Below are 114,435 nucleotides of genomic sequence, written 5' to 3' on the forward strand. Positions count from 1 at the left end.
ACGGAGACATCTACAGATTACCGAAGTAACCCGCGATGGCTCTTGTATAAACGCAGCACACCGAAGTCTCGTTCGACCTAGGCCTAAGCCCAGATCCGCAAGAACTCGCCGTCCACGTTTCTCTTTCTGTCTTCAATTTTCAAACAGCARGGCTTCAACAAAACCGACAGAACCTCAYCCGGCGAACCGGCCTCAGCCCCARCGTCCTTAGGAAGCGCAGAAGAGGCGCCGCTCAGCGGCGGCGCCGTCTCGATGGGTGGCTTATAGGGCGCGCCCCTTTTCACTGTCAACGCCGATTTTGAAAGTTTTTCGACAACGCCAGAATTTTTAGTGAATTCAATAAGTTATCTGGAATCATGAGTTTTCCACAAGGTCGGGAGCGCCATTCTCGCCCGCTCCAGGGCCAAACCGGCGCCATTCCTCATCAGGCCAGAGGGAAGATGCCGCGAGAACGCGAGAGCCCGTGCCTTCAGGATGCAGCAGGCGCATCGCTCAGCGCTTCCGCCAGGAAGTCGCTCAGGGCCACCACGGCCGCCGCCGCGCGCCCCGGCGCCTGGTGCAGTGCGATCTCGGAGGCCGGCAACGCCGGCAGCCCTTGCTCCGGCCCCAGCAACTGCAACTCCGGGCGTGCGGTGCCGGCCTTGACCACGGTCAGCGCCGCGCCCGATGCCGCCATGGCTTCGACAGCGCCGATGCTCGACGAGGAGAACAGGATGCGCCAGCGCAGCCCGGCTTCGTTCAGCGCTTCCAGCGCCCATTCGCGAAACATATTGGGCGCCTTCAGCAAGGCGAGCTGCAGCGGCTCCTCCAGCGAGAAGGCAGCCCGGTCCGAGCAAGCCCAGACGGTGCGTTCCCGGCGCAAGACCTGGCCACGCCCATCGCCGGCCTTCTGCGTGGCGAGAACCAGGTCGAACTCTTCGCCGAGGCTGTTCAGCAGGTCGCGGGTGAAGCCGGTCGTGACCTCGAGCTCGACCTCGGGATGGGAGCGGGCAAAGCGGGCGAGCGTTTCCGGCAAGACGATGGTGGCGTAGTCATCCATGACCGCCAGCCTGACTCGGCCGCTGACGCTCTGCGCATTGATGACGTCGAGCGCCTCATCATGCAGCGAGACGATACGGCGGGCATAGCCGAGGAACTGCTCGCCCGCGCGCGTCAGCAGCACTTCCTGCGGCGAGCGCTGCAGCAGCGTCTGCCCCGCCAGCTCCTCGAGCCGGCGGATCTGGGTGCTGACCGTAGACTGGCTGCGGAACAGCGCCGCCGCCGCGCGGGTGAAGCTGCGCAGCTCGGCGACCGTGACGAAGCTGCGCAGCAGATCGACGTCGATATTGCGCAGCATGGTGCAGCAGCCCTCGCCTCTTCGCGTTCCAGCGGGTGTCGTTATGCCAATTCGGAAACCATCTGTCCCGTAGGCAGAGCCTGTGGCCGCCATGCGCGGCGCCGATCATGGAAATCGAAGAATTCAATTTTGTCGCAGGGCGCGGCAACGGTAGTTTGCCGCCCAACGGGACATCAGGAGCCCGAGACCGGAGACGCATGAGATGCCCAGGCTGAGATCCGCAACCTCCACCCATGGCCGCAACATGGCCGGCGCCCGCGGCCTGTGGCGCGCCACAGGCATGAAGGATGGCGATTTCGGCAAGCCGATCATCGCCGTGGTGAACTCCTTCACCCAATTCGTGCCGGGCCATGTCCATCTCCAGGATCTCGGCCAGCTCGTCGCACGCGAGATCGAGAAGGCCGGCGGCGTCGCCAAGGAGTTCAACACCATCGCGGTCGATGACGGCATCGCCATGGGCCATGACGGCATGCTCTACAGCCTGCCCTCGCGCGAGCTCATCGCCGACAGCGTCGAGTACATGGTCAACGCCCATTGCGCCGACGCGATGGTCTGCATCTCCAACTGCGACAAGATCACTCCGGGCATGCTGATGGCGGCGATGCGCCTGAACATTCCGACCGTCTTCGTCTCGGGTGGACCGATGGAGGCCGGCAAATTCATCGCCGAGGGTGTGCTGAAGAAGGTCGACCTCGTCGATGCGATGATCGCGGCGGCGGACGACAAGTATACCGACGCCGAGGTCGACGTGATCGAGCGCTCGGCCTGCCCGACCTGCGGCTCCTGCTCGGGCATGTTCACCGCGAACTCGATGAACTGCCTGACCGAGGCGCTCGGCCTCGCCCTGCCCGGCAACGGCTCGACGCTCGCCACCCATGCCGACCGCAAGCGCCTCTTCGTCGAGGCCGGCCATCTGATCGTCGATATCGCCCGCCGCTACTACGACCAGGACGACGAGAGCGTGCTGCCGCGCAATGTCGGCTCGTTCAAGGCGTTCGAGAACGCGATGACGCTCGACATCGCCATGGGCGGCTCGACCAACACGGTGCTGCACCTGCTGGCGGCGGCCCATGAGGCCGAGATCGACTTCACCATGGCGGATATCGACCGGCTTTCGCGGCGCGTGCCCGTTCTGTGCAAGGTCGCCCCGGCCGTCGCTAACGTGCATATGGAAGACGTCCACCGCGCCGGCGGCATCATGGCGATCCTCGGCGAGCTCGACCGCGCCGGGTTGATCGACACCTCGCTGCCGACCGTGCACAGCACGACGATGGCCGATGCGCTGGCACGCTGGGACATCACGCAGACGCAGAGCGAGGCGGTGCGTTCGTTCTATAGCGCGGCGCCGGGCGGCGTGCCGACCCAGACCGCCTTCAGCCAGAGCCGACGTTTCGAGGAACTCGATATCGATCGCGAGAAGGGCGTGATCCGCAGCGCGGAGCATGCCTATTCGAGGGATGGCGGGCTCGCCGTGCTCTCCGGCAACATCGCTCTGGACGGCTGCATCGTGAAGACGGCGGGCGTCGACGCCTCGATCCTCAAATTCTCCGGCCCTGCGGTGATCTTCGAGAGCCAGGACGCGGCGGTCGACGGCATCCTCAACCGCAAGGTCAATCCCGGCGACATCGTTCTGATCCGCTATGAGGGGCCGCGCGGTGGGCCCGGCATGCAGGAGATGCTCTATCCGACGAGCTATCTGAAGTCGAAGGGGCTCGGCAAAGCCTGCGCGCTCATCACGGACGGCCGGTTCTCGGGCGGCTCCTCCGGCCTCTCCATCGGCCATGTCTCGCCGGAAGCGGCCGAGGGCGGCGCGATCGGCCTTGTCGAGAGCGGCGACATCATCGCGATCGACATCCCCAATCGCAGCATCTCGTTGCAGGTTTCCGACGAGGAGCTGGCGCGCCGCCGCGCAACGATGGAGGCCAAGGGCAAGGATGCCTGGAAGCCGTCCGCGCCGCGCAAGCGCAAGGTCTCGACCGCGCTCAAGGCCTATGCTGCGACGACGACGAGCGCCGCCAAGGGCGCGGTGCGCGTGGTCGACTGATCATCCTCAGGTCGACCGGCCAGCCCGGCCGGTCGACCTTTTCACAGAGATCGAATTTCCACACCCCGTCACGGGACGAACGATTTCTGCTTTTCACGCCCTCCGGCGCGGCCGCAGCAGCAGAATCGCATTGTCTGGACACATTCTCCGGCGTATTGAGCCTGCCGAAATTTTGAGCAGCGCCAGCCGAGTTCAATGTCCCTCCCCGTTCCCGACCCACAGACCAGCCGACGCTGGCGCGGCAGGTTCTTCGCGCCGATCCTGGCCGGCGCGACATGGCGAGACCGACTCGTCGCATGCTTCGGCGCCCTGATCGGGGTCGGGGCGACCGGGCTTATCTGCGGGCTTCTGCTCGGCAACGATCCCCATCTGCCGCTGCTTGCCGCGCCGATGGGCGCCTCCGCCCTGCTCCTTTTCGCCATCCCGTCGAGCCCGCTCGCGCAACCCTGGTCGATTGTCGGAGGCAATACCGTCTCGGCGCTCATCGGATTGCTCGTCGGCCGTTACGTTCCCGAGCCCGCCATCGCGGCCGGCAGCGCCGTTGCACTTTCCATAGCCGCCATGTCGCTGCTGCGCTGCCTGCATCCGCCCGGTGGGGCGGCGGCCTTGACGGCCGCGCTCGGCGGCCCGCTCGTCTCGGCCTACGGCCTCGGCTTCGCCTTCGTGCCGGTTGGGCTGAACGCGCTGGTGCTGACCCTGTTCGGCGTTCTGTTTCACCGCTTCTCCAGCCATAGCTATCCGCATCGTCCTGTGGCCGCCGCCAATCCACACGGAACGAAGGACCTGCCGGCCAGCCAACGTATCGGCTTCAACGAGGCCGATATCGATGCCGCGCTCGGCGATCTCGGCGAGGCCTTCGACATCGATCGCGGGGATCTCGACCAGTTGCTGCGGCGCGTCGAGATGCATGCGCTCTCGCGCTCCCAGGGCCTGCCGCGCTGCGCCGACATCATGTCCCGCGACATCGTCCGCATCGACCGACACGGCGGGATCGAAGCCGCACGCGCGCTCCTGCTCGAACATGGCGTTCGTGCCCTGCCCGTCGTCGATCACGACAACCGGCTGCTCGGCATGGTCGGGCTGCGCGAGCTGACGCGACCGGGCCTGCGCGTCGACGATGTCATGGCCCCGGCCCGCACCGCCGGCCCCGATGCCCACGCCATCGAGCTGATCGCGCCGCTGACCGATGGCTGCCGCCACGCCGTCGGGATCGTCGACGAAGCGCAGCATCTGCTCGGGCTGGTGACGCAGAGCGACCTGCTCGCCATGCTGCTCAAGCCGCTGCGGCAGGAAGCCGCCTGATCAGCGCGGCACCAAAAAACGTTCCCCCTTTCGCCCGTCCTCCTTTAGCTTGCCGCCAATCTCATCGGAGGAACCGCAATGCGGGCCGCGGCCGTCGCCTTGATCTGCCTTTTGTCGCTTCCTGCGGAGGCGGCCGGCCCGTTCGGAAAGATCGTCGTCGGCAACTGGTCGGGCGGTACCTTCACCAACGACCAGACCGGCGCCTTCTCGCATTGCGCCGTCAGCGCCCGCTACAAGAGCGGCGTGACGATGCTGACCTCGGTCACCGCGCAGTATTCCTGGCTGCTCGGCTTCACCAGGCCCGACTGGAAGCTCAGGGCCGGCGAGACGCTCAATCTCCGGCTCGTCTTCGACCGCAGCTCGACCATCGATGTGACCGCGAACATCAAGACACCGACGCTGCTCACCATCGCGATGCCGGCGCAATCCAATCTGATCAACGCCTTCCGCCAGGGCCGCTACCTCGAGCTGATCGCCAATGACGCACGCTATACCTTCGCGCTGACCTCGACCGGCGAGATGCTGCCGGCTCTGGTCGAATGCGTGAAGCAGAGCGCCAATGCACGCGGCCCGGTGACACCCGGCGCGCCCGCTCAGGCTCAGACGCCCGAGGCGGCGGAGAAGGAGCGCGCGGCACGGGCCGAAAAGAAGGCGCTGCTGGAGAAGACACGCGACCTGATCCGCAGCAAAATGCTGGCCTGCATCGGCCGGGAGGGAACGCCGATGCTGCTCACCGACGAGAAGGCGGAGGTCGTCGCCAAGGCGGCCATGCTGTTCTGCAAGGGGGACGTCGACGCGCTGACCAACGCCACGATCGAGCTGATCGAGACCGAGGACGGGCGCCCCGCCAATCGGGGGGCGGTCCGCGAGGCGGCGGAAAAGCGGGTTCAGGAAGTGGTGACGGCACATATCATCCGCGCCCGTGGCGAGATGCTCGGCAAGGGGCAACGGCCGTCCGAACCTGCGCCGGCGAGACCGTCCGACCCTGCTTCTCGTCCGTCGCAGATGCTCTGAAACGCAAAACGCCGCGCCTTGTGGCGCGGCGTTTCGAACGCTGATCGATGCGAGGATCAGCCCTTGAGCTTGGTGTTGCACTGGCTCCAGTAGCCGCCGCCCTTCTCGATCCATTTCAACTCGCCATTGGCGTTAGCCGCCTTGTTGGCGTTGTACTGGTCGACGCAGGTCTTGAGGCGCGCCTTGCCGGCGGTCTCGTTCGAATATTTCTGCGAAACGGCCTTGGGGAAGACCGCGGCCCTGGCCTTGGCGGACGGCATCGCCATGGGCTTGCCGGCCGGAGCGGCCGTCGTCGCGGCCGGAGCGGCAGGCTTCGCCGGCTCGGCCGGCACCGCAGCCGCGGCCTCGTCGTCGGCGGCATCGTCGTCACCACACTGGGCCTTGCGGAAATCGTTCCACTTCTGGCCCTTGAGCGTATTGGCCTTCTTGGCGTCCTGATACTTGACGCTGCACTCCTTCATCGTCAGCGCCGAGGCCGGCGCCACGGTGAAGGATGCAAGAGCAAGGGCCGATGCGGATGCGAGAATGAATGTCCTGAACATGACCTTCTCCATGGCAAAGCGTACTGCCGCCGGTCGGCATGCCACTCCGATTTACGCCCCGAGGCAAGCCCTTTTCCGGCACGCCGAATAACCTTTCGCCTGCAAAATGTTCCTTTGTAGGCAAGCCCTTGCGCGATCGCGGAGAGAAGGCCGGAGAGTAAGCCCGGCAGATCTTTCAGTCTCTCCTTGCCGGGTCGCCCGATTTCCCTGCTATATGACGGCCCATCGCACATCTGGAGACGATATGGCACGGCCCTCCGACGCCGCGAAGGACCGCGAGCTCATCCGCATTCTCACCGAAAATGCGCGGCTTCCCCTGTCCGACATCGCCAAGCAGCTCGGCGTCTCGCGAGCGACCGTGCAGGGACGGCTGGCCCGGCTGGAACGCGACGGCGTGATCGCCGGCTACACCACGATCCTGGGCAAGGCGACCCGGCCCGCCACCACGATCTCCGCCCTCATCCTGATCGAGCTCGAGGTGAAGCAGCAGGGCGGGGTGGTCGCAGCCCTGAAGAAGCGGCCCGAAATCGTGCAATGCCACACGCTGAGCGGCCATTTCGATCTCTCCGTCAAGATCGAGTGCGAGACGGCGAGCGACCTCGACACCATCATCGACTGGATCGCCGAGATGGAAGGCGTCCGGCGCACAACGTCCTCCGTGATTCTGGCCCGGAAATTCGAGCGCTGACGCTGGCACGACGGCGCGGCCGGGAACCGCATTGTCGATTTCCCATCGATATGGCGCATATCCCCTCATCTCGCGCGCACATCGCTGCGTGCAGCGGCGATCCGCTCGTTAAAGCCTGCGCTGCCTGAAGCGATGAATGACGAGAGAGGGAGGTGCCTTGCCTGCCCGACCCGTCAGGAGATCGCGACATGACCATCCAGAAGCAACGCATCGCCGTGCTCGGCGCCGGCCAGATCGGCGTCATCATCGCCGGCATGCTGGCCGAGCAGGGCCATGAGGTGACGCTGGCCGACGCTTCCGCGGCGCAGCTCAAGCATGCCGCCGGCGGCCGCTTCGCCACCGCAACGGTCGACGCCGCCGACCTCGGCGCGCTCAGCGCCTTCCTCAAGGACCGCGACATCGTCGTCAGCGCCTGCCCGTACTTCCTGAACAAGGGCATCGCCAAGGTCGCGGCCGAAACCAAGACCCATTATTTCGATCTGACCGAGGACGTCGCCACCACCTCCTACATCAAGGAGCTCGGCGCCACCTCCGAGGTCGCGCTGGTGCCGCAATGCGGTCTGGCCCCCGGCTTCATCTGCATCCTCGGCGCCGACATGGCCGCTCGCTTCGAAAATGTCCGCGCCATCAAGATGCGCGTTGGCGCGCTGCCGCTCTATCCGACCAATGCGCTGCGCTACAACGTGACCTGGTCGGTCGACGGCCTGATCAACGAATACTGCAACCCCTGCGAGATCGTCTTCGACGGCCAGCCGACCCTGGTGCCGGCGCTCGAAGGCATCGAGAGCGTGATGATCGACGGCGTCGCCTACGAGGCGTTCAACACCTCGGGCGGGCTCGGCACCCTGACCGAGACGCTCGCCGGCAAGGTGCGCAACATGAGCTACAAGACACTGCGCTATCCCGGCCATGCCGAGATCATGAAGCTCCTGCTGCGCGATCTCGATCTCGCCGACGACCGCGAGACCCTGCGCCGCATCCTCACGCATTCCGCGCCCTTCACCCGCAAGGACGTGGTCGTGATCTTCGTGACCGGCGTCGGCGAGCGCCGCGGCCGCCTCGAAGAAGAGAGCGTCGTGCTGCGCTATGACGGCAATGACGAGCTCGGCGCGATCCAGCTCACCACCGCTGCCGGCTGCGTCGCGATGGTCGAGCTCTTCCTCGCCGGCAAGCTGCCCGCCAAGGGCTTCGTGCGCCAGGAAGATGCCGTCCTCGCCGACTTCCTCGCGACCAAGGCGGGCACCCGGCTGGTGCGCGAGGCGCGCGGCGTCGACGCCGAAGGCCTTGCCCCCACCGTGGCAGTCAAGAGCGCGGCCTGAGGGCTCGCGCTCCCTCCGACAGTCAGGCTCTGCCCGTCAGAGCCTGACGCCCAGGCCGCGCAGCTCGGCGCGCAGGTCGATGGGCTCGACGAAATGGACGGTCCGCATGCCGATACCGCGGGCCCCAACGATATTCTTCTCGCTGTCATCGACGAAGACGCAATCGCCGGCGTCGAGGCCGTAGCGGCCGAGCAGCACCTCGTAGATCGCCGGGTCCGGCTTCAGCAGCCGCTCATGGGCGGAGACGACGACGCCGTCGAAGCTCTGCAGGAACGGGAAGCGGATCAGGCATTCCGCCCATTTCTCGCGCGAGAAATTGGTGATGGCGTAGACCTTTTCGCCCTGTCTCTTCAGCTCTTCCAGAACCGCGACGCTGTCGGCGATGGTGTGGGGCACGCTGTCATGCCAGCTTTCATTGAAGGCGCGGATCTCGCGCTCCCATTCCGGATGCCGCGCGACCAGCAACGCCACGCCCTCCTCCCAGGAGCGGCCGCGATCCTGCTCCAGATTCCAGTCGCCCGTGCAGATGTTCTGCATGAACCAGTCGAGCCGCTCGGCCTCCGGGATCAGCGCGCTGTAGATCAGCCGCGCGTCCCAGCGCAGCAGGACATTGCCGACATCGAAGACGACGGTGGGATTGCTGGAAGCCATCGTGAAACCCGCTTGAAATGGACCGGCAGGACAGCCCATTCACACGCTTGTGTCCAGACGTGCAGGACAGTGGCCGACCCTATCGTTTATGCCGGGGCATGACCCTTCGCATCGGAGACCGCCCGTGAAAGCATGGCTGCCATGGACCGACCGACAGGGCCGCTTCTCGCCCTTGCGGGCCGCGGCCTTCGCATTGCTGTTCGTACCGGCGCTGCTCCTGCTCCATGCCGCCTGGATGCATCAGCTCGGCTCCAAGCCCTGGACCGAAGCGATCCACCAGACCGGGACCTGGGCGGTCAGGATCCTCATCGTCACGCTCGCCGTCTCACCGTTCCGGCGGCTGTTCGACTGGGGCAAGCTGATCGGCATCCGCCGCATGGTCGGGCTCGGCGTGATGGCCTATGCACTCGGCCATCTCTGCCTCTACTTCATCGACATGGCGTTCGATTGGGGGCTGATCGTCTCCGAGATCGTCAAGCGCTTCTACCTGACCATTGGCTTCGTGGCGCTCCTCGGCCTTTGCGCGCTCGGCGCCACCTCGACCGACGGCATGATCCGCCGGCTCGGCAAGAACTGGCAGCGCCTGCACAATCTCGTCTATCCGATCGCGATACTGGCGCTGCTGCACTTCGCGCTGCAATCCAAGATCGATGTCACCGAGCCGGTGCTGACGAGCGGGCTCTTCCTGCTGCTGATGCTCTATCGCGGCCTGTATCGCTGGAAGCTGCCGGTCTCGGTTCCGGCCCTAGCCGGCATCGCGCTTCTCGCAGGGCTGCTCACCGCTGGGCTGGAAGCGGGCTGGTATGCGGCGACTTCCGGCGTCTCGGCCTGGCTGGTCTTCCAGGCCAATGCCGACATCCTGATCTATCAGGATTACGCCTCGCTGCGGCCGTCGCATTGGGTCGCCCTGGCCGGGCTTCTGGTCGCATTCGGCCATGGCTTGCGCGCCCGCAAGCCGCGCCCGCCACGGCAGGTGCGCCAACCCGCGGTGGCGTAAGAGACCGTTTGGAACCTCCAGCCCTCATCCTGAGGAGCAGCCATCGGCCGAGTCTCGAAGGATGATCCAGATGTCTCCTGAGCCTCCTGGAGCATCCTTTCGAGACGCCATTCCCAAGGGAATGGCTCCTCGGGATGATGGCTCAGTCAATTTTCAAACGGGCTCCAAGGAGAAAAACGTTCCAAGTTTCGACATCTTCCCGATGGAAAGGATTTCCCCTCCCGCACTCATGCTCTAACCCTATGGCATGCCTGACGACCCGCACGCCCAGCCCACGGCCGATGTCATAGAAGCCGAGCTCGCCTCGGAAGGCATCAAACCAGCGCAGGCCCGGGTCTCGCCCTTCGTTCCGCTGCAGCAGCCGATTTTCCGCGCCGTCTGGTTCGCCAGCCTCGCCTCGAATTTCGGCGGCCTGATCCAGGCGGTCGGTGCCTCCTGGATGATGGCCTCGATCTCGCCTTCGGCCGAGATGGTGGCGCTGGTGCAGTCCTCGACCACGCTGCCGGTGATGCTGTTCTCGCTGGCCGCCGGTGCCATCGCCGACAATTACGATCGCCGCCGCATCCTGCTGGTCGCGCAAATCTTCATGCTGCTGGTCTCCATCGGCCTGGCTGCCGTCGCCTGGTTCGGCCTGATCACGCCCTGGCTGCTCCTGACCTTCACCTTCCTGATCGGCTGCGGCACGGCGCTCAACAACCCGGCCTGGCAATCATCGGTCGGAGACATGGTGCCGCGCCGCGACGTGCCGGCAGCGGTGACGTTGAACAGCGTCGCCTTCAACATCGCCCGCAGCGTCGGCCCGGCCATCGGCGGCGCCATCGTCGCGGCGGCCGGCGCGGTCGCGGCCTTCGCCATCAATGCCGTCAGCTACATCCCCCTTCTCATCGTGCTGGCGCGCTGGCGGCCGCCCAAGGTCGAACGTCTCCTGCCGCGCGAGACGATGCTGATCGCGATGGGCGCGGGCGTGCGCTATGTCGCGATGTCGCCAAATATCCGCTCCGTCATCCTGCGCGCCTTCGTCTACGGCTTCGGCGCCATCGTCGGGCTGGCGCTATTGCCGCTGATCGCGCGCGACCTCGTCCGCGGCGGCCCGCTGACCTATGGCGTGCTGCTCGGCGCCTTCGGCGCGGGCGCGGTGGCCGGCGCCTTCATGAGTGCGCGCCTGCGGCGGGCGATGAGCACGGAAGCTCTGGTTCGCTCCACATTTACCGCCTACGCCGTGGGCGTCATTTTCGTCGCGCTCAGCTCGACCATGCCGCTGGCGATGGCCGGGCTCTTCGTCTGCGGCGCCTGCTGGGTGCTCGCGCTCTCGACCTTCAATGCCACGGTGCAGCTCTCGGCCCCGCGCTGGGTCGTCGGCCGTGCGCTCGCGACCTACCAGATGGCGGCCTTCGGCGGGATGGCGACCGGCAGCTGGGCCTGGGGCCGGCTCGCTCAGCATTTCGGCGTCGAGAAGGCGCTGCTGATCTCGGCGGTCACGCTGCTGGCCGGCGCCGCGCTCGGGCTGCGCTACCGGCTGCCGCCGCTGGAGGAGCTCAATCTCGATCCGCTCAGCCGCTGGCGCGAGCCGAAGGTCGCGGTCGACATCGAGCCGCGCTCCGGCCCGGTGATCGTGACGATCGAATACATCATCAAGCCGGAAGACGTCGTCGCCTTCCTGACCGTGATGGCGGAGCGGCGTCGCATCCGGCGCCGTGACGGCGCCCGGCACTGGACCCTGCTGCGCGATCTGACCGATCCGACGCTCTGGATCGAGCGCTACGACAGCCCGACCTGGGTCGAATATGTCCGGCAGAACCAGCGCGTCACCCAAGCCGATGCCGAGATCGGCGAACAGGTACGCGCGCTACATAGCGGGCCGAACCCGCCGGTGGTCCACCGCATGATCGAGCGGCAGACAACCTCCCTGCCGCAATTGCCGGCGGCGAGGTCTCCGACGCTGGCTGACTCGCTGGCCGACTCATCGCGGCCAGCCTGAGATGGAGTCGCATCGTCACTGCGGGGCTTCGCGCCAGCGACGCGCCCTGAAATGACGGGCGCTCCCCAGGTCGGTCCGGTCAGCCGACGATCCAGAGGCCGGCGAGACCGACCATGCCGACGATGATCCGCCACCAGGCAAAGGGGGCGAAGCCGCGCTTCGAGACGAAGTCGAGGAAGCTGCGCACCACGATCAGCGCCGAGAAGAAGGCCGCGATGAAGCCGACGACGATCAGGATGCCGTCATCAAAGGTCAGGTCCTTGTAGCTCTTCAGCAGATCATAGGCGAAGGCGCCCGCCATGGTCGGCATGGCGAGGAAGAAGGAGAATTCCGCCGCGGCGCGCTTGCTGGCGCCGAGCAGCATGGCGCCGACGATGGTGGAACCCGACCGCGAAACGCCTGGGATCATCGCCAGGCACTGGATCAGGCCGATCTTGAAATACATCGGCAGCGGGAAAGTCGTGGCGTCGGTGTGCTTCTCCTGCAGCTCCATCTCGTCCACGACGAGCAGGATCAGGCCGCCGGCGATCAGGGCGCAGCAAACGATGAACGGGTTGAACAGCACGCTCTTGATGAAGCCGTGCAAGGCGGCGCCGATGATCGCGGCGGGCAGGAAGGCGATCAGCACGCCGATGACGAAGCGCCGGGCGGAAGGGTCCGTCGGCAGGCGTCGCGCGATGTCCAGCAGGCGGCGGAAATAGACCAGCAGGATCGCGAGGATCGCGCCGAGCTGGATCAGCACCTCGAAGGTCTTGCCGTTCGACTCGAAGCCAAGGAAATGGCCCAGCAACAGCAGATGGCCCGTCGAGGAGACCGGCAGGAACTCGGTGAGGCCCTCGACGATGCCGAGGACGAAGGCTTCGATCAGGTTCTGCATGCGGGAGATCCTCGCGCGAATCAGACCGCACCTGGCCGGGCGTCGGTCGTCGTCTCGTCGGCTTACGCCCAGGCCTTTGCAAATTGGTTACCACTTTGCGAAGGAGCCGGGACAAATTGCAGGCACCCGCATTGCCGCGGCTTGTGACGCTTTTCAGGCATGACTATAGCAAGCCTCGCCGCCCCTTCGGATCGCGACAAAGTCCGGCGGCCCTGCTTCCGACGCATTTTGCCTGCTTCACAAGTCTTCATGAGTGCCATGGCGACCCTGTACCATTACCCGCTATGTCCGCATTCGCGTTTCATCCGTCTCGTACTTGGCGAGTTCGGCATGGAGGCCGAATTGGTCGAGGAACGCGTCTGGGAGCGACGACGGGAATTCCTCGAGCTCAACACGGCGGGGACGACGCCCGTCTTCCAGGAGCAGAACGGGCTACCTGTGCCCGGCGCGGGACCGATCGCGGAATATCTCGACGAGACCCGCGGGCTTGCGCTCGGCGATCGCCGCCTGCTGCCGGAAGGGCCCGGCGAGCGCGTCGAGGTGCGCCGCCTGCTCGACTGGTTCAACGTCAAGTTCCATGAGGAGATCACCGGCCCGCTCGTGATGGAAAAAGTGATGAAGCGGTTCATGAGCCGCGACGATGGCGGCGGACCGCCGGAAATGAGCGCGATCCGCGCGGCTCGCGCCAATGTGCGCTATCATCTGCGCTACATCTCCTGGCTGCTGGCCAAAAGGAACTGGCTCGCGGGCTCGCAGCTGAGCTATGCCGATCTCGCGGCGGCGGCGCATCTGTCCTGCGTCGATTATCTCGGCGACGTGCCCTGGGAAGAGGATGAGGCGGCTCGCTCATGGTATGCGAGGATCAAGTCGAGACCGAGCTTCCGGCCGCTGCTGAGCGACCGCATGCCCGGCATGTCTCCGAGCGCCCATTACGACAATCTAGACTTCTGAGCGGCGAGAAGCTGAAGCGCGCCGTCGCTGAGCGGGCGCTCGGTGAAGGCTTCGCCGTGATGCGCGTCGCCGCGGCCGACGCCATACCCGAGGCGCCCGAGCGGCTCGAAGCCTGGCTCGCCAGCGGCTATCAGGGCGAGATGAGCTGGATGGAGGAGCGCCGCGACCAGCGCGCCGATCCGCGCCGGCTGTGGGGCGAGGTTCGCTCCGTCATCATGCTCGGCATGAACTATGCGGGCGACGGGGATCCGCTCGCGACGCTGGCTCAGCCCGACAAGGCGACGATTTCGCTCTATGCGCGCCGGCGCGACTATCACGACGTCATCAAGGGCAAGCTCAAGAGCGTGGCCGGGCTGCTCGCCGCGCGCGGCGGCGCCGACGTCAAGGTCTTCGTCGATACGGCCCCGGTGATGGAGAAACCGCTGGCGCAGGCGGCCGGGCTGGGCTGGCAGGGCAAGCACACCGTGCTGGTCTCGCGCGAGCACGGCTCCTGGCTGCTCCTCGGCGCGATCTACACCACCGCGGAGCTGCCGGCCGATGCGGCCGAGCGCGATCATTGCGGCTCCTGCCGGCGCTGCCTCGACATCTGCCCGACAGACGCCTTTCCGGCGCCCTACCGGCTCGATGCGCGCCGCTGCATCGCCTATCTCACGATCGAGCATCCCGGCCATATCGACGCGGAGTTGCGGCCGGGCATCGGCAACCGCGTTTTCGGCTGCGATGACTGCCTCGCCGTCTGCCCCTGGAACAAGTTCGCGCAGACCGCGCAGGAAACCCGGCTCGCTCTCAAGGACGAACTCGACGGGCTGGACCTCGCCGCACTCGCTCGCCTCGACGACGCCGCGTTCCGCACGCTCTTCGCCGGGACGCCGGTCAAGCGCACCGGACGCGACCGCTTCCTGCGCAATGTGCTGATCGCCATCGGCAATAGCGGCCGGCCGGAACTTGCCGAGAGCGCCCTGCCCCATCTCGCCGACCCTTCGCCGCTCGTCCGTGCCATGGCGGTCTGGGCGCTCGGCCGACTCGCTCCCGAATGTGTCAGCAAGCGCGCCACGGCGGGACTCGCCGGCGAAGACGATCCGCAAGTGCGCGCCGAATGGCTCGCAGTGACGCCTCAGACGGAAGACGCCGCATGAACATCCTGATCCTCGGCCTCGGCTATTCGGCCGGCTTCTTCGCGCGCGCCGCGCTGGCGCGGGGATGGGAAGTGACCGGCACCGTCCGCTCCGCCGAGAAGGCGGCGCAGATCAGCCGCGAAGGCATCAGGACATTGGTCTTCGGCGGCTTCGCCGTGTCCTCTGCGCTCAGCAAGGCGGTGACGGAGGCCGACGCGGTGCTCGTCTCGGTGCAGCCGGCTGAGGATGGCGACCCGGCGCTCGGCCCGCTGCGCGGCGCGCTCGCTGCGGCGCCCAACCTGCGCTGGATCGGCTATCTCTCGACGATCGGCGTCTATGGCGACCAAAGCGGCGCCTGGATCGACGAAGCCACGCCGCCGGCTCCGACCAACGCCCGCACCCGCCAGCGCGTCGCGATCGAGGAGGCCTGGCTGCAGCTTGGGCGCGACAGCGGCAAGCCGGTGCAGATCTTCCGTCTTTCCGGCATCTACGGCCCCGGCCGCAACGCCATCACCAAGCTGCGCGAGGGCAAGGCGAACCGGCTGATCAAGCCGGGGCAGGTTTTCAACCGCATCCATGTTGACGACATCGCTGGCGTGCTGATGGCCTCGCTGGCGCAGCCCCGTAACGGCGCGATCTACAACGTCACCGACGACGAGCCGGGGCCGCCGCAGGACGTCGTCACCTTCGCGGCCGAACTGACCGGCCTCGAACCGCCGCCGGAAATCCCGTTCGCGCAAGCACAGCTCTCGCCGATGGCGGCGAGCTTCTACGGCGAGAGCAAGCGCGTCTCGAATGCGCTGGTGAAGCGGGAGTTCGGCTACGCCTTCCGCTACCCGACCTATCGCGAGGCGCTACGGGCGCTGGCCGCAGCCGGCGAATAGTGAGAGCAACCTGGCGCTTCCATCGCGAGGTTTCTCTCAGTTCTCGTTTCATCGCATTTTCTTTACGCGAACCGGTGCCCACTTCGCTCGAAAATGCTCTAGCGTCAGGCCGCGCGACGCGGGGTCTCGCCGCCATAGTAGTCGGCGTAGCGCTTGTCGATCGCCGAGACCGGCAGCACGACGAGCACGTCGGTGGTACCGAACTGGCGGTCGATCACGGCGCCGGTGCCGAAGCGCGCTCCGATCCGGAGATAGCCCTTGATCAAGGGGGGCAACTCCTTGAGCGCGAGCTTTGCGTCGATCATCTCCGACGGCAGGCGATCCATGCCCACGAAATGCTCGGGATGCGCAGCCGCGGCCCATTCGCCCTGCGAGCGAGCCTGATGGTGCAGGAAGCTCAACGGCAGGGCCAGCGAGTCGGGATCGGTGCCGTCGAAGGAGGCGCAGCCGAACATCGCATCGATGCGGTGATGCTGGAGATAAGCCCAGATACCGGACCAGAGCAGCTCGACCGTCCGCTTGGTGCGGTAGGGCTTCAGCACGCAGGAGCGGCCGAGTTCGAGGAAGCGCTGACCGGGATGGCGCGCGAGCAGCGGCGCCAGATCGAATTCGCTCTGCGTGTAGAAACCGCCGAGCCGTTCGGCCGCGCTCTGGCGCATCAGCCGGTAGGTGCCGACGACCTTGGGCTTGGTGCCGCCGAAGCGGCCGCGCGCCGCATGATCGATGACGAGGAGATGGTCACAGGCCTTGTCGAAGCGGTCGGCATCGCGGCGGAACATCCGCGAGACGACATCGGGCTTGGCCGACATTTCCTGGTAGAAGACACGGTAGCGCAGGCGCTGCGCCCGCCAGATCTCGCGCGGGCCGCGCGCCAGCCGAACTTCGAGCGAACCGAGCCGGCCGAGCGTGCCCGCAAGCGGCGGAGCCTCACCGGGTTCGGCGCCGAAACGCCGCATCGGGCCGCCCGCGATCAGCATCAGCGGAGCGAACCGGGTGAACGCATTGCCGGCTGAAAACCGGGAGGGCAGCGCGTTCTTGCTATCAGAAACGTGCAATGCCATCGCGAATCTCGATCCCTCAGCCGCGTTCGGCCTAGAGGTAGGCTTGCCCGGAGGATCTTACAACTTCGCGACAAAACAGCGTCGAAGCGATGACTGCCGTCAAGCCGAGAGGCTGCCTGCCGGCGGTAGCGAGAGGCGCTCCAGCCAGCGCAGCAATGCCGCGCGCTCCAGCGGTTTGGCGAGACAATCATCCATCCCCGCTGCGAAAGCCGCTTCCCGATCGGCTTCCGCGACATTCGCGGTGACGGCGACGAGCGGCAAGGCGGAGGCGCGCCCGAGCCGGCGTTCGAGCGCGCGGATGGCGCGCGCGCAATCAAGACCCGTCATCACCGGCATGCGCACATCGAGAAGGGCAAGCGCCAGCGGCGGAGCCGCGCCGGCAAAGCTGGCCTCCACGCGCTGCAGAGCCTCGCGCCCGTCGCGCGCCCAGAATGCGACGCAACCAAAACGTTCGAGCGTGCGAACGACCAGCAGCGCGTTGATTTCATTGTCCTCGGCCACCAGCACATGAAGGCCGGTGCCGGGCGAATTGCGAGCGGATGCAGTGGCATTCGCGATTTCGCCCATCGCCGGAAGCCTATGCGGGAAGTCCGCATCGAGCCGTTCATAGAGCGAGCGCGTCCGCACCGGCTTGATGAGAAAGCCGGAGAAGCCCGCGGCCTGCGGCGCACCGAACTGCCGCCGCTCCAGAGGCGAGAGCAGGATCAGGCAATCGCGGATGCCCGACGCAGCGACCGCTGCCGCGAGATCCTTCGCCGGCATATCGCCGAGTGCGTGATCGATCAGAACCGCTGTCGGGCGGGTTTCGCCGATCAGCTTCACCCGCGCCGATTCGGCGGTCGTCGCGACGGAGACCGCGGCCCCGGTCACCCGGATCGCTTCCGCCAGGAAGCGCGCCGCGAACGGAACAGGCGAGACCAGCAGGATATGCTGTTGCGGCCAATGCGGAATGCCCGGACGCGGGGCATCCGCAGCTGCCGCGAGCGGCAGGGTGACGCGGAAGGTTGCTCCTTCGCCTAGCCGGCTTTCGGCCCTCACTTCGCCCGCCATCAAATCAACGAGGCGCCGGACGATCGCCAGCCCGAGACCGGCTCCGGACTGCCGTATGCCGGCACCATGTTCGACCTGTTCGAATTCGCTGAAGATATCCTCGAGCCGGTCGACGGGAATGCCCGGCCCGGTATCGGCGACGGTGATCTCGACGCCCGCACCCGACAGCCGCAGGCTGAGACCGACCCCGCCGGCTTCGGTGAACTTCACCGCGTTTCCGACGAGGTTGAGCAGAATCTGGCGCAGGCGGTCGCGATCGCCAATGAGGCGCGTGGGCAGCTCGGGCGCAATATGGGCGGAGAGCTCGATGCCCTTCGCCTGCGCCCGCGGCGCCACGAGTTCCGCCACCGTCTCGACGAGCTGGACGACGTCGAAGGGTTCCTCGACCAATTCGAGCTTGCCGGCCTCGACCTTGGCGAAATCCAGGATATCGTCGACCAGCGCGAGCAAGGCCTCGCCGGAGGTCCGCAACGCTGCAATATAGGTCGCCTGCTCGGCATCGGGGCCGGTATCGGTGAGAAGGTCAGCCATCCCCAGGATGCCGTTGAGCGGCGTGCGGAACTCGTGGCTGACGGTGGCGAGGAAGCGCGATTTCGCCTCGCTCGCGGCTTCGGCCCGGGCGCGTGCCTCGACCAGGGCGTCCTCGCCGGCGATACGCGCGGAGATGTCGCGGCCGACGCGTTGGATGAGCGCCTTCCCGCCATGTCCCGCAACCGCCGTCTCGACCCAGGAAATCCAGCGCTCGCCCTCATACGTCGCCAGACACTCATCGAAACTGCGGGCTCCGCCTTCGAGCAGTTGCGCTGGCCGACTGGCGAGTTGCGGCAGCTGCATCTTGCTGCCGACGAGATCGACCTCGCTCGCGCCGAACAGCGCCCCATAAGCCCGGTTGGCATAGACGATGCGCGCACCGTCGCGCCTGACGATCAGGTCGCCCTGGGCTTCGATCAGGCTGCGATAGCGTTCCTCGCTATCGGCGAGTGTCCAAAGCCGGTCGTTGAGATTTTCGGTATCGCGGAGCAAAGCGGCGACCTGCCGCCGCAACTGTTCACGCTGGAACAGGAGCCGGGCAATCAGCAGGCATAGCGCGAGCGCGGCGCCTCCGACGATGAGCCATGACCAGAACGAAGAAACCATGCCCTTCGATCTAGCCCTCGTCCCTTGAGAAAGGCGCCTGCGAACCCCGCAGATTCGCCGTTCGGCCTTCAGGATCGGTTAATCAAGAATACGTCGAGCTCATCGCATCTTGCGCGGTCTTCGGACGAGCCATCTGCTGCGCTCGAAAACGCGCCACGCGATCAGGCCGCCTGAACGAGCTCGCCACCGCGCGAGCGATAGGACAGCGCCTCCGCCAGATGCAGCCGCCCGACCTTGGCCTCGCCGTCGAGATCGGCGAGCGTGCGGGCTACTTTCAGCACGCGATGATAGGCCCGCGCCGTCAAGCGCATCGCCTCCGCGGCATCGCGCAAAAGGGCGAGCCCGGCATTATCGGGCCGTGCGATCTCTTCCAGCACCGGCGGAGGGCAGGCCGCATTGGTGCTGACGTGGCCCAGGCCGCGCTGAGGCAGTTCCAGCGCCTCGAAGCGCGCGCGCTGGCGCTGACGGGCGGCTGCGACTCTCGCGGCGACGGTGGTGGAGTCCTCTCCCGTCGATGGCCGGATCAGGTCGGCAGCGGTGACCGCGGGGAGATCGATGGCGATATCGATCCGGTCGAGCAGCGGACCGGACAGCCGAGTCTGATACTGCGCCATGCAACGCTCGTTCGGCTGGCGGCGGCAGGCGAAACCGGGCTCCGTCGCCTTGCCGCAGCGACACGGGTTCATCGCCGCCACGAGCTGGAATCTGGCGGGATAGGTGACCCGGTGATTGGCGCGAGAGATCAGAACATCGCCGGTCTCCATCGGCTGACGCAAAGCATCCAGCACCTGCGGCTGGAACTCGGGCAGCTCGTCGAGGAAGAGCACGCCGTGATGGGCGAGCGAGACCTCCCCCGGCTTGGCATGAAGGCCGCCGCCGACGAGCGCCGCCATCGAGGCCGAATGGTGCGGTGCCCGGAACGGGCGCCGATCGGTCAGGGCGCCGTCGGCGAGATGGCCCGCGACCGAGAGCACCATCGAAACCTCGAGCAACTCGCGCGGCGAAAGCGGCGGCAGGATCGACGGCAAGCGGCTCGCCAGCATCGACTTGCCGGCTCCGGGAGGCCCGTTCATCAGGAGATTGTGCCCGCCGGCGGCGGCGATCTCGAGCGCGCGGCGCGCGCTCTCCTGCCCCTTGATATCGACCAGATCGGGCAGAACTCCGCCTTGACGGGCCACTGCCGGCTCGGGCCGCGCCATCACCTGCGTCCCCTTGAAATGGTTGGCGAGCTGGATAAGCGAGCGCGGCGCCAGAATATCGATATCGGCGGCGGCCCAGGCAGCTTCCGGACCGGAAGCAGCGGGACAGATGAGACCCTGCCCTCTTGCGTAGGCAGCAATCGCTGCCGGCAGGACACCGGCCACCGGCGTGATCGAGCCGTCAAGGGCGAGTTCCCCGAGCACGGCATATCCGGCGAGTGCATCGGCGGGAATCGCGCCGATCGCCGCCATGACCGCGAGCGCGATCGGCAGGTCGTAATGGCTGCCTTCCTTGGGCAAATCGGCCGGTGCCAGATTGACGGTGATACGCTTGGCCGGCAGGGCAAGCCCCGAGGCGATGAGGGCGGCGCGCACCCGCTCGCGGCTCTCGGCGACGGCCTTGTCCGGCAGCCCGACCAGAATGAAGGCGACGCCGCCGGCCGCGACCTGCACCTGAACATCGACGGCGCGCGCTTCGATCCCCTCGAACGCCACCGTCGCGACCCGCGTCACCATCTCGGCCTCGCCCCGTTCCCCTTGGGGACGCTAGCGGAGCTTCAGCGGCAGCGCAAGAACATATCGAGAACCTTCGAATAAGCAGGGAGGCGGGCGCCTCCCTGTCCCGTCAAAGTTCAGGCGTCGACGCCCAGGCCCATCTGGCAGGCGACACCGGTCCCACCGAGGCCGCAATAACCTGCCGGGTTCTTGGCGAGATACTGCTGATGGTAGTCCTCGGCGAAGTAGAAGGTCGGCGCCTCGCGGATCTCGGTCCTGATCGGACCGTAGCCGCCGGCGGCCAAAGCCTTCTGGTACTCGGCGCGGGACTTCTCGGCAGCGGCCTTCTGCTCGGCGTCATAGGTGTAGATCGCCGAGCGATACTGCGTGCCGATATCGCCGCCCTGGCGCATGCCCTGGGTCGGGTCATGGTTCTCCCAGAAGATCCTGAGCAGATCCTCATAGGCGATCTTGGCGGGATCGTAGACCACCAGCACGACCTCGGTGTGCCCGGTCAGGCCGCTGCACGCCTCCTCATAGGTCGGATTCGGCGTCGTGCCGCCGGCATAACCCACGGCGGTGACCCAGATTCCCTCGCCGCTCTGCCAGAACTTGCGCTCGGCGCCCCAAAAGCAGCCGAGCCCGAACAGCGCCTTGCGCGTGCCTTCCGGATAAGGGCCGGCCAGCGCGCGTCCGTTGACGAAATGGGTTTCAGCGGTGGGAATCGCAGCGGGACGGCCCGGCAGGGTCTCGGCCGCCGTCGGCATCTCGGTCTTCTTGCGCAAAGAGAACATTTCTCGCTCCGTTCGTTCGAGCTTCGGCGCCTATGTAAGCCTCCTGCGGCCCTTCGCACAGGGGGGCTTCGCGAGCCCGCGCTTCACCGACGCGTGACGATGCCGATCAGCGGCTCCGGCTGCCGCCCCAGCCAAAGCAGCGCGAATCCGAGCAGAAGCGCCGCGAGCGAAGTCGGCAGCCGCATCACCGACAGCAGCATGGGATCCCAGAGCAGTGGATGGAGATTGCGTTCGATGGCCGGCTGAATCTGCGCGTAGCGCTCGTGGATCAAGGCCGTCAGGGTTTCGCTCACCGCGGTGAAGCGCAGTGCCGAATTGGCGATGGAACGAGCGCCGTCGATCACAAGCGCGACGAAGCCGGCCGCGACCCACAGATATCCCAACACTCGTAGAAGGAATCTCACTCTGCTCCCCGTCACCGTTTGCCGTTCGCGTATCCGGCACCTGCCCCCAGCTTCAAGATGTGCTCATCAGCGGCGCTCGGCGCAACCGCGCGCACAGGTTTTAGTGGGATTGTGCAAAACCCTTCATCTCGGGCCTTGAAAGATGACGGCACGGCGGTCATAAGCAGCGCGCCGGACAGGTGGCCGAGTGGTTGAAGGCGCACGCCTGGAAAGTGTGTATACGGGAAACCGTATCGCGGGTTCGAATCCCGCCCTGTCCGCCAGAAATTCCCAGAGATCGATTCCCGAGCGCACAAGCGCCGCGAGAGCCCGACTGGCTCCGTGAGCGGATTCAGATGGAATCCGGAAATTTGTCAGCTGGCCGATGGGCAGACTGAGCCCAGCAGCGCGGCCGATAGCGGTCGGCACAGCCTGCTTTCGGATCGGTCCGTGGCACCATCAGCCGAGAGAAAGCATGCCCCGGATCTCGGCGTCGCGTTGCCTCATGTGCTGCAGCAGCGGATCGATATGGGGCACCCGGTCGCCCGCCGCGGCGAAAGGAGACGCCTCGCGAACCAGCGCGTGCAGCCGGCGTGTGACGGCACCGAGCGGCGCGGCCTTCCGGACTTCGACAGCTTGCGCGGCGACAAGTAGCTCGATCGCTGCGATCGAGCGGCACAGGCCGGCCACCTCGGCCGTCCTGCGTGCGGCAAGGCCCGCCATGCCGGCCCGGTCGAGATTGCCGTTGGAATGGCTCGAACTGGCGAGCTCATGCACCACGGGCGCGGTCGCCAGGCGCGCCTCGGACGTAATCGCCTTGTGGAACTGGGCCAACCCGTTGAAGCCGGGCAGACCCACGCCATCCTCCTCGATGAGCCCGACGGTGAGCCCCGACCAGAAGGAATCGACCAGCTTGGCGACGCGCTCGGCCGAACCGGTCACGACCGGCGCAAAGCCCAGCCTGGCGACGTCGAGCGCCATCGACAGCGAGACCGTATCGAAATTGGCGACGGAAATGAGCGCCTGCTCCTCGATCGAGACGATCGGGTTGTTCTGGCTCGCGCGCAGCTCGGCCTCGACCTGGCCGTAGGCGAATTCCAGACTGTCCGCCGCCGTGCCGTGGAGCAGCGGCAGCGAGCGGAAGCTGAGCGGGTCCTGCAGATGGCGCGGCCCGCCCTTGGCGAAGAGATAGCTGCCGGTGAGGTAGTGGCGGATGCGGGTGCCGTGCCGGTTGAGCCCGGCGAAGGGGCGCGACCGCAAGGCCGCTTCCGAGACGGTCGACGGGTTTGCCGCGAAACCTTCCATGCTCAGGGCGGCGATCAGGCTCCAAAGGTCGAGACTATCGCGCAGGTCGGCCATGGCCAATGCCGCAGTGCCCAAAGCGAGCGCGCTGGAATTCAGCAACGCCAGTGCTTCGCCGGCCTGCAATTCGATGTCGCCATAAAGTGCCAGCGCCAGATCGGTGATCGGCGCCATGTCGCTCTGGCCCATCGAGCCCCAGATATGGACCTCGATCGCGCGGTCTTCGTTCAGGGCGGCAGCAAGCCGCTCGGCGAGCAGGGGCCGCACACCGAGCCGTCCGCTCGCCATGGAATTGAGCAGCACCGCCATCATCGCCCGGACAGCTTCGCGCGGTGCGAGAGGCCCATGCGCGACGTTGTGGGTTAGCAGGAGCCGGCGGTTGAACTCGCCAATGCGATTGGGCGCGAGCGGCACGCCGGTCTTGGCGCCGACGCTGGTGGTGACGCCGTAGACCTTTTCACCGCGCGCCACGGCGTTGTCGACCACCGCACGGGCGGCTTCCATGCGCTGGATCGCCTCTACGGCGATAGAGACCGGCGCCCGCTCCCGCGCGATACGGACGAGTTGCTCGATCGTGAGATCGAAACCGGTGACGTCCACTTGGCTCATGGCAGATCCGTTCCCAACAAAGCCCGCGCAGCGCAATCACGCCTGACCGATTCCGTCATTAATGGGAAGCGCAGGAGTACGGCCGGGAAAGACCTTCGTTTCATGCCTTGAAATACCGCGCGCGCTTCCGCCCGGATCGCAGGGATCGGCTAGTTTCGCGCCGTCGAAACGGGCGCAGCGCATGGCCATCACCTACGATCTGGTCAAGGAAGTCACCGCCAATCTCTATGATTGGTCGCTGCGCCGAATTCCGGAATCCTCCAAGGCCGAATTCCGCAAGGCGCTGGCGACGGAGACCGAGCCGCAGGCGCGGCAGACGCTGGCCTTCATGCTCGACAGTGCCGAGCACGCCGAACAGACCGGCAAGTTCCTGTGCTCGGATGCCGGGGTTCCCAGCTACACCATCAAGATCGGCTCGGGCGTACGGATGGAGGGCGATATCCGTCAGGCGATCGTCGATGGCTTCGCCGATCTCGCCCGCGCGATCCAGCCGCCGATCCTGCGCTTCGTCACCAATCCGCTGACGAATGAGCGCAGCTATCACGGCAAGGACATGCCGCTGGTTTCCTGCGAGCTCATCGGTGATGTCGAATACCTCGACATCACCTGCGCGCCGAAGGCGCTCGGCGGCGGCCGCTGGGCCGCGATCGAGACACTGGTCAGTCCGAGCCTCGAGGAGATCGAACGCTGCATTCTCGAGCTCGTGCTGCGTGCGGGCGGCCAGCATTGCCCGCCCGTGGTCGTCGGCGTCGGCATCGGCGGCACCTTCGACCATGCGGCGAAACTCTCGAAGGACGCGACCTTGCGCCCGTTCGGCGAGTGCAATCCCGAGCCGATGGTCGCGGCGATGGAGGAACGCCTGACCCGCGCGGTCAACCGGATGGGCTTCGGCCCAATGGGCGTCGGCGGCGCGACCACGACCTTCGGCGTCCATGTCGAATACGCCTCGGGGCATGGCTTCACGCCCGTCGCGGTCTCGTTCAATTGCTGGATCAACCGGCGCACGCGGGCTCGCATCTACAATTCGGGCATCGTGGAGCGGATCGAATGATGGCCCCCTCGCCCCGGCGCCTCTCCCTGCCCTTGACGCCCGAAGCCGCGCGGGCGCTGAAACTCGGCGATGTCGTGCTGCTCGACGGCGACGCCGTCGCGACTGTCGGCATGCCCACGCAGAAGCGCATGGTCTCCGAGCTCGCCGCCGGCCGCGAATTGCCGCTGCCGCTGCGTGGCGGCTCGTTCTTCCATATGGGCGTCAGCTATGAGGAGGGCGAGGCCGGTCCCGGCCCGCTCCACTACGTCAACCCGACGACGTCGAGCCGCTTCGACCAGCTGATGCCGACCCTGATCCGGACGCTGGGCCTCACCGCAACCGGCGGCAAGGGCGGGCTCGGGCAGGAAAGCGTCGCGGCGATGCGCGAGGCCGGCTGCGTCTATTTCTCCTTCGTCGGCGGCGCTTCCGCCCTGCTGAGCCAGGGCGTCCGGGCGGTGACGGACTGCGCGTGGACCGATCTCATCATGCAGTTCCGGCTGAACCGCGTGCGGCTCGACGGCTTCGGCCCGGTCATCGTCGCCATCGATGCCCATGGCAACTCGATCTATGAGCGCCTGATGACATCGGCCCGCGCACGGATGCCCGAGATCATGCAGTCGCTTCGCTCCTCTCCAGACGAGACAGAGACACCACGATGAAAGCGATCGAAATCACCCGGCCGGGCGGCCCCGAGGTTCTGGCGTTCGGCGAACGTCCGTTGCCGCAGCTCGGCGCCGCCGATGTGCTGATCCGGGTCCGCGCGGCCGGGGTCAACCGCCCCGACATCCAGCAGCGGCGCGGCCTCTATCCGCCGCCGCCCGGCGCGACCGACCTGCCCGGCCTCGACGTTTCCGGCGTGGTCGAGGCTGTTGGTGCCGATGTTGCCTGGCCCAAGGTCGGCGACAGCGTCTGCGCGCTCGCCAATGGCGGCGGCTATGCCGAGTTCTGCGCGGTTCCTGCTTCGCAATGCCTGCCTTTGCCGGAAGGGTTCTCCTTCGCGCAGGCGGCTGCTCTGCCGGAAGTGTTCTTCACCGCCTGGAACAACGTGATCTGGCTCGGCCGGTTGGCTGAGGGCGAGACCCTGCTGGTCCAGGGCGGCACCAGCGGCGTCGGCATGGCGGCGATCCAGATCGCCAAGCGGCTACGCGGGGCGCGCGTGATCGCAACCGCGGGAACGGCCGAAAAGCGCGCGGTCAGCCTGGAGATCGGCGCCGATTACGCCATCGACTATCGCGGCGACTGGGTCGCCGAGATCGAGGCCGCGATCGGCAAGGAGAAGGTCGATGTGGCGCTCGACGCACAGGCCGGGCCCTATACGGAAAAGCAGCTCGGGCTGCTCGCGCCCGACGGACGGGTCGTACTGATCGCCAGCCATCTCGGCCAGATGGCGGAGGTGAATGTGCGCAACATCGTCCGTCGCAGGCTGACCCTGACGGGCTCGACGCTCAGGCCCCGAGACGCCGCCTATAAGGGCCGGATCGCCGCCAGGCTTGTGGAACAGGTCTGGCCGCTGCTCGCCAGCGGCGCGATCCGCAGCCATATCTGCGCGACCTTCGACTGGAGCGATGTCCGTGACGCGCACGCGCTGATGGATGCCGGCGAACAGATCGGCAAGGTCGTCCTGACCATGCCGGGCTGAGTGCCGCAGGCGCGATCTGAAAAACAGCGAGCAAGCGCGGGGCAATCTGCTCTAGAGTCGGCGTTCGTCTCCGTCATGCCGGACTCCTCAGAGTGTTCTCGTTCGCGCCCGTTCAATCCGTTCTCAAGGCCCTCAAGCTGCTGACCGAAGTCAATCGCTTGAGCGCGGCCACCGTCGGCGAATTGCATCGCCGCACCGGCCTGCCGAAGCCGACCATCGTGCGCCTGCTCGAGACGCTGATCGAAGCCGGCTATGTGACGCGCGACGAGCGGATGCGCGGCTATCTTGTCACGTCGCAGGTGGCGCATCTGAGCTCTGGCTTCCACGGCGCGCCAATGGTGATCGAGGCCGCCCGCCCCTGGGCGACGGCGCTGACACGCCAGATCAAATGGCCCTGCGCGGTCTGCCTGCTCGACTACGACGCCGTCATCGTCCGCTTCAGTACGATTCCCGACAGCCCGATCTCGCCCTTCCATGCGACGCTGGGTTATCGCCTGAGCCTCGGCGGCCGGGCGCTCGGGCGCGCCTATCTCGCCTTCTGCCCGGATGAGGAGCGCGCCGTGCTGCTAGCGGCGATGCGGGCTTCCTCCGACCCCGAGAATAGCAGCCTGACGGACGAGGATATCGAACAGCTGATCGCGCAGGCCCGCTGGCGCGGCTATACCGAGCGGGATGCGGCCGCCGAGCCACGCAACTCGGCCACGGTCGCGGTGCCGATCAGGCTCGGCGAGCGGGTGCTCGCAACCTTCGGCGTCACCTTCTTTCGCTCGGCCGTGGCGAACCCCGACGACAAGGCGCGGATCATCCATCCCCTGAAGAAGGCTGCGGCCAGCATCGAGGCACAGCTCGAAGCGCTGTCGCAGTCGATGGGCGTCGCATTTCAAGGTGAGAAATAGCCTGCCTTTTCCGCGGGCCGCCGGCCGGCGGCCCCTAGTCTCCGGCCAACACGTCCGAAGAGGCGTTGTCCGGAGGAGATCTCGATGGAGCGACAGCTCTCACGCCGCAGTTTCATGGCCTCGATCGCCGGAGCCGGGCTCCTGGCCGGCCAGCGGCAGGCGCTCGCCGACACCTGGCCAAGCCGCCCCACCAACATCGTCGTTCCCTTCCCGGCCGGCGCCTCGACCGATGTGGTCGCCCGGCTGCTGGCGGAGCGGTTGCGTGGCGAACTGGGGCAGGGCTTCGTCGTCGAGAACAAGACGGGCGCCGGCGGCAACATCGCGGCGACCAGCGTCGTCAGGGCAGCGCCGGACGGCTATACGCTGATGTTTTCTTCCTCGGGGCCGCTCGCGACCAACAAGCTGCTCTACAAGAAGCTGTCCTTCGATCCGCTCGCCGATTTCGCGCCGATCGCGCTGCTGGGCGACGTCCAGGGCATCGTCGCGGTCCACCCCTCGCTGCCGGTTTCGTCCTTCGCGGAGCTCGTCGCCTATGGGAAAGCCAATCCGGGCAAGCTGACCTTCGGCAGCCCCGGCTTCGGCCTGATGGGGCACATCACGGGCGAGCTGATCCAGCGCAAGGCCGGCTTCGAGATGACGCATGTGCCCTATCGCGGCTCGGCACCGCTCGCGACCGACCTGCTGGCGGGAACCGTCAACGTCGCCATTGATTTCCTGCCGAGCTACATCCCGCATGTGAAGAGCGGCGCAATCCGCGCGCTCGCGGTCACCAGCGATCAACGCGCACCGCAACTGCCTGAGGTACCGACCGTGGCGGAGGCGGGGCTTGCGGATGTCAACGCGACGGGCTGGTTCGGGCTCGTCGGCCCCAAGGGGCTGCCCGAGCCGGTGGCGACGCGCCTCGCCGCGATCACCCGCGCCTATGTCGACAGTGCCGAGGGGCGCGAAAAACTCGCAGTGATCGGCGTGCGGGCCCGCACCGGCGATGCCGCCGCTCTGCGGGTCGCACAGACGCAGGAAATCGCGCGGTGGGCGGATGTGATCAAGGCCGCGGGGATTTCACTCGACTAGGTTTTCCAGCTAACGATGGCGCAGGGATGCGCGCGGAGAACCCCTCTCCCGGATGGGAGACGGGCAGGGGCGAGGGACCGCCGCTGTTCATTGGAGCGCGGCGGTCCCGTTGTGTCTCCTGCGGGTAGGACAGGCCCTCATCCCTGCCCTTCTCCCATCCGGGAGAAGGGTTCCCCGCGCCCTTCATTTTTCCAACGCTCCTACCCGGAAGAAGAGTCCGCGAGACTAGAGATGGATCGGGTTGGGTCCTAAGCAGCGTCCAACCCCAGCAGCTCCGCCGCATGGCCACCGGTCATTCGCTTGATCTCGGCTTCCGTGAACTGCAGGTCGAGCAGATGGCCGACGATCTCGCGATAGCCGTCAACCGGGCGCGGCGAGCCGACGAGGCCGAGATCGGAGCACAGCACGGTCTTCTCGACGCCGGCGACCTCGATGACGCGGCGCAGCTCCGACGGCTCGAACTTCTTCGACTTGCCCTCGACGAACATGCAGATCGAATGCTCCATCACCGCGCCGAGATCGACGAGATGGCGGATTTCCGCATCGCTGCAATGGTTGACCATGTAGGTCGGGTGATTGACGAGCAGCTTCTTCACGCCACGCGCCCTCGCTTCCTCGAACACCGCGAAAAGCTCCGGCGTCGAGAGATGGCCGCCGGCGAGGATGATGTCGCCGGCCGCGATCAGGTCGAGGATCTGCTTGACCTCGTCGATGAGCTTGCCATCCGCGCCGAAGGCCGTCAGCGGGATTGGATCGAGCATCTTCTGCGCTGTCTTCGGGAAGGTCTTCACCGCGCCCGAGGCGAGCACGTCGATGTGGTTCTTCGCCGAGAGCGTCGGCAGCCAGACGATCTTGCCGCCGAGCTTGATGGCATGGTCGACCGCATGCGGGTTGAATCCGCCCGAGGCATTGTTCAGCGCGATGCCGGAGAACAGCCTGACGCCGGTATCGGGCACGAGCTTCTCGAGCAGGATCGCATGGGCCGTGCCGAGGTAGAAATGGTCCTTGTAGACGACGGCGCGAAACCCGGCTTCGGCGGCGTCCAGCATGGCCTCGTGATGGTCGAGGATACGCGGCATGGCGGCCGGGCCGCTATGGCAGTGAAGGTCGACGGCACCGACCAGGAGGTCGGCGATCTGGCGGCTGCGCGCATCGGCATTCATGGCAGTGGCAGTCATGTCCATGGCCCTCACGCGGTTTCGCCGGGCATCGGATAATCCGCGGCGTTGATGACCCAGCCGGGCTTCTGCGAGAAATCCAGGCGGGGTGGGGAGAAGATGTCGATCATCTGGTTCAGCCCGGGCAGCACCGAGCGGGAGGTGTGGATCGACGGCGGCGGGATCACGGTGAGCGAAGGCGCCGCCATCAGCTCGTGCTCGTCCTCGCGCCAGATCCGCATGTCCGGCGTCCAGGGCCAGCGGATGTCGTGGATATAACCGCCGTCGATGACGAGCGAGCCCTGCTCGAAATCGTCATGGTGATGCGGCGAGAGCGCGGTGATGTCGCGCAAGCCCATGCGCGGATCGAGGATGTTCACCATCAGCGTGGTGCAGCGGAAGATGCGCCCGAAGCGCCCTTCGCCGCCACCGGCATCGAGACTGTAGCTGCGGATCTTCCAGCCGCCTGTTGGCTCCGGCCATGGCTTGAGCAGCGCGACATTGGCGTGGGGCTGCGCGTAGGAAGCCGCATTGGAGCAGGCCGCGGCAAGATCGGGCGCGGCGCTGGAGAAGATGCGAATGAGGCGGCCCGTGCCCGTCGTCGTGATGCGCGATGCGCCCGGCGGGATGAAGGCGATCGAGCCGCCCGGCACGTCGACGGTCGCGCCCCCGGCGGAAACCGTCGCACCGAGCGTCTTCTCGGGCAGGATCAGGCAATACTCGTCGGGCTGCGATGCTCGCTCCAGCACGGCTCCGGCCTCGACATCGGAATAGGCGACGATGAAGTTCTGCCCGCGCGCCAGCCAGGTCTTGAAACCGTCGCCGGCCTGCTGCGGCTCCTGCGCATAGAAGCGGGCGTAGTCGGCGCCGGCATAGGCTTTGACCGCAGGTGCCTTGGCCGCCGGCTGCGCCGACAATTGCGAGCGTGGATCGCTGGAAGGATAGTTCGACACGGGTTCGGTACTCCTATCGCGCTGCGGAGGCTTCGACCCGGCTTCGGGCTGCCTGCATTTGTGAGAGCGCGTCGGTTGCGGCCTTGCGCAAAAAGCCCTGGTCCGAAGAAAGGATGAAGGCGCTGGCGCCGCGCTCGGCGAAGGCGGCGGATTCTTCGCCATTATCCGTCATCACGCAGACCGGCTTGCCGGCCGCTTTCGCCGCCCGGAAGATCGCGTCCACAGCATCGCGAACCACCGGAGCGTCGCGATTGGGCGCGCCGAAGGCGACCGTGAGATCACCGCGACCGATGAAGACCGCATCCAATCCCTCAACGGCGAGGATCGCGTCGATCCGTTCGATGGCCGACGGGTCCTCGATCATGGCGATGGTGGCTACGGCCGCGTCGGAGGCATCGACGAGGTCCCACATCTTCGAGCCGCCATAGCGGCCGGCGCGGGTGACGCCGGAGAAGCCGCGCCGGCCGCCGCGATAACGGCAGGCGGCGACGAGCGCCTCGGCATCGGCCACATCAGCGATATGGGGCGCGAGGACCCCGACTGCGCCGCAGTCGAGCACCGACAGGATCGCGTCCGCCGCGAGCGTGGGAACGCGGACGACTCCGGAGATGCCGGCCGCGCGCGCCGCCAGCAGCGCGATATCGGTCGCGTTGCGGTCGAAGGGGGCGTGTTCCTGGTCGACGACGACGAAGTCGAAGCCGCTATGGCCGAGAATCTCGGTGGCGTGAGCGGTGGGTGTCTTGATGAAGCTGCCGGCCAGGAAGGCGCCACTGAGAAGGCGCTGGCGGAAGCTGTTGGGTGCGGGAGCTTGCATGCTGCAACGTGCCGGTTTCGGTGGCGGCGATGATGGCACCAGCTCTGCCGAGCGCGGCCGGAAGTTGCCGCGTTTCACGCTTCGAAATGCATTGATGCGTGCCTGCCCTTTGGTCAGAAAGGCGGCAAGATCGAGCCAGGTTCAATGAAGCGGCGGATCGCACCGTCTGAAAGGCCATCCCAAATGAAGAAGCGCCTCCTGCTGATCGCCGGCCTGCTGGCCGCCTCCGCCCTGCCTGCCGCTGCCGGTTCGCTCGAAAACGTCAGGAATCGCGGCGAACTGGTCTGCGGCGTCAGCCCGGGCGTGGCCGGCTTCTCCGTCCCCGACGAGAAGGGGCGCTGGGGCGGCTTCGATGTCGACATCTGCCGCGCGGTCGCGGCCGCCGTCCTCGGCGATGCCGGGAAGGTGCGCTACACCCCGCTCAGCCCGAAGGACCGTTTCGTCGCCCTGCAGACGGGCGAAATCGACGTCCTGTCCCGGCAGGCGACATGGACCCTCGGCCGCGATACCCAGATGGGCCTGCGCTATGTCGGCATCGCCTATTATGACGGACAGGGTTTCATGGTCCGCAAGTCGCAGAACATCGCCTCGGCCAAGGACCTTAACGGCGCCTCGGTCTGCGTGCCGACGGGCACCACGACGGAGCTCAACATCGCCGATTATTTCCGGGCGAACGGCATGAAATACGAGGGCGTCGCCTTCGAATCCGGCGACCAAGTCGCCAAGGCCTTCGAATCCGGCCGTTGCGACGTGTTCAGCAACGATGTCTCGGCGCTCTCCGCCTACCGGCTCAAGCTGGTCAACCCGGCCGAATACGTCATCCTACCGGAGCTGATTTCGAAGGAGCCGCTCGGCCCGGTCGTGCGTCAGGGCGACGAGACCTGGACCAGCATCGTGCGCTGGTCGCTCTACGCCATGATCAATGCCGAGGAACTCGGCATCACCGCCGCCAATGCGGAGGAGCAGAAGCGCACCGGTTCTCCCGAGGCCCAGCGCCTGCTCGGCGGCAACGGCAATTTCGGCGAGTCGATGGGGCTGAAGCCAGACTGGGCCCTCCAGATCGTCAAGCAGGTCGGCAATTACGGCGAAGTCTACGAGCGCAATGTCGGCGCCGGCTCGAAGCTCGGCATCGGGCGCGGCCTCAATAAGCTCTGGACCGCCGGCGGCCTGCAATACGCTCCGCCGGCGCGCTGAGCGACATCGTCCCGATCCGGCTCCGCCGGGATTTGAAAACTGGCTTGCACGCCCGGTCGTCGCGCCGGGCGTGCTGCATCGAGGCGAAGCGATGTCGGTTTCGGATGTCTATCCTGCGGAAATCCTGACGGGCTTCGCCGTCGCGCTGCTCGAAGCGGCCGGGGCGCCGCCCGACAATGCGACCCTGGTGGCCGAGGCTCTCGTCGATGCGGATATCGAGGGGTTGGCCTCGCATGGCTTGCTGCATCTGCCAATGTATCTGGACCGGATCGCAGGAGGCTCCGTCGATCCCTGCGCGAGGGGCGAGATCGTCGCGGATCTGGGCTCGCGCCTGACGATCGATGCCGGGAACGGGCTGGGGCAGGTCACGGCCGAGCGGGCCTGCGAGATCGCAACGGAGCGGGCCACCGCGCATGGCCTTGCGGTGGTGGCGGTGCGCAACGCCTTTCATTTCGGCGCGGCCGGACGCTTCGCGCGGAAGATCGCGCTGAGCGGACAGATCGGCATCGTCATGGCCAATACACGGCCCATGCTGCCGGCCCCCGGCGCTGTCGAAGCCGTCGTCGGCAACAATCCGCTGGCGATCGCCGTCCCGACGGGCGGAGAACCCATTACGCTGGATTTCGCGATGAGCGCGGGCGCCATGGGCAAGATCAGGCTGGCTGCCGGCAAGGGCGAGCCGATTCCGGAGGGCTGGGCGCAGACGGCGGAAGGCCAGCCAACACGGGACGCTCGAGACGCGCTGCTGGGCACGCTCCTGCCAGCCGCGGGGGCCAAGGGCTTCGGCCTTGCCGTGATGGTCGATCTTTTGGCCGGCGGGCTCTCGGCCGGCGGCATCGGCGAGGCGGTGCAACCACTCTATGGCGACCTGGCCCGCGCCTATGGCAGCGCCAACCTGTTCATGGCGATCCAGGTCGAAGGGTTGCGGCCCCTTGCGGAATTCGAGGCTGCCGCCTCCGGTTTTGCCGATCGCATCCGCAGCTCGCGGACGGCTCCGGGCGCCGGCCCCGCGCGTCTGCCGGGAGATCGCGCAGTCCAGGCCAGAAGCCGTTTCGACGGCGCCTCTCGCCTGGGAGGAGAAACGCTCGATGCATTGCGCAGCCGCGCTCGCCGCCTGGGAGTCGCGATCCCCATCGCTCTCAGCGAGAGCCGGTCAAATCAGGATCGGGATTGAGCGCGAACATGCATCGCCCTGCCGCAAAGGCGGCTGCACGACCATTCAAAGCAGAAGCACGAATGGCTGGCGCGCCATTCCGATTCAAGCCTCGGCTTTCGGGCCTCTGACCGCCATGAGCATCGCATAGCCGAGCAGGCTGAACGCGACTATGCCGAGCAGGTTGAGAGCGACGTCGATCATGTTGGCAGCCTGGCGCAACGTAAGGTAAATCAATCCTTACCTGCATGCGCCCGGATGCGCCAGCCCCGGTAGCTTTATCCTTAGGTCACGCTCTCCGTCGCCAGCTTGAATGCATAGGCCAGCGCAATGAAGCCGATCAGGCCCAGCATGCTGAAAATATCCATGTCTTTTCCTCGGTGAACAGCCCGCAGCATGCCGCCCCGTTCCTAAGACAGGGGTCGCGATTTCGTTCAAATTGTTCCCAATAGCGTTCGCGTCGATGCGTGCGCCTCTCGCCGCCAGGCTCCAATGACAGGCGGATCGACGGAGCCGAAAATCGCGCGGCCCGGTCGCCGCGAGTTTGTTCAAACTGTCACGTTCCGGCCTTAGGCGAGGGCCACCGGCACGAGCATTTAGGCGGAGAACCACAATGCGCGCATATCAATGGCTGGCGGCGATCCTCGCCGCGGGCGTCACGGGAGGGTCAGCCGCCGCGCAGACCGTCTATCCGATCGACCGTGCCGAGATCCTCGAAGGCTCGCGGTTCGATTTCAAGGTCGAATTCCCGAACGCGCCGACCTCTGCCGATGTGAACGTCACCATCAACGGCAAGCCGGCCGCCGAGGTGTTCGGCCGTCCGACCAGCTTCATCCAGAGCGAGGAAGGCCAGAAGCACTCCGCCCTGTGGCTGCGCGGCGCTTCGCTGCCGGCCGGCCGCTATGTGGTCGAAGCCACGCAGGGCGGCAACAAGGCGACCGTGAACTGGGACGTCTTCGCCACGGCCCAGCCGCGCCGCGCCAAGAACGTCATCCTCTTCATCGGCGACGGCATGTCGGTCGCCAATCGCACCGCCGCGCGCATCCTCTCCAAGGGCTGGAAGGAAGGCAAATATGACGGCGAGCTCGCCATGGACGACATGTCCAACATGGCGCTGATCTCGACCTCGGGCACCGACTCGATCGTGACCGACAGCGCCAATGCCGCGCATGCCTACACCACCGGCCATAAATCCTGCGTCAACGCGCTCGGCGTCTACTGCGCCAAGAACGCGCTGACCCTCGACCATCCGAAGGTCGAGACCATTGCCGAGCTCGCCAAGCGCCGCACCGGCATGTCCGTCGGCGTCGTGACCAACTCCGAGATCGAGGACGCGACCCCCGCCTCGATGGTCGCCCATACCCGCCGCCGCTCGGACTTCAACGACATCGTCAAGATGTTCTTCGACGTGAAGCCCGACGTGATCATGGGCGGCGGCTCGCCGAACTTCCTGTCCAAGGCGACGCCGGGCTCGAAGCGCACCGACGAGCAGGACTTCATCGCGAAGTTCAAGGAAGCCGGCTACACCCTCGCCACGACCAAGACCGAGATGAACGCGGCCGTCGCCGCCGGCCAGAAGAAGCTGCTCGGCCTCTACAACACCGGCAATATCGACGGTGCCTTCGACCTGCGCCTCGCCAAGAAGGGCACGATCTCGAAGTTCCCGGACCAGCCTGATGTCGTGGAGCAGACCAAGGCCGCCATCGACATGCTGAAGGGCAATCCCGAAGGCTTCCTGCTGATGGTCGAATCCGCCCGCATCGACAAGTACAGCCACTCGCTCGACTGGGAGCGTTCGGTTTTCGACACGATCATGCTCGACAACGCGGTGAAGGTCGCCAAGGACTTCGCCGGCGAGCGCAACGACACGCTGATCATCGTCGTCCCCGACCACGCCCATCCGATCTCGATCATCGGCACCTATGACGACGAGCGCCCCGGCCAGCAGCTGCGCGACAAGCTCGGCGTCTACAACGAGTCGCTGCCGCCGAACTACGGCCCGCTCGATGCCGAGGGCTATCCGACCGACATCAACACCTCGCGTCGCCTGGCCGTCGTCTATGGCTCGTATCCGGACACCTGCGATACCGGCCGCCCCGCCATGGATGGCGAGCGCGTTCCGGCCGTGAAGGGCCCGGACGGCAAGGCGAATATCGCCAACGAGAAGGACTGCTCGGGCCCGCTCGCGACGCGCAAGGTCGGCAACCTCCCGCTCGACGCCAATAGCGGCGTCCACTCGGCCGACGACGTCATCCTGACGGCGATGGGCCCCGGCGCGGAGCGCTTCCGCGGCCACAAGCCCAACACCTTCGTGTTCCGCGTCATGACCGAAGCGCTGGCTCTCGGCGGCAAGTGAGCCGATGATTGGGGCTGCGGAGGCATCCATGCGCCGGCGAAACCCCACCGTGACCATCACCCGCCGCGGGGCCGAGTTCGGCCTCGCGGCGGCGAGCCTTGGCGAGCCGGCCCGCGCCGCCGCCGAGACCGAGTCGATCTCCTTCGACGGCCTCTACAAGTCTTTCGGGGTTCTGGGCTTCCAGTTCTCCGACAGGGTCACTGCCCTGCGCGGCAAGACCGTGCGGATGGTCGGCTACATGGCGCCGCCGCTAAAGCCGGAAAGCCATTTCTTCGTGCTGACGCGCGAACCGCTCGCCATCTGCCCGTTCTGCCAATCCGATGCCGACTGGCCGGTCGATATCGTCGTCGTGTTCATGAAGAACGAGACGGCGATGGTCAGCGCCGGCCGCAAGGTCGTGGTAAGCGGGCGGCTGGAGATCGGCTCTGCGACCGATGCCGAGACCGGCTTCGTCAGCCAGATCAGGATCGCCGATGCCGGCTTCTCCCTCGCCTGAGGCGAGCGCGCAACGGCTCGTTCTCGCGGATATCGCACTGGATCACCGCGACGGCGATGGGCAGTCCTTCCGCGTTCTCGATATTCCCGCACTGGTGATCGAGCCCGGCGCCGCGCTCGGCATCAGCGGCCCGTCCGGCTGCGGCAAGTCCACGCTGCTTCATCTGATCGCCGGCCTGCTGCGCCCTGGCACCGGCTCGGTGCGCTGGGGCGAGACCGAGGTATCCGCCCTGCCCGAAGCCCGGCGCGACCGCTGGCGCAGGCAGACCCTCGGCTTCGTCTTCCAGGATTTCCATCTGGTGCCGGAGCTCGATGTCGCCGGCAACATCGCCTTGCCTGCGAGCTTCTCCTCCTGGCGCCTGAGCACGTCCGGCCGCGAACGCGCCCTCGCGTTGGCATCCCGCGTCGGGCTGAAGGACCCTCACCGACGGGCCGCGGTTCTCTCGCGCGGCGAGCAGCAGCGCGTCGCGATCGCCCGCGCGCTCTTCAACGCACCGCGCCTGATCCTGGCCGACGAACCGACCGCCAGCCTCGACGCCGATCACGCCGATGGCGTCGCGGACCTGCTCGCCGAGACTGCGCAGGAGAGCGGCGCCACCCTTATCTGCGCATCGCATGACCCGCGCCTGCTCGCTCGGCTGGCGCAGAGGCTCGATCTCAGGGCGGGACACGCGGCATGAACCCCTGGCCGATGGTGCTGGCCGATCTGCGCGCCCTGCGCTGGACCGCGCCGGCGATCATGCTGCTCGTCGCTCTCGCAGTCGCCACCGGGATCGCGATCGGCGCCCAGGAACGGGCGCTGCGCCAGGGTTCAGCCCGGGCTGCCGATGATTTCGACCTGATCATCGGCGCTCCCGGCAGCCAAACGCAGTTGCTGATGTCGAGTGTCTATCTGCAGCTCGACGCGCTGCCGCTGCTCGACGGGCGGGTCCTCAAGGCGCTGGCGCTGGACGAGCGCGTCGGGAGTTTCGCGCCGGTCGCCTTCGGCGATGTCAGCCGCGGCTATCCGGTCATCGGCACGACGGCCGCCTTTGCCTCACGATGGGGCCGGATCGCGCCGAGCGAAGGCCGGCTTTTCACGACGGAAGGCGAAGCCGTGCTCGGCGCCGATGTCCTATACCGGCTGGGCGACACGATCGAACCCTCCCACGGCGTCGCTGGCCATGTGTCCAGACCCGGCCAGGCCGACGAGGAGGAACTCAGCCACAGGCACGAGGGCCATGGCTATACCGCCGTGGGCCGGCTGCCGCGGCTGGGTTCGCCCTGGGACCGCGCCATCCTGGTGCCGATCGAGAGCGTCTGGGAGGTCCATGGCCTCGGCAACGGCCATGCCGAGGAGGCACGCGGCGACGCTCCGTTCTGGCACGCCGGGTCGGGCACAGGCGATCGACGCCCGGCCGAGGAAGCCCGGATCGGGCCGCCCTTCGACGGCAAGCGCGTGCCGGGCGTTCCGGCGATCGTGGTGAAGCCCAGGAGCGTCGCCGGCGCCTATGCGCTGCGCGCGCAATACCGGCAGGGCGGAACCATGGCCTTCTTCCCGGCAGAGGTTCTCGTCTCGCTCTACGGAGCGCTCGGCGACATGCGGGACATCCTCGTCGTCGCCTCCGCCTCCAACGCGGTGCTGATCCTTGCCAGCGTCGTGCTTCTCCTCATTGCCGTGAACGGGCTGCGCCGGCGTCGCTATGCGACGCTTCGGGCGCTCGGCGCGCCGCGCTCCTATGTGCTGCTGGTCACGTGGATCGGCACGATCGTCCTGATCGCCGCGGGCTGCCTCATCGGGCTGCTGCTGGGCGTGATCGCGACCCATGCGATCTCGGGCCTCGTCGCGGCTCGCACGGGGCTTTCGCTCTCGCCTGCGATCGGCCTGGGCGAGCTCGCGCAGGCGGGCCTGCTCTGCGTCGTGGGAAGCCTGCTCGCGCTGTTGCCGGCGGCGATCTCCTATCGAAGCCCGATCATCCAGGACTTGAGGGACTGAGGCCTCCGCCGGACAAGCCGGGGCGAGCCTGACGCAGGGCGCCCCTTCGCCGGCAAGCGCTTCTCACGGAATGGGCGAGCCCCTACGGTCAGTGCGCCAAGCGGCCAACGCCCGGCCACGACATCGACGCGAACCTGCTCCGGAAGGCTTTCATGGCGCGCCATCACTTCGTCCCGACCCGCTATTCGAACGTGATCGGCACTCTGCCCCCGGTTCTGGAGATCGCCAGCGGCGACAGCGTGGTCACCACCACGCTCGATGCCGCCGGCTTCGGCCATGACGGCGTGCAGCACGCGCCGCGCGGCAACCCGATGACCGGCCCGTTCTTCGTCACCGGCGCCGAGCCGGGCGACGCGCTGCTTGTCACCATCGAGCGGATGACTCCGAATCGGAAGACCGGCTGGACCTATTCGCCGCTGGCGCCTGCCGTGCTCGACCCGTCGATCCTGGGAGAACTGCCGAAGCGCGAGCGCTATGAGTGGGCTGTCGATGCCGAGGCCGGCACGGTGAAGCTGCTGGAGCCCTCCGCCCGCATCAAAGACTGGAGCTTCCCGCTCGCGCCGATGCTCGGCTGCTTCGGCGTCGCGCCGGAGCGCGGCCAGGCGATCTCGACCGCGACGAGCGGCGCCTATGGCGGCAATATGGACTACCGGCTGTTCGGGCCGGGCGCGACCATCGCCTTCCCGGTCTTCGAGGCGGGCGCACTGTTCTTCCTCGGCGACGGCCATGCCTGCCAGGGCGATGGCGAGATCGCCGGCACCGGCGTCGAGACCTCGTTCGAGGTCGAGTTCTCGGTGAAGCTCGTGAAGAAGCTCGGGCTGCGCTGGCCGCGCTGCGAGACCGAGACCGACCTACTGGTGATCGCTGCCGGGCGCCCGCTCGACCAGCCCTTGCAATTCGCTACCACGGAACTGCTGCGCTGGGTCGTCGAGGACCTCGGCGTCGATCCGGTCGAGGCGAGCCATCTGCTGGGCCAGGCGGTGCGCTACGACATCGCCAACGTCTTCAACCCCGCCTATTGCGTCGCCGCCCGGCTGGAGAAGACCGAGCTTACGCGGCCGATGTCGCTCCTCGCCCGGGCCTGACACGATTTCGCATTCATCGAAACGCCACCACCAAGAAGACGACCCATCATGCCCACGAATACCGCCGCCCTGAAGGCAGAGCTGCTTCAGGCGATTGACGATCGCCGCGACGAGATCGTCGAATTGTTGCGCCGCTTCCTGCGCATCAAGAGCGTCAACCCGCCGGGCGATACGCGCGAGGCTGCCGCTTTCGTGCGCGAGCTGCTCGACCAAGCCGGTGTGCCGCATCGCACCGAGGCCTTCGTGACGGAGATGCCGAACATCATCGGCCGTTGGGAGGGCGGCAATCCCGGCCGCCATCTCATCCTCAACGGCCATATGGACATCTTCCCGGTCACCAACGAGAAGCTGTGGGAGGCCGAGATCGTCGACGGCAAGATCATGGGCCGCGGCGCTTCCGACATGAAGACCGGGACGCTCGCCTCGATCCTCGCCTATTGCCAGCTCTATCCCCATCGCGAGAAGCTGAGCGGCGCGCTGTCCCTGACCGTGGTCTCGGACGAGCAGTCGGGCGGGCGCTACGGCACCAAATATCTGTTCGACGAATTCGCCGACGAGATGGCCGCCGATTGCTGCCTCAATGGCGAGCCCAGCGGCCTCGCCAATCTGCGCTTCACCGAGAAAGGCACGCTGCGCTTCTCGCTCTCGGCCAAGAGCATCGGCGGCCATGGCGGCTATGCCCACCGGGCGCGCAACCCGATCGCGGATGTCAGCCGGCTCGTGACCGTGATCTACGACCGCTACCACCTCAAGCTGGCGACGCTGCCGCTGGAGATCGATGCGGTTCTGACCTCGCCCGAGACGATTGCCGCCGCCGACCTCAATCTCGGCAAGGGTGCAGGCGATGTCGCCCGGCGCATCACCGTCAATGTCGGCATCCTGCAGGGTGGGCAGAAGGCGACGCAGATCCCGACGCATTGCATCGCTCATCTCGACATGCGCATCCCGATCGGCTCCGACCGCGACGCGATCCGGGCCGACCTCGAAGCGCTCGCCCGCGACGCCGATTGCGAAATGGTCGTCAACGAGGACCACAGCTACCCGGCGAGCCTGACCGATCCCTTCAGCGAGATGGCCAACATCCTGCGTGGCAACATCCGCGAGTTGCTCGGCCATGACGCCCCGCCGGTGTCGAGCTTGGGGGGCACCGACACGCGCTACTGGCGCTGGCGCGGCGTCCCGGCGCTGATCTGCGGCCCCTCCCCGATCAGCATGGGCACCGACGAGGAGTACGTCACCATCGACGAGGCGATCGCGGTGATGAAGCTGCACGTCGCCTGCGCGGTCGACTATCTCGGCGCGCCCGGCCCGGTGGCCAAGTAGGGCTCAGCCCTCGGGGACCGGCGCCTCGGCGGCGAGCAAACCCTCGGACTTGAGATCACGCCAGAGCGCGGCCGGCACCGGCCGCGCGACGAGGTCCAGGTTGCGCGTGACCTCCTGCGGGGTGACGGCGCCGAGCACGATCGTCGCGACCGCTGGATGCGCGGCGCAGAAGGCGAGCGCCGCCTGCGGCAGGGCGACACCGTGGGCGGCGCAGACCGCCTCGATCCTGGCGACGCGGGCCAGCACCTCCGGCGGCGCCGGCTTATAGTTGTAGAACGCACCGGGCTTGGCGCCGGTGGCGAGGATGCCGGAGTTGAAGACACCGGCCAGCATCACCGCGATCTTCTTCTCCAGCGCGAGCGGCAGGAATTCCGTCAGCGCTCCCTGCTCCAGCAGCGAATAGCGACCGGCCAGCATCATCACGTCGAAATCGCCTGAACGTGCGAAGCGCGCGCACATCTCGGCCTCGTTGACGCCGACGCCGATCGCCTTGACCGCGCCGGATGCGCGCAGCTTCTCCAGCGCGCGATAGGCGCCGTCCATGGCTTCAATGAAGCGCTGCTCCATCCTGTCGCCATGGGTCCAGACATCGACGTCGTGGATCAGCAGGATGTCGATATGGTCGGTGCCGAGCCTGAGCAGGGACTGCTCGAAGGAACGCATGGCGCCATCATATGAATAGTCGATCACCGCCGGGTGCGGCAGGCCGCCGGCATAGCCCGAGCCGTCGCGCTTCGGCTGGCCGGCCTGCATCCAGCGGCCGACCTTGGTCGAGACGATGACACTCTCGCGCGGCACGCTGCGGAGCGCCGCGCCGATGCGATGCTCGGAGAGGCCATGGCCATAGAGCGGCGAGGTGTCGACGAGGTTGATGCCGGCGGCCAAGGCGGCGCGAACCGTGTCCTGCGCCGTCACCTCGTCGAGATGGCCGTAGAGATCGCCGAGCGGCGCGCCACCGAAGCCGATCAGGCTGGGCTGGAGCCCGGCGATCGGCCGCCCGCGCGGAACGGAATCCGGGATTGGCCCGGATGGGGGGAGTTCAACGCCGGTCGTCATCGCGGATCCGCAAGGCAGGAGGGAGCGGGAGATTTGCGGATCGCCCGGGGCCGCGCAAGCCCTCCCCCCTCAGGCCCCGACCTTGGCGAGCACATCGGCGCGCAGGAAGCGCTCGATGAACAGCATGAACAGCACCGAAGGCACCAGCAGGATCAGCGCCGTGATCGAGGCGACCTGATAGTTGCCGCCCATCGCCGCATTGTAGAGCAGCAGCGGCAGCGTGGTGACCTGCGGCACGCCGACGAAGAAGGTCCCGGTGAACTCGTCGAGCGATTCCAGGAAGACGAAGATGCCGCTGGCGATGATGCCGGGGGCAGCGAGCGGCAGCGTCACGGAGAAGAAGGTCTTGAGCGGTGGGGCGCCGATGTTGCGGGCCGCCAGCTCGAGGTCGCGATCGACCGCCGCGAAGGCCGCGGCCGCGATCCAGACCGAATAGACCAGGCCGTGCGCGGCATGGACGAGCACGACGGCGAAGACGGTGCCGTTGATGCCGAGCTGGTAGAAGATGCGCGCGACGTTGATGTAGATCGCGACCGAGGGGAAGGCCTGCGGCAGCAGGAACACGACCATGAAGAGAGCGCGCGCCGGCAGCTTCAGCCGGGCCAGAGCGTAGCCGGCCGGGATCGAGAGCACGAGCGCGACGATCACCGTGAGCACCGCGATCCAGACCGAGGTGGCGAGCGAGGCCATGGCATCGCCGGTCGGGCGGAAGACCTGCTCCCAATAGCGCGTGCCATAGACGACCGGCAGCTTATAGGGCGTGTACCAGCGCTCGGCGACCGACCACAGCGCCAGATTGACCAGCGGCCCGATCAGGAAGAAGGCGAAGGCCGCGAGCGCGAAGGCGGCGAGGACCATGCGCAGGCCGGAGGCGACGCGGATCATGGCGTGCCCTCCTTTGCCATGCCGCGCTTGAGGTAGATGATCGCCGCGCCGGCCGAGATCAGATAGGTGATGACGCCGAGCGCATTGGCCGTGGCGTAGTCGCCATAGGCATTGATGCGGAAGGCCATGTCGACGGTCAGCATCGTCGGCTGCGAGCCCGCCACCATCATCGGCACCGAGAGCACCGAGAGCATCGTCACGAAGGAGAGGACGAGCGCGACGAGGAGCTGCGGCATCACCTGCGGCAGCGCGAGTTCGACGAGGACGCGCATGCGCGAAGCGCCGAGATTGCGGCCGGCCTCAAGCGTGGCGCGGTCGAGCGCGGCGAGCGCGCCGGCCAGCAGCAGCGCGACGAAGGGCGTCTGCTTCCAGACGAAGGTAGCGATGATGCCGCGCCAGTCGAGGAAGCTCACGGCCTGCAGCGGCTCCATCAGCCCCATGGCGACGAAGGAATTGTTCATCAGCCCGTTCTTGGCGAGGAAGGTGCGCATGCACTGCGCCGCGACGATGAAGGGGATGAACAGCGGCCAGCGATAGAGCGCCTTGAGCGTGCCGACGATGTAGCGGTTCTCGCCCAGCGTCAGCGTGCCGGCGATGATGATGGCGGCAAGCCCCGTCAGCAGGCAGGAGGAGAGCACGATGACGACGGTGAAGAGGATGTCGCCGGAATAAAGCTCATAGGCCTTGGCGAAGGCCTGCAGCGAGAAGCCGCCGTCCGGGCCGGTGAAGGCCGAGATCAGCGAAAAGCAGAGCGGATAGAGGAACAGCGCCGCGACGAGCGCGAGCCCGGGCGCGATCAGCAGCAGGGCGAGCTGGCGTTGGGAAAGAGACATCGAACCTGCCGGCTATGCGCGAAAAGGAGAAAGGCCGTCATGGCCGGGCCGGAGAGGCCGTCATGGTCGGGCTTGACCCGACCATCTCGGCAACCAGAGCGAGCTGGTCATGAGATCCTCGGGTCGAGCCCGAGGATGACGGCGGAGGCACTCCGCGAATGACGGCCCTTCGAGAGAACGAACCTCAGTTCGCGACCTTCTTCTCGTAGCCCTCGAGGATGTCGTTGAAGTAGGGCGCGATCGGGAAGGGCTTGGCGTTCTGCGACAGGTCCGTCGGAGTGATGTCGGTGAAGAGCTTGTCCCAGGCGGCCTTGTCGAGCTTGCCTTCGAGGTTCTTGGCGTCGATGCCCGGATACCAGTTGAACTTCTTGACGATGCCGTCAGCCTGGACCTGCGGGCTGGTGGCGAGCGCGATGAACTCTTCCGCCAGCTTCTTCTGCGCCGACTTCTCAGGCACCGCATAGTACATCGGCTGGCCGGGCATGCCGGGCGAGGCGAGCTTCAGCTTCATGCTCGGCGGCAGCTTGCCGTCGGCCTGCCAGGAATAGAACATGTCGACCCAGACCGGGCCCATCGCGATCTCGCCGCGATTGAGCATGTCGAGCGTGCCGGCATTGCCGGGGGTGATCACGGCGTTCTTGTTGAAGTCCTTGAGCTCGCTGAAGGCCGCGTCCCACTTGGCCTTCTCGGCCGCGTCATAGGGGCCCTGGATCAGCTTGTTGGCGTCGCCGCCGAAGGCGTAGACCCAGCCGGCGACGAAGGCGACGCCGGACATGCCGCCCTTGATGCCGTTGTAGCCGAACTGCTTCGGGTTCTTCTTCACCCACTCCTTCAGCTCCGCGAAGTTGGCGGGCGGGTTCTTCAGCATGTCGGCGTTGTAGGCGAGCGCCGTCTGCGACTGGAACATCGGCATGACGTAGCCGGAGACATCCGAGCCGAGCGAGTTCTTGGCCGTCTCGCTGGAGACCAGCTTCGAGGTGTCGACATTGGCCGTGTACTTGTTCAGCAGCCCTTCCTTGACCATCTGGCCGGCGGCCTTCTGATGGATGACGAGCACGTCGAAATCGGTCGCGGCGGCGCCCTTCTGGGCATCGAGCTTCTCATAGATCTTCTGCGAGCCGGAATCGCCGGGGCCGGTGCCGACCGAGACGACCTTCACGCCCGGATGGGTCTTCTCGAACATCGGCCCGAGATAGTCCTTGACGTAGTCGACCATGTTCTGGTCGCCCGCGGAGGCGACGTTGAGGGTCTGCGCGGATAGCGGCGAAGCCACCATCAGCGCAGCGAGCGAGCAGGCAAGCGTGATAATGCGCATGTGTCTGACTCCCTGTCAGGCGGCGATCCCGGCCTCGGTCGCCGGGAAGATGTGAAGGCGCTGCAGCGGGATGCGCAGTCCAACCTTCGTTCCGAGTTCGTGACGGTCGGCGTCGTCGACCGTGATCTGGCGGCCGGCGGCTTCGACCTTGTAGCGGTAGATGCCACCGGGATAGGCGCGCGCGGCGATCGTGCCGGGGACGACGAGATCGCCATCGGCAGCCGTCGCATCGAGCGCGCCGAGGCTCGCGACATCATCGCGGAAATAGGCGAGCGTCTCACCGGCCGGCAGCCCGGCGGCGACTTCGCCCGCAAGGGTCGCGCGGGCTTCGCCGGCAGCGACGGAAGCCCGTCCCTCGCCGCGCTCGATGCGCAGCGGCAGCACGTTCTCCGCACCCATGAAATTGGCGACGAAGGCGCTGGCCGGACGATCATATACCTCTTCCGGCGTCCCGACCTGCGCGGCGCGCCCGGCCTGCATGATGACGAGCCGGTCGGCCATGGTCATGGCCTCCTCGCGATCATGGGTGACATGGACGGCGGTGAGACCGAGCCGCTGCTGGATGGCGCGGATCTCGTGGCGCATCGTCATGCGGATCTTGGCATCGAGGTTCGAGAGCGGTTCGTCGAGCAGCAGGATGCCGGGGTCGATGGCGAGCGCGCGGCCGAGCGCGACACGCTGGCGCTGGCCGCCGGAGAGCGCCGTGACCTTGCGATCCTCATAGCCGGCAAGCCCGAGAAAGCTCAGCATCTGCCCAACCTTGGCCGTGATCTCGGCCTTGGACTTGCCCCGCAGCTTGAGGCCGTAGCCGATGTTCTGCAGCACTGTCATATGCGGCCAGAGCGCATAGGACTGGAACACCATTGCCATGCCGCGCTTCTCCGGCGGCAATCCGGCGACATCCTTGCCGCCGACGACGATCGAGCCGGAGTCGACCGGCACGAAACCCGAGAGGGAACGCAGAAGGGTCGTCTTGCCGCAGCCGGAGGAGCCGAGCAGCGCCGTGAAGCTACCCGGTGCGAAGTCCAGATCGATGCCGTGCAGCACGCGCGTGCCGCTATAGGAGACCTTGAGCGCGCGCACGCCGATGGCCGCGCCACTACCCGCTCTGGCTTGCGTTTCCGGCTGCAAGGTGCCCACTCCCCGCCTTCGTTTTTGTGTCCAGTGAATGGAATTTTTCTTCCATTCACTGGAGTGATTGAAATAAACATTACGTATGGGGCGCACTATGTGCAAGAGCTTTGTGAAACTTGGATGACAGCGCAGATACATTCTCTCTGGCTCATGGCGTCTCCCTCCGACGAGGCGATGCTGAGCGGTCTCGTCGGCGATCTGGCAGGGCGTTTCGGCACCCCCGTCTTCGCGCCACATCTGACACTGCAAGGTGACACGGCGATGCCGACCGCTGCGCTGGAGCGAGCGATCGCAGCTGCTGCGGAAACGGTCGCGGCCTTCTCGGAACCCGTCGCGCTGGTCGAAGGGAGCGAAGCCTTCTTCCGTTCGTTCTATGCCCGTTTCGCAATCTCGCAGCCGCTTGCGCAGCTTAAGCGCGCGCTCGATCCGGAAGGCCTCGACAGCTTCATGCCGCATGTTTCGCTGCTCTATGGACCTGTCGAAGCGGCGGCCAAGGCAGCTGCGATCGCGGAAGTGCATGCACGTCTCGCCGGCCGGGCGATCCATTTCGACCGGATCGGCATCGTGACGTCGGGACAGGAGATCCCGATCGCGGAGTGGCGGGTGGTCGCGAGCGTCGCCCTGCGCGCGGCCTGAGCCAGGCCGCTACTCGCCGGTCAGCTCGCGATTGCGGCGGCTGACCTCGTCGCTATAGCGCTTGATCGCATGCGCCTCGCTGAGGATGCCGACGAGGCGACGGCTGTCGCGATCGGCGACGACCGGCAGCGCCTCGCTCTCCGACTCGTCGAAGAGCTTCAGCGTGTCGCGCACCGACATGTCGGCCAGCAGCATGCGGTCGGGATTGCGCAGGAGATGGCGCACGGTGCGCGGCGCCGGCTCGGCCTCCGCCTCCTCGTCCAGCGCCGCGTCCGGCTCGTAGAGCGCGCCCGGCGGCACCATGCCGGCATAGGCCTCGCCGGGGCCGATCGCGACGAGATAATTGGTGGAACCCGGCGGGTATTTCAGCCGGGCTTCGGCGATGGTGGCGTCGGCTGCGATCTTCGGCACCTCGATACGCATCATGTTGCCGGCGGTGAGGTCCCGCATCCAGCCGACATCATGGGCGCCGCGGATGCTCTCGCCGCGCAGATGGAAACGCCAGGTCGCGAAGGAGAAGCCGAACAGGCGGCGCGTGACGAGCGAGGCCGCGCCGGCTGCGCCGACGACGGCGAGCGTCAGCTTGAGATCGCCTGTCATCTCGAGCGCGAGCAGCGCCATGGTCATCGGCCCGCCGACGACCGAGACCGCAAGCGAGCTCATGCCGACGAGGGCAAAAAGGGTCTCGTGACCGGCGAGGTTCGGGAAGGCGAGCGTCAGCACGCCGATGAAGAGGCGCCCGGTCAGCACACCGAGGAGCAGCGAGGCGAAGAACAGGCCGCCGCGGAAGCCCGAGCCGATCGATATGGAGGAAGCCAGCGCCTTGGCGACGAGCACCAGGGCAAAGAGCGCCAGGTCCCGGTCCGCTCCGAGATAGAGATTGATGGCGCCATGGCCGGCCGAGAACACCGAGGGGCTCCAGATCGCCAGCGCACCGACGAGGAGGCCGCCGAAGGCCGGCCTCAGCCATGTCGGGATCCGCGAACGCCGGAACCCGGCCTCGACGAAGGCGGCGGCGCGCATGACGACGATGCCGGCGAGCCCGCACGCCGCGCCCAGCAGGACGACGAGCGGCAGATCGGAGATGATGATCGGCCCGATCGGCGGCACTTCGACCGCGAGCAGCGAGGGCGCGAGCAGGCTGTGGGTCACGGTCGCCATGAAGGTCGCCGCCATAACCGGCACGAAGGCCGCGATCGCGTAGCTGCCGAGGATGAGTTCGAAGGCATAGAAGGCGCCGGTCAGCGGCGCATCGAAGGCAGCCCCGATGGCGCCGCCGGCGGCGCAGCCCACCATCAGGCGCATATCCGCCCGGCGCAGGCGCAGGCGGCGGCCGATATGGGAGGCGAGCCCGCTCGCGGCCTGGGTATAACCGGCTTCCAGGCCGACCGAGGCGCCCGCGCCGCTGGAGCCGATGGTCTGCAGCGCGACGAAAACGCTGTCGCGCAGCGACATGCGCCCGCCATGCAGCGCATTGGCCTCTATCGGGTCGACGGGCTGCTTGCGTCGGCGGAAGAACAGCCAGGATGCCACGCCGATGGCGAGACCGCCGAGGATGGGGCCGACGAGCGCCCGCCAGGCGGGGATCGTCGTGCTGAGCGACAGGCGCTGGCTATGCGCGAGACCGAAGATCAGCTCGTGCAGCAGCTGGGTCGCGAAGGACATCGCCAGCACGATCAGCCCAGCGAAGACGCCGACCACCGACGCCAGCACAACGACGCCGATCTCGCTCGAACGGATGAGCGCGCGCCAGCCCTGCGGCGCATCGCCCGCTCCGGCGGTTGCTGGGGTGGCTTTCACAGTGATCAAGGCAAGGCCCGTCAGGCTCGTTCGTCACATCCTCCCGCGGTCGCATATCGTCGCGGCCAGAACAAGACGCGCAGGCGATGCCGCGCCTGCGCCTGCCGCGGGGCCGCTACGAGACCGGCACGGCGAGCCCCGTCTTCACCCGGTCCATGGCGACGAAGCTGCGGAACTTGCGGATATTGGAATTGGCGAAGAAGAGCCGACGCGTCAGCGCCTCATAGGCCGCCATGCTCGGCACCAGCACCACCAGCATGAAATCGACCTCGCCGGTGACGTAGTAGCATTGCTGCACTTCGGGTGCCGCGAGGAAGGCCGTCTTGGCCGCGTCGATATCGACAGCCGTCTCGCTGACCAGCTCGACCTCGACGAAGAGCGTGATCGGATGGCCGAGCGCCGCCGGATCGACCACCGCGACATTGGCGCGGATGACGCCGCTCGCCTCCATCCGGCGGATGCGGCGCTGCACGGCCGGGGCCGAGAGATTGACGCGCTCGCCGATCACACGCTGCGGCGTGGTGTTGTCCTGCTGGAGGATGGCGAGGATGGCGCGGTCGAAGGCGTCGAGATCGTGAGCGGCAGGCTCGGGCATGGCGCGTCCTGAGAAAGAAACTTGCATCGGCTTGGCGGAAATCCAGCGCCTATTTCGCCGCGCTTGCAATATCCATTCATGAGCACGCACCGAGGTCGCCATGTTCCTGCTCAACCACCATCCCGACTACCGCTCCGCTCTCCATCCCGAGGATGTCGAGACGCTCGGTCCTTCGGGTGCTGATGCGATCGAGGCGCATCTCGCCCAACGCCGGAACCATGCCCCGACGCCGCTGCACAGCCTGCCCGGCCTCGCTGCTGCGCTCGGGATCGGCGCGCTCTTCATCAAGGATGAGGGGCAGCGCCTCGGCCTCGGCAGCTTCAAGGCGCTGGGCGGTGCCTATGCGGTGATCCGGCTGGCTCTGGAGGCCGCTTCCGAAAAGCTCGGCCGCCCCCTGAGCGATGCCGACATGAACGACCCCGCTGTCCGCACCGTGGCCGCCGGAATGACCTTCGCCTGCGCGACCGACGGCAATCACGGCCGCTCGGTGGCGCAGGGCGCCGAGCTGCTCGGCGCCAAGGCGGTGATTTTCGTCCATGGCGGCGTCAGCGACGAACGCGTCGCGGCGATCGCCCGCTTCGGCGCGCAGATGGTGCGGGTTTCCGGCACCTATGACGATTCCGTCGTCGAGGCGGCGCGTGTCGCGACCGCGCAGGGCTGGACCATCGTCTCCGACACCTCCTGGGACGGCTATGAACGCATTCCCGGTCTGGTCATGCAAGGCTACACCGCCATCGCATGCGAGGCGCTGGCGCAGATGCCAGCGCAGCCGACCCACATCTTCGTGCAGGCCGGCGTCGGCGGCATCGCGGCGGCGCTTGCCGCGCAGATGCAGACGCGCTTCGGCGATGAGCGGCCGTTCTTCACCGTGGTCGAGCCGTCGCGGGCGGCCTGCATCTTCGAAGCGGCACGGCTGGGCCGGCCGGTCAAAATCGCCCATGGCGCGCCGACCGTGATGGCGATGCTCGAATGCTACGATCCCTCGCCGCTGGCTCTGCGCGTGCTCTATCGCGCCGCCGACGCCTTCCTGACGGCGGAGGATTCCGATGCCGTCGAGGCGATGAACCGCCTCGCCCGCCCCGTCGCGGGCGATCCCGCCATCGTCGCTGGCGAAAGCGGAGCGGCCGGGCTCGCCGGGTTGATCGCGGCGCTGCGCAACCCTGAAACGCGGGCGGCACTCAAGCTCGACGCCTCCTCGCGCGTCTTCCTGGTCAACACGGAGGGCGCGACCGACCCCGTTCGCTACGCCGAGCTGGTCGGCCTCGAGCCGGCCGAGGTTGCGGCATGACCGCATCGGCGCAGGTCCAGCCCGAGCGGCTGACGCTCTTTTCGCAGAGCCATTCGCCCTATGCGCGCAAAACGATCGTCTTCGCGCATGAGGCCGGCATCGCCGATCGTCTCGTCATCATCGATCATGAAACCAGCCCGACCAACCGCAATCCGGCCGTCTTCGCGGTCAATCCGCTCGGCAAGGTGCCCGTGCTGATCACGCCCGAGGCCGGAGCGATCTTCGATTCGCTGGTGATCTGCGACTATCTCGACGCGCTGCACACGGGGCGCAGGCTGATCCCCGCCACTGGGGCCGAGCGCTGGCAGGCGCTGCGGCTGCATTCCGTGGCGCAGGGGCTGTGCGATGCAGGCATCGCGCTGCGCTGGGAAACGCTGCGGCGGCCGGAGCCTCTGCGCTACCCGCCACTCCAGGAGGGACAGACTGCGAAGCTGCTCGAATCCTATGACCTGCTGGAGCAGCAAGCGCCGTTCGACGGCCCCGTCGATGTCGGGCAGATCGGGCTGGCAACGGCGCTGGCCTGGCTGGAATTCCGTGCGCTGCCGGATTTCCGGGCCAGGCGCCCCCGGCTGGCGCGCTGGTACCAGGAATTCTCCGAGCGTTCCTCGATGCGTGCCACGGCCTATCACGGCGAGACACAGGACGGCCCCGCGCCGACCCCGATTGCCGGATAACGCGTTGGCGTCGTAGCAGGCGCGCGCAGCCGGATCCGGCTGCGCCGGAGGCCGTTCATGAAGCTTCGTCCCGATACGCTGGCGATGACCGCCGTCCTCGCCATGCTGACGGCGCTCGGCCCGCTCTCCACCGATTTCTACCTGCCTTCGCTGCCCGAGATCGCGCGGGTGATGGAGACGGATGTGGCGGGCGCGCAGGCAACGCTCTCCTCCTTCCTGTTCGGCTTCGCCGCCGGGCAGATCTTCTGGGGGCCGCTCTCGGACCGCCTCGGCCGCAAGCCTGTCCTGCTCGCGGGCTTGAGCCTCTTCACGCTGGCGACGCTGGTCTGCGCGCTCGCGCCTTCGATCGGGGCGCTGACATTTGCGCGGGCTCTGCAAGCGCTCGGTGCCTCCGGCCCGATCGTGCTCGGGCGCGCCATGGTACGCGATCTCTATGACGGCCCGCGCGCCGGGCGGGAACTCGCGCGCATGGGCATGATCATGGGCCTCGTCCCAGCCGTCGCGCCGGTGCTCGGCGGCGTGCTGCAGGTCGCCTTCGGCTGGCGCTCGACCTTCCTCGCCTCGCTCGCCTTCGGGCTTGCTCTCGCCGCCGTCATCATGACCGTGATGCCGGAGACGCTGCGCGTGCGCTCGCCGCAGCCGCTCTCAGCCGTAGCGATCTTCCGCGGCTTCGGCGTCCTGCTGCAGAACCGCGCCTTCCGCGTCTATGTCGCGCTGACGGCCCTGGCCTATGCCGGCCTCTTCGCCTTCATCTCCGGCTCGTCCTTCGTGCTGATCGGCATCTATGGGCTGACGCCGGTCGCGTACGGCTTCTCCTTCGGCTTCGGCGTGCTCGGCTACATCACCGGCACGATCATCGCGCAGCGCCTGGTCGGGCGGCGCGGCATGGACGGCGTCATCGCCATCGGCGTCGCCTGCCTCGCCGGAGGCGGTCTCGCAATGCTGGTCGGCGTGCTCACCGGTTTCGGCGGGGCGGCAGGCGTCGTCGTGCCGATGGCGCTCTATGCCTGCGGCGTCGGGCTCACCATGCCGCAGGCCCAGGCCTCGGCGATGATGCCCTTCCCGGACCGGGCCGGCGCCGCCTCGTCCTTCAACGGCCTGTGCCAGATGCTGCTCTCGGCCTGCGTCGGGCTGCTCGTCGGCCATCTTCTCAAGAACGCGGCGCTGCCGCTGCCGCTGGTGATGTCGACGCTCGGTGTCGCCGCCCTCGTGCTGTTCCGGGCGACGCGCTCCATCCGAGGGGCGAAGGCCTAGGCTGGATCAGCCGCCGAAGAGCCGCTCGAAGAAGTTGCGCTCCTGCGGCGCCGGTTTGACCCAGGCGCGATCCGAGCTGGCCGGCTGGGCCGGCGCCGGAGTGCCGGCATCGGCCACCGGCGCGCCGTCGCCGAAGATCGTCTTCGGCGCGCCCTGCCAGAGGCCTCCGGGCAGCGGAATGGGCTGCGCGCCGGCATGGGCGGCCTTCATGTACTTGCCCCAGATCTCGCCGGGCAGGCCGGCGCCGGTCACGCGCTTCATCTTCGAATTGTCGTCGTTGCCGACCCAGACGGCCGTGACGAGCTTGGCGGTGAAGCCGATGAACCAGGCGTCGCCGTAATCCTGCGTCGTGCCGGACTTGCCGCCGACCTGCCAACCCGGGATGTTGAACTTGCTGCCGGTGCCGCCGTTCATCACGCCGTTGAACATCGTGTCCATCATCGCGAGCTGTTGCGGCTGGATGACCTGGCCGAGACCCGCGGCCTTGCGGGCATAGACGACCTTGCCATTGGTCTGGCGCACCTCGCGGATGACATAGGGCAGCACCGACTGGCCGCCATTGGCGAAAGTGGCGTAGGCAGCGGTCATCTCCAGCGGCGTCACCTCCGAGGTTCCTAGCGCCAGCGACAGGTTCGGCTGCAGGGCCGAGGAGATGCCGAGGCGCTGGGCGGTGCGGACGACTTCCTTGGGCGTCACCTCCTGGATCAGCCGGGCGGCGACCGTGTTGAGCGAATGCTGCATGGCCGTCGCCAGCGTCACCGGACCGCGGAAGGTGCGGGAATAGTTCTCCGGCTCCCAGCCCTTGATCGAGACCGGCGCGTCGTCACGGATCGTGTCCGGCGTCATGCCTTTCTCGATCGCGGTCAGATAGACGAAGGGCTTGAAGGAGGAGCCCGGCTGGCGCCGCGCCGCCGTTGCCCGGTTGAATTGGCTCTTGGTGTAGTCCCGCCCGCCGATCAGCGCGCGGATCGCTCCATCAGGCGCGAGCGACACCACCGCGCCCTGCGAGGCGTTGAGCTTCGCACCCTGTGCGGAGAGCGCATCGACCAGGGTCGTCTCGGCGCTGGCTTGCAGCTTGGTATCGAGGGTGGTGAGTACGGTCACGTCGCCCTCGACCGCGCCGATGAAGTCATCGAGCACGTCCATGACGTAGTCGGCGGCATAGTTGACCGAACCGGCGCCGACGCGCTCGGGCACCTCGGCCGGCGTGGTCAGCGCGGTCTTGGCCGCCGCCTGCGAGATGAAGCCCTGCTCGGCCATCGCCGAGATGACGAGCTGGGCGCGCTTCTCGGCAGCATCCGGGTTGCGGTTGGGCGCCAGGCGGGAGGGCGCCTGGACGAGGCCGGCGAGCATCGCCGCCTCCGCGATCGTCACCGAGCGCGCCGACTTGTTGAAGTAACGCTGTGCCGCTGCCTCGACGCCATAGGCGCCCGAGCCGAAATAGACCCGGTTGAGGTAGAGCTCGAGGATCTGATCCTTGGTGTAGGTTCGCTCCAGCCAGAGCGCCAGGATCGCCTCCTGGATCTTGCGGGCGGCGGTGCGCTCCTGCGTCAGAAACAGGTTCTTGGCGAGCTGCTGCGTCAGCGTCGAGCCGCCCTGCATGCCGCTCCGGCCGCGCAGGTTGGTGACGATGGCGCGGGTGATGCCGACCGGGTCGATGCCGAAATGCTCGTAGAAGCGTCGGTCTTCGATCGCGACGAAGGCCCTCGGCAGATAAGGCGGAATTTCGCCGATCGTGACGGTGCGCCCGCCGGTCTCGCCGCGATTGGCGAGGAGCGAGCCGTCGGCCGCGAGGATCGCGATGTTCGGCGGTCGCTTGGGGACGGTGAGCTGATCGATCGGCGGCAGCTGCGAAGCGTGATAGGCGATGAACCCGCCGAGCCCGATGGCGCACCACAGGCCGAGCACCATCGTCCAGTAGAACAGCCCGCCGAGCAGCGAACGCCGCCGGCGCCCGCGGCGCTTGCCGCCGCCTCCCCCGCCGCTGCGCTTGTTGCGCACGGGCTGGCTGCGCGGCTGCGGGCGCGGCGCAGCGCGGTGGCGGTGAAGCGGGCGATCGTCGTCAGAAACGCGCATGTCGAAATCGTCGCGGCTCGCGCCGCTCTCGTCGTCGAAGGACGGCTCGCGCCGCTCGCCCCGTTTGGTCCGGTCGTTCATCCTGCCCCGTTTCGGCCGACACGCCGCCTTCGCAAATGCGGTCAGGTCACACAGGATTCAAACATGGCGCTTTTAAGGGACGGTTAAGGGTGCGGCGCGGCAAGGAGGACACAGCCGTCGCGAGAACGTGATCAAACTTGCAAATGCGCAAACGAAATCGTCATCGAACGGGATATTGCGCAAAATCTGAAGCCCTGCCTACAAGCCGGGCGGGAAACGCGCAGGAACCTATCGTCTTTCGTTTCGTTTTCTCCGACAGAGGACACAGATGAACTCGCTCAATCGCTATGCGCCGCATGTACTCGGCCTGCTGCGTATCGTCACCGCACTGATCTTCATCCTGCACGGCACGCAGAAGCTCTTCGGCTTCCCGGCCCCACCGGCCAGTGGCGCGCTGCCCTCGGCCTTTACGCTCATGTGGTTCGCGGGCACGCTCGAACTGGTCGGCGGCCTTTTGATGCTCGTCGGTTTCCAGACCCGGATCGTCGCCTTCGTGCTCTCGGGCCAGATGGCCTTCGCCTACTGGATGGCGCATGCGCCGAAGAGCCTCTACCCGGCTCTCAACGGCGGCGACGCCGCGATCCTCTACTGCTTCGTCTTCCTCTACTTCGTCTTCGCCGGCTCGGGCGCCTTCGCGGTCGACAAGCAAAGCCGCGCCTGAGAACCAGAATTCAAAGGCCTCCGGCTCGACGAATCGAAAAGGCCCGCTTTCAACCGAAAGCGGGCCTTCTTCATAAGGAATTCGCGAGGGCTCAGACTGCGGCCGAAATCCAGCGCGACAGATCGCTCTTCGGCGCGGCGCCGACCTTCTGCGAGGCGAGCTTGCCGTCCTTGAACAGCATCAGCGTCGGGATCGAGCGAATGCCGAACTGCGCCGGGATCTGCTGATTCTCATCGACGTTCATCTTGACGATCTTGACCTTGCCGTTGAGCTCGGTCGCGATCTCCTCGAGCGCCGGGCCGATCATGCGGCAAGGGCCGCACCATTCCGCCCAGAAATCCACCACAACCGGCTCGGACGACTTCAGGACATCGGCCTCGAAGCTCTGATCGGTTACCTTGCTCGTTGCCATGACTGGCCGCCTTTCGGTTTCAACGGGCGGCAGTGCCACCCTTCGCCAGCGAAGCTATGAACGCCCGCCCCTCCGGTCAAGGCGCGTGCATCGCAGGGCTGAGGCGAGGCCGGCGCGTCACGAGCCGCCCGAGACCAGGCTCGCGCCGACATTGATCGCCATGGCCAGGATCGAGGTGTTGAAGACGAAGGCGAGGACAGAATGCAGCAGCACGACGGCGCGCGCCTGCCGCGTCGTCACGCCGATGTCCGAGGTCTGCGAGGTGCAGCCGATCGTGTAGGAGAAATACAGGAAATCGACGTAGTTCGGATCGGTCTTGCCCGGAAAATCGAGGCAGGGCTTGGCCTTGCCACCGCGATAGTAGATGCCGGCGTAGTGCAGCGTGAAGAAGGCGTGCAGCAGCGTCCATGAACACAGGATCGTGACACCGCCCAGTGCGAGATGGGAGCCGCGCTCGCCGGCCGGAACCGCCCCGATGCCGCTGAGCTGAACCACGATGGCGACCAGGCTGGCGCTCGCCGCCAGGCAGGCGATGATGAGGATGGCGAAGGCGCCCTCGTCCTGCCGCTCGGCCCGCGCCCTGATCTCGTCGACCGACTCGGTGAACATCGTCGAGCCAAGCAGGCCGAGATAGAAGATCGCGCCGGCATCCCAGGCCACCAGGAAGCGCGTTGCCCACCGCCAGTCGCCGGGTAGCAGCGCCGCCAACCCCACGCCGGCACCCAGGGCCGCCAGAAGCCGCGGACGCAGCAGCAAGGATGGCAGGAGCTTCATGGCCGGGACGATCCCTAGAGCATTTTCGAGCGAAGCGGACACCGATTCGCGTGAAGAAAATGCGATAAAACAAAGAGATAGAGCACTTCCGCGTTTCGGAGAAGCGCGGGAGTGCTCTAGGAGAGGCCGACGCTATCGTTCGCCGCCGTACCGGCCAAGGCGAGAAGCGCCGCGTCGAGTTGCGCGGCAGCAAGCTCGAAATGGGCGAGATTCGCGGTGTAGACGACCAGCGCCCGGATTGTCCGACCCGGATAGATCTCCCGCATCAGCGCGGCATAGGCCGCGAGCTGCGCCAGCGTCCCGGCCGAAATCGCATCGGCTCGCTCCGGCGGCCGGGCCGTCGTCTTGAAATCGGCGATGACGACGCTGTCGGCCGTGACGGCCAGGCGGTCGATCCGGCCCGATACCGCGCGCACCGCACCGTCCGGCAAGCGGATGGCGCCGGCAACGGGCACCTCGGCCAGCGCCCCTTCGGCGAAGAGTGCGGCAAGGGCGGGCTCATCCAGCAGAGCAAGCGCCTGGGCGACGATGCGGGCTCGCCGTTCCGGGGGCAGCGCGCCGCCGCGCGCCTGCGCCAGCGCCTCGGCCGCCCCGGCGCGACGCTCGACCGGCGCATCAGGCAGGAGCTGGAGCAGGAGATGCGCCAGCCGGCCGGCGGCAGCCGCCTCCGCGAGGAACGGGCCGTCGCCCGGCCGCTCCTCGCCATCGGCTGCCGAGAGGGCGCTCGACGGCTTCAACGGCGGCGCGGGCTCGGCCTCGCGCGCAACCGGCTTCGTCAGCCAGATGGGCGGCGCCAGGGTCGGCTCGCCTCCAGGAGCTTCGATCTCCTCGCCCATCGAAACAGGCGGCGTGACGGAGAAGCGCAAGACCGCCTCCTCGCCCTCGCCGATCTGGCGCAAGCCCGCCTCCGACTGGGCGAGCCCTTCCGCAATCATCGCGTACCAGCTTCCGGCCGGCGCCTCGCCCTTGGGCTGCGCGCCGCAGACGATCAGGCGATCCTCGGCGCGAGTCATGGCGACATAGAGCAGGCGGTGATGCTCCTCGACCATCTGCGCGACGACGATGGCCTTGGCCGCGGCGGTCGCCTGCGTGTCCTCGGCGCTCGCCGGTGGCCAGATCGGGACGAGGCCCGTGCGCAGCGCCGGCACGGCGAGGATCTTCGGCAGGCGCTTGGCGCCGGGCTCGACGCCGAGATCGGCGAGGATCACGATCTTCGCCTCGAGTCCCTTCGAGCCATGGACGGTCATGACACGGACCTCGCCGGCACTGGCCGAGAGGTCGCGCTTCACGTCGGCGGCGCTGCCGGTGACGTGCTGGAGGAAGCCGGCGAGCGAGGGGCCGTAGCGCCGCTCATGGTCGAGCGCGGCGTTGAGGAAGGCATCGAGCGCATCGCCCGCTTCAGCGCCGAGCCGGGCCAGAGCGAGATTGCGCCCGCCGCCGGGGCCGAGCAGCCCGGCGAAGAAGCGGAAAGGGCCGGAACGGCCGGCCTCGCGCGCCCAGCCGGCGAGCTTGGCTTCGGCAGCGGCATAACGCGGCTCGCTCGCCGCAGCTTCCTGCAGGGCAGCTCGGAGCGAACCCGTGCGGCCGGGCGCGAGCCGCAGCAGATCGTCGTCGTTCAGGTCGATCAGCGGCGTCTTCAAAGCGGTGGCGAGCGTCAGGTCGTCGTCCGGCAGCAACAGCGCCCGGCCGAGCACGACGAGATCCTCCACCGCCGGATGCTCGGCCAACGTCAGCCGGTCACGGCCGGTGACGGGCACGCCGGCATCCTTCAGCGCCTTGACGATCGCCTCGAAGAGAGCGCCGCGCTGGCGCAGCAGGATCATCACGTCGCCGGCGGCGAAGGGGTTGCCGCGGTCGTCGCGGCGGTCGCGATGCCAGCGCTGCAAGGTCCGTGCGATGCGTTCGGCGAGCTTTACCGTGCCGCCGCGCCGCTCCGGCGCATCGACCGGCGTGGTCCAGGCGTCCGGCGGCTCGCCGGTGTCGTTGGCAGCTACAGGCCAGATATCGACCGTTCCGGGCGCGCTGCGGCGCACCGTGTCGTGCATCTCCGGCCGTGCGGCGCCGTCGAAGACGAGACCGCGCGCATGGTCGGGCAAGGCGAAGACCGCATCCACCGCTTGCATGATATCCGGTGCCGAGCGGAAGGAGGTGTTGAGGCTGATCGCCTCGAAGGCGAGTTCCGCCTCCGCGACGCGCCGGCCGAGCGCACGGCGCTCCTCGCTGAAGGCGGCGGGCGCGGCACCCTGGAAACCATAGATCGACTGCTTCTCGTCGCCGACCACGAAGATCGTACGCGGCTTCGGCCTGAGGTCGCCGCCGCCGGTGAATTCCTCGGCGAGCTTGCGCAGGATCGCCCATTGCGCCTCGCCGGTGTCCTGCGCCTCGTCGAGCAGGATGTGGTCGATGCCGGCATCGAGCTTGTAGAGCACCCAGGCCGCCTCGACCCGCTCAAGCAGCGAGCGCGTCCGGGCGATCAGGTCGTCATAATCGAGCAGCGAGCGCAGGCTCTTCTGGCGCTGGTAGGAGGCAAGCATGCGCGTGACCAGCAAAGCGAGCGCCGCGCTGCGGTCGCGGATCGCGATAGCGTTGACCGCGTCCGCCGCCGTCAGCAGGCAGGCGGCGAGAGCCTCCAGCGTCGCCAGCACGGCGCCGTCGAATTCGGATTTGCCCTTGCCGCGGATGTTCGCATTGATCGTGCCGGCCTCGGTGATGAAACCGCGCCTACAGAAGGCAATGGGGTCGCCGTCGTCCTGCCCGGCAAGCAGGGCGCGCAGGTTCGCGGCGAGGTTCTGACGCGTCGCGCTGCCGGCCTGCAACGCCTCGATCAGCGCTTGCAAACCCGGCAAGGCGGCAAACTCGGCGCGGAACTGGCGCTTCACCGTGTCGGCATCGAGATCCGCGTCGATGCCGAGGAAGGCGGCGATGCCTGCTTTCATCACAGCAGGGTCGCGGGCACGGCCGTTCTCGTCACTGAACAGCGCGCGTTGGCGCAAAGCCTCCTGCACCATCGTCTCGAAGGAATCCTGCGCCGCGAGCTGCGCCAGCAGATCGAGCGCGCGGGCCTCCGCTCCGCCCGGATTCGCGGCGACCAAGGCCAGCAATTCGCGCCGCGCCTCGCGCAGCATCTCGGCCTGGGCGAGATCATCCGCCACCTCGAAGCGCGGCGGCACATTGGCCTCGAAGGGCGCGGCCTGCAGCACGCGGGTGCAGAAGGCGTGGATCGTCTCGATGCGCAGCCCGCCCGGCGTCTCCAGCGCCTCGGCGAAGAGACGGCGCGCCTTGGCGCGCTCCGCCGCAGCGGGAACACGACCGGTCAGATTGGTCAGCTCTCTCGCAAGGACGGCCTCATCCAGCGTCGCCCAGGTGCCGAGCGCCTTGAAGATGCGGTTCGCCATGTTGGCGGCGGCCGCCTTGGTATAGGTGATGCAGAGCATGCGGCTCGGCTGCACACCGTCGAGCAGGAGCCTGAGGACGCGGTTGACCAGCACATGGGTCTTGCCGGAGCCCGCATTGGCCGAGACCCAGGCCGAGAGGCCGGGATCGGCGGCCAGCGATTGGCGCTGGTTGGTCAGCGGCGGGACGATCCAGCCCGGCTTCACGCCTCGCCTCCTTCGTCGCCGCCGGGCGCAGCCGACCATTCCTTGACCCGGGCCAGGTGATCATAGGGGCTGGCGTAGCGGATGTAGTCCGGCGCGCGGCGGGAGACATAGGCCTCGCGGCCGGAGCGCAAGGCATCGACGTGCTTGAGCAGGTTCTCGAGATGGCGCGCCGCGACATCGGCCAGCGGCTCGCCGTCGAAATCGAGCGGCTTGTCCTTGGCCCAGCCCTTCGGGTCGTGGTGGAGCTTCATGTAGATGACAGCCTCGACCGGCGTCGGCCCCGCGAGCCCCTTGAAGCCGGAGCGCGCCGCGAGCTCGGCTTCCAAGGTCAATTGCGGTGCGAATCCTTTTTCGACCTGCGCCTTGCTCGGCGGCGCACCGGTCTTGAAATCGACGATGCGCAGCGCCGGCTCACGCGTCAGCTCGATGCGGTCGGCGCGGCCGCTGAGCCGGAATTCGCTGCCGTCGGCCAGCTTGAAACTCGCCCCGGTGAACAGCTCGACGCCGATGCGAGCGATAACGGGCCGCCGGCGCTCCTCCCAGCGGATGTAATGCCCGGCCGTCAGCAGGAAGCGCGGCCACCAGAAAGCGCGTACCTCCGGCACGTCGTCGAAGTCGCGGAACAGCCTGTCGCCGATGGCGATAAACTGTCCCAACGCGTCCGCCGGCAGTTGCTCGGGATAGGTCGCGGTGAAGCTCTCGACGATATCGTGCAGCAGCCGGCCACGATCCTGCGCGGTCGGATCCTCGATCAGCGCGTCGAGCGCATCGAGCTTCAGGATCTTGCGGGCGTGGATCTGGTAGGGGTCGCGATAGAGCGTCTCGACCTCGGTGACGCTGAGCGAGAGCGGCTGCAATGCGCGCGGCGGGCGCGGCGCCGGCCGCGCGACCGGCTTCGCGGCTGCGGGGGCGCTCAAGAGCGCAGCGAGTCCGCGCAGACGGTCCCCGTCCGTGCGCGCCCTGCTCCATGCCTCCTTCGGCGTCACCGCCTGCAAGCGCTGCCAGAAGCGCGAGGCGATGGTCTCGGCCTCGCCGACCTTGCGCGGCCGCGTCAGCGTGATCTCGCGCGCCATCAGCGCCTGAACGAAATCATGCGCGGTCTGGCCGATGCGGCGCTCCGGCGGCGACAAGCCGAGCTCGGCGCGCATCGGCCGGTTGATGAAGGAATCGGTCGTGGTCTGCGGCGGCCAGACCGTCTCGTTCAAGCCGCCGAGCACGACATGATCGGCTTCGAGCAGGCGTGCTTCGAGCAGTCCCCAGATCGCCACGCGCGGATGGCCCGGTGTCGCCCGCTTGACCGCTCGCTCGGCGAGCAGGCCGTCGAGAATCGCGACGAAATCCTGCGGCCGTCCGCCGGGCGGCATGACTTCCTTCGCCCCGTCGAGTTCGTCGAACAGCCCGGCCAGCGCCTCGCCGTCAGGGCCGACGAAAGCGAGCGGCGTGCCGGCCTCCGTCGCGCTGACAGCGGTGACGGCCGCCCGTGCGGCTACGGCGACAACGGCAAGCGAGGGCTCGCCGAGGAAAAGCGCTTCGAGCAGCGGCGCGCAGGCTGCTTCCAGCGCATGGAGCACGCTCGCCGCAGCGGCTGCATCCTCCCCCGTCAATCGTTTACGCGGGCCGGGAACGTGTCCGGCCTCGCGCAGCTCGTTCCACTGAGCGAGCGCGACATGCAGGCCCGCCAGCCCCCGGCCGACGGCATTGCCGCGCCAGCAGCCGATCTCCAGCGCCGCGGCGCCCCGCGTCAGGGCTTCCCGGCCCAAGCCCAGCCGGCAGAGCGGATGACCAAAGAGCGGGACGAGCGAGGCCGGCGTCATATGTCCCAAGGCCGCTTCAAGGATCAGCCGCAGCAGCGACCCGGCCGGCCATCGGCCGAGCGGCTGGCCGGCGGAATCATCGACCTCGACGCCCCAGCGCGCGAGTTCGACGGCGACGCGCTCGGCAAGGCCGCGATCCGGCGTGACCAGCGCGGCCCGCGCCTGCGGCCGCTCCAGCGTCTCGCGCAGTGCGATGGCGACAGCGAGCGCCTCCTCGCGCTCGTCGGCCGTCTCGACGATACGCAGTCCGGCGAAGCCTGCTTCCGCCTCGCCGGGCGCGAAGCGCTGGCCGAGGCTGGCCCAGAGTTCCGTCACCGAGGCCGGCAGCATCGCCTCGCGCAGCAGCTCCCCCCGTGCATGGCGTGCCGCGTCGGGCACAGCAAGTTCGCGGACATCGGCGCGCTCGGCTCGAAGCGTCTCCATCAGCTGATGCAGCGCCGCCTGCGGATGCGACGGGGCGGGTTCCTTGGCGATGGCGTTCCAGGCGCGCTCGTCCAGCCCGAGATCCAGGCCGGGCAGGATGACCGCCCCGCTTGGAAGCCGAGCGATGGCCGAGAGCAGCCGCGCCGTGGCCGGGACGGTGCCGGTCGAGCCTGCGGCGATGATCGGCCCCCTCGCCCCGCCCGCGAGCAAGCGCTCGCGCTCGGCTGCCAGCATGCGATTGCGAAACTCGGCCGGGTCGATCGCGCCTTGATCAGCAAGGATCTGCGGCCAGGCCTCGCCGAGGATGGCGAGGAAGCTGGCATTGAGCTGCCAGACCCTGTCGAAACGGGCGGCGTCGAGGCCGGCGAGCTTCTCGACCGGCACGCCTTCGGTCTGCATCTGGTCGAGCAGGGCGGCGAGATCGCCGGCGAGTCCATAGGCCTCCCCCAGCGTGGCCGGCACCAGCGACGGCTCGGAAGGGTCAAGCCTGAGATGGCTGCGGTTGGCGGTGCGACCCCAGGCGTCGACGAGCCGGGTCAGCAGCATGCGGCGCTGCAGCGGCTCGACCGGAGCGAGACGCTCGCCCGTCCAGGCACCGGAGCCGATCAGCGCCGTCTCGGCTTCGTCTACATCGCCGAGCGGAACGATGCGCGGCAGCAGCAGCGGCTTGCCGCCGAGCTTCTCGGCCAGGATCGCGGTGAAGGCGCGGGCAGCGCGACGGGTCGGCAGGTAAAGCGTCGCCCGTGCCATCGCGGCCGGATCGGCCGGGTCATGGACGGGCCCCAGCCGCCCATCCAGCATCGCCCCCGCAAGCACCTCGAGGAAGGGTGCGCCGGCGGGTATGCTGAACAGGTTGAGCTCAGGCATCGACCGGCTGTGCGGCGAAGGCAGCCTCGGCCGGCGCGATCGCCTCGGGCGTGCCGACATGCAGCCAGCGCCCCTCCAGCACCTCGCCGAACAGGCGGCCGCTGGCGATGGCGCGGTCGAAGAGCAGGTTCAGCGAGAACGGCCCCTCGGGCGTCTCGGCGAAGAGCTCCGGCTTCAGGATGGCGACGCCGGCATAGACCCAGGGTGCGCTCGCTGCCGCGCCGCGACGGGTCAGGCGGCCGTCCTCTCCGAGGAAGAAATCACCGGCGCCGTCGAAGCCGAGGCTGGTCTCGCGCTCGGCGAGCAAAAGCAGCATGTCCATCTGCCCGGGGTTCCAGGCTTCGGCCATCGCCTGCATGGCGGGCCGCCCGCTTTCGCGCCAGAGCGCATCGGAATTGACGTGGAAGAACGGCGCGGCGCCGAGCAGCGGCAGCGCCTTCTTCACGCCGCCGCCGGTCTCGAGCAACTCGGTGCGCTCGTCAGAGATGGCGATGCGCGGGGTGGTGCGTCCGGCAACATGCGCCTCGACCTGCCCGGCGAGATGATGGACGTTGACGACGGCCTCCTCGACGCCGGCATCCGCCAGCCGGTCGAGCATATGGTCCAGCATCGTCTTGCCGCCGACCTTCACCAGCGGCTTCGGCAGCGTGTCGGTGATGGGGCGCATGCGCTGCCCGAGCCCGGCCGCCAGCACCATCGCCCGGCGGATCGGCAGCGAAGCGGTTGAAGTCACGCGAATCTCCCGAAGCGGACGGATGGCCATCCATAGCGTGTCATGGTCGGGCTTGTCCCGACCATCCACGTCTTCAAGGCCGTGTTCGAAGCGCGGATGCTCGCCCCCGGGGCGAGCATGACGAAGAGCCCGTTCACTCCAACTCGAACAGCTTGGGCATATGGGCCTGATACCAGCCCTTCAGCTCTTCGAGGGCGGGGTGTTCGAGGTTGCGGCGCAGATAGGTCTCGATGCGCGGCAGATGCTTGAGGTAGTCCGGCTTGCCGTCGCGCTTGTCGAGCCTGGCGAAGATGCCCGCGATCTTGGTGTTGCGCTGCGCGCCGAGGATCGCATAGGCGCGAGCGAAACCGGCGAGGTCGAAGTCGGGCGCCTCAGTGCGCCGGGCTGCGCCATAGGCAGCCAGCAGCCTCAGTTCCAACGAGGCGGGAACATCGACGCGCGCATCCTGGCCGAGCGCCGCGAGATCATAGGCGGGGTGACCGAGCACCGCGTCCTGGAAATCGATAAGACCGAGCTTGGCGAGGCCCTCGCGCCGCTCCAGCCAGATCAGGTTCGGCGAATGAACGTCACGCAGCGTCCAGGTCGTGGGCTGGGCAAGGATTTCGTCGAAGAGCTTGTTCCAGATGCGGGCGAATTCAGCCTGCGTCACCGCCGGCAGGGTGACGCCGGCGATATGCGGGGCGTACCATTCGAGGATGAGCTCGGTTTCGATCGCCAGCGCCTGCCGGTCGTATTCCGGGATCGGATGGTCTCGCCCCTCGGCCACCGGCAGGATCGCCGGCAGGGTGTGACGGTGGAGGTCGGCGAGCAGCCTGGCGGCGGCTTCGTAGCGTTCGGCGATCGGCCGACGCTCGGCGTCGATCACGCCCTCGTTGCCGAGATCTTCGATGACGAGCAGGCCGGTGTTCAGATCCTCGGCGAAGATCTCGGGCGCGGAGTAGCCCAGCGAGCGCAGGCCGCGATCCATCGCGACGAAAGCGTCGACGTTCTCGGCGAGGTGAGCCAGTGTGCTGTAGGGCTTGCCGAGGCGGATCGGCGGGCCGTCGGGACGCGGCGGCGAGATCATCAGCACGGCGGTCTCGCCGGTTGGCTGCGTCAGCCGCTCATAGGCGCGCGTCGAGGCGTCGCCCAGCATGAAATCGCGGCGCGCGCCGCCCCAGCCGGAAGCGTCGAGCAGGCGGCGCGAGGCCACGGCGATGGCGAGCCGCTGCTTCCAGAGCACGCCGCCCGAGAGATCGGCAATGCGGCCGGTCTCCGGATTGTCGGGGTCGACGTCGAGCACGATGTCGAGCCTGCGACCTGCGGGCAGGCGCGTGCCGGCGCGGTCCGGCCACTCGACCAGCGTGATCAGCCGCTCGACATCCTCGATCAGGCCGATGTCGTCGAGCTCGTCCGGCGAGCGCACGCGGTAGAGGTCGGCGTGCAGCACGAGGCCGCGCCGGGTGTCGTAGCTCTGGACGAGGGTGAAGGTCGGGCTCGGCGCCTCCAGCGCGGGGTCGTCCGCGAGGTCGCGCAGGATGGCGCGCGCCAGCAGCGACTTGCCGGAGCCGAGATGGCCGGAAAGCGCGACGATGTCGCCCGGTTTCAGGATCGCGGCGATGTCGGCGGCGAGACGCAGCGTCGCCGCCTCATCCACCAGCACGAGCCGGTGCAGGCCGGCCTTGCGGGCTTCTTCCGTCATTCAGCAGCGTCCGACAGCGGCATGCCCTGAGCCGGGAAGATGGCCGTCACCTTCGTGCCACGGCCCGGCGCGGAGTCGATCTCGACATGGCCGCCGTGCAATTCGACGATGGACCGGACGATCGATAGCCCGAGGCCGACGCCACGATGGCTCGAACCGAGAGAATGGCTCTCGAAGCGCTCGAAGACCTTCTCCATGACCTCGGCCGGGATGCCGCGGCCCTGATCGGCCACGGTGATACGGATGTCGCTGCCCTGCCGCGTCGCGCTGACGGCGACGGCCTGGCCGGGCGAGGAGAAGCCGATCGCATTGGAGAGCAGGTTGAACAGCACCTGTCGCAAGCGCTTGCCATCCGCACGCAGCGGCCCGGTGCGCGGATCGATCTCGACCTTGAGCTCAAGCCTGCTGTCGGTCAGCCGGTCGTGCAGTCCGGCCGCGGCCTGGGCGATCGTATCGGCGACGTCGACATCCTGGATCTCCAGCGTCAGCGCACCGTTGTCGATGGTGGCGAGGTCGAGAATGTCGTTGATGATGGCGAGCAGCGCGCCCGAGGAGCGCACGATATGCGAGGCATAGTCGCGCTGCTTCTCATTGAGCGGGCCGACCGTTTCGGTGCCCAGCAGCTGGGCGAAACCGATGATGTTGGTCAGCGGCGAGCGCAGCTCGTAGGAGACGTGGTGGACGAAGTCCTCGCGCAGCCGCGAGACGCGCTCCAGCGCCTCGTTCTTCTCGGTCAGCGCCCGCTCGACATTCACGCTGGCGGTGACGTCGGCGAAGGAAATCAGCGTCGCGCCGTCCGGCAGCGGCGCGGCCGCCATGTCGAGCACGGTGCCATCGCGCCGCTCCATCCGGCTGCGATAATCCTCGCGCGCATCGCGCACGCCGGTGACTACGCTGTGCAACTCGCTCCAGACCTCGTCCTGCGGGAAGAGCGGCCGGCACAGCCGAATGACCTCGTCGATATGCGGGGTGCTGGCGGCGAGATCGCCGCCCTGGATGCGCCAGGACTGGGCGAAGGCGGGGTTGGAAAGCTTGAGCCGCCCGTCCGAGCCGAATACGGCAACGCCTTCGCGCAACGAGTCCAGCGTCTCGCGCTGGGTGCGGGAGAGCGCATTGAAGCGCGATTCGAGTGTGAAGCGCTCGGTGACGTCATCGTAGAGATAGGTCACGCCGCCCTGCGGATTGGGGCTGGCGACGACATGGATGGTGCGCCCGTCCGGCAGATACCACCAATCCTCGCTCGCGCGCGTCGCGGTGTAGGCAGCCTGGGCCGCCGCCTTCCAGCTGCGGTAGTCGCCGAGCTCGGGCAGGCGCCGCTCGGCCCGGAGCCGATCGAGGATTTCGCCGTCGGTCGGCAGACCGTCGAGGAAGCCGCCGTCCAGCGACCAGAGCGTGTCGAAGCCGGAGTTGCGGTAGACGAGGCGCTGCGAGCCGTCGAAGACCGCAACCGCCGTCTTCAGCCGGTCGAGCGTGCGGACATGGGCATCCATCTGGCGCTGAAGATCGGCCCGCACCGCTTCCAGCTCGCTCATATCCGTGGCGAACCCGGCAAAGCCCGTCGCAACCGGCAGCTCGACGATGTCCAAGGTCCGGCGCTGGCCCGCGACAACCGCCGGAGCCCGTGCCGTAAAGGGGCTGCCTTCGCGCCGCGCCCGCGTCGCCGCCTCGCGCTCGGCCCGGTCGAGCAGCTCGAGACCGCCCTTCACCGCGCTCGCCGCATCGCTGGCCTCGACAGCCCGCGCATAGGCGGCGTTGACCCATGTCAGGCGACCATCGGCGTCGCGCATCCAGGCCGGGTGCGGGAGCCCCGCGAGCAAATGGGCGAGCGCCGCGTGATCCGCCGTGACGCGCTCCAATTCGCCGCGCAGCGTCATGACCTGCGCCCGCTCGCCGGTAACCTCGCGGAAGCGGATGACGGCCCGGCCCGCCACGGGCCGTCCCTCGATATCGATGAAAGGTCCGGCCTTGCTGCGCAAAGTGACCGTAAAAGCCTCTCCGCGTTCCTTCAGCGCGTCGGTGGCGAGTTCCAGCCGCTTGGCGTCGGCAGGCGCCGCCCAGCTGCCATAGGCCAGTGCGAGCGCAGCTCCTGGAGCGCCGAGAAAGCCACTGTCACCCTCGAAGACCGGCTGCGCGTCCCGCCCGTTCCAGCTCACGACGACTTGCGGGTCAGCTCCCAGAAGGATCGAGAGTCGTTCCTGATGGCTGCGCGCGGCTTCGAGATCTGCCGCCAGCTTGGCTTCGCGCTTTTGCCAGCGGGCGCGCTCGCGGACATAGAGAAGCGAGGTCGTCGCGGCAAAGACCGTCAGTCCGGTGAGCGTCAGCGAAAGCGCGCCCGTGCTCATCATGTCGACCCGCATCGGCGCCAGCCAGTGATCCTGCGCAAAGGCGGGGGCGGAAGCGACCGAAGCGGTCAAGGCAGGCAGCAATGCGCGCGGAGTCCAGTCCCCAGCCCGCCTCTGTTGCCTCAACCGTCTCATCCTGCGCCCATCATCTCGCGGCGGCCGCAGCCGCCAAATCCGCCACACTCGTCGGAATCGGCTTAGAGAGCCGGCGGAAACCGCCGTCTCGAAGGCCGATGCACGCGCACCACCACGCCAATCACATCAGAGCTTTGATCCGTTCCGCGCCATGGCGGAAGCCCGAATCACCCCCACTGTAATCATCGGTGGAGTCCGTCAGGAAGTGCTTAATCGCCGGTAAATGGAGAGATTTTCGGGCAGCCCGGTTCACCGGGAGCAAAATATCAAGAAGTAGATTCAAAATCGGCTCGACCTACAATTTGTAGTATCGCGCTGCGTGATTCCATAATGGCACAGGGATAAAAAAAGGCCCGGCGGATGCCGGGCCTTCGAGAGACTGTGCGTTGGCGCGCGTCAGTAGCGGTAGTGCTCCGGCTTGAACGGGCCGGCCTGCGACACGCCGATGTATTTCGCCTGGGCGTCGTTGAGCTTCGTCAGCTTGGCGCCGACCTTGGCGAGGTGGAGCGCCGCGACCTTCTCGTCGAGATGCTTCGGCAGGGTGTAGACCTTGTTCTCGTACTTCGCGTGGTGGTTCCACAGCTCGATCTGGGCGAGCGTCTGGTTCGAGAACGAGCAGGACATCACGAAGGACGGGTGGCCCGTGGCGTTGCCGAGGTTCACCAGGCGGCCTTCCGACAGCAGGATGATGCGCTTGCCGTCGGGGAACTCGATCTCGTCGACCTGCGGCTTGACGTTGTCCCACTTGAAATTCTTCAGGCCGGCGACCTGGATCTCCGAGTCGAAGTGGCCGATGTTGCAGACGATGGCGCGGTGCTTCATCGCGCGCATGTGGTCGACGGTGATGACGTCGAGATTGCCGGTCGCGGTGCAGAAGATGTCGCCGCGCGGGGCCGCATCTTCCATGGTCACGACCTCGTAGCCTTCCATCGCCGCCTGCAGCGCGCAGATCGGGTCGACCTCGGTGACGAGCACGCGGCAGCCGGCCTGGCGCAGCGAAGCGGCCGAGCCCTTGCCGACGTCGCCATAGCCGGCGACGACTGCGACCTTGCCCGACATCATGACGTCGGTGCCGCGGCGGATGGCGTCGACCAGCGACTCGCGGCAGCCATAGAGGTTGTCGAATTTCGACTTGGTGACGCTGTCGTTGACGTTGATCGCCGGGAACGGCAGGCGGCTGGCCTTGGCGAGTTCATAGAGGCGGTGGACGCCGGTGGTGGTCTCCTCGGAGACGCCCTTGATCGCGGCGCGGGTCTTGGTGAACCAGCCCGGATTGGCCTTGAGCTGGCGCTTGATCAGCGCGAAGAAGATCGTCTCTTCCTCATTGCCGGGCTTGTCGAGGAACTCGGCCTTGCCGGCTTCCGCCTCGGCGCCGAGGATGATCAGCATGGTCAGGTCGCCGCCATCGTCGAGGATCATGTTCGGCGTGCCGCCATCGCCCCAGGTGGCGGTCTTCAGCACATACTCCCAGTACTCCTCGAGCGTCTCGCCCTTGATGGCGAAGACCGGGGTGCCGGTCGCGGCGATCGCGGCGGCGGCGTGGTCCTGGGTCGAGAAGATGTTGCAGGAGGACCAGCGGACGTCGGCGCCGAGTTCCTTCAGCGTCTCGATCAGCACCGCGGTCTGGATGGTCATGTGCAGGCAGCCGGCAATGCGCGCATCCTTGAGCGGCGCCTTGCCCTTGTGCTCGGCGCGGATCGCCATCAGGCCCGGCATCTCGTCCTGGGCCATGTTGATTTCCTTGCGGCCGTAATCCGCAAGCGCGATGTCCTTGACGATGTAATCCGACACGGGGAGCTCCAATCCTGGCACCTGAAACGTGCCGGCTCTCTAGCAGCGACCGAGGCGGAAGGCAATCAAAGATATAAAGATGTCTTTATGTGTCGCCCGAGCGCTCGCCCTTGTGGCGAGCATCCACGTCCTGAACACCGCATTCGGCCGGCAAGGACGTGGATGGCGGGGACGAGCTCGACCATGACGGGGCGGCCTTGGGAGCCACCTTCGCTTTCGCTCCCAACGACGGGAATGCCGACCTCGCCCGGTCGCCGGGTTACTCGCCCTCGCCGAACCTGTCGGCGATCAGGGCTGCCAGCGCATCGAGGGCGGGCTTGGCCTCTGCGCCCTTGGCGACGATGGTGATCGTCGAGCCGATGCCGGCGCCGAGCGTGAGCACGCCCATGATCGAGGTGGCGCCGACAGTCTCGCCGCAGCGGCTCACCGTGATGTCGGCATCGTAGCGGGCGGCGCATTGCACGAATTTCGCGGTGGCGCGGGCGTGCAGGCCCTTCTTGTTGACGATCTCGAACTCGCCGTGGAGAGCGCCGTCGGGAACCTGGATTTCGGGGCAGTCACAATTCTCGTCCAAGCCGCCCTCCCCGGTCGCGCGCGCTTACTTGCCGGCCAACACGCGGCTGGCGACGGTGATGTACTTCCGGCCTGCATCCTGCGCGCTGGTCACGGCCTCGTCGAGGGTCTTCTCCTCGCGGACGCTGGCGAGCTTGATCAGCATCGGCAGGTTGATGCCGGCGACGACGTCGACGCGGCCGGGCTCCATGACCGAAATAGCCAGGTTGGAGGGGGTCCCGCCGAACATGTCGGTCAGGATGATGACGCCATCGCCGTTCTCGACCTGCTCGACGGCAGCGATGATGTCGCGGCGGCGGCTTTCCATGTCGTCATCGGGAGCGATGGCGATCGTCGCCAGGTATGCCTGGGGGCCGACGACATGTTCCAGGGCGGCGCGGAATTCCGTCGCCAGATGCCCATGAGTCACAAGGACCAGTCCGATCATTCAATCCAGCACCGGAGAGCGCACATCGGCGCCCGGACAAGGTCGCGGTTTATGCGGCAGGTGCGAGACAATCGCAAGGTGTCAGCCGTTAAACTTGTCAAAATCGTGGTTACAAATCCGACTCTGTGAATAAGTCGAGGGCGGTCAGGACCTGCCCTTCGTCGCCGGCGCGACCGAAGATCCGCAGGCGCGGCAGATCCAACCCGGCAATGCGATCGACCAGTTCCTCGGGCTCAGGCATCCGGGCCGGCTCTTCGCCGATGAGGTCGACGAGCAGACGCACGACGGCGGCCCCGGTGAAGGGTTCGGGCGTGAGGCCGAGGCCGCGCCGTTCGATAATCCCTTCCAGCGGCGCGACCGGCCGCGCCAGCAGACGGCCCCCAGCCGCCGTCAAGGCGACGCGATCGTCGGCGACCAACCGCGCAAAGCGACCGGACCGCCCGGCGAGGCCGATGAGAGCCAGCGCGAGGGACGACTTGCCGCTGCCGGAGGCGCCGCGCAGGAGGATGCCTGCCTCGCCGATCGCGATCGCCGTGGCGTGGATGCGCTCGCCCATCTTCGCGTTCGTCTCAGCCGGCATGTGAATAGGCAGCCGGCAGGCAGACGATGAAGCGGGCGCCGATCCGGCAGGCTTCGCCATCCGGCCCGACCGGACCCAGCCGGTTCTCCGCCCGGATCGAGCCGCGATGCGCCTCGACGATCTGGCGGGAGATCGAGAGGCCAAGGCCCGAATTCTGGCCGAAGCCCTCATTGGGGCGGTCCGTGTAGAAGCGCTCGAAGATCCGCTCCAGCGCATGCGGCTCGATGCCCGGCCCCTCGTCCTCGACGGTGACGAGCACATCGTTGGCGATGCGCGAGAGCATGACGCGCACCGGCTTGTCCGGCGGCGAGAAGGAGCGGGCGTTGTCGATGAGGTTGACCATGACCTGGCCGAGCCGCGAATCGTGGCCGAGCACGAGGAAGGCATCATTGCCGGCGCGCTGGCTGCGACGGTCGGCCACCAGTTCGATCCTGGCCTGGCCCTCGCGGCGAGTCTCGTTCTGGATCGTCACCACGGCTTCCAGAACCCGTCCCATATCGACCGGCGCCGAGTCGTTGCGTGCGAGTTCGGCATCGAGGCGCGAGGCGTCAGAGATGTCCGAAATCAGGCGATCGAGACGGCGCACATCGTGCTGGATCACCGCGAGCAGACGCGAGCGCGAATCGTCGGTCTTGGCGCGCGGCAAGGTCTCGACGGCGCTGCGCAGCGATGTCAGCGGGTTCTTGAGCTCATGCGCGACGTCCGCGGCGAAGCTCTCGATCGCCTCGATGCGGCTGTAGAGAGCCTTGGTCATGTCGCGCAACGTGCCCGACAGATGGCCGATCTCGTCGTGCCGGCTGCTGAAATCCGGGATCTGCTCGCGCGATTTCACGCCCTTGCGCACGCGCTGCGCGGCATCGGCGAGCTTGCGGATCGGCTCGGCGATGGTGCCGGCGAGCAGGACCGAGAGCACGATCATCACGCCCGCCGCGATGGCGAAGACCTGGAAGATGGCGAAACGCTCGGCGGCGATGACGGCATCGATGTCGCCGCCCTGCGTCGAGAGCAGCAGCGCGCCCTTGACTGTGCGGAAGCGCTGCACTGGCACCGCGACGGAGACGATCGTTTGCCCGCGGGTGTTCACGCGCACCACGCTCGCCGGCGAGCCGGCCAGTGCGCGGGCGACCTCAGGGTAGGATTTGCCGTTGGCGTTCTCGAAATCGTCATAGGCCGGCACGTCGGCCTTCCCGAGCCGGTTGCGCAGCATGTTCCAGGTGCGCTCCAGCAGCGGCGGCTCGTCGGGCTCGCCGACGCGCGGCAGGTCGAGGCGCAACACGTCGCCGCGCGAATAGAGGCTGCGCGAGTCGAGTGTGAGCAGGCCGTCCTTGTCGTAGACCCGCGCGCGGGTCTTGGTCGGCGTGACCAGCCGGCGCAGCAGCGGCGCCACCTTTTCCGGGTTGATCGAGAAGTCGAGCGGATCCTCGGCGATGCCGGCGCTCTCGCCCGCCTGGAGCTGCAGAAGCTTGTCGGGATCGATGGTGATCGTGTCGATCTCGACCGTGGCCGAAGAGGCGATCGCGCCGGCGATGATCTCGCCTTGTGTCAGCAAGCTCTGCACGCGGGCCTCGATCAGGCCCTCGCGGAACTGGTTGAGGTAGAGGAAGCCCAGCAACAGCGCCACAAGGCCGCCGAGGTTGAGGACGAGGATGCGCCGCGTCAGGCTCGAGGCTGCGCGCGCCGAGATCGCGCGGCCCATCCGCCGCCAGACGAGGCCGACACGGCGGCGCAGCGCCCCGCGCCAGCCGGCGGCTGGCTTTGACGGCCGGGCCTGGTTGTCGACGGTTGCCATGGTTTGCGGCTGACTTCCCGCTCAGGAGACGATCGATGCGCCGGAGGCGGCGCGTCCCGCCTTCCTGCCTCAGACTTCCTTGAAACGATAGCCCACGCCGTAGAGCGTCTCGATCATATCGAACTCGGGATCGACCTGATTGAATTTCTTGCGCAGACGCTTGATGTGGCTGTCGATCGTGCGGTCGTCGACATAGACCTCGTCGTCATAGGCGGCGTCCATCAATGCGTTGCGGCTTTTCACCACACCGGGACGCTGCGCCAGCGACTGCAGGATCAGGAACTCGGTGACGGTGAGCGTCACCGGCTCGCCCTTCCAAGTGCAGGTGTGGCGCTCGGGGTCCATGCGCAGCAAGCCGCGCTCCAGCGCCTTGGCGTCCTCGGCGCGGGCAACCGTGGTGGTGTCCTTGGCACCGGCGCGGCGCAGGATCGCCTTGACGCGCTCGACCAGCAGCCGCTGCGAGAACGGCTTCCGGATGAAGTCGTCGGCGCCCATCTTGAGGCCGAACAGCTCGTCGATCTCCTCGTCCTTCGAGGTCAGGAAGATGACCGGCAGATCGGATTTCTGGCGCAGGCGGCGCAGCAGCTCCATGCCGTCCATGCGCGGCATCTTGATATCGAAGATCGCGAGATCCGGCGGGTTCTGCTTCAACCCGTCGAGAGCCGAGGCACCGTCCGTATAGGTCATGATGCGATAGCCCTCTGCTTCGAGAGCGATGGAAACCGACGTCAGGATGTTGCGGTCGTCATCGACCAGCGCAATCGTTGGCATAAGGCTTTCGTCTCTTGGTCTCGTTGCAATAAACGGGTTCCCCTCTCGCGGGAGAGAGGCCAAAGCGTGGCGGCAATCTAGCCGGGACGTGGCGATTTGCCTATGTCCCCGTATCACAAGCCTGAAATCGGAGAGAGGTTCCATGGCCAAGGACCCCAAAGACGTCATCCAGCCGATGGACGACGGCGTACGCGCGGAGGCCAAGGGATTGCTGCGCGGCGCCCGCTCGGCGGCTCTCGCCACGCTCCGGCCCGACGGCCACCCATCGGCCAGCCTGGTCGGGCTCGCCACCGACATCGACGGCACGCCGATCATCCTGGTCTCGGCTCTGGCCGCCCATACGGCGAACCTTATCGCCGATCCCCGCGCTTCCCTTTTGATCTCGCCCGGCGGCAAGGGCGATCCGCTCGCCCATGCGCGCATCACGCTCAAGGTCCGGGCCCGCAAGATCGAGCGCGAGAGCGAGGAAGGCCTGCGCATCCGCCGCCGCTATCTGGCACGCCAGCCGAAATCCGCGCTCTATGCCGATTTCCCCGATTTCAGCTTCTTCGCGCTGATGGTCGAGGGGGCCAGCCTCAATGGCGGCTTCGCCCGCGCCTTCGCGCCGACGCCGGCCGATCTGATGAGCGATCCCGCCCATGCCGCTGCGCTCGCCGATGTCGAGGAAGGGGCTGTGGAGCATATGAATGCCGACCATGCCGAGGCGATCGGGCTCTATGCAACCCGGCTTCTCGCTGCCAGGCCGGGGGGCTGGCGGGCGATCGGTCTCGACCCCGACGGGCTCGACATGACGCTCGGCAGCGCCGCGGTGCGCCTGCCCTTCCCTGCTTCCGTAGACGGTCCTGCGGCCCTGCGCCGGACCCTCGCCGAGCTCGCCGGAAAGGCGCGTGCGCAGGCCGCCTGACGCAGCCGGAAGACCAGATCGGCGCCTTGGCTCGGGAGGCACCGCCTACCGATTCACCACGCCGGCATTTCAATCGATTTAGCGAATTCTGGAAGTAGACCGGGCTTTTCCAATGCTTGAGCCCGGGCGATCATGGCCGTAAAGACCGGGCGTGGCCCAGTGCCTTGCCTAGACGCCCGGACCGTCGACCGGCCCGTGCGGATGTGTTTCGACAACAGGTTGCCCTGACAGGGACCGGCCTCCGGAGGAATTCAGTGGACAATATCGGTCAGTTCAACGCCGCCCATGGTGCCGAGGCCTTCGGCTTCCGCAAGCTCAAGGCCGTGCGCTGGAACCTGGAAGCGCCGCAGCTCTATGAAGAGTCGCTGCGCCGTGGCGAATCCCAGCTGGCGCGTGGTGGCGCGCTCTGCGCCGATACGGGCACCCACACCGGCCGCTCGCCCAAGGACAAGTTCACGGTGCGCGACGCGTTGACCGAGAATACGGTCTGGTGGGACAACAACCAGGCGATGTCGCCTGAGCATTTCGAGACGCTGCTCGGCGACTTCCTGGCCCATGCCGAAGGCAAGGAGCTCTTCGCGCAGGATCTCTATGGCGGCGCCGACCCGGTTCACCGCGTCCGCGCCCGCGTCTACACCGAGATGGCCTGGCACTCGCTGTTCATCCGCAACCTGCTGATCCGCCCGCCGCGCGACGAGATCGACGGCTATGCGCCGGAGATGACGATCGTCGACCTGCCGAGCTTCAAGGCCGATCCGAAGCGCCATGGCTGCCGCAGCGAGACTGTCGTCGCCATCGACTTCACCCGCAAGATCGTGCTGATCGGCGGCTCGGCCTATGCCGGCGAGATGAAGAAATCGGTCTTCACCTATCTGAACTACGTTTTGCCGACCAAGGGCGTCGTGCCGATGCACTGCTCGGCCAATGTCGGCGCGAAGGACGATTCCGCGATCTTCTTCGGCCTCTCCGGCACCGGCAAGACGACCCTCTCGGCCGATCCCGACCGCACCCTGATCGGCGACGACGAGCATGGCTGGTCGAAGGAAGGCATCTTCAACTTCGAGGGCGGCTGCTACGCCAAGACGATCCGCCTCTCGGCCGAGGCCGAGCCGATGATCCACGCGGCATCGCTGCGCTTCGGCACTGTTCTCGAGAACATCGTCATGGACCCGCTGACGCGCGAGGTCGATTTCGACGACCAGTCGAAGACCGAGAACACCCGCTCGGCCTATCCGCTCGACTTCATCCCCAACGCCTCGCGCACCGGCCGCGCCGGCATCCCCAAGAACATCGTCATGCTGACGGCGGACGCCTTCGGCGTGATGCCGCCGATCGCCAAGCTGACCCCGGCAGAGGCGATGTACCACTTCCTTTCCGGCTACACCGCCAAGGTCGCCGGCACGGAGCGCGGCCTCACCGGCGTCGAGCCGGAATTCTCGACCTGCTTCGGCTCGCCCTTCCTGCCGCGCCACCCGTCGGAATACGCCAATCTGCTGCGCGACTTCATCGCCAAGCACCATGTCGATTGCTGGCTGGTGAACACCGGCTGGACCGGCGGCAAATACGGCACCGGCCGGCGCATGCCGATCCGCGTCACCCGCCGCCTGCTCTCGGCAGCGCTCGACGGTTCGCTCAACCGCGCCGATTTCCGCCGCGACCCCTATTTCGGCTTCGCGGTGCCGAGCTCGGTGCCCGGCGTCGAGCCGCACATCCTCTATCCGGTGAAGACCTGGGCCGACAAAGCCGCCTTCGCCGAGACAGCGAATGATCTCGTCGGCATGTTCGCCAAGAACTTCGCCAAGTTCGAGGCCCATGTCGACGACGCCGTGAAGGCGGCCGCCCCGACGAACTCGCTCGCGGCCTGACGCCAAGCCATCCGGCATGTGTTACGAGAGGCGGCCATGGGCCGCCTCTTTTCGATTGTGCTGAAGCTTCTCCTGACCCTCGTCATTCTCGGTGCCGCAACCTGGGGCACGGGCTTCCTGCTGTTCCGGCTCACGGGCGCGATCGCGATCGTCGGCGCGATCGGCTTCGGCATCGCCGCATTGGCCGGCCTCATCGGCGTCTGGACGAGCGATACGCGCCTGCCGCTCGGCTTTGCCATGGTCTTTGTTGGCCTGCTCTCCTGGTGGAGCAGCTTCCAGCCCTCGCATGATCGCGACTGGATTCCCGAGCTCGCCCGTCTTCCGACGATCGCACGCGAGGGCGACGTGCTGACCGTCTCCAACCTGCGCCATTTCCGCTGGCGCACGGAGGAGGACTACGACCGGCGCTGGGAGACGCGCCGCTACAACCTCGCTGCGATCAGCGGCGCCGACATCTTCCTCTCCTATTGGTCGGGCGAGGCGATCGCGCATCTCCTGGTCAGCTTCACCTTCTCGGATTCCGTGCCACTGACCTTCTCGATCGAGGTCCGGCGCGAAAAGGGCGAGGAATGGTCGGCGCTGGCCGGCTTCTTCCGCAGCTACGAGATGGCCTATGTCGCCGCGGACGAGCGCGACATCGTAGGTCTGCGCACCCATGCGCGGCATGAGGATGCCAGGCTCTTCCGCCTCAGCGCCTCCGCCAGCCAGGCGCGCGACCTGCTGCTCGCCTATATCGCCGATATCAACGACCTTGCCGCCAGGCCGCGCTGGTACAACACCCTGACGACCAATTGCACGACCGTGGTCTACCACCTCGTCGGCAGCGTCGCGCCCGGCTGGAAGTTCTCGCTGCCGCTCGACCCCCGTGTGCTGCTCTCCGGCTATCTGCCGGGCTATCTGCAGCAGATCGGCGCGATCCGGCAGGATATCCCGCTGGCCGAACTGGTCCGGCTCGCCCGCATCGGCGACCACGCTCGCACGCTCTCGCTCGACGACCCGGATTTCTCCGCGAAGATCAGGGAAGGCGTTCCGACGGGGCGGCCGTGAGGCACCGTGCCGTCATGGCCGGGCACGGGGCCGCGGGCCGGCCTAGCCCCCCGCCACAAAGCTCGCAACGTCTTGCTCGCCCTTGTGGCGAGCATCCCCGTCTTGAACACCGCTCTGTATCGACGAGGACGGGGATGATCGGCACGAGGCCGACCCTGACGGATCGGCTCGCCCCCCCCTACCTGAAGAACAGGAAGGTCAGCACCACGAAGAGCGGGATGAGGATTGCACCCGACCAGAGCATGTAGCCGAAGAAGCTGGGCATCGCGACCTTTCGGTCCTTGGCGATGGCGTAGACCATGAAGTTCGGCGCGTTGCCGATATAGCTGTTCGCCCCCATGAACACCGCGCCCGCCGAGATCGCCGCCAGCGTCGACGCGCCGTTCGTCATCAGTGCCCTGGGGTCACCGCCGGCGAGCTCGAAGAAGACGAGATAGGTCGGCGCGTTGTCGAGGAAGGAGGAGAGCGCGCCGGTCAGCCAGAAATAGGCGGTCGTATTGGCGCCGCCATCGGCATTCGTCACCAGCGCGACCAGCGGCGCGAAGGCGCCTTCCCGCCCCGCCTGCAGCATCGCCAGAACCGGGATGATGCATATGAAGATGCCGGCGAAGAGCTTGGCGACCTCCTTGATCGGCCCCCAGGAGAACTCGTTGCCGGCGCGGACGGGGCCAGGCGTGAGCTTGAGCGAGAGACCTGCGAGAGCGAGCAGAATGACGTCGCGCAGCAGGTTCTGTCCTTCGACGGCGACACCGTGCACGGTGAAGGCGGTGCCCGGCTTCCAGTTCGCCGACATCAGGATCGCGGCGATGACGCCGGCCAGCAGCGGGATGTTGACCTTGCCCCAGAGCTTGATGGCGCGATCCGGCGTCGGGTCCTTGAGCGTCGGATAGCCCTTCTCCTTGCGGAAGAGGACGCTGTCGAATGCGTAGAACAGCGCCAACAGGACGATCACTGCGAAGGCGGTCTCCGGCAGCAAATGCGTCGTGGTCCAGAAGAAGTCGACGCCGCGCAGGAAGCCGAGGAAGAGCGGGGGGTCGCCGAGCGGCGTCAGCGATCCCCCGATATTCGAGACCAGGAAGATGAAGAAGACGACGACATGGACGTTGAAGCGCCGATCGTCATTCGCCCGCAGGACCGGGCGGATCATGATGATCGAAGCGCCGGTCGTGCCGACGAAGCTCGCGAGCACGGTGCCGATCGCCAGCAGGGTGGTGTTGGTCAGCGGCGTACCGCGCAAATTGCCGCTGATCAGGATGCCGCCGGCGATGGTGAAGAGCGCAAAGAGCAGGATGATGAAAGGGATGTAGTCGAGAAGCGCCGTGTGAAGCAGTGCACCGAGCGCCGGGTCGAGCCCTCTGAGAAGCACCAGCGGGACGAGCATGAGGGCGGCCCAGAAGGCGGCGAACTTGCCATAGTGACGCTCCCAGAGATGCGGAAACACCACCGGGCCCAGCGCGATCGAGAGCAGCATGCCGGCGAAGGGCAGAGCCCAGCCGGCACCCATCGTCGCCCCGCCGATATCGCCGGCGGCAAGCGCCGGCCCCCCGGCCAGAACGGCCGGCACCGCTGCGATCAAGACTCCCCCGCGCCGCGTCATCTCAGAGACCGGCCGTCAAGGCTTCGGCGCCTCGATCACCGGCGGCGCATTCAAATCGAAGCCGCCGGGCAGGCCCGGTCCGCCGAGGCCGGGGATCTGGATCGAATCGAACTGCTTGTCGATCGCCTTCTGGTCGAGCTGCACGGCCGATGCCTTGTAGTGCATCACCATTTGCGGGAAGAGCAGGACGAGCGCGACCATGATGCACTGGATCACCACGAAGGGCACCGCGCCCCAATAGATCTGGCCGGTGGTGACGGGCGCCATCATCTTGCCGGTGACGCGATCCTTGTAGGGGTTCTTCGGCGCGACCGAGCGCAGGAAGAACAGCGCGAAGCCAAAGGGCGGGTGCATGAACGACGTCTGCATGTTCACGCCGAGGATGACGCCGAACCAGATCAGATCGATCCCGAGCTTGTCCGCCGCCGGTCCGAGCAACGGCACGATGATGAAGGCCAGCTCGAAGAAGTCGAGGAAGAAGGCGAGCAGGAAGACCATCACGTTGACGACGATCAGGAAGCCCGTCGCGCCACCCGGCAGGCCGACGAGGAGATGCTCGACCCAGAGATGGCCGTTGACGCCGTAGAAAGTCAGCGAGAAGACGCGCGCGCCAACCAGAATGAAGAGCACGAAGGCCGAGAGCTTGGCGGTCGATTCCGTCGCCTGCCGGAGCAGCTCGAAGGTCATCCGCTTCTTGCCCCAGGCGAGCAGGATCGCGCCGGCAGCGCCCATCGCGCCACCTTCCGTCGGCGTGGCGACGCCGATGAAGATCGTACCGAGCACCAGGAAGATCAGTGCCAGCGGCGGCACCATCACGAAGATGACCTGCTCGGTCATCCGCGACAGCAGGTTGAGCTTCAGGAACTTGTTGATCAGCGCGATGACGAAGGAGACCGCCACCATCAGCGACATGGTGAGCACGACGAAGTCCGAGCCTGCCGTCACCTTCGTGAACAGCTTCATGTAGGCATAGGACAGGGCGAAGGCGATGAGCGTCACGACCAGCAGCGAGAAGCGCCGCGTCTTGCCGTCGGCATCGCGCAGCGTCTGCGCCTCCGGCGGCAGTCCCGGCGCACGTTGCGGGTAGACGATGGTGACGAGGAAGACGTAGCCGGCATAGAGGCTCGCCAGGACGAGGCCGGGGATGAAGGCGCCTTCATACATATCGCCGACCGAGCGGCCGAGCTGGTCGGCGAGCACGATCAGGACGAGCGAGGGCGGGATGATCTGAGCCAGCGTTCCGGATGCCGCGATGACGCCCGAGGCGAGGCGCCTGTCATAGCCGTAGCGCAGCATGATCGGCAGCGAGATCAGGCCCATCGAGATCACGGAAGCGGCGACGACGCCGGTGGTTGCCGCCAGGAGCGCGCCGACGAAGATCACCGCATAGGCGAGGCCGCCGCGAACGGGGCCGAAGAGCTGGCCGATGGTGTCGAGCAGGTCCTCCGCCATGCCGGAACGCTCGAGGACCAAGCCCATGAAAGTGAAGAACGGGATCGCCAGCAGCACGTCGTTGTTCATCGTGCCGTAGATGCGTTCCGGCAGGGCCTGGAGGAAATTCTCCTGGAACATGCCGAGATCGATGCCGATCAGCGCAAAGAGCAGGCCGTTGGCGGCGAGCGCGAAGGCGACGGGATAGCCAAGCAGCAGGAAGACGACGAGCGTCGCGAACATCACCGGCGCCATGTTGACGCGCAGGAAGTCGCCGACGCCGCCGCCGGCAGCGAAAGCGTCGCCGGTGTGGAGGCCGAAGAAGGCGATGACGGTGAGCGCCAGCAGCAGGCCGGCGACGCGCGGGAGGCGATGAGCGTGCATGGGATCGTTCCGGACTTCTTGCGGGCCGCTCACGAAGCGAGGCCCTGTTCCTTGGCTTGATCGAGCAGGCGCTGGGCTTCCGCCTCGGCCGCGGCCGCATGGCCGGCGGCGGCCTCTTGATCCTCAAGGTCGCCGCGCATGATCGCGATCTGCTTGATGATCTCGGAGACGCCCTGGAAGCTCAGCATCACGAAGCCGACGACGACGAGGCCCTTGGCGGGCCATTGCGGCAGGCCGCCAGCCGAGAGCGACTGCTCGTTGATGGCATAGGAACGCAGGAAGAACGGCCAGGAGTGGTAGACGATCAGCAGGCAGAACGGCATCAGGAAGAAGATATGGCCGAACAGCTCGATCCACTGGCGCACGCGCTTCGGCAGCATGCTGTTCACGATGTCGATGCGGATATGCTCCTTCACCTGCATCGTCCATGACGCGCACATCAGGAAGACCGCGCCGAACAGCATCCATTGCAGTTCGAGCCAGGCATTCGACGAGACGTTGAAGATCTTGCGGACGATCGCGTTGACCGTCGCGACGATCACCGCCGCGAGGATCAGCCAGGCGACCTTCCTGCCGATGAAGCCGTTGACCGCGTCGATGACACGGCTGATGGCGAGGAGACCCTTCACATTCCCGCTCCCGTGAGGGCGCAATTCTGCGCCGTTTCCGCCCCTTTGTCGGCAGGATCGGTATAGGAGGGATGCGCACCACGCAAGACTGTGTCGTTCTTATCCATTGGACCAAAGGACGACGCCCCGGACTGCACATTTTTGCGCCAACGGCTGTGCCGGCCCGCCACAGAAACGGCGGAGATGATTTATTATGTTCGCGTTCACCTTTGGGGAACAATATTCTCCATCACCGCTTCAACCGGCTGATTCGAGGCCGCGATGTGTCGTTTCCTCGCCTATTCAGGCGCACCCGTCTTTCTCGAGGATTTCGTCGCCTCGCCCTGCCATTCGCTGATCCATCAGTCGCTCCATGCCGAGGAGGCCAAGACCGGCACGAATGGCGACGGCTTCGGCGTCGGCTGGTATGGCGAGCGGGCCGAGCCGGGGCAGTATCGCGAGGTTCGCCCCGCCTGGTCCGACGAGAACCTGCTCTCGATCGCGCGGCAGGTGCGCTCCCATCTCTTCTTCGCCCATGTCCGGGCCGCGACCGGCACCGCGACGACGCGGGCCAACTGCCACCCCTTCGTTCATGGCCGCTATCTCTTCATGCATAACGGCCAGATCGGCGGCTACGGCCTGATCCGCAGGCAACTCGAGGCGCTGATCCCGGATGCGCTCTACGGCGCCCGCGCCGGCACCACCGATTCCGAGGCCCTCTTCCTGCTCGCCCTCTCCCATCTCGCCGAAGGAATGGCACCGGGCGAAGCGCTTGCCGCCGCCCTCTCCGACACCCTCGCCCTGATGGAACGGACGGGCGTCCGCGAGCCGCTGCGCTGCGCGGCCGCGCTCGCCGACGGAGAAACGATCCACGCGATCCGCTGGTCCTCCGACACGAGGCCGCCGAGCCTTTATGTCTGCCCGCGGCCAGATAGTGTCGTCGTCGCCTCAGAGCCCGTCGACGCCGCCCGCGAATGCTGGCAGGCCCTGCCCTGCAATACGCTGGCCAGGGTCGAGGGTGGCAAGGTCACGCTTGCGCCCTTCCTGGTCGGGCTGCGGCAGGCGGCTTGAACCGGCAGCAGCACCGAGAGGCAGTTGGAAAGGGGCCGCTATGCACGGCCCCTCTCCGAAAGCGGTGCCGGGCCTCAGTTGTGGTGGGGCAGCACGCCGCTATTGCCGCCCGACTGGTCTGATTGATTGGACTGGTCGGACCGGGCATTGAAGTGATTGTGATAGGCCAGATACTGCGCCTGTTCCGCCGCGGCCCGCTGGCTCTCGCTCTGTTCGTGCACGATGCTCTCCGCACCGAGTTCGGCGGCATAAGCGGCCGACCCGGCCCCCGAGAGAATCACCACGGCGGCGACGGCAACGATCTTGCGTGAAAGCATGACAGCCTCCTGCACCTTGTCCTTGTCACCCGTCAAGCTCAAGTAACCATCCCGCAGTAGCTGCCAATACTCCTCGTTGACTGCTTTCACTCACTTTCACGTGTATCGCCCGAAACTCGCCGAGTACATGCGCTACCCGCTTGAACCAGCCGCCGCCGGCGGGCGTGAACGGCGAATACGCCCTGGAATGCGCGGCTGCCATGCGCCGCGCGCGCTGACGCATCCCCTGTTGCCTTCCTACGTCGAGCGCCTAGCTTGGCCGTTCAGGCAAGGCCGCTTCCACGAAAGGCACGGGCGATGAAGAAGGGTTCGGATCTTCTGGTCGAGGCGCTGGAGAATGAAGGCGTCGATCGCGTCTTCGGCGTTCCGGGCGAAGAAAACCTCGATGTCGTCGAGTCCCTGCGCAAATCGAAAATCGAGCTGGTGCTGACGCGCCACGAACAGGCCGCCGCCTTCATGGCCGCGACGCATGGGCGGCTGACCGGCCGCCCCGGCGTCTGCATCGCGACGCTCGGCCCGGGCGCGCTGAACTTCTCGACCGGCGCGGCCTACGCCCATCTCGGCGCCATGCCGATGATCCTGATCACCGGGCAGAAGGCGATCATGACGGCCAAGCAGGCGCGCTTCCAGATCGTCGACGTCGTCGCCTCGATGCGTCCGCTCACCAAGATGACGCGCCAGATCGTCAGCCCGGCCAGCATCCCCTCGGTGGTGCGCGATGCCTTCCGCGTCGCGATGGAAGAGCGGCCGGGCCCGGTCCATCTCGAACTGCCCGAGGACGTCGCCGCCGAGGAGATCGAGGATACCGCGCTGATCCCGGTGCATCCGCTGGATCGGCCGATCGCTCCGGACGCGCCTTTGGACCGCGCAGCCGAGATGATCCTTGCCGCCAAACGGCCGCTGGTGATGATCGGCGCCGCCGGCAACCGGCCGCGACTGGTCGAACCGCTTTCCGCCTTCGTGCGCCGCACCGGCCTGCCCTTCTTCAACACGCAGATGGGCAAGGGCGCCGTCACCGGCGGCTCGAACCTCTATATCGGCACGGCCGCGCTGTCGGAGGGCGATTATGTCCATGAGGCGGTGGCGCTGGCCGATCTCATCATCGCCGTCGGACACGACACCATCGAGAAGCCACCCTTCCTGATGCGCAATGCGGGCGGGCCGAAGGTGATCCATATCGGCTACCAGTCGGCCAATGTCGAACAGGTCTACCACCCCGATGCGGAGGTGATCGGCGATATCGGCGCGACGGTGACGGGGTTGGCCGAGCGGCTCGAAGGCAAGGTGCCCGAGCAGAAGCAGATGCTGGAGCTGCGCCAGAAGATCCTGACGAAGATCAATGCCCGCGCCGAAGAGGACCGCTTCCCGGTGACGCCGCAGCGGCTCGTCCATGACGTGCGCGCGGTGATGCCGGAGGATGGCGTCGTCTGCCTCGACAACGGCATGTACAAGATCTGGTTCGCGCGGAACTACCGCACGCATGTCGCCAACACGCTGCTGCTCGACAATGCGCTGGCGACGATGGGCGCCGGCCTGCCCTCGGCGATGATGGCGGCGATGCTCCATCCCGAGCGGCGCGTCATGGCCGTCTGCGGCGATGGCGGCTTCATGATGAACTCGCAGGAGATGGAGACCGCCGTCAGGCTCGGCCTCAACCTCGTCGTGCTCGTGCTGAACGATGGCGCCTACGGCATGATCCGCTGGAAGCAGGCCGTCGACAAGTTCCCCGATTACGGCATGACCTTCGGCAACCCCGATTTCGTGCGTTATGCCGAGTCCTATGGCGCGAAGGGCTCGCGCGTGACCTCGGCAGAGGCGTTGGTGCCGACGCTGGAGGCCGCCTTCAAGGGCGGGGGTGTCCATCTCGTCGACTGCCCGATCGACTATTCCGAGAACACCCGCGTCCTGGTCGAGGAACTGCGCAACAAGGTGCCGGACGTCGATCTGGCTTAGCAGTCGCTATCACCGAAGCCCTCATCCTGAGGAGCAAGCGGAGCTTGCGTCTCGAAGGATGGTTCAGATGCTTCCGGAGCCTCCTGAAACATCCTTCGAGACGCCATTCCCGAGAGAATGGCTCCTCAGGATGAGGGCTCCGGAGCGTGACGATCAACGTTCTAAAGGAGAGACGACCATGCTCAGGGTTGTTCAAGCCTATGACCGCGCCACGATCACGGAGATCGAGACCGACGACGAGGCCGCGCTCGAACGCAAGCTCCAGGCGGCCCAAGAGGTCTTCCGGGACCGTGACAATTGGCTGAAGCCGCATCAGCGCATCGCGATCCTGCGCAAGCTCGCCGGCCTCCTCGAAGCGAAGCGCGACCATTTCGCCATGCAGATCGCCCGCGAAGGCGGCAAGCCGCTGCCTGACGCGATCGTCGAGGCGAACCGGGCCGTCGACGGCATCCATAATGCCGCCGACGAGCTGCGCAATTTCGCCGGGCGCGAGATCCCGATGGGGCTCACGGCTGCAGCCGCCGATCGCTGGGCCTTCACGACCAAGGAGCCGATCGGCATCGTCGCCGCGATCTCGGCCTTCAACCACCCGCTCAACCTGATCGTCCATCAGGTTGCGCCGGCCATCGCTGTCGGCTGCCCGGTCATCGTCAAGCCGGCCGGCACGACGCCGCTCTCCTGCATCGACTTCGTCAAGCTGGTGCATGAGGCCGGATTGCCCGAGGCGTGGTGCCAGACCTTCGTGCCCACCGAGACGGCGCTGGCCGAGAAGCTCGCGACCGATCCGCGCGTTGCCTTCCTGAGTTTCATCGGCTCGGCCAAGGTCGGCTGGTATCTGCACTCCAAGCTCGCCCATGGCGCCCGCTCGGCGCTGGAGCATGGCGGCGTCGCGCCGGCGATCGTCGACAAGAGCGCCGATCTCGACGCGATCATCGAGCCGCTCGTGAAGGGCGGCTACTATCATGCGGGCCAGGTCTGCGTGTCGACGCAGCGCATCTATGTGCATGACGACATCGTCAACGACTTCACCGAGCGGCTCATCGCGCGGGTGAAGAAGCTGCGCACCGGCGATCCGACGCTGGGGGATACCGAGGTCGGCCCCCTGATCATCCCCAAGGAGGCCGACCGCGTGGCGTCCTGGATCGACGAAGCGGTGAAGGGTGGCGCCAAGCTCGCGACCGGCGGCAAGCGCCTGTCGGAGACGACGCTGGAGCCCGCAGTGCTGATCGACCCGGCACCGGAAGCCCGCATCTCGAGCGAAGAGGTGTTCGGCCCGGTCGTCGCGATCTACCGCTACGGCAAGCTCGACGACGCCATCGCGCGGGCGAACTCTCTGCCCGTTTCCTTCCAGGCCAGCATTTTCGCGCAGGACATCGACGTGGCCATGAGGGCCGCGAACCGGCTCGAGGCCTCGGCGGTGATGGTGAACGACCCCACGACCTTCCGCACCGACTGGATGCCCTTCGCCGGCCGGCGCGTCTCGGGCTACGGCACCGGCGGCATCCCCTACACCATGCGCGACATGACGCAGGAGAAGATGATCCTGTTGAAGCGACGCTGAACGCGCGGCGCGGCGGAGCGTGACGCTTCGCCGCGCCCTGCCAACCGGCAGAATCCAGAGTACCCCCACAAGACAAAACTCGGAAACGACTGCGTTTTCAGCAAGTATCCGACGCAATATCATCAGTTTACGACCATTCTAAACTGATAAGATTTGATTGACCCTTGCCGCTCGGGTGCCTAGGCACTGGCTACATGCGCCGCGAATAGCTGATCGCGACGCGCAACCGGGCCAGGCTCGTCGTGATCGTTCCGTTTCTCATCATGCTCCGCGAAGGCATCGAGGCCGCGCTGATCGTCGGCATCGTCGCGAGCTATCTGGTCCGGACCGGCCGGCGCGAGTGGCTGCCCGCGCTCTGGCTCGGGGTCGGACTCGCCTGCGCGGTGAGCCTCGCCGCCGGTGCGGCGCTCGACATCATCGTCGGTGAACTGCCGCAGCGCGGGCAGGAATTGTTCGAGGCCGTCATCGGCCTGATCGCCGCGGCGATGTTGACCTCGATGGTGTTCTGGATGCGCAAGGCGGCCCGCTCGATCAAGGGCGAGCTGCAGGCTGGCGTCGACGCCGCGCTAGCCGGCGGGCATCAAGGTCTCGCGCTGGTCGGCCTCGCCTTTCTCGCGGTGGTGCGCGAGGGGTTGGAGTCAGTCTTCTTCCTGCTCGCTATCTTCCAGCAGAACGGCGGCTGGGCTCCGGCGCTCGGCGCCACTCTGGGCATCCTGCTTGCGGCGGCAGCCGGTTACGCAATCTATGCGCTGGGCGTGAAGCTCAACCTGCGCATCTTCTTCCGCTGGACCGGCATCCTGATCCTGTTCGTCGCCGCCGGGCTCGTGGCCAATGCCGTGCGCTCCCTGCACGAAGCGGGGCTCTGGAACCATCTCCAGCAGAATGTCTACGACCTCAGCGCCACGCTGCCGGCGGATAGCCCGCTCGGCGTCGTCCTATCGGGTTTCTTGGGCTATCAGGAGCGGGCGACGCTCGGCGAAGTCATCGCCTATCTGGGCTTCCTGCTCCCGACGCTTGCCCTATTTCTCTTTGCCGGGCGCGAAGAGCGGGGCAACGCAGTCACGCCTCGGCCCGAGGCCAGGCGCTCGCCGCGCCTGAGGCTGGCCGGCATCGGCACGCTGCTGCTGATCTGCGGCGGTGTCGGCGCCTTCATCTACGCGGCCGGAAACGGCGCGCGCCGTGGCGCCGAGGCCAGCACAAGCGACATCGCCGTCGCCATCACCGATCGCACCTGCGAGCCTTCGACGCTGACCATTCCTGCCGGCAAGGCCAGTTTCGTCGTGACAAATCGCGGCGAGCGCGTGCTGGAATGGGAAATCCTCGACGGCGTGATGGTGCTGGAGGAGCGCGAGAACATTGCGCCCGGCCAGTCCCGGCGGCTGACGACGCAGCTCCATCCCGGCGAATACGCCATCACCTGCGGGCTGCTCAGCGCGCCGCGCGGCAGGCTCGTCGTGCAGGCCTCGGCGGCGCAGCCGCGCCCTGCCCTGACGCTGATGGACATGGTCGGCCCGGCCGCCGAATATCGCGCCTTCCTGAGCGAGCGCTCGGCCGCCCTCGGCGCGGCGCTCTACGCCCTCGAGCAAGCGCACGGCGCAGGCAACGCCGAGGCTGCGGACGAGGCCCGCCGTGATGCCGCCGTGCTGCTGCCCACTTTGCGCCCGGCAACCATGGGGGATGCCAGACTCGAAGCCCTCTTCGGCAAGGTGCAGATAGCCCTCGCTGGCGAGGCCGCGGTCGCAGCGTCCGAGGTCAAGCTGGATGCCGAAGCCTTCCGCGTCGCTCTCGGCCAACGCACCGTCCTGCCCGACACGATGCTGGCAGGTGCAATCGCTCTTCTGTCCGCTCAGGACGGAGAGACGGCCTCGCCGGAGGATGTTGCCGCTGCAAGCGGCATCGCGCGGCTGCTACTGCCGTTGACGGCGCGGATCGACCCCGAGTTGGCGGCGCGGACGAAAGCCGTGCTCGCGGCCCTCCCCAATGACGCCAAGCCGGGCGGCGCGATCCGGTCGCTCGTCGAGGATCTTTCGGCCATGCGTAAGGCGCTCGCCCTCCCCGAAGCGGAGCGCAAATCATGACCAGGCCGGGCAAGAGCTTCACACCATCGCGGCGGTCGCTGCTGACGGGCGGCGCAGCGGCGATCGGGAGCGCCTCGCTGGCACGGGCGGCGAGCGAACCGGCACAGAATCCTGCGGCTGCGCCGGAGAGCGACGCGACCGCCCAGCGCCAGCCCTTTCACGGCATCCATCAATCCGGCATCGTCACGCCTCGCCCGGCGACCGGCCTGGTGGCCGCCTTCGACGTCACCGCGACCTCGCTCGACGAGCTCGAACGGCTCTTCCGGCTGCTCAGCGAACGCATCGCCTTCCTGATGCAGGGCGGGCCGGCCCCCACCGCCGATCCCGGCTTCCCCCCACCGGACAGCGGCATTCTCGGCCCGGTCATCGCACCCGACAACCTGACTATAACGGTCGCGCTCGGCGCCTAGCTCTTCGACGAGCGCTTCGGCTTAGGTCCGCTGAAGCCGAAACGCCTGCAGCGGATGAAGCGCTTCCGCAACGACGCGCTCGACGGCGCGCTCTGCCATGGCGACCTGCTGCTGCAATTCTGCGCCAACACGGCCGACACCAGCATCCACGCGCTGCGCGATATCCTGAAGAACGCGCCGGACCTCATCCTGCTGCGCTGGAAGCAGGAGGGTACTGTCCCCGTCCTCAAACCCAAGTCCAGCGGGCCGGCCGAGAGCGCCCGCAACCTGCTCGGCTTCCGCGACGGCACCGCCAATCCCGACGCCGCCGACAAGGCGTCGATGGACCGTCTCGTCTGGATTCAGCCCGGCTCGGACGAGCCGGAATGGGCCGCCAATGGCAGCTATCAGGTGGTCCGGATCATCCGGAACTTCGTCGAGCGCTGGGATCGCACGCCACTCGGCGAGCAGGAAGCGATCATGGGCCGCCAGAAGGCGAGCGGCGCGCCCTTCGGCGGCCAGCGCGAATATGACGAGCCGGTCTATGCCGACGATCTCGAGGGAAAGCGCACCAGGCTCGACGCCCATATCCGGCTCGCCAATCCGCGCCGGCCGGAGACGGAAGCCAGCCGGATGCTGCGCCGGCCCTTCAACTATTCCAACGGCGTCACCCGCGCCGGCCAGCTCGACATGGGGCTGCTCTTCATCTGCTTCCAGCAGGACCTCGAGCGCAGCTTCATCGCCGTGCAGAAGCGGCTCGATGGCGAACCGCTGGAGGAATACATCAAGCCGGTCGGCGGCGGCTATTTCTTCGCCCTGCCCGGCGTGCCCGATGCCGGAAGCTATCTCGGCGCCGGTTTGATCCGGGCCGCGCGCGGCATCGCGCCTGCCTCGGCCAGGACTTTCCCCCGCAAGACAGGAGACTGATATGAGCTTGCGCTTCGCATGGCTGGCCGGGGCCGGCCTGTTCGCCATCATCGCGGCAGGGCCGGCCTTCGCCGTCTCGCCGCTCGACCTCGTGGCACCGGTCTCCGAGTACAAGATCTATGTCTCTAAGGGCGTCGACCAGCTGGTGAAGGACACCAAGGCCTTCACCGACGCGGTCAAGGCCGGCGATCTCGCCAAGGCCAGGGCGCTCTACGCGCCGACCCGCGTCTCCTACGAAAAGATCGAGCCGGTCGCCGAGCTGTTCAGCGACCTCGACGGCAAGATCGACTCGCGCGCCGACGACCATGAGAAGAAGGAGGAAGATCCGGAGTTCACCGGCTTCCACCGCATCGAATACGGGCTCTTCGCCAAGAACAGCACGGACGGGCTCGCCCCCATCGCCGACAAGCTGCTCGCCGATGTCACCGAGTTGCAGGGCCGCATCAAGGGCCTGACGATCCCGCCGGACAAGATGGTCGGCGGCGCGGCCGTGCTGATCGAGGAGGTTGCGGCCACCAAGATCTCCGGCGAGGAAGACCGCTACAGCCACACCGACCTCTGGGACTTCCAGGCCAATGTCGACGGCGCCAAGACAATCGTCGACCTGCTGCGGCCCCTGGACAAAGGAAGACAAGGCGCTCGCGGCCAAGATCGACGCGAATTTCGCGACCGTCGACAAGACGCTGGCGAAGTACAAGCTCGGGGATGGCGGCTTCGAGACCTATGACAAGCTGAGCGAGACCGACCGCAAGGCGCTGGCCGCGATGATCACGACCCTGGCCGAGGACCTCTCCAAGCTGCGCGGCGTGCTCGGACTCGGCTGAGTCCCCATCGGATCTTCGAGGGAAGCGGCTTCCGCAGTTCGGGAAGCCGACCTGACACAGAACGGTCACGCGAGCGCGGCACTCGACAGGCTGGAGCCGATGCGCCATGGACGGCGCATCGGCGACAGACGCCCCTTCGCAGACATGGACAGCCTGCTCTCATGACCGACATTTCCGCCAAAAACCCGGCCGCACAGGGCCGCATCGCCCTGCTGGGCTGCCCGATCGAGGTCGGCGCCTCGCGTCGCGGCGCGCTGATGGGTCCGGCCGGCCTGCGCACGGCGGGCCTCGTGCGCGTGCTGGAAGACCTCGGCTACGCCGTCGCGGACCATGGCGACATTCTCGCGCGCGACCTGAAACCGGTGGACGGCCCGGCGCCCGACAATGCCCGCTTCTACCATGAGATCGCCGCCTGGATGCGCGCGCTGAGCGCCGGCGCCTATGAGCTTGCCCGCACCGGCGACACGCCGATCTTCCTCGGCGGCGATCACAGCCTGTCGATGGGCTCGGTCAATGGCGTTGCCCGCTACTGGCAGGAGCAGGGCCGCAAGCTCTTCGTGCTCTGGCTCGACGCCCATGCCGATTTCAACATGCCGGCGATCTCGCCCTCCGGGAATATGCACGGCATGTCCTCCGCCTTCCTCTGCGGCGAAGCCGGCCTCGACGACCTGCTCGGCTCCGAGCCGCGCGCTTCGATCTCGCCGGAGCAGCTCAGCCTCTTCGGCATCCGCTCGATCGACCCGCTGGAGAAGGCGGCGGTGAAGGCACGCGGCGTCGATATCGCCGACATGCGCGCCATCGACGAGCACGGCGTCGGCGTGCTGATCCGCAAGGTGATCGACAAGGTGCGCGCGGCGGATGGCGTGCTCCATGTCAGCTTCGACGTCGATTTCATCGACCCGCCGCTGGCGCCCGGCGTCGGCACCACCGTGCCGGGCGGCGCGACCTATCGCGAGGCGCATCTGGTGATGGAGCTGCTGCACGATTCCGGGCTGGTGCGCTCGATGGACATCGTCGAGCTCAACCCCTTCCTCGACGATCGCGGCCAGACGGCCCGCCTCGCCGTCGAGCTCGCCGGCAGCCTGTTCGGCCAGCAGATCACCGACCGGCAGACGCCGTCGAACGCCATCGGCGCAGCCTGAATCCAAAAACGAAAACACCGTGCGCCTCGATGGGCGCACGGTGCTTCAATGCGTTTCACGCCTCGGGCGTGGCGGCCTTACACCGCCAGCGCGAAGCCGTCCTTGCGATGGTCGGAGGCGCCGAACATCACGCCACGCTTGTGGTCGACCCAGATCGCCTGGCATCCGCCGAGAGGCTCCTCTGCCCAGACCACGTCATGGCCGCGCGCCTTGAGATCGGCGGCGACAGCGGCCGGGATCGTCGTTTCCAGCGAGAGCTTGCCGTCATAGGCGAAGCTGCGCGGCGCATCCGAGGCCTGCTGCGGATCGAGGCCGCGGTCGAGAATGCCGGACAGGAAATGGACATGGCCCGTCGACTGATACTGGCCGCCCATCACGCCCATCGGCATGATCGCCTTGCCGTCCTTGGCCAGCATGCCCGGAATGATCGTGTGGAAGGGGCGCTTGCGCGGCGCGATGGCGTTGGGGTGCCCCTCGATCAGCCGGAAGCCGGAGCCGCGATTCTGCAGCATGACGCCGGCCTTCGATGCGTAGATGCCGCTGCCGAAGGCGGAGAACAGCGAATTGATGAAGGACACCATGTTGCCGTCGCCGTCGACGACGCAGAGATAGATCGTGTCCTTGTGCAGGGGCATGTCGAAGGCTTCCGCCGCCGCCGCCTTCTCGAGGCTGATCTCCTTGCGGATGCGGCTGACGAACTGGTCGGAAAGGAAAGCCCCGGTGTCGAAGGGGCTGACGGTGGGGTCGGCCACCAGCGCGTCGCGCTGGCGATAGGCGGCCTTGCTGGCTTCGGCCAGGAGATGGATGCGATCGGCTTCGCTCAGCGCCCCGTCCTTGAGGTCGAAGCCTTCGAGGATGCGCGCGATCAGTAGCGCGGCGATGCCCTGGCCGTTCGGCGGGCATTCCCAGAGGCGGTGGCCGCGATAATCCGCGCCGATCGGATCGACATAATCGGACTTCGCAGCGGCGAAGTCATCGAGCCCGATCAGGCTGCCGGCGCCCTTGAGCACCGCGACCATGTCCTCGGCGAGCTCACCTTCGTAGAAGGCTGAGCGGCCCTCGCGGGCGATGCGGCGCAGCGTCCTGCCGAGCGCCGGATGGACCATCTTGTCGCCGACGGCAGGGGGATTGCCGCCCGGCAGGTAGACGGCGTTGCCGAGCCCGTGCTTCTCGATGCGACCGCGGGCCTTCGCCCAGTCGAGCGCGACGCGCGGCGTCACCACGAAGCCCTCCTCGGCGGCGCGGATCGCCGGCGCGAAGATCTCGTCGAGGCTCTTGCTGCCATGGTCGGCGACGAGGCGGCACCAGGCGTCGATGGCGCCGGGCACGGTGACCGCATGGGGCGAATCCGCGGCGATCGCGGTCATGCCCTGGCCGAGGAACCAGCCGAGTTCAGCCTTGGCGGCGGAGCGGCCGGAGCCGTTGAGCGCGACCATCTTGCCTTTGGCCGGCGCATAGATCGCGAAGCAGTCGCCGCCGATGCCGGTCATGTGCGGATCGACCACGGCCTGGACGGCGACCGCCGCGATGGCAGCGTCGATGGCGTTGCCGCCGGCGCGCAGGATATCGACGGCGGCCAGTGTCGAGGCGGGATGCGAGGTCGCCGCCATGCCGCGGTCACCGACCGCAACCGGCCGGCCCGGAACCATGAAATCGCGCTTGCCCCAACTCATCCGTCGTCTCCGCCTCTACCGCGCCTTCGTTTCGGGGGCGCTCGTTTCGCACAAGGCTTTGGCGCGCCGGCCGGGGGCTTGGCAATCCCGCCCCGCGCATGGCCGACATAACCGCGCCAAAGACAGGCAGCCCTCATCCTGAGGAGCGTCGCAGGCGCGTCTCGAAGGATGTTCGCGGAGGCTCCGGACCATCGGGAGCATCCTTCGATACGCCGCGGGCGCGGCGCCTCAGAATGAGGACTCGCACAGCTGGAGCGCCTTCCGCACCAGCGCCAGCGCGGCCGGGACGATTGACATCGCGGTACAGCGGGCTATCGCCGCCCGAGAGGACGAGCTGCCATGCAAGACTACATCCGCAAGATCATCGGAGCGCGCGTCTACGACGTCGCGATCGAGAGCCCGCTCGACCCGCTGCCGCGGCTTTCGGCCCGGATCGGCGGGCAGGCGCTGCTGAAGCGCGAGGATCTACAGCCCGTCTTCTCGTTCAAGCTGCGCGGCGCCTACAACAAGATGGCCGGCCTCTCGACCGAGGAGGCCGAGCGCGGCGTGATCTGCGCCTCGGCCGGCAATCACGCGCAGGGCGTGGCGCTGGCGGCGCGCAAGCTCGCCATGAAGGCGACCATCGTGATGCCGCGCACCACGCCCGACATCAAGGTGCAGGCGGTGCGCAGCCTCGGCGGGCGTGTCGTGCTGCATGGCGAGAATTTCGACGAAGCCTATGGCCATGCCCGCAAGCTCGAGGCCGAAAAGGGGCGGACCTTCGTCCACCCCTATGACGATCCGGACGTCATCGCCGGCCAGGGCACGGTCGGCATGGAAATCCTGCGCCAGCATCCCGATCCGATCGAGGCGATCTTCGTGCCGATCGGCGGCGGCGGGCTCGCGGCCGGCGTCGCGGTCTACGCCAAGTTCCTGCGGCCCGAGATCAAGGTGATCGGCGTCGAGCCGCAGGATGCCGCCTCCATGGCCGGCGCCATCGCGGCGGGCGAGCGCATCGTGCTCGATCAGGTCGGGCTCTTCGCCGACGGCGTCGCGGTGCGGCAGGCGGGCGAGGAAACATTCCGGCTCTGCCGCGAACTGCTCGACGAGGTCGTCACCGTCTCGACCGACGAGATCTGCGCGGCGGTGAAGGACATCTTCGAGGATACCCGCGCCATTGCCGAGCCTTCCGGTGCCGTCAGCCTCGCGGGGCTGAAGGCCTATGCGGCGCGTGGGGCCAAACGCGCCGGCGCGCTGATCGCGATCAATAGCGGCGCCAACATGAATTTCGACCGCTTGCGCCATATCGCCGAGCGGGCCGAGATCGGCGAGCATCGCGAAGCGCTGCTGGCGGTGACCATCCCCGAAAAGCCCGGCAGCTACCGCGCCTTCATTCAGTTGCTGGGCAGGCGCGCCATAACCGAGTTCAACTACCGCTATTCCGATCCCAAGGCGGCGCGCATCTTCGTCGGCGTGCAGCTGTCCGAGGGCGAGGCCGAGAAGCGCCAGATCATCGCGATGCTGGGCGAGCACGGCTATCCCGTGCTCGACATGAGCGACAACGAACTCGCCAAGCTGCATATCCGCTACATGGTCGGCGGCAAGGCGCCAGGGCTCGGCGACGAATTGCTGTTCCGGTTCCAATTCCCCGAACGGCCGGGCGCGCTGCTGAAATTCCTGAACAGCCTCTCGGCCGACTGGAACATCTCGCTGTTCCACTACCGCAACCACGGCGCCGATTACGGCCGCGTGCTCGCCGGCGTCCAGATACCTCTGGCCCAGCGCAGCCAACTGACCAAGCGGCTCGATGCGCTCGGCTACCCCTATTGGAGCGAGAGCGAAAACCCGGCCTATCTTTCCTTCCTGTCGGAGCGCACCGGTGCGGATTGATCACCAGGCCGCCGCCCTGCAGCCCTCATCCTGAGGAGCGCCGCAGGCGCATCTCGAAGGATGGTCCGGGAGGCTCCGGAACCATCTGGATCATCCTTCGAGGCAGCCCTTCGGGCTTCCTCAGGATGAGGGCTGAGTGTTTACAACCGAGCTGTAAGGTCAGGGCATGACGCTCGAACAACTCCGCATCTTCGTCGCCGTCGCCGAGCGGGAGCATCTGACGCAAGGCGCCCGCGCCCTCAACCTCACGCAATCGGCCGTGAGTTCCGCGATCGCGACGCTGGAGGCGCGCTACGCGACCAAGCTGTTCGACAGGATCGGCCGGCGCATCGCGCTGACCGATGCCGGCCGCCTCTTTCTGACCGAGGCCCGCGCCGTGCTGACACGGGCAGCAGCAGCCGAAGCGGTGCTCTCCGATCTCTCGGGACTCGCCCGTGGCTCGCTCGCACTGATGGCGAGCCAGACCGTCGCGAATTACTGGCTGCCGCCGCTGATCCAGCGCTTTCGCCGGGAGCATCCCGGCATCACGGTCTCGCTTGCCATCGGCAACACCGAAACGGTGAGCGCCGCCATCCAGAACGGCGACGCCGATCTCGGCTTCATCGAAGGCGAGATCGACGATCCGGCCCTCGCCATGACCGCGGTGGCGGAGGACGAACTCGTCATCATCGTTCCGGCCGGTCATCCCTGGGCGCAGACGCCTCCCTCACCCGCTGAACTCAAGCAGGGCGCCTGGGTGCTGCGCGAGCCCGGCTCCGGCACGCGCGCCATGTTCGAGGCGGCGCTGCCGGGGCTCGGCCTTGTCGCGACGGACCTTGCTGTCGCGCTCGAACTGCCGTCGAACGAAGCGATCTGCGCCGCGGTCGCCGCCGGTGCGGGCACCACCGCGATCTCGCGGCTCGTCGCCGCCAATGCCATCGCGGCAGGGCGCCTCGTCACGGTCGCGCTGCCATTGCCGAAGCGCCGCTTCCTCGCGCTGCGCCACAAGGAACGCTACCTCGCCAAGGCGGCAGCAGCCTTTCTCGCGCTGGCTGAAAACAACAAGCACTGAACGTCCTCGCGCTGCCCCGCCACCGCGGCGCGGTTGACAATGATGAAATGTTATAATGTAACAAATTTTCATTCATCAGACCGGACTTCCTCCGATGGCTTCGTCTCCCCTCCTCGTCGACCGGCGCCTGCCGGTCACCGTCCTCTCCGGCTTTCTCGGCGCCGGCAAGACCACGCTGCTCAACCACATCCTCAACAACCGCGAGGGCCGGCGCGTCGCCGTCATCGTCAACGACATGAGCGAGGTGAATATCGACGCCGATCTCGTGCGCGAGGGCGGCGCCGACCTCTCCAAGACCGAGGAGAGCCTGGTCGAGATGAGCAATGGCTGCATCTGCTGCACGCTGCGCGACGACCTGCTGACCGAAGTGCGCCGCCTCGCCGAGGAGCGGAAATTCGACTACCTGCTGATCGAGGGAACCGGCATAGCCGAGCCGCTGCCGATCGCCGCGACCTTCTCCTTCCGCGACGAGGAAGACCGCTCGCTCGACGATGTCGCCCGCCTCGACACCATGGCGACGGTGGTCGACGCACTGAACCTCCTCGAGGATTACGACAGCCGCGACTTCCTCGGCGACCGCGGCGAGACGGCCGGCGACGGCGACGAACGGACGCTGGTCGATCTGCTCGTCGAACAGATCGAGTTCGCCGATGTCGTGGTGATCAACAAGGCCGGCGAGGTTTCACTCGAGGAGCTGGACAAGGTCAGGCAGGTGGTGCGTGGCCTCAATGCCGACGCCCGCATCGTCGAGGCCGATTTCGGCCGCGTTCCGCCCGACCGGCTGCTCGATACCAAGCTCTACAGCGAGGAGAAGGCGCAGACCCATCCGCTCTGGCACAAGGAGCTCTACGGCTTCCGCGACCATGAGCCCGAGACCGAGGAATATGGCATTCGCTCCTTCGTCTACCGGGCGCGACGGCCGTTCCATCCGGCGAAACTGCACGGCTTCATGGGCAGGCGCCTGCCCGGCGTGATCCGGGCCAAGGGCCATTTCTGGCTGGCGAGCCGGCCACACTGGGTTGGCGAATACTCATTGGCCGGGCGCATCACCCGCACAGAGGGCATGGGGCGCTGGTGGGCGTCAGTGCCCAGGGAGCGCTGGCCCCGCTCGGAGGAATTCCAATCCTTGATGAACAAGCACTGGTCGCCGACATGGGGCGACCGGCGCCAGGAGATGGTGTTCATCGGCGGCCTCGAGATGGACGAGGCGGCGATCCGCACCGAACTCGATTCCTGCCTGACCGGGAGCCCCAGCACAGGGCTGACGCAGGCGCTGCTCGGGCTCGAAGACCCGTTCCCGCGCTGGGAGCGGGACGCGGCGTAAGTCCAAACGTCGCTGTCATCCCGGACGGAGCTAAGCGGAGATCCGGGATCCATGCCTGAACCTCTTGTGGAAGCGCTCTGGCATGGATCCCGGGTTCAAGCCCGGGATGACGACGTGGTTACAGCGACCACCACCAAGCCGGATGGCCTCACGCCGCCGCGACGGCGCTAGGCGCGGCGCGCATCAGCATGCCGAAGAGATCGCGCGGATCGTCGGGGTCCGCGATCAGGTCGAGATCGACATAGGTGCCGGCCTCGCGGATGCGTTCGTGGACATAGCGCAGCGCCGAAAAATCCTCGATGGCGAAGCCGACCGAGTCGAACAGCGTGATCTGGCTGGCATCGGTGCGGCCCGCCGCCGCCCCAGTGATGACCTTCCAGAGCTCCTCGACCGGATGGTCGGCGTCGAGCTGCTGGATATCGCCCTCGATGCGGGTCTGCGGCGGGTATTCGACGAAGATCGAGGAGCGCAGCAGCACGTCGCGGTGAATCTCGGTCTTGCCGGGGCAGTCTCCGCCGACCGCGTTGATGTGGACGCCGGCGCCGACCATGTTGTCGGTCAGGATCGTCGCATATTGCTTGTCGGCGGTGACGGTGGTGACGATCTCGGCGCCCTCGACCGCTTCCATCGCCGTGGCGCAGCGCGTGATCCTGAAACCGTGGCGCGCGAGGTTGCGGGCGCATTTCTCGGTCGCGGCGGGATCGACGTCATAGAGCCGCAGATTTTCGATGCCGAGCAGGGCGCGGAAGGCGAAGGCCTGGAATTCCGACTGGGCGCCATTGCCGATGATCGCCATCGTCGCCGCGTTCTTGGGCGCAAGGTGCTTGGCCGCGACGGCTGACATCGCCGCCGTGCGCAGCGCGGTCAGGAAGGTCATCTCCGAGAGCAGGACGGGATAGCCCGTCGCGACATCCGAGAGCAGGCCGAAGGCGGTGACGGTCTGGAGACCAGCCTTCATGTTCTTGGGGTGGCCGTTGACGTATTTGAAGCCGTAGAGCTTGCCGTCGCTGGTCGGCATCAGCTCGATCACGCCTTCGAGGCTGTGGGAGGCGATGCGCGGCGTCTTGTCGAAGATCTCCCAGCGCCGGAAATCGTCCTCGATATAGGCGGCGATGTCGGCCAGCATCCGCTCGATGCCGATCGCATGGACCAGCTTCATCATGTGGTCGACGCTGACGAAAGGCACGACGTTGAGCTGCTGAATCATGGGTCCCCGCGCTGTTCTCGTTGAAGGGGCCATTGTCCTCGTTTTCGGCGGCAGCCGAAAGAAGCCAGAATGATCCTATCGGCGCCGATATTGATCGAAACGGCAAACAGAATTATCCATTTCGGGCGATGGACGATCTAGACCGCAAGCTCATCACCCTGCTGCGTCATGACGGGCGCCGCAGCATCTCGGACCTCGCGGCCGATCTCGGCCTGACGCGGGCGACCGTGCGCGCACGGCTGGAAAAGCTGGAGCAGTCCGGCGAGATCATCGGCTTCACCGTGATCCTGCGCTCGGACGCGATCGATCTGCCGGTGCGCGGCATCACCATGATCGAGATCGCCGGCCAGGCCGCGGATTCGGTGATCGACGCGCTCTCCGGCTTCACCGAGGTCTCCAGCATTCACACCACCAACGGCAACTGGGACCTCGTGGTCGAGCTCGGCACCTCCGACCTGATCGCCTTCGACCAAGTGCTCCGGCGCATCCGCCTGATCCCCGGCGTCACCAACAGCGAGACCAGCCTGCTGCTGGCGACGCCGCGCAGCGTCAAGGCGCGGCTGTAGAAGTCAATCTGCGCGAACCACGCCGTCATCCCGGGCGGAGCAAAGCGTAGACCCGGGATCCATCGTAGGGCCCCCGCACTCTACGATGGATCCCGGATCGGCGCCGCTGGCGCGGCTTGTCCGGGATGACGCGGAGGGTTTGGCGGATGCCGAACGACACCGGTCGCCCCACAAGAAGCGCCGCTGCATGGCCGCCATCCGCAAATGCGACACGCTGCCCCGTGACAGGCACGCGCCGCCCCCCTAACGTGCGTCCCGTCAGACGAAAGCGTCGATGGCGGCCGGCGATGCATGATCGCGCAAGGCCGCCCGTTCACGTCCGACATCGACAGTTCCTTGCTTGGGGCATGGACCGCCGGTCGCTTCCCGGCCGGCTCCTCGCGCTTTGAGCCAAGACATGTTCAGGGAGATCAGACCATGGCGCATGAACTCGAATTCTATATCGATGGCCAGTGGGTGAAGCCGTCGGGCAATCGCACGCTCGGCGTGATCGACCCCTCGAACGAAGAAGCCTTCGCCACGATCGCGCTGGGCGAGCAGGCCGATGTCGACAAGGCCGTCGCCGCCGCCCGCGCCGCCTTCCCGGCCTTCGCGAAGACCTCCAAGGCCGAGCGCCTCGCCCTGATGCGCCGCCTCGCCGAGGCCTACAAGAAGCGCTACGACGACATCGCCAATGTCCTTTCGCGCGAGATGGGCGCGCCGAAGGAGCTGGCGCACCGGGCGCAGGCCGCGATGGGCACGGCCCATCTCGCCAAGATGATCGAGACCCTCGAAAACTTCGAGTTCGAGGAGCTGCGCGGTACCACCCTGATCGCCAAGGAGCCGATCGGCGTCGTCGGCATGATCACGCCGTGGAACTGGCCGCTCAACCAGATCATGTGCAAGGTCGCGCCGGCGCTGGCCGCCGGCTGCACGATGGTGCTGAAGCCCTCCGAGATCGCGCCGCTCAACGCGCTGATCTTCGCCGAGGCGATGGAGGAGGCCGGCGTGCCGAAGGGCGTGTTCAACCTCGTCAACGGCGACGGCCCGACGGTCGGCGAAGCCATCTCCCGGCATCCCGGCGTCGACATGGTTTCCTTCACCGGCTCGACCCGCGCCGGCATCCTCGTCGCCAAGGCGGCGGCGGATACGGTCAAGCGCGTGCATCAGGAGCTCGGCGGCAAGTCGGCCAACATCATCCTGGATGATGCCGATTTGAAGAAATCGGTGAAGCTCGGCGTCGAGAGCGTGATGCGCAACTCCGGCCAGTCCTGCAACGCGCCGACCCGGATGTTCGTGCCGGAGAAGCTGCATGAGGAAGCCCTCGCCATCGCCAAGCAGGTCGCCGAGCCGCTCAAGGTCGGGGCTCCCTCCGCGGACGGCGTCTTCCTCGGCCCGGTCGTCAGCGAGGTCCAGTACGAGAAGATCCAGCGCCTGATCGAGGCCGGCATCAAGGAAGGCGCGACGCTCGTCACCGGCGGCCCGGGCCGTCCGGAAGGACTGAACCGCGGCTATTATGTCCGCCCGACAGTGTTCGGCGCCGTCACCGACGAGATGACCATCGCGCGCGAGGAAATCTTCGGGCCCGTGCTCTCGATCCTGCCCTACAAGAGCGACGACGAGGTGGTGGAGCGCGCCAACGACACGCCCTACGGCCTTGCGGCCTATGTCCAGTCCGGCTCGCAGGATCGCGCCCGCAAGGTCGCGTCGCAGATGCGCGCGGGCAATGTCTACATCAACTACCCGGCCTGGGACGCGGGCGCGCCGTTCGGCGGCTACAAGCAGTCCGGCAACGGCCGCGAATACGCCGATTTCGGCCTCGAGGAGTTCCTCGAGATCAAGGGCACGGTCGGTTACGCCGCGGCCTGATCGGTTCACCGCGTGTCTTTCCGGGGCGGGCCGTCAGGCCCGAGCCCGGAGCCCGTGAACACGCGGCTCCCGTCATGGTCGGGCTTGTCCCGACCATCCACGTCTTCGCTGGTCGAAAGCCTCTTTCAAGACGTGGATGCTCGCCACGAGGGCGAGCATGACGGCGTGGTTCCCATTGATGCGCCCGGTGGACGAAACGCCACCGGGCCTTCATTTTATGACCGATTCAATCGATTGAGAGGCAGAGGCCATGGTCAATTCCAACCGCTATGACGCGATGCGCTACAATCGCTGCGGCCGCAGCGGGCTGCAATTGCCGGCGCTGTCGCTCGGCCTCTGGCAGAATTTCGGCGAGACCGGTGCCCACGCCAATATGCGCGAGATCTGCCGCACGGCCTTCGATCTCGGCATCACCCATTTCGACCTCGCCAACAATTACGGGCCGCCGCCCGGTTCGGCCGAGACCGCCTTCGGCGAGATCCTGAAGCAGGATTTCGACGGGCTTCGCGACGAGCTGGTGATCTCGACCAAGGCCGGCTACCGGATGTGGCCGGGCCCCTATGGCGAATGGGGCAGCCGCAAATACCTGATCTCCAGCCTCGACCAGAGCCTGAAGCGGATGAAGCTCGACTATGTCGATATCTTCTATTCGCACCGCTTCGACCCGAACACGCCGCTGGAAGAGACGATGGGCGCGCTCGATGCCATCGTGCGCCAGGGCAAGGCGCTCTATGTCGGGCTTTCTTCCTACAACTCCAAGCGCACGCAGGAGGCGGTCGCGATCCTGCGCCGCCTCGGCACGCCCTGCCTGATCCATCAGCCGAGCTATTCAATGCTCAATCGCTGGATCGAGCAGGACGGTTTGCTCGACACGCTCGACGCGGAAGGGATCGGCTCGATCGTGTTCTCGCCGCTGGCGCAGGGCATGCTGACCGACAAGTACCTCAAGGGCGTGCCAGCCGGCAGCCGCGCCGACAAGAAGGCGCCCTCCTTCCGCGAGGGCTTCCTCAGCGAGGCCAATCTCAAGAGCATCGCGGCGCTGAACGAGATCGCGAGGGCGCGCGGCCAGAGCCTCGCCCAGATGGCGATCACCTGGGTGCTACGCGGCGGGCGCGTCACCTCGGCGCTGATCGGCGCGAGCCGGCCGGAGCAGGTGACGGACTGCGTCGCGGCGCTGAAGAACCCGGAATTTTCCGCCGAAGAGCTGGCGGCGATCGACAGGCACGCCGTCGAGGGCGGCGTCAATATCTGGGCAGCTTCGGCGGAACGGTGACGCTGCCCGTCATGCTCGGGCTTGACCCGAGCATCTCTTCGACCAGTGCGTCCCGAGATTCTCGGGTCGCCGCTGCGCGGCGCCCGAGAATGACGGCACGGCTCAATCCTCCTCCGCCACCGCCGCGATCGGCAGGGCGCTAGAGCGCTTCACCTGCCCCAGCGCGAAGCTCGATTCGATCGAGGCGACGCCATCGAGGCGAGTAAGCTTGTCCTTGAGGAAGCGCTCATAGGCTGGCAGATCGCGCACCACGATGCGCAGGAGATAGTCACGCTGGCCGGTCATCAGATAGCAGTCGACCACCTCGGGCCAGCGCGCCACGGCTTGCGAGAAGCGGTCGAGCTCGTCCTCGCGCTGGCGCTCCAGCTTGATCGAGACGAAGACGCTGATCGGCAGCCCGACCTTGGTCTGGTCGATGATCGCCGCGTAGCCCTGGATGACGCCGGCTTCCTCCAGCATGCGGATGCGGCGCGCGCAGGGCGAAGCCGAGAGGCCGATCCGCTGGGCGAGGTCCTGCACCGAAAGGCGCGAATTGATCTGCAGTTCCGCGATGATCTTGCGGTCGAGCGCATCGAGGCGCAGGCGTGCCATTCCCTGTCTCCGGTCCCGGCTGACTTGGCTCTCTTACAGGAGCGGCTGCTGGCTACCATCTGCATCGCGGCGGTGCCAGACGGCAGCAACGACATGCCACTGGCGCGGATGGGCCGTCCGCGCTATGCGATACCTACAATCGCGGGAATGTATGGAATTGGTTCGGGCGAAGGCCGCTAGCGACGAAGCGCTCCACTGGGTCGGCCGGCTCGACCCGGCGGCAGGACCGCGCTACCTCCAGATCGTCGCACAGCTCGAGCGGGCGGTTGCAGACGGGCTGCTCAGGCCGGGCGACCGTCTGCCACCGCAGCGCCGGCTGGCCGAACATCTCGCGGTCGATCTCACCACGGTCACGCGCGCCTTCGGCGAGGCTCGCGAGCGCGGCCTGACCGACGCTGTGACGGGGCGCGGCTCCTTCATCTCCGCGCGGCAGGAGCAGAAAGGGCCGCCGCTCGACCTCAGCATGACGATCCCGCCCGCCCCCAAGGGCCTGCGGCTGGGCGAGCTGATGCAACGCGGCATTGCCGAAATCCTGGCGCGCAGCGATGCCGACCAACTGATGAACTATCATGGCGGCGCGGGATCGCTGGCCGAGCGCGCGGCCGGAGCGGCCTGGCTCGCGCCGCTCATGGGCTCAATCGCGCCGCTGCGGATCGCCGTGGTGCCGGGCGCCCAGCCCGGGCTCAACGCGCTGCTCTCGCTGCTGGCCCGGCCCGGCGAAACGATCCTGATGGAACCCCTCGCCTATCCCGGCCTGATCGGCGCGGCGCGGCAGCGTGCTCTCTCCATGGTGCCCGTGACCAGCGACGCGGATGGACCGCTGCCGGACGCACTGGACGAAGCTGCCGCCCGTCTTGGCGCGCGACTGTTCGCGCTGACGCCGACGCTGCAGAATCCGACCTGCATCACGCTGTCCGAACGGCGGCGGCGGGACCTCGTCGCGGTAGCCCGACGGCGTGACCTCATCCTGATCGAGGACGATCCCTACAGCCTGCTCGCCGGCGATGCGCCCGCGCCGCTGGCCGCGCTGGCACCCGAGCGGACATGGCATGTCGCAACCTTGTCGAAGGTGCTGACGCCCGGCCTGCGCACGGCCTTCGTCGTCATGCCGGAGCGAGCCGACGGCGCTCCGTTCCTCGCCGCCCTGCGCGCGACGGCGCTGATGCCCCCGCCTCTGATGACGGCGCTCGCCGCGCACTGGATCAGGATTGGCGCGGCCAAGGATCTGCTGGAGGGCGTCCGGCGCGAGGCAGCCGAGCGACAATTACTGGCGCGGGAAATCCTGCCGGAGACGATGCAGGGCCATCCGCATGCGCTGCATGTCTGGCAGACCTTGCCTGCCCATTGGGAGCGCAACAGCCTGATTGGGCGCGCCCGCGTCGCCGGGCTCGGCGTGATGGCCGCCGATGCGTTCAGCACGGACGGCGCGGCGCCGGACGCGATCCGGATCGCGCTCGGTGCGATACCGGAGCGGGCGAGGCTGGCGGAGGCACTGAGCCTTCTCGCCGGCCTGATCCGCGACGGTGGGCAAGCCGGGCGCTGAGCGCCCGATCAGCTCAGTTGGAGGCGACCGGCTTGTCCTGCGGAGCCGGGCGGGCGAGCCGGCCTTCCTCGGCCTTGTGGAAGAACTGCGAGGCGACAAGCCAGCCCTTGAGCGGCTGGAGCGGTGGAATGCAGGTCAGCAGGATCAGCGGCAGCGTCGTGACGAGATGCACCCAGGTCGGCGGGTTGTAGGTCAGTTCCAGCCAGAGCGGAAAAGCCGCGGCCGGAATGCAGACGAACATCATCACGAAGAAGGCCGGTCCGTCGGCCGGGTCGGCGAAGGAATAATCCAGGCCGCAGACCTCGCATTTCGGCTTCAGCTTCAGGAAGCCCTCGAACATCTTGCCCTGTCCGCAGCGCGGGCAGCGGCCGCGCAGGCCGGTCTGGAGCGGAGAAAGTGGCGGCCAATGCTCGCCGGACATGGGATGTCTCCTCGGGACGGCGCCGTTCGATCGGCGTCGCCTTTCAGATCTTCTTCGATGAAGACAATGTCAAGATTGTATGCATCTTAGCTGACTGCCTGCGCGGATCGGTCGCGGGATGGCGTGGTCTGTGAGAACCAAGAACCAGTGATTGCGGCGCTCGCCTTAGCGAAGAGCCCCGAAGGCCGAGACCAATGCAGAGCGTCATTCTCGGGCTTGACCCGAGAATCTCTGGCAGGTGAGGCACAAAAGCCTCCTCCGGCAGGAGATGCTCGGGTCAAGCCCGAGCATGACGGCGGGGCGCTCCGGAATGGATCCCGGCTCTGGGCTGCGCTCCGGCCGGGATGACCCGCGCCCTTTTAGGGAGAGGAGCGCCGGTCCCCTCAAATATGCAGCGCGTGTCCCAGCGCCTTCATCGCGGCCTCCGGAAAGGCCTCGCCCAGCGTCGGGTGGGCGTGGATCGTGCCGGCGATGTCCTGCAGGGTCGCCCCCATCTCGATCGCGAGCCCGAAAGCGGCCGAGAGCTCCGAAACGCCCTGCCCGACCGCCTGGATACCGAGCACCAGTTCGCTGCCGCCCTGCGCCACGACCCGCACGAAGCCAGCCTCGCCATGGCGGGTCATGGCCCGGCCATTGGCGGCGAAGGGGAACTGGCCGATCTTGAGCTCATGGCCGGCACGCTTGGCCTCCTCCGGCGAGAGGCCGACCGAGACGATCTCGGGATCGGTGAAGCAGATCGCCGCGATGCCGCGCTTGTCCCAGGCACGCGGCAGGCCGGCGATGATCTCCGCCACCATCTCGCCCTGCGCCATGGCGCGATGGGCCAGCATAGGCTCGCCGGTGACGTCGCCGATCGCATAGATGCCACGCATCGCCGTCTCACAGCGCTCGCCGATGCGGATGAAGCGGCCGTCCATGTCGAGGACGAGGTTTTCGAGGCCGAGATCGCCGGTGACCGGCTTGCGGCCGACCGTGACAAGAATCTTGTCGGCCGGCAGGCTGCGTTCGGTGCCATCGGCAGTCTCGATGCGCAGGCCATCGCCCTTCGCGGTTGGCCCGAGCGCCTTGGCGCCGGTGAGCACCTCGACGCCGAGCCCGGTCAGACGCTTCGCGACCGGGCCGGTCAACTCGGCATCGTAGAGCGGCAGGATCTTGTCCTGCGCCTCGACCACCGTGACCTTGCTGCCCATTCTGGCGAAGGCCGTTCCCAGCTCCAGCCCGATATAGCCGCCGCCGACCACGACGAAGCGCTTCGGCATTTCGGTCAACGCGAGTGCGCCGGTCGAAGAGATGACATTGCCGCCGAAAGGCAGGAAGGGCAGCTCGACTGGGACGGAACCGGTCGCGATGACGATGGCCTCGGCCTGGATCGTCTTCGGGCCGGTCTCGGTCTCGACCACGACGGTCTTGCCGTCGCGGAAACGCGCCTTGCCATGGACGATCTTGACCTTGGCCTTGCGCAGCAGGGCGGCGACGCCGTTGTTGAGGCGCTGGACGATGCCGTCCTTCCAGGCCACGGCCTGTTTCAGGTCGAGCTTCGGCTCGGCCGCGGTCAGGCCGAAAGGCGTCTTGCCGGCGGCGGCGTCAGCCGCCTTCTCGAATTCCTCGGCGACATGGATCATCGCCTTGGAGGGGATGCAGCCGACATTGAGGCAGCTGCCGCCGAGCTTGGTGCTCTCGACGATGACGGTGTCGACGCCGAGCTGGCCGGCGCGGATGGCGCAGACATAGCCGCCGGGGCCGGCACCGATGACGAGGAGCTTGCAGGTGATTTCTGTCATGGCACGCCCCTCAGATGTCCACGAAGAGCGTGGCCGGGTTCTCCAGCAGCTCCTTCAGCCGCTGCACGAAGACGGCGGCGTCCCAACCATCGATCACGCGATGGTCGAAGCTGGAGGAGAGGTTCATCATCTTGCGGGGCACGAAGGTAGTGCCGTCCCAGACCGGGCGCACGACCATCTTGTTGACGCCGACGATGGCGACCTCCGGGTAGTTGATCACCGGCGTCGTCGCGATGCCGCCGAGCGCGCCGAGCGAGGTGATGGTGATGGTCGAGCCGGTCAGTTCGTCGCGCGTCGCGTTGCCCTGCCGGCCGCGCTCGGCGAGGCGGGCGAGCTCGATGCCGCAGCCCCAGAGGTCTCGCGCCTCGGCATGCTTCACCACCGGCACGATCAGGCCGGTCGGCGTCTGCGTGGCGATGCCGATATTGATCGCGGCATGCTGGCGCACGATGCCGGCATCGTCGTCATAGAGCGCGTTCAGCGCCGGCTGCTCGGCGAGCGCCTTGACCATGGCGCGCATCAGGAAGGGCAGCAGCGTCAACTTCGGCCGCTCGGGCGTCGGCTTCTTGTTCAGCGTCGCGCGCAAATCCTCCAGCGGCGAGACGTTGATCTCCTCGACAATGGTGATGTGCGGGATGCGCGCCTTCGACAGCGCCATCTTCTCGGCGATGCGGCGGCGCAGGCCGACGATTTTGACCTCGGTGACGGCGCTCTGCTCGACGAGCCCGCCGCCCCGGACCGGCTCCGGCCCGCGCAGCAGGAAGGCGTCGATATCCTCATGGGTGATGCGGCCGGCTGGGCCGGTGCCCGGCACCTGGCGCAGGTCGACGCCGGCCTCACGCGCCTTCAGACGCACGGCCGGCGACGCCAGCGGCTTCTCGCCCGGAGCGCGGCGCTGGGCGGGGGCTGCGTCGGCGCGCATGGGCTTGGGAGCCGGCGGAGGCGGAGCAGCCGGCTTGGCTGGAACAGCCGACGCGGCTGGCTTTTCGGCCTTGGGCGGAGCAGCGACAGGAGCCGGAGCCGGCTTCTCGGCGGGCGCTTCTTCCGCGGGTTCCTCTGCCGCGGCACCCGCGCCCGCGACCCTCAGCTTCACGATGGCCGAGCCGATCGCGACGGTGTCGCCGACCTCGGCTCCGACCCAGGTCACCTCGCCCTCGACCGGCGAGGGAATCTCCACCGTCGCCTTGTCGGTCATCACGGCAGCGAGCAGATCGTCCTCGCGGACGATGTCGCCAACCTTGACGTGCCACTCGACCAGCTCCGCCTCGGCGATGCCTTCGCCGACATCCGGCAGCTTGATGATGCGCTCGCCCATCAGCGTGCCTCCATGATATCTAGCAGCGCCTGTCCGAGGCGGGCGGGGCCGGGGAAATAGTCCCATTCCTGCGCATGCGGATAGGGCGTATCCCAACCGGTGACGCGCATCACCGGCGCCTCCAGATGGTAGAAGCAGTGCTCCTGCACCAGTGCGACGAGTTCGCCGCCGAAGCCTGAGGTCAGCGTCGCCTCGTGCAGCACGATGCAGCGCCCGGTCTTCTCGACCGAGGCGACGATCGCTTCGAGATCGAGGGGAACGAGGGTGCGCAGGTCGATCACCTCGGCGTCGATACCGGTGTCCTCAGCCGCCGCCAGCGCGACATGGACCATGGTGCCATAGGCGAGGATGGTGACGGCATTGCCCTCGCGCCGCGTCACCGCCTTGCCGAGCGGCACGATGTAGTGGCCTTCCGGCACCTCCGCGAGTTCATGCTTCGACCAGGCCGTGATCGGGCGGTCATGATGGCCGTCGAAGGGGCCGTTATAGAGCCGCTTCGGCTCCAGGAAGATCACCGGATCAGGGTCCTCGATCGCGGCGATCAGCAGGCCCTTGGCGTCGTAGGGATTGGACGGGACGATGGTCTTCAGGCCGGAGACATGGGTGAACAGCGCTTCCGGGCTCTGGCTATGGGTCTGGCCGCCGAAGATGCCGCCACCGGTCGGCATGCGGATCACCATCGGGCAGGTGAAATCGCCGGCCGAGCGGTAACGGAGGCGAGCGGCTTCCGAGACGATCTGGTCGTAGGCCGGGTACATGTAGTCGGCGAACTGGATCTCCACGCAGGGCTTGAGGCCATAGGCCGCCATGCCGATCGCGGTACCGACGATGCCGGCCTCGCTGATCGGCGCGTCGAAGCAGCGCGACACCCCGTATTTCTGCTGAAGCCCATGCGTGCAGCGGAAGACACCGCCGAAAAAGCCGACATCCTCGCCGAAGACCACGACATCGTCGTCGCGGCCCATGGAGACGTCCATGGCGGAGCGGATCGCCTCGATCATCGTCATCCTGGCCATGCTCAGCGGGCTCCGATGACGACGTTGCGGGCGTTGCAGGGCGTCATGCTCGGGCTTGAACCGAGCATCTCGGAAGCCAGAGCCTTCGCGTCCTGAGATTCTCGGGTCTGCGCTTCGCTTCGCCCGAGAATGACGCGGTGGAATTCGTCGCAAACCATCGTCACACCCCGATCTGCTGGCGCTGGCGGCGCAGATGCGGCGGCAGCTCGGCATAGACGTCCTCGAAGATGTCGCGCGCCGAAGGCTTGCCGCCGGAATGCAGCGTGCCGAAGCTCTCGGCCTCCTTCTGCGCGGCGATGACGGTGGCGAGGATCTCGGCCTCCGCCTGCTTGTGGCGCTCCTCCGTCCAGGCGCCGACCGCGATCAGGTGCTGCTTCAGCCGGATCAGCGGATCGCCCAGCGGCCAATCGTCGGATTCATGCTTGGGGCGGTAGGCGGAAGGATCGTCCGAGGTCGAATGGGCGCCGGCGCGGTAGGTGACGTATTCGACCAGCGTCGGGCCGAGATTGCGGCGGGCGCGCTCGATCGCCCATTGCGCGACCGCATAGACCGCAAGGTAGTCGTTACCGTCGACGCGCAGCGCCGGAATGCCGAAGCCGAGGCCGCGGGCCGCGAAGGTGCCGGAGCCGCCGCGGGCGATACCCTGGAAGGTCGAGATCGCCCACTGGTTGTTGACGACGTTGAGCACCACGGGCGCCTTGTAGGTCGAGGCGAAGACGAGCGCGGCGTGGAAATCCGATTCCGCGGTCGAGCCGTCGCCGATCCAGGCGGTGGCGATGCGGGTGTCCTGCTTGATTGCCGAGGCCATCGCCCAGCCGACGGCCTGGACGAACTGGGTGGCAAGATTGCCCGAGATCGAGAAGAAGCCGTGCTCCTTCGAGGAATACATGATCGGCAATTGCCGGCCGCGCAGCGGGTCGCGCTCATTCGAGTAGATCTGGTTCATCATGTAGACGAGCGGGTAGTCGTTCGCGATCAGCAGGCCCGCCTGGCGATAGGTCGGAAAATTCATGTCGCCGGGCTGGAGCGCGATGCGGAAGGCGCAGCTCACCGCCTCCTCGCCGGTGTGCTGCATGTAGAACGAGGTCTTGCCCTGGCGCTGCGCCATCTGCATGCGCCCGTCGAAGGTGCGCAGCGTCATCATGTGGCGCAGGCCCCGGATCAGGTCCTCATGCGAGAGATCGGGCACCCAGGGGCCAACCGCCTCGCCTTCGCGGTCGAGCACGCGGATGATCGAATAGGCGAGGTCGCGGATGTCCTTGGGATCGACATCAACAGGCGGGCGGGCGACGGAGCCCGCCTTCGGGATCACGACATGGGAGAAGTCCGGCTTCTCGCCGGGACGGCTCGCCGGTTTGGGGACATGGAACTGCAGTGGCTGGGTTGCCGCCGGCGCCTGGCCTGCCTTGTCGCTGCTCATGAGCGCCTCCATCCCTGTCGCCGCCAGCATTCCGCCTTCGCGCGCATCCCGCAAGCGCCTCTCGCGCCCGGCCGTGATGCAGCGGCGAACGCAGCCGGCGCTGCGATCGTTCCCCTTGCAACCAACGCTAGCGGTGCCGCCCCGGAGGTTCCTTCCGAATTTGCCGGCTTCGACAAAATCCGGCAGAAGATATTTCTGTAAGAATTACCCAACGCAGAATGATCCGCCGATGATTAAAAAGAGCCAGAACGGTCCTGCTCTGGATCTGATCGATCGCAAGATTCTCGCTGCGTTGCGGGATGACGGACGGCTGACGACGCAGGCACTGGCCGAGAAGGTCGGGCTCTCGCCCTCGCCCTGCTGGACGCGGGTGAAGCGGCTGGAGGAGTCCGGCGCGATCGAGAAATATGTCGCGCTGCTCGACCACAAGGCGCTCGGCTACAACAATATCGTCTTCGTCGAGATCACGCTCGACAAGCATGACGACAAGGTGCTCGACCAGTGTGGCGAAGCGCTGAGCCGCGCGCCGGAGGTGGTCGAGGCGCATCTCGTGACCGGCGAGTACGATTATCTCGCCAAGGTCGTGGTCAGCGGCACCGACCATTACGAGCGCTTCCTGCGCGGAACGATCTACCGCATCCCCGGCGTGCGCCAGACACGGACGACCTTCGGTCTCAGGGCGCTGAAGCGGACGCTGTCGGTCGATCCGTTGAAGGTTGTGGGGTGAGCGGTGTCGTCGATGACAGGCGCGGGGAACCCCTCTCCCGGATGGGAGAGGGGCAGGGGTGAGGGCCTGCCGCTGCTTGTTAAAACGGAGCGGTGCCGTTTCGCCCTCGGCGGTGAGCGCGGGCCCTCATCCGGCCCTCCGGGCCACCTTCTCCCATCCGGGAGAAGGAAACAGCGCCGCGGTACCAGAGCCCGACAGGCCTCTTACGCCAACATCTCCCGCACCAACGGCACGACCTTCTCGCCGTAGAGCCGGATGCACTCCATCGCCCGCTCGTGTTGCAGCGGCCCGGCGCTGTATTTGAGCTGGAATCGGGCGATGCCGAGCCCCTTGGCGGTCGCTGCGATCTTGCGCGCCACCGTCTCGGGCGAGCCGAGATAGAGCGAGCCACGCGCGACCTCCTGCTCGAAATCCTCCCGGCTCATCGGCGGCCAGCCGCGCTCGGCGCCGATGCGGTCGCGGTTTGCCTTGAAGGCCGGGAAGAACTCCTCCCTGGCCTGCTCGTCGGTCGCTGCGACATAGCCCGGCGAATGCACGCCGACCGGCTTCGCGGGCTTGCCGATCTGGCCATAAGCCCGATGGTAGAGATCGACATAGGGTTTGAAGCGCAGCGGATCGCCGCCGATGATGGCGAGCATCATCGGCAGGTCGTAGCGCGCCGCACGCGCGACCGATTCCGGGCTGCCGCCGACGCCGATCCAGGTCTTGAGCGGGCCATGCTCCACCGGCGGGTAGACGAGCTGATCCTTGAGCGGTGGGCGGATCGAGCCCTGCCAGGTCAGCGGTTCCTGCGGCAGCAGGCCGGCAAAGAGATCGAGCTTCTCCTCGAAGAGCTTCTCGTAATCGCGCAGGTCGAGACCGAAGAGCGGAAAAGACTCGGTGAAGGAGCCGCGCCCGAGGATGACCTCGGCGCGCCCGTTCGAGAGCGCATCGACCGTCGAGAAACGCTGGAAGACGCGGATCGGATCGTCCGAGCTCAGCACGGTGACGGCGGAACCGAGCTTGATGCGGCTGGTGCGCGTGGCCATGCCGGCCAGCACCGTCTCGGGCGAGGACACCGCGAAATCGGCGCGATGATGCTCGCCAACGCCGATGAAATCGATGCCGATCTTGTCAGCCAGGACGGCTTCCTCGACGAGATTGCGGATCACCTGCGCATGCGGCAGCGGCTTGCCGTCCGCCCCGTTGGTGACGTCGCCGAAGGTGTCGAGTCCGAATTCCAGGTCCTGTGCCATGATCATCCCGAGGCCGCGACGCGACCCTTTGCCTGCCGGCCATCCCGGCCTGAGGGAGTTAGGATCGAGATTGCCGCAGCGCAATTCTCCAGGCGTTGCCCCGGCAGCAACAGGCTGTTTGCACGGATGCAACCGCCGCGCTTGCATCGCCCGCGCAAGCTGCCGATGCTCGGGCGCGCGGCGCTCTCCGCCGCTTCCGAAACGACACCATGATCATTCGCCAGTTAGTCTATCTCGATGCGCTCGCCCGCGAGAAGCATTTCCGCCGCGCGGCCGAGGCCTGCCATGTCTCGCAGCCGACGCTTTCGGCCGCGATCGTGCAGCTGGAGGAAGAACTCGGCGTGATGATCGTCGAGCGCGGCCGGCGCTTCCAGGGCTTCACCAAGGAAGGCGAGGTCGTGCTCGCCCATGCCAGGCGCATCCTGGCCGAAGCCGAGGTGATGAAGGATTCGATCGCCGAACTGCGCGAGGGCGTCTCCGGCCGCATCCGGCTGGGCGCGATCCCGACCGCGCTGCCGATGATCGCGCATATCACCGCGCCCTTCTCGGATCGCTACCCGGCGGTATCGCTCACGGTGCTCTCCCTGACTTCGCAGGAAATTCAACAGGGCATCGACGATTTCGAGCTCGATGTCGGGCTGACCTATCTCGACAACGAACCGCTCGACCGGGTGATCTCCAAGCCGATCTATCAGGAATCATATGTGCTGCTGACGCGCGAGGACGGGCCGCTGGGCGCGCGCGACACCATCACCTGGGCCGAGGCGGCCGAGCATAAGCTCTGCCTGCTCACCGGCGACATGCAGAACCGGCGCATCATCGACGGCATCTTCCGCTCGGTCGGCACGGCGCCGCGCCCGGTCATCGAGACCAATTCGATCTTCAACCTGTGCTCCCATGCCGGCATTCAGGGCGTCGCCAGCATCGTCTCGCTGCAGTTGCTGGAATTCTTCGGCGTGCCGCTCGGCACCAGGGCGCTGTCGCTGGTCGAGCCCGAGGCGCAGCGCACGATCGGGCTGATCGTGGCGGACCGTCAGCCCGTCGCGCCACTCGCCCGCAACCTGCTGATGATGACGAAGCCGGTGACCGATGCGCGGCTGCCGCGGCGGCCCATCGTGCGATAGACCTAGCCTATCGTCTTAGAAGCACCGCAGCATTGTGCGGCGCAAAATTGCTTGATTGCGAAATTTTTGGACCGCCGCGTCGGCTCGCTTGGCCGCGAGGCCCAGCAATCGCGCAGGTTTGATAGCTAAAAACTATCATGCAGTTGAAACAAACGATTTGAAATCATTCCAGGATACCCCACCTTTTCCGACAAGGAGCGCCCGGCGAACCGGGCCGATGGAGGAAAGATGGCGGGTTATCCGGCCTGGGATCAGGACAACGCGCGCACGCTCATTGCCGGCCTGGCGCATCTGGAAGGCGCCACGCTGCCGATGCTGCATGCCCTGCAGGACGAGTTCGGCTATGTCGACCCGCAGGCCGTGCCGCTGATCGCCGAGGCGCTGAACCTGTCGCGCGCCGAGGTCCATGGCGCGATCTCCTTCTATCACGACTTCAAGACCGCGCTGCAGCCTGCCCGCGTGATCAAGCTCTGCCGGGCCGAAGC

94 protein-coding genes, 1 tRNA gene and 2 pseudogenes (1 of these 97 only partly in view) are annotated in these 114,435 nt (G+C 67.1%); 50 read left to right on the plus strand and 47 right to left on the minus strand.

All coding sequences use genetic code 11. From position 1 onward, the window contains the following. Positions 1-469 precede the first annotated feature (469 nt). Positions 470-1,336, minus strand: a complete 867-nt coding sequence (locus AB4Z16_RS00005; RefSeq protein WP_441509276.1) for a LysR substrate-binding domain-containing protein — start codon at positions 1,334-1,336, stop codon at positions 470-472. Between the two features lie 202 nt (positions 1,337-1,538). Between AB4Z16_RS00005 and ilvD the strand changes: the two genes are divergently transcribed. The 3 genes from ilvD (at position 1,539) to AB4Z16_RS00020 (ending at position 5,696) form a co-directional block, all read left to right on the plus strand. Further along, positions 1,539-3,380, plus strand: coding sequence for a dihydroxy-acid dehydratase (ilvD, locus tag AB4Z16_RS00010; RefSeq protein ID WP_441509277.1), 1,842 nt, complete (start codon positions 1,539-1,541; stop codon positions 3,378-3,380). A 195-nt stretch (positions 3,381-3,575) separates the two neighbouring features. Then, entirely contained in the window at positions 3,576-4,682 is a 1,107-nt protein-coding gene (locus tag AB4Z16_RS00015) for an HPP family protein (protein ID WP_441509278.1), read from the plus strand. Positions 4,683-4,760: 78 nt separating this feature from the next. Next, a complete protein-coding gene (locus AB4Z16_RS00020; RefSeq protein ID WP_441509279.1) occupies positions 4,761-5,696 on the plus strand; it encodes a hypothetical protein in 936 nt (311 codons plus the stop codon). A 56-nt stretch (positions 5,697-5,752) separates the two neighbouring features. Here the strand turns inward: AB4Z16_RS00020 and AB4Z16_RS00025 are convergent, their stop codons facing one another. Continuing rightward, positions 5,753-6,238, minus strand: coding sequence for a hypothetical protein (locus AB4Z16_RS00025; RefSeq protein WP_441509280.1), 486 nt, complete (start codon positions 6,236-6,238; stop codon positions 5,753-5,755). Positions 6,239-6,482: 244 nt separating this feature from the next. Between AB4Z16_RS00025 and AB4Z16_RS00030 the strand changes: the two genes are divergently transcribed. Continuing rightward, positions 6,483-6,926, plus strand: a complete 444-nt coding sequence (locus tag AB4Z16_RS00030; protein ID WP_149131092.1) for an Lrp/AsnC family transcriptional regulator — start codon at positions 6,483-6,485, stop codon at positions 6,924-6,926. Positions 6,927-7,114: 188 nt separating this feature from the next. After that, entirely contained in the window at positions 7,115-8,245 is a 1,131-nt protein-coding gene (locus tag AB4Z16_RS00035) for a saccharopine dehydrogenase family protein (RefSeq protein WP_441509281.1), read from the plus strand. Positions 8,246-8,281: 36 nt separating this feature from the next. Here the strand turns inward: AB4Z16_RS00035 and AB4Z16_RS00040 are convergent, their stop codons facing one another. Further along, positions 8,282-8,896 carry an HAD family hydrolase gene (locus tag AB4Z16_RS00040; protein ID WP_441509282.1) on the minus strand — a complete coding sequence of 205 codons (615 nt, stop codon included), beginning with the start codon at positions 8,894-8,896 and terminating at the stop codon, positions 8,282-8,284. A 124-nt stretch (positions 8,897-9,020) separates the two neighbouring features. On the opposite strand from AB4Z16_RS00040, the gene AB4Z16_RS00045 reads away from it, so the two are divergent. Both AB4Z16_RS00045 and AB4Z16_RS00050 read left to right on the plus strand, forming a co-directional pair. Next, on the plus strand, positions 9,021-9,893 hold the full coding sequence (locus tag AB4Z16_RS00045; RefSeq protein WP_441509283.1) for a protein-methionine-sulfoxide reductase heme-binding subunit MsrQ: 873 nt from the start codon (positions 9,021-9,023) through the stop codon (positions 9,891-9,893). A 247-nt stretch (positions 9,894-10,140) separates the two neighbouring features. After that, positions 10,141-11,871, plus strand: coding sequence for an MFS transporter (locus AB4Z16_RS00050; RefSeq protein ID WP_441509284.1), 1,731 nt, complete (start codon positions 10,141-10,143; stop codon positions 11,869-11,871). A 79-nt stretch (positions 11,872-11,950) separates the two neighbouring features. Here the strand turns inward: AB4Z16_RS00050 and AB4Z16_RS00055 are convergent, their stop codons facing one another. Further along, complete coding sequence (locus AB4Z16_RS00055; RefSeq protein ID WP_441509285.1) at positions 11,951-12,748, minus strand: undecaprenyl-diphosphate phosphatase; 798 nt, start codon at positions 12,746-12,748, stop codon at positions 11,951-11,953. 258 nt (positions 12,749-13,006) lie between these two features. Between AB4Z16_RS00055 and AB4Z16_RS00060 the strand changes: the two genes are divergently transcribed. The 3 genes from AB4Z16_RS00060 to AB4Z16_RS00070 are packed head-to-tail and all read left to right on the plus strand — an operon-like array spanning position 13,007 to position 15,698. Continuing rightward, positions 13,007-13,699 (plus strand): glutathione S-transferase family protein, encoded by a 693-nt coding sequence (locus tag AB4Z16_RS00060; protein ID WP_441509286.1) that lies wholly within the window; start codon positions 13,007-13,009, stop codon positions 13,697-13,699. Positions 13,700-13,710: 11 nt separating this feature from the next. Continuing rightward, the gene (queG, locus tag AB4Z16_RS00065; RefSeq protein ID WP_441510086.1) at positions 13,711-14,835 is read left to right on the plus strand and encodes a tRNA epoxyqueuosine(34) reductase QueG; all 1,125 of its coding nucleotides are present in this window, start codon (positions 13,711-13,713) and stop codon (positions 14,833-14,835) included. After that, positions 14,832-15,698 carry an SDR family oxidoreductase gene (locus AB4Z16_RS00070; protein ID WP_441509287.1) on the plus strand — a complete coding sequence of 289 codons (867 nt, stop codon included), beginning with the start codon at positions 14,832-14,834 and terminating at the stop codon, positions 15,696-15,698. The genes queG and AB4Z16_RS00070 overlap by 4 nt, the downstream gene beginning before the upstream one ends. Positions 15,699-15,802: 104 nt before the next feature. Here AB4Z16_RS00070 and olsB read toward each other — a convergent pair whose 3' ends face one another. From olsB to AB4Z16_RS00095, 5 genes are all read right to left on the minus strand, one after another. Further along, the gene (gene olsB, locus AB4Z16_RS00075; RefSeq protein WP_441510087.1) at positions 15,803-16,654 is read right to left on the minus strand and encodes a l-ornithine N(alpha)-acyltransferase; all 852 of its coding nucleotides are present in this window, start codon (positions 16,652-16,654) and stop codon (positions 15,803-15,805) included. 204 nt (positions 16,655-16,858) lie between these two features. After that, positions 16,859-18,946 (minus strand): hybrid sensor histidine kinase/response regulator, encoded by a 2,088-nt coding sequence (locus AB4Z16_RS00080; RefSeq protein ID WP_441509288.1) that lies wholly within the window; start codon positions 18,944-18,946, stop codon positions 16,859-16,861. A 161-nt stretch (positions 18,947-19,107) separates the two neighbouring features. After that, positions 19,108-20,661, minus strand: a complete 1,554-nt coding sequence (locus tag AB4Z16_RS00085; RefSeq protein ID WP_441509289.1) for a YifB family Mg chelatase-like AAA ATPase — start codon at positions 20,659-20,661, stop codon at positions 19,108-19,110. Positions 20,662-20,777: 116 nt separating this feature from the next. After that, a complete protein-coding gene (gene msrA, locus AB4Z16_RS00090; RefSeq protein WP_441509290.1) occupies positions 20,778-21,434 on the minus strand; it encodes a peptide-methionine (S)-S-oxide reductase MsrA in 657 nt (218 codons plus the stop codon). 83 nt (positions 21,435-21,517) lie between these two features. Further along, on the minus strand, positions 21,518-21,778 hold the full coding sequence (locus AB4Z16_RS00095) for a hypothetical protein (protein ID WP_441509291.1): 261 nt from the start codon (positions 21,776-21,778) through the stop codon (positions 21,518-21,520). 233 nt (positions 21,779-22,011) lie between these two features. Between AB4Z16_RS00095 and AB4Z16_RS00100 the strand changes: the two genes are divergently transcribed. Continuing rightward, positions 22,012-22,101: transfer RNA gene (locus tag AB4Z16_RS00100), tRNA-Ser, on the plus strand. A 175-nt stretch (positions 22,102-22,276) separates the two neighbouring features. On the opposite strand, the gene AB4Z16_RS00105 is transcribed toward AB4Z16_RS00100, so the two are convergent. Next, positions 22,277-23,728, minus strand: coding sequence for an aromatic amino acid lyase (locus tag AB4Z16_RS00105; protein WP_441509292.1), 1,452 nt, complete (start codon positions 23,726-23,728; stop codon positions 22,277-22,279). Between the two features lie 181 nt (positions 23,729-23,909). On the opposite strand from AB4Z16_RS00105, the gene AB4Z16_RS00110 reads away from it, so the two are divergent. The 5 genes from AB4Z16_RS00110 to AB4Z16_RS00130 all read left to right on the plus strand — a co-directional run bounded on the left by AB4Z16_RS00110 (position 23,910) and on the right by AB4Z16_RS00130 (position 28,364). Further along, the gene (locus AB4Z16_RS00110) at positions 23,910-24,779 is read left to right on the plus strand and encodes a fumarate hydratase (protein WP_441509293.1); all 870 of its coding nucleotides are present in this window, start codon (positions 23,910-23,912) and stop codon (positions 24,777-24,779) included. Beyond that, the gene (locus AB4Z16_RS00115) at positions 24,776-25,417 is read left to right on the plus strand and encodes a fumarate hydratase C-terminal domain-containing protein (protein WP_441509294.1); all 642 of its coding nucleotides are present in this window, start codon (positions 24,776-24,778) and stop codon (positions 25,415-25,417) included. The genes AB4Z16_RS00110 and AB4Z16_RS00115 overlap by 4 nt, the downstream gene beginning before the upstream one ends. Further along, on the plus strand, positions 25,414-26,397 hold the full coding sequence (locus AB4Z16_RS00120; RefSeq protein ID WP_441509295.1) for an NAD(P)H-quinone oxidoreductase: 984 nt from the start codon (positions 25,414-25,416) through the stop codon (positions 26,395-26,397). Before AB4Z16_RS00115 ends, AB4Z16_RS00120 begins: the two co-directional genes overlap by 4 nt. A gap of 92 nt (positions 26,398-26,489) precedes the next feature. Continuing rightward, complete coding sequence (locus AB4Z16_RS00125; RefSeq protein WP_441509296.1) at positions 26,490-27,293, plus strand: DNA-binding transcriptional regulator; 804 nt, start codon at positions 26,490-26,492, stop codon at positions 27,291-27,293. Between the two features lie 84 nt (positions 27,294-27,377). After that, the gene (locus tag AB4Z16_RS00130) at positions 27,378-28,364 is read left to right on the plus strand and encodes a Bug family tripartite tricarboxylate transporter substrate binding protein (RefSeq protein ID WP_441509297.1); all 987 of its coding nucleotides are present in this window, start codon (positions 27,378-27,380) and stop codon (positions 28,362-28,364) included. Between the two features lie 248 nt (positions 28,365-28,612). On the opposite strand, the gene AB4Z16_RS00135 is transcribed toward AB4Z16_RS00130, so the two are convergent. The 3 genes from AB4Z16_RS00135 to AB4Z16_RS00145 are packed head-to-tail and all read right to left on the minus strand — an operon-like array spanning position 28,613 to position 31,288. After that, positions 28,613-29,542 (minus strand): DUF6282 family protein, encoded by a 930-nt coding sequence (locus tag AB4Z16_RS00135; protein ID WP_441509298.1) that lies wholly within the window; start codon positions 29,540-29,542, stop codon positions 28,613-28,615. A gap of 11 nt (positions 29,543-29,553) precedes the next feature. Next, positions 29,554-30,474 carry a cupin domain-containing protein gene (locus tag AB4Z16_RS00140; protein ID WP_441509299.1) on the minus strand — a complete coding sequence of 307 codons (921 nt, stop codon included), beginning with the start codon at positions 30,472-30,474 and terminating at the stop codon, positions 29,554-29,556. Between the two features lie 13 nt (positions 30,475-30,487). After that, positions 30,488-31,288 (minus strand): HpcH/HpaI aldolase family protein, encoded by an 801-nt coding sequence (locus AB4Z16_RS00145; RefSeq protein ID WP_441509300.1) that lies wholly within the window; start codon positions 31,286-31,288, stop codon positions 30,488-30,490. A 183-nt stretch (positions 31,289-31,471) separates the two neighbouring features. Here AB4Z16_RS00145 and AB4Z16_RS00150 point away from each other — a divergent pair, with 183 nt between their 5' ends. From AB4Z16_RS00150 to AB4Z16_RS00185, 8 genes are all read left to right on the plus strand, one after another. After that, positions 31,472-32,482 (plus strand): amino acid ABC transporter substrate-binding protein, encoded by a 1,011-nt coding sequence (locus tag AB4Z16_RS00150; protein WP_441509301.1) that lies wholly within the window; start codon positions 31,472-31,474, stop codon positions 32,480-32,482. Positions 32,483-32,573: 91 nt separating this feature from the next. Further along, positions 32,574-33,656: an Ldh family oxidoreductase gene (locus tag AB4Z16_RS00155; protein WP_441509302.1), complete on the plus strand. Its 1,083-nt coding sequence runs from the start codon at positions 32,574-32,576 to the stop codon at positions 33,654-33,656. Positions 33,657-34,248: 592 nt separating this feature from the next. Further along, complete coding sequence (locus AB4Z16_RS00160) at positions 34,249-35,991, plus strand: alkaline phosphatase (protein WP_441509303.1); 1,743 nt, start codon at positions 34,249-34,251, stop codon at positions 35,989-35,991. Positions 35,992-36,019: 28 nt separating this feature from the next. Beyond that, a complete protein-coding gene (locus tag AB4Z16_RS00165; RefSeq protein ID WP_441509304.1) occupies positions 36,020-36,487 on the plus strand; it encodes a hypothetical protein in 468 nt (155 codons plus the stop codon). After that, positions 36,465-37,166: an ABC transporter ATP-binding protein gene (locus tag AB4Z16_RS00170; RefSeq protein ID WP_441509305.1), complete on the plus strand. Its 702-nt coding sequence runs from the start codon at positions 36,465-36,467 to the stop codon at positions 37,164-37,166. The genes AB4Z16_RS00165 and AB4Z16_RS00170 overlap by 23 nt, the downstream gene beginning before the upstream one ends. Next, positions 37,163-38,461, plus strand: coding sequence for an FtsX-like permease family protein (locus tag AB4Z16_RS00175; RefSeq protein WP_441509306.1), 1,299 nt, complete (start codon positions 37,163-37,165; stop codon positions 38,459-38,461). The genes AB4Z16_RS00170 and AB4Z16_RS00175 overlap by 4 nt, the downstream gene beginning before the upstream one ends. 152 nt (positions 38,462-38,613) lie before the next feature. Beyond that, the gene (locus AB4Z16_RS00180; protein ID WP_441509307.1) at positions 38,614-39,546 is read left to right on the plus strand and encodes an acetamidase/formamidase family protein; all 933 of its coding nucleotides are present in this window, start codon (positions 38,614-38,616) and stop codon (positions 39,544-39,546) included. 48 nt (positions 39,547-39,594) lie between these two features. Further along, positions 39,595-40,869 (plus strand): M20/M25/M40 family metallo-hydrolase, encoded by a 1,275-nt coding sequence (locus AB4Z16_RS00185; protein WP_441509308.1) that lies wholly within the window; start codon positions 39,595-39,597, stop codon positions 40,867-40,869. Between the two features lie 3 nt (positions 40,870-40,872). Here AB4Z16_RS00185 and AB4Z16_RS00190 read toward each other — a convergent pair whose 3' ends face one another. The 5 genes from AB4Z16_RS00190 to AB4Z16_RS00210 form a co-directional block, all read right to left on the minus strand. Continuing rightward, the gene (locus AB4Z16_RS00190; protein ID WP_441509309.1) at positions 40,873-41,925 is read right to left on the minus strand and encodes an aldo/keto reductase; all 1,053 of its coding nucleotides are present in this window, start codon (positions 41,923-41,925) and stop codon (positions 40,873-40,875) included. Between the two features lie 69 nt (positions 41,926-41,994). Continuing rightward, the gene (locus AB4Z16_RS00195; protein WP_441509310.1) at positions 41,995-42,810 is read right to left on the minus strand and encodes an ABC transporter permease; all 816 of its coding nucleotides are present in this window, start codon (positions 42,808-42,810) and stop codon (positions 41,995-41,997) included. After that, entirely contained in the window at positions 42,807-43,643 is an 837-nt protein-coding gene (locus AB4Z16_RS00200; protein ID WP_441509311.1) for an ABC transporter permease, read from the minus strand. The genes AB4Z16_RS00195 and AB4Z16_RS00200 overlap by 4 nt, the downstream gene beginning before the upstream one ends. A gap of 184 nt (positions 43,644-43,827) precedes the next feature. After that, entirely contained in the window at positions 43,828-44,958 is a 1,131-nt protein-coding gene (locus AB4Z16_RS00205; protein ID WP_441509312.1) for an ABC transporter substrate-binding protein, read from the minus strand. 15 nt (positions 44,959-44,973) lie between these two features. Beyond that, positions 44,974-46,098 carry an ABC transporter ATP-binding protein gene (locus tag AB4Z16_RS00210; protein ID WP_441509313.1) on the minus strand — a complete coding sequence of 375 codons (1,125 nt, stop codon included), beginning with the start codon at positions 46,096-46,098 and terminating at the stop codon, positions 44,974-44,976. 114 nt (positions 46,099-46,212) lie between these two features. On the opposite strand from AB4Z16_RS00210, the gene AB4Z16_RS00215 reads away from it, so the two are divergent. Next, on the plus strand, positions 46,213-46,728 hold the full coding sequence (locus AB4Z16_RS00215; RefSeq protein ID WP_441509314.1) for a hypothetical protein: 516 nt from the start codon (positions 46,213-46,215) through the stop codon (positions 46,726-46,728). A 9-nt stretch (positions 46,729-46,737) separates the two neighbouring features. Here AB4Z16_RS00215 and AB4Z16_RS00220 read toward each other — a convergent pair whose 3' ends face one another. Both AB4Z16_RS00220 and AB4Z16_RS00225 read right to left on the minus strand, forming a co-directional pair. Beyond that, complete coding sequence (locus AB4Z16_RS00220) at positions 46,738-48,528, minus strand: chloride channel protein (protein ID WP_441510088.1); 1,791 nt, start codon at positions 48,526-48,528, stop codon at positions 46,738-46,740. Positions 48,529-48,643: 115 nt separating this feature from the next. Then, a complete protein-coding gene (locus AB4Z16_RS00225; RefSeq protein WP_441509315.1) occupies positions 48,644-49,123 on the minus strand; it encodes an Lrp/AsnC family transcriptional regulator in 480 nt (159 codons plus the stop codon). A 100-nt stretch (positions 49,124-49,223) separates the two neighbouring features. On the opposite strand from AB4Z16_RS00225, the gene AB4Z16_RS00230 reads away from it, so the two are divergent. From AB4Z16_RS00230 to AB4Z16_RS00240, 3 genes are read left to right on the plus strand one after another with little or no spacing between them, the layout of a single operon-like run. Further along, entirely contained in the window at positions 49,224-50,411 is a 1,188-nt protein-coding gene (locus AB4Z16_RS00230) for a diaminopropionate ammonia-lyase (protein ID WP_441509316.1), read from the plus strand. 29 nt (positions 50,412-50,440) lie between these two features. Next, positions 50,441-51,085 (plus strand): glutathione S-transferase family protein, encoded by a 645-nt coding sequence (locus tag AB4Z16_RS00235; RefSeq protein ID WP_441510089.1) that lies wholly within the window; start codon positions 50,441-50,443, stop codon positions 51,083-51,085. Between the two features lie 57 nt (positions 51,086-51,142). After that, entirely contained in the window at positions 51,143-52,339 is a 1,197-nt protein-coding gene (locus AB4Z16_RS00240) for a multidrug effflux MFS transporter (RefSeq protein WP_441509317.1), read from the plus strand. Between the two features lie 6 nt (positions 52,340-52,345). On the opposite strand, the gene AB4Z16_RS00245 is transcribed toward AB4Z16_RS00240, so the two are convergent. After that, positions 52,346-54,496, minus strand: coding sequence for a transglycosylase domain-containing protein (locus AB4Z16_RS00245; protein WP_441509318.1), 2,151 nt, complete (start codon positions 54,494-54,496; stop codon positions 52,346-52,348). A 268-nt stretch (positions 54,497-54,764) separates the two neighbouring features. Here AB4Z16_RS00245 and AB4Z16_RS00250 point away from each other — a divergent pair, with 268 nt between their 5' ends. Next, positions 54,765-55,157 carry a DoxX family protein gene (locus AB4Z16_RS00250; protein ID WP_441509319.1) on the plus strand — a complete coding sequence of 131 codons (393 nt, stop codon included), beginning with the start codon at positions 54,765-54,767 and terminating at the stop codon, positions 55,155-55,157. A gap of 91 nt (positions 55,158-55,248) precedes the next feature. Here AB4Z16_RS00250 and trxA read toward each other — a convergent pair whose 3' ends face one another. The 13 genes from trxA to AB4Z16_RS00315 all read right to left on the minus strand — a co-directional run bounded on the left by trxA (position 55,249) and on the right by AB4Z16_RS00315 (position 73,868). Continuing rightward, the gene (gene trxA / locus AB4Z16_RS00255; protein ID WP_038366779.1) at positions 55,249-55,569 is read right to left on the minus strand and encodes a thioredoxin; all 321 of its coding nucleotides are present in this window, start codon (positions 55,567-55,569) and stop codon (positions 55,249-55,251) included. Between the two features lie 117 nt (positions 55,570-55,686). Beyond that, entirely contained in the window at positions 55,687-56,343 is a 657-nt protein-coding gene (locus tag AB4Z16_RS00260) for a DUF1345 domain-containing protein (protein WP_441509320.1), read from the minus strand. Positions 56,344-56,459: 116 nt separating this feature from the next. Then, a complete protein-coding gene (gene addA, locus AB4Z16_RS00265; protein ID WP_441509321.1) occupies positions 56,460-59,942 on the minus strand; it encodes a double-strand break repair helicase AddA in 3,483 nt (1,160 codons plus the stop codon). Then, positions 59,939-63,046 (minus strand): double-strand break repair protein AddB, encoded by a 3,108-nt coding sequence (gene addB, locus AB4Z16_RS00270; protein ID WP_441509322.1) that lies wholly within the window; start codon positions 63,044-63,046, stop codon positions 59,939-59,941. The genes addA and addB overlap by 4 nt, the downstream gene beginning before the upstream one ends. Continuing rightward, the gene (locus tag AB4Z16_RS00275) at positions 63,039-63,743 is read right to left on the minus strand and encodes a nucleotidyltransferase family protein (RefSeq protein ID WP_441510090.1); all 705 of its coding nucleotides are present in this window, start codon (positions 63,741-63,743) and stop codon (positions 63,039-63,041) included. Before AB4Z16_RS00275 ends, addB begins: the two co-directional genes overlap by 8 nt. Before the next feature lie 169 nt (positions 63,744-63,912). Further along, a complete protein-coding gene (gene tsaE / locus AB4Z16_RS00280; protein WP_441509323.1) occupies positions 63,913-65,460 on the minus strand; it encodes a tRNA (adenosine(37)-N6)-threonylcarbamoyltransferase complex ATPase subunit type 1 TsaE in 1,548 nt (515 codons plus the stop codon). Next, positions 65,457-67,874, minus strand: a complete 2,418-nt coding sequence (locus AB4Z16_RS00285) for a sensor histidine kinase (RefSeq protein WP_441509324.1) — start codon at positions 67,872-67,874, stop codon at positions 65,457-65,459. The genes tsaE and AB4Z16_RS00285 overlap by 4 nt, the downstream gene beginning before the upstream one ends. Positions 67,875-68,333: 459 nt before the next feature. Continuing rightward, the gene (ahcY, locus tag AB4Z16_RS00290; RefSeq protein WP_441509325.1) at positions 68,334-69,728 is read right to left on the minus strand and encodes an adenosylhomocysteinase; all 1,395 of its coding nucleotides are present in this window, start codon (positions 69,726-69,728) and stop codon (positions 68,334-68,336) included. Positions 69,729-69,987: 259 nt separating this feature from the next. Next, positions 69,988-70,302, minus strand: a complete 315-nt coding sequence (locus tag AB4Z16_RS00295; RefSeq protein WP_441509326.1) for an HPr family phosphocarrier protein — start codon at positions 70,300-70,302, stop codon at positions 69,988-69,990. Positions 70,303-70,326: 24 nt separating this feature from the next. Continuing rightward, positions 70,327-70,728, minus strand: coding sequence for a PTS sugar transporter subunit IIA (locus tag AB4Z16_RS00300; RefSeq protein WP_149131162.1), 402 nt, complete (start codon positions 70,726-70,728; stop codon positions 70,327-70,329). Between the two features lie 109 nt (positions 70,729-70,837). Next, entirely contained in the window at positions 70,838-71,284 is a 447-nt protein-coding gene (locus AB4Z16_RS00305) for an HPr kinase/phosphorylase (RefSeq protein WP_441509327.1), read from the minus strand. A 13-nt stretch (positions 71,285-71,297) separates the two neighbouring features. Then, positions 71,298-73,097: a stimulus-sensing domain-containing protein gene (locus AB4Z16_RS00310; RefSeq protein WP_441509328.1), complete on the minus strand. Its 1,800-nt coding sequence runs from the start codon at positions 73,095-73,097 to the stop codon at positions 71,298-71,300. A 69-nt stretch (positions 73,098-73,166) separates the two neighbouring features. Continuing rightward, positions 73,167-73,868 carry a response regulator transcription factor gene (locus AB4Z16_RS00315; protein WP_441509329.1) on the minus strand — a complete coding sequence of 234 codons (702 nt, stop codon included), beginning with the start codon at positions 73,866-73,868 and terminating at the stop codon, positions 73,167-73,169. 142 nt (positions 73,869-74,010) lie between these two features. Here AB4Z16_RS00315 and AB4Z16_RS00320 point away from each other — a divergent pair, with 142 nt between their 5' ends. The 3 genes from AB4Z16_RS00320 (at position 74,011) to AB4Z16_RS00330 (ending at position 77,684) form a co-directional block, all read left to right on the plus strand. Further along, positions 74,011-74,772, plus strand: a complete 762-nt coding sequence (locus AB4Z16_RS00320; RefSeq protein WP_441509330.1) for a HugZ family pyridoxamine 5'-phosphate oxidase — start codon at positions 74,011-74,013, stop codon at positions 74,770-74,772. A 254-nt stretch (positions 74,773-75,026) separates the two neighbouring features. After that, positions 75,027-76,637, plus strand: coding sequence for a phosphoenolpyruvate carboxykinase (locus AB4Z16_RS00325; RefSeq protein ID WP_441509331.1), 1,611 nt, complete (start codon positions 75,027-75,029; stop codon positions 76,635-76,637). Positions 76,638-76,673: 36 nt separating this feature from the next. Next, complete coding sequence (locus tag AB4Z16_RS00330; RefSeq protein WP_441509332.1) at positions 76,674-77,684, plus strand: Lnb N-terminal periplasmic domain-containing protein; 1,011 nt, start codon at positions 76,674-76,676, stop codon at positions 77,682-77,684. A gap of 178 nt (positions 77,685-77,862) precedes the next feature. Here the strand turns inward: AB4Z16_RS00330 and AB4Z16_RS00335 are convergent, their stop codons facing one another. From AB4Z16_RS00335 to AB4Z16_RS00345, 3 genes are all read right to left on the minus strand, one after another. Next, complete coding sequence (locus tag AB4Z16_RS00335) at positions 77,863-79,281, minus strand: sodium:proton antiporter (RefSeq protein ID WP_441509333.1); 1,419 nt, start codon at positions 79,279-79,281, stop codon at positions 77,863-77,865. A 15-nt stretch (positions 79,282-79,296) separates the two neighbouring features. Further along, positions 79,297-80,967, minus strand: a complete 1,671-nt coding sequence (locus tag AB4Z16_RS00340) for a TRAP transporter large permease (RefSeq protein WP_441510091.1) — start codon at positions 80,965-80,967, stop codon at positions 79,297-79,299. A 158-nt stretch (positions 80,968-81,125) separates the two neighbouring features. Continuing rightward, positions 81,126-81,725 (minus strand): TRAP transporter small permease subunit, encoded by a 600-nt coding sequence (locus tag AB4Z16_RS00345; RefSeq protein WP_441509334.1) that lies wholly within the window; start codon positions 81,723-81,725, stop codon positions 81,126-81,128. A gap of 261 nt (positions 81,726-81,986) precedes the next feature. Between AB4Z16_RS00345 and AB4Z16_RS00350 the strand changes: the two genes are divergently transcribed. Beyond that, positions 81,987-82,775, plus strand: coding sequence for a class II glutamine amidotransferase (locus AB4Z16_RS00350; RefSeq protein ID WP_441509335.1), 789 nt, complete (start codon positions 81,987-81,989; stop codon positions 82,773-82,775). Between the two features lie 74 nt (positions 82,776-82,849). Here the strand turns inward: AB4Z16_RS00350 and AB4Z16_RS00355 are convergent, their stop codons facing one another. Further along, on the minus strand, positions 82,850-83,182 hold the full coding sequence (locus tag AB4Z16_RS00355) for a hypothetical protein (protein WP_441509336.1): 333 nt from the start codon (positions 83,180-83,182) through the stop codon (positions 82,850-82,852). Positions 83,183-83,389: 207 nt separating this feature from the next. On the opposite strand from AB4Z16_RS00355, the gene AB4Z16_RS00360 reads away from it, so the two are divergent. The 7 genes and pseudogenes from AB4Z16_RS00360 (at position 83,390) to rocF (ending at position 91,966) form a co-directional block, all read left to right on the plus strand. Further along, positions 83,390-85,045, plus strand: a complete 1,656-nt coding sequence (locus AB4Z16_RS00360; RefSeq protein WP_441509337.1) for an acetolactate synthase large subunit — start codon at positions 83,390-83,392, stop codon at positions 85,043-85,045. A gap of 178 nt (positions 85,046-85,223) precedes the next feature. Next, positions 85,224-86,606 carry an aldehyde dehydrogenase family protein gene (locus AB4Z16_RS00365; protein ID WP_441509338.1) on the plus strand — a complete coding sequence of 461 codons (1,383 nt, stop codon included), beginning with the start codon at positions 85,224-85,226 and terminating at the stop codon, positions 86,604-86,606. A gap of 242 nt (positions 86,607-86,848) precedes the next feature. Further along, positions 86,849-87,634, plus strand: a pseudogene (efeU, locus tag AB4Z16_RS00370) (iron uptake transporter permease EfeU); the annotation flags it as partial. Between the two features lie 123 nt (positions 87,635-87,757). Then, the gene (locus AB4Z16_RS00375) at positions 87,758-88,684 is read left to right on the plus strand and encodes a cupredoxin domain-containing protein (protein ID WP_441510092.1); all 927 of its coding nucleotides are present in this window, start codon (positions 87,758-87,760) and stop codon (positions 88,682-88,684) included. After that, positions 88,681-90,000: pseudogene (efeB, locus tag AB4Z16_RS00380) on the plus strand (iron uptake transporter deferrochelatase/peroxidase subunit). Before AB4Z16_RS00375 ends, efeB begins: the two are co-directional and overlap by 4 nt. 1 nt (position 90,001) lies before the next feature. Next, positions 90,002-90,727, plus strand: coding sequence for an iron uptake system protein EfeO (gene efeO, locus AB4Z16_RS00385; RefSeq protein ID WP_441509339.1), 726 nt, complete (start codon positions 90,002-90,004; stop codon positions 90,725-90,727). 258 nt (positions 90,728-90,985) lie between these two features. Beyond that, complete coding sequence (gene rocF, locus AB4Z16_RS00390; RefSeq protein ID WP_441509340.1) at positions 90,986-91,966, plus strand: arginase; 981 nt, start codon at positions 90,986-90,988, stop codon at positions 91,964-91,966. 77 nt (positions 91,967-92,043) lie between these two features. Here the strand turns inward: rocF and ggt are convergent, their stop codons facing one another. Next, on the minus strand, positions 92,044-93,639 hold the full coding sequence (gene ggt / locus AB4Z16_RS00395) for a gamma-glutamyltransferase (RefSeq protein ID WP_441509341.1): 1,596 nt from the start codon (positions 93,637-93,639) through the stop codon (positions 92,044-92,046). Between the two features lie 339 nt (positions 93,640-93,978). Between ggt and ilvA the strand changes: the two genes are divergently transcribed. The 3 genes from ilvA to AB4Z16_RS00410 all read left to right on the plus strand — a co-directional run bounded on the left by ilvA (position 93,979) and on the right by AB4Z16_RS00410 (position 97,883). Continuing rightward, positions 93,979-95,508 carry a threonine ammonia-lyase, biosynthetic gene (gene ilvA / locus AB4Z16_RS00400; protein ID WP_441509342.1) on the plus strand — a complete coding sequence of 510 codons (1,530 nt, stop codon included), beginning with the start codon at positions 93,979-93,981 and terminating at the stop codon, positions 95,506-95,508. 166 nt (positions 95,509-95,674) lie between these two features. Next, positions 95,675-96,559: a LysR family transcriptional regulator gene (locus AB4Z16_RS00405; RefSeq protein WP_441509343.1), complete on the plus strand. Its 885-nt coding sequence runs from the start codon at positions 95,675-95,677 to the stop codon at positions 96,557-96,559. Positions 96,560-96,653: 94 nt separating this feature from the next. Continuing rightward, on the plus strand, positions 96,654-97,883 hold the full coding sequence (locus tag AB4Z16_RS00410; RefSeq protein WP_441509344.1) for a GTP-binding protein: 1,230 nt from the start codon (positions 96,654-96,656) through the stop codon (positions 97,881-97,883). Positions 97,884-98,031: 148 nt separating this feature from the next. On the opposite strand, the gene AB4Z16_RS00415 is transcribed toward AB4Z16_RS00410, so the two are convergent. Further along, positions 98,032-99,090 (minus strand): ornithine cyclodeaminase, encoded by a 1,059-nt coding sequence (locus AB4Z16_RS00415; RefSeq protein WP_441509345.1) that lies wholly within the window; start codon positions 99,088-99,090, stop codon positions 98,032-98,034. A gap of 128 nt (positions 99,091-99,218) precedes the next feature. Here AB4Z16_RS00415 and AB4Z16_RS00420 point away from each other — a divergent pair, with 128 nt between their 5' ends. From AB4Z16_RS00420 to mgrA, 3 genes are all read left to right on the plus strand, one after another. Next, complete coding sequence (locus AB4Z16_RS00420; RefSeq protein ID WP_441509346.1) at positions 99,219-99,656, plus strand: Lrp/AsnC family transcriptional regulator; 438 nt, start codon at positions 99,219-99,221, stop codon at positions 99,654-99,656. 417 nt (positions 99,657-100,073) lie between these two features. Beyond that, positions 100,074-101,504, plus strand: coding sequence for an aldehyde dehydrogenase family protein (locus AB4Z16_RS00425; RefSeq protein ID WP_441509347.1), 1,431 nt, complete (start codon positions 100,074-100,076; stop codon positions 101,502-101,504). A gap of 250 nt (positions 101,505-101,754) precedes the next feature. Further along, positions 101,755-102,777 carry an L-glyceraldehyde 3-phosphate reductase gene (gene mgrA / locus AB4Z16_RS00430; protein ID WP_441509348.1) on the plus strand — a complete coding sequence of 341 codons (1,023 nt, stop codon included), beginning with the start codon at positions 101,755-101,757 and terminating at the stop codon, positions 102,775-102,777. Positions 102,778-102,879: 102 nt separating this feature from the next. Here the strand turns inward: mgrA and AB4Z16_RS00435 are convergent, their stop codons facing one another. Then, positions 102,880-103,368, minus strand: a complete 489-nt coding sequence (locus tag AB4Z16_RS00435) for an Lrp/AsnC family transcriptional regulator (RefSeq protein ID WP_441509349.1) — start codon at positions 103,366-103,368, stop codon at positions 102,880-102,882. 151 nt (positions 103,369-103,519) lie between these two features. On the opposite strand from AB4Z16_RS00435, the gene AB4Z16_RS00440 reads away from it, so the two are divergent. Continuing rightward, positions 103,520-104,911, plus strand: a complete 1,392-nt coding sequence (locus tag AB4Z16_RS00440) for an aminotransferase-like domain-containing protein (RefSeq protein WP_441509350.1) — start codon at positions 103,520-103,522, stop codon at positions 104,909-104,911. 13 nt (positions 104,912-104,924) lie between these two features. Here AB4Z16_RS00440 and AB4Z16_RS00445 read toward each other — a convergent pair whose 3' ends face one another. From AB4Z16_RS00445 to AB4Z16_RS00465, 5 genes are all read right to left on the minus strand, one after another. Continuing rightward, complete coding sequence (locus AB4Z16_RS00445; RefSeq protein ID WP_441509351.1) at positions 104,925-105,332, minus strand: DUF983 domain-containing protein; 408 nt, start codon at positions 105,330-105,332, stop codon at positions 104,925-104,927. Positions 105,333-105,715: 383 nt separating this feature from the next. Next, positions 105,716-107,113 (minus strand): dihydrolipoyl dehydrogenase, encoded by a 1,398-nt coding sequence (gene lpdA, locus AB4Z16_RS00450; RefSeq protein WP_441509352.1) that lies wholly within the window; start codon positions 107,111-107,113, stop codon positions 105,716-105,718. Positions 107,114-107,123: 10 nt separating this feature from the next. After that, positions 107,124-108,428 (minus strand): dihydrolipoamide acetyltransferase family protein, encoded by a 1,305-nt coding sequence (locus AB4Z16_RS00455; protein ID WP_441509353.1) that lies wholly within the window; start codon positions 108,426-108,428, stop codon positions 107,124-107,126. Further along, positions 108,428-109,444, minus strand: a complete 1,017-nt coding sequence (locus AB4Z16_RS00460; RefSeq protein WP_441509354.1) for an alpha-ketoacid dehydrogenase subunit beta — start codon at positions 109,442-109,444, stop codon at positions 108,428-108,430. Before AB4Z16_RS00460 ends, AB4Z16_RS00455 begins: the two co-directional genes overlap by 1 nt. Before the next feature lie 160 nt (positions 109,445-109,604). Beyond that, positions 109,605-110,864 (minus strand): 3-methyl-2-oxobutanoate dehydrogenase (2-methylpropanoyl-transferring) subunit alpha, encoded by a 1,260-nt coding sequence (locus tag AB4Z16_RS00465; protein WP_441509355.1) that lies wholly within the window; start codon positions 110,862-110,864, stop codon positions 109,605-109,607. A gap of 229 nt (positions 110,865-111,093) precedes the next feature. Between AB4Z16_RS00465 and AB4Z16_RS00470 the strand changes: the two genes are divergently transcribed. After that, entirely contained in the window at positions 111,094-111,591 is a 498-nt protein-coding gene (locus AB4Z16_RS00470) for an Lrp/AsnC family transcriptional regulator (RefSeq protein ID WP_441509356.1), read from the plus strand. Between the two features lie 203 nt (positions 111,592-111,794). Here AB4Z16_RS00470 and AB4Z16_RS00475 read toward each other — a convergent pair whose 3' ends face one another. Continuing rightward, positions 111,795-112,826: an LLM class flavin-dependent oxidoreductase gene (locus tag AB4Z16_RS00475; RefSeq protein WP_441509357.1), complete on the minus strand. Its 1,032-nt coding sequence runs from the start codon at positions 112,824-112,826 to the stop codon at positions 111,795-111,797. 209 nt (positions 112,827-113,035) lie between these two features. Between AB4Z16_RS00475 and AB4Z16_RS00480 the strand changes: the two genes are divergently transcribed. Both AB4Z16_RS00480 and AB4Z16_RS00485 read left to right on the plus strand, forming a co-directional pair. Then, positions 113,036-113,950, plus strand: a complete 915-nt coding sequence (locus AB4Z16_RS00480; protein ID WP_441509358.1) for a LysR family transcriptional regulator — start codon at positions 113,036-113,038, stop codon at positions 113,948-113,950. 228 nt (positions 113,951-114,178) lie between these two features. Then, on the plus strand, positions 114,179-114,435 hold the 5' portion of the coding sequence (locus AB4Z16_RS00485; protein ID WP_441509359.1) for an NAD(P)H-dependent oxidoreductase subunit E. 217 nt of this gene lie beyond the right edge of the window; 257 of the gene's 474 nt are visible here — the first part of the coding sequence; the start codon lies at positions 114,179-114,181; the stop codon falls past the right edge of the window.

The organism is Allobosea sp. TAF32, from assembly GCF_052113585.1.
GTDB lineage: Bacteria > Pseudomonadota > Alphaproteobacteria > Rhizobiales > Beijerinckiaceae > Allobosea.

Coding starts and splice junctions, on each gene's coding strand:
- AB4Z16_RS00410 (WP_441509344.1), top strand. CDS start 96,654: ATGGCTTCGTCTCCCCTCCTCGTCGACCGGCGCCTGCCGGTCACCGTC.
- AB4Z16_RS00150 (WP_441509301.1), top strand. CDS start 31,472: ATGAAGAAGCGCCTCCTGCTGATCGCCGGCCTGCTGGCCGCCTCCGCC.
- AB4Z16_RS00415 (WP_441509345.1), bottom strand. CDS start 99,090: ATGATTCAGCAGCTCAACGTCGTGCCTTTCGTCAGCGTCGACCACATG.
- mgrA (WP_441509348.1), top strand. CDS start 101,755: ATGGTCAATTCCAACCGCTATGACGCGATGCGCTACAATCGCTGCGGC.
- ilvA (WP_441509342.1), top strand. CDS start 93,979: ATGCAAGACTACATCCGCAAGATCATCGGAGCGCGCGTCTACGACGTC.
- AB4Z16_RS00245 (WP_441509318.1), bottom strand. CDS start 54,496: ATGAACGACCGGACCAAACGGGGCGAGCGGCGCGAGCCGTCCTTCGAC.
- AB4Z16_RS00470 (WP_441509356.1), top strand. CDS start 111,094: ATGATTAAAAAGAGCCAGAACGGTCCTGCTCTGGATCTGATCGATCGC.
- AB4Z16_RS00475 (WP_441509357.1), bottom strand. CDS start 112,826: ATGGCACAGGACCTGGAATTCGGACTCGACACCTTCGGCGACGTCACC.
- AB4Z16_RS00305 (WP_441509327.1), bottom strand. CDS start 71,284: ATGGGCGAGCGCATCCACGCCACGGCGATCGCGATCGGCGAGGCAGGC.
- AB4Z16_RS00025 (WP_441509280.1), bottom strand. CDS start 6,238: ATGTTCAGGACATTCATTCTCGCATCCGCATCGGCCCTTGCTCTTGCA.
- AB4Z16_RS00250 (WP_441509319.1), top strand. CDS start 54,765: ATGAACTCGCTCAATCGCTATGCGCCGCATGTACTCGGCCTGCTGCGT.
- msrA (WP_441509290.1), bottom strand. CDS start 21,434: ATGTTCTCTTTGCGCAAGAAGACCGAGATGCCGACGGCGGCCGAGACC.
- AB4Z16_RS00315 (WP_441509329.1), bottom strand. CDS start 73,868: ATGCCAACGATTGCGCTGGTCGATGACGACCGCAACATCCTGACGTCG.
- AB4Z16_RS00330 (WP_441509332.1), top strand. CDS start 76,674: ATGGGCCGCCTCTTTTCGATTGTGCTGAAGCTTCTCCTGACCCTCGTC.
- AB4Z16_RS00180 (WP_441509307.1), top strand. CDS start 38,614: ATGGCGCGCCATCACTTCGTCCCGACCCGCTATTCGAACGTGATCGGC.
- AB4Z16_RS00365 (WP_441509338.1), top strand. CDS start 85,224: ATGCTCAGGGTTGTTCAAGCCTATGACCGCGCCACGATCACGGAGATC.
- AB4Z16_RS00015 (WP_441509278.1), top strand. CDS start 3,576: ATGTCCCTCCCCGTTCCCGACCCACAGACCAGCCGACGCTGGCGCGGC.
- AB4Z16_RS00170 (WP_441509305.1), top strand. CDS start 36,465: ATGCCGGCTTCTCCCTCGCCTGAGGCGAGCGCGCAACGGCTCGTTCTC.
- AB4Z16_RS00160 (WP_441509303.1), top strand. CDS start 34,249: ATGCGCGCATATCAATGGCTGGCGGCGATCCTCGCCGCGGGCGTCACG.
- AB4Z16_RS00300 (WP_149131162.1), bottom strand. CDS start 70,728: ATGATCGGACTGGTCCTTGTGACTCATGGGCATCTGGCGACGGAATTC.
- AB4Z16_RS00085 (WP_441509289.1), bottom strand. CDS start 20,661: ATGGTGACGCGGGTCGCGACGGTGGCGTTCGAGGGGATCGAAGCGCGC.
- AB4Z16_RS00460 (WP_441509354.1), bottom strand. CDS start 109,444: ATGGCCAGGATGACGATGATCGAGGCGATCCGCTCCGCCATGGACGTC.
- AB4Z16_RS00275 (WP_441510090.1), bottom strand. CDS start 63,743: ATGGTGCTGGCGGCCGGGCTCGGGCAGCGCATGCGCCCCATCACCGAC.
- AB4Z16_RS00200 (WP_441509311.1), bottom strand. CDS start 43,643: ATGTCTCTTTCCCAACGCCAGCTCGCCCTGCTGCTGATCGCGCCCGGG.
- AB4Z16_RS00225 (WP_441509315.1), bottom strand. CDS start 49,123: ATGCCCGAGCCTGCCGCTCACGATCTCGACGCCTTCGACCGCGCCATC.
- efeO (WP_441509339.1), top strand. CDS start 90,002: ATGAGCTTGCGCTTCGCATGGCTGGCCGGGGCCGGCCTGTTCGCCATC.
- AB4Z16_RS00030 (WP_149131092.1), top strand. CDS start 6,483: ATGGCACGGCCCTCCGACGCCGCGAAGGACCGCGAGCTCATCCGCATT.
- AB4Z16_RS00260 (WP_441509320.1), bottom strand. CDS start 56,343: ATGAAGCTCCTGCCATCCTTGCTGCTGCGTCCGCGGCTTCTGGCGGCC.
- AB4Z16_RS00480 (WP_441509358.1), top strand. CDS start 113,036: ATGATCATTCGCCAGTTAGTCTATCTCGATGCGCTCGCCCGCGAGAAG.
- AB4Z16_RS00185 (WP_441509308.1), top strand. CDS start 39,595: ATGCCCACGAATACCGCCGCCCTGAAGGCAGAGCTGCTTCAGGCGATT.
- AB4Z16_RS00340 (WP_441510091.1), bottom strand. CDS start 80,967: ATGGCGCCGGTGATGTTCGCGACGCTCGTCGTCTTCCTGCTGCTTGGC.
- AB4Z16_RS00175 (WP_441509306.1), top strand. CDS start 37,163: ATGAACCCCTGGCCGATGGTGCTGGCCGATCTGCGCGCCCTGCGCTGG.
- AB4Z16_RS00230 (WP_441509316.1), top strand. CDS start 49,224: ATGTTCCTGCTCAACCACCATCCCGACTACCGCTCCGCTCTCCATCCC.
- AB4Z16_RS00105 (WP_441509292.1), bottom strand. CDS start 23,728: ATGAGCCAAGTGGACGTCACCGGTTTCGATCTCACGATCGAGCAACTC.
- AB4Z16_RS00435 (WP_441509349.1), bottom strand. CDS start 103,368: ATGGCACGCCTGCGCCTCGATGCGCTCGACCGCAAGATCATCGCGGAA.
- AB4Z16_RS00040 (WP_441509282.1), bottom strand. CDS start 8,896: ATGGCTTCCAGCAATCCCACCGTCGTCTTCGATGTCGGCAATGTCCTG.
- AB4Z16_RS00005 (WP_441509276.1), bottom strand. CDS start 1,336: ATGCTGCGCAATATCGACGTCGATCTGCTGCGCAGCTTCGTCACGGTC.
- AB4Z16_RS00115 (WP_441509294.1), top strand. CDS start 24,776: ATGATGGCCCCCTCGCCCCGGCGCCTCTCCCTGCCCTTGACGCCCGAA.
- AB4Z16_RS00465 (WP_441509355.1), bottom strand. CDS start 110,864: ATGAGCAGCGACAAGGCAGGCCAGGCGCCGGCGGCAACCCAGCCACTG.
- AB4Z16_RS00445 (WP_441509351.1), bottom strand. CDS start 105,332: ATGTCCGGCGAGCATTGGCCGCCACTTTCTCCGCTCCAGACCGGCCTG.
- trxA (WP_038366779.1), bottom strand. CDS start 55,569: ATGGCAACGAGCAAGGTAACCGATCAGAGCTTCGAGGCCGATGTCCTG.
- AB4Z16_RS00130 (WP_441509297.1), top strand. CDS start 27,378: ATGGAGCGACAGCTCTCACGCCGCAGTTTCATGGCCTCGATCGCCGGA.
- AB4Z16_RS00050 (WP_441509284.1), top strand. CDS start 10,141: ATGCCTGACGACCCGCACGCCCAGCCCACGGCCGATGTCATAGAAGCC.
- AB4Z16_RS00405 (WP_441509343.1), top strand. CDS start 95,675: ATGACGCTCGAACAACTCCGCATCTTCGTCGCCGTCGCCGAGCGGGAG.
- AB4Z16_RS00145 (WP_441509300.1), bottom strand. CDS start 31,288: ATGCAAGCTCCCGCACCCAACAGCTTCCGCCAGCGCCTTCTCAGTGGC.
- AB4Z16_RS00165 (WP_441509304.1), top strand. CDS start 36,020: ATGCGCCGGCGAAACCCCACCGTGACCATCACCCGCCGCGGGGCCGAG.
- AB4Z16_RS00035 (WP_441509281.1), top strand. CDS start 7,115: ATGACCATCCAGAAGCAACGCATCGCCGTGCTCGGCGCCGGCCAGATC.
- AB4Z16_RS00205 (WP_441509312.1), bottom strand. CDS start 44,958: ATGCGCATTATCACGCTTGCCTGCTCGCTCGCTGCGCTGATGGTGGCT.
- addB (WP_441509322.1), bottom strand. CDS start 63,046: ATGCCTGAGCTCAACCTGTTCAGCATACCCGCCGGCGCACCCTTCCTC.
- AB4Z16_RS00350 (WP_441509335.1), top strand. CDS start 81,987: ATGTGTCGTTTCCTCGCCTATTCAGGCGCACCCGTCTTTCTCGAGGAT.
- AB4Z16_RS00320 (WP_441509330.1), top strand. CDS start 74,011: ATGGCCAAGGACCCCAAAGACGTCATCCAGCCGATGGACGACGGCGTA.
- ilvD (WP_441509277.1), top strand. CDS start 1,539: ATGCCCAGGCTGAGATCCGCAACCTCCACCCATGGCCGCAACATGGCC.
- AB4Z16_RS00420 (WP_441509346.1), top strand. CDS start 99,219: ATGGACGATCTAGACCGCAAGCTCATCACCCTGCTGCGTCATGACGGG.
- AB4Z16_RS00070 (WP_441509287.1), top strand. CDS start 14,832: ATGAACATCCTGATCCTCGGCCTCGGCTATTCGGCCGGCTTCTTCGCG.
- AB4Z16_RS00335 (WP_441509333.1), bottom strand. CDS start 79,281: ATGACGCGGCGCGGGGGAGTCTTGATCGCAGCGGTGCCGGCCGTTCTG.
- tsaE (WP_441509323.1), bottom strand. CDS start 65,460: ATGACGGAAGAAGCCCGCAAGGCCGGCCTGCACCGGCTCGTGCTGGTG.
- AB4Z16_RS00455 (WP_441509353.1), bottom strand. CDS start 108,428: ATGGGCGAGCGCATCATCAAGCTGCCGGATGTCGGCGAAGGCATCGCC.
- ggt (WP_441509341.1), bottom strand. CDS start 93,639: ATGAGTTGGGGCAAGCGCGATTTCATGGTTCCGGGCCGGCCGGTTGCG.
- AB4Z16_RS00360 (WP_441509337.1), top strand. CDS start 83,390: ATGAAGAAGGGTTCGGATCTTCTGGTCGAGGCGCTGGAGAATGAAGGC.
- AB4Z16_RS00440 (WP_441509350.1), top strand. CDS start 103,520: ATGGAATTGGTTCGGGCGAAGGCCGCTAGCGACGAAGCGCTCCACTGG.
- AB4Z16_RS00310 (WP_441509328.1), bottom strand. CDS start 73,097: ATGGCAACCGTCGACAACCAGGCCCGGCCGTCAAAGCCAGCCGCCGGC.
- AB4Z16_RS00060 (WP_441509286.1), top strand. CDS start 13,007: ATGGCGACCCTGTACCATTACCCGCTATGTCCGCATTCGCGTTTCATC.
- olsB (WP_441510087.1), bottom strand. CDS start 16,654: ATGCGGCGTTTCGGCGCCGAACCCGGTGAGGCTCCGCCGCTTGCGGGC.
- AB4Z16_RS00020 (WP_441509279.1), top strand. CDS start 4,761: ATGCGGGCCGCGGCCGTCGCCTTGATCTGCCTTTTGTCGCTTCCTGCG.
- AB4Z16_RS00240 (WP_441509317.1), top strand. CDS start 51,143: ATGAAGCTTCGTCCCGATACGCTGGCGATGACCGCCGTCCTCGCCATG.
- rocF (WP_441509340.1), top strand. CDS start 90,986: ATGACCGACATTTCCGCCAAAAACCCGGCCGCACAGGGCCGCATCGCC.
- AB4Z16_RS00135 (WP_441509298.1), bottom strand. CDS start 29,542: ATGACTGCCACTGCCATGAATGCCGATGCGCGCAGCCGCCAGATCGCC.
- AB4Z16_RS00120 (WP_441509295.1), top strand. CDS start 25,414: ATGAAAGCGATCGAAATCACCCGGCCGGGCGGCCCCGAGGTTCTGGCG.
- AB4Z16_RS00425 (WP_441509347.1), top strand. CDS start 100,074: ATGGCGCATGAACTCGAATTCTATATCGATGGCCAGTGGGTGAAGCCG.
- AB4Z16_RS00080 (WP_441509288.1), bottom strand. CDS start 18,946: ATGGTTTCTTCGTTCTGGTCATGGCTCATCGTCGGAGGCGCCGCGCTC.
- lpdA (WP_441509352.1), bottom strand. CDS start 107,113: ATGACAGAAATCACCTGCAAGCTCCTCGTCATCGGTGCCGGCCCCGGC.
- AB4Z16_RS00190 (WP_441509309.1), bottom strand. CDS start 41,925: ATGACGACCGGCGTTGAACTCCCCCCATCCGGGCCAATCCCGGATTCC.
- AB4Z16_RS00215 (WP_441509314.1), top strand. CDS start 46,213: ATGACAGCGCAGATACATTCTCTCTGGCTCATGGCGTCTCCCTCCGAC.
- AB4Z16_RS00055 (WP_441509285.1), bottom strand. CDS start 12,748: ATGCAGAACCTGATCGAAGCCTTCGTCCTCGGCATCGTCGAGGGCCTC.
- AB4Z16_RS00110 (WP_441509293.1), top strand. CDS start 23,910: ATGGCCATCACCTACGATCTGGTCAAGGAAGTCACCGCCAATCTCTAT.
- AB4Z16_RS00155 (WP_441509302.1), top strand. CDS start 32,574: ATGTCGGTTTCGGATGTCTATCCTGCGGAAATCCTGACGGGCTTCGCC.
- AB4Z16_RS00195 (WP_441509310.1), bottom strand. CDS start 42,810: ATGATCCGCGTCGCCTCCGGCCTGCGCATGGTCCTCGCCGCCTTCGCG.